Source organism: Pseudomonas grimontii, from assembly GCF_007858185.1.
Lineage (GTDB): Bacteria > Pseudomonadota > Gammaproteobacteria > Pseudomonadales > Pseudomonadaceae > Aquipseudomonas > Aquipseudomonas grimontii.
The window spans coordinates 679525-792024 of sequence record NZ_VFES01000001.1; the positions used below are offsets into that span (position 1 = coordinate 679525).

The following is a 112500-nucleotide window of genomic DNA, read 5'->3' on the forward strand; positions in this document are numbered from 1 at the left end:
AGCAGTCTTTGCTGGGCGATTCCAAAAAATGTGTAGCGATCAACGTACCGGCGTTTCATTGCTGGTCTGTCACAACGCGGCGGTTTTTTTGAAAGGTGCACTGTGATTAATGCAGGTGATCGGGGGCTTCGGCCTCTCTTCGCTTTCCCCGGCGGCTCGGACCGCTTTAACGCAGACTTCTAGGGTTTTTCATGACGCGCTACATATTCGTCACGGGCGGTGTTGTTTCTTCATTGGGGAAAGGCATTGCCTCCGCTTCATTGGCGGCCATCCTGGAGGCGCGGGGGCTTAAAGTCACCATGCTCAAGCTGGACCCGTACATCAACGTCGACCCGGGCACCATGAGCCCGTTCCAGCACGGTGAAGTGTTCGTCACACACGACGGCGCCGAGACCGACCTGGACCTGGGCCACTACGAGCGGTTCATCCGCACGACCATGACCCAGAACAACAACTTCACCACTGGCCGTGTCTACGAGCACGTGCTGCGCAAAGAGCGCCGTGGTGACTACCTGGGTGCAACCATCCAGGTGATCCCGCACATCACCGACGAAATCAAGCGCCGCATCATCAAGGGTGCAGGCGATGCCGACGTGGCGATGGTCGAGATCGGTGGCACCGTGGGTGACATCGAATCCCAACCGTTCCTCGAAGCCATCCGCCAGTTGCGTTTCGAAGTCGGCGCCAAGCGCGCGATGCTGATGCACCTCACCTTGGTGCCGTACATCGCCACCGCTGGCGAAACCAAAACCAAGCCTACCCAGCACTCGGTCAAGGAACTGCGTTCCATCGGCCTGCAGCCGGACGTGCTGGTGTGCCGCTCCGATCACCCGATCGATATTTCCTCGCGTCGCAAGATCGCGCAGTTCACCAACGTTGAAGAACGTGCGGTGATCGCCCTGGAAGACGCCGACACCATCTACAAGATCCCGGGCATCCTGCATTCGCAAGGCCTGGATGATTTTGTGGTCGAGCGTTTCGGCCTGCAATGCAACGGCGCGGACCTGTCCGAGTGGGAAGCCGTGGTTGACGCCAAGCTCAACCCTGAGCACGAAGTCACCATCGCCATGGTCGGCAAGTACATGGAACTGCTGGATGCGTACAAGTCGCTGATCGAGGCGATGAGCCACGCGGGCATCAGCAACCGTACCAAGGTCAACCTGCGCTACATCGATTCCGAAGACATCGAGAACCAGGGCACCGCGCTGCTCGAAGGTGTCGATGCGATCCTCGTTCCAGGCGGTTTCGGCCTGCGTGGCGTGGAAGGCAAGATCACTGCCGTGCAGTATGCTCGCGAGAACAAGGTGCCGTACCTGGGCATCTGCCTGGGCATGCAAGTGGCCGTTATTGAATTCGCCCGTAACGTGATGGGCTGGAAAGACGCCAACTCCACCGAGTTCGACAGCAAGAGCGGCCACCCGGTCGTGGGCTTGATCACCGAGTGGGAAGACGCCACCGGCGCCGTCGAAACCCGTACCGAAAGCTCCGACCTGGGCGGCACCATGCGCCTTGGCGCGCAAGACTGCCTGCTGGAGCCGGGTTCCCTGGTTCACGATTGCTACGGCAAGGACGTGATCGTCGAGCGTCACCGTCACCGCTACGAAGTGAACAATAACCTGCTGCCGCAAATCAAAGAGGCTGGCCTGAAGATCTCCGGTCGCTCGGGTGATGGCGCGCTGGTTGAAGTGGTCGAGGCCCCGGATCATCCGTGGTTCGTCGCTTGCCAGTTCCACCCTGAGTTCACCTCGACACCGCGCGACGGTCATCCACTGTTCAGCGGTTTCGTCAAAGCCGCACTGACGCAACATCAGAAGAAGGCGTAAACCTGATGGCCCAGAAGATCATTCGCGTAGGCGACATCGAGATTGCCAACGACAAGCCCATGGTGTTGTTCGGCGGCATGAACGTGCTCGAAAGCCGTGACATGGCGATGCAGGTCTGTGAAGAGTACGTAAAGGTTACCGAGAAACTGGGTATCCCTTACGTGTTCAAGGCCAGCTTCGACAAGGCCAACCGTTCGTCCGTGACCTCCTATCGCGGCCCGGGCCTTGAAGAAGGCATGCGGATCTTCCAGGACATCAAGCAAGCCTTCGGCGTGCCGATCATCACCGACGTCCACGAGCCTGAACAGGCTGCCGTGGTCGCCGAGGTGTGCGACATCATCCAGTTGCCGGCCTTCCTGTCGCGCCAGACCGACCTGGTCGTTGCGATGGCCAAGACCGGTGCGGTGATCAATATCAAGAAAGCCCAGTTCCTTGCACCTCAGGAAATGAAACACATCCTGAACAAGTGCGTGGAAGCGGGTAACGACCAGTTGATCCTCTGCGAGCGTGGTTCTAGCTTCGGCTACAACAACCTCGTGGTGGACATGCTCGGTTTCGGCATCATGAAACAGTTCGAATACCCGGTGTTCTTCGACGTGACCCACGCGCTGCAAATGCCTGGTGGTCGCGCCGACTCTGCCGGTGGGCGCCGTGCCCAGGTACTGGACCTGGCCAAGGCCGGCATCAGCCAGTCCCTGGCAGGCCTGTTCCTGGAAGCCCACCCGGACCCGGATAACGCCAAATGCGACGGTCCATGCGCCCTGCGCCTGGACAAGTTGGAACCATTCCTGGCCCAACTCAAGCAGTTGGACGAACTGGTCAAGAGTTTTCCGACAGTAGAGACCGCGTAACTGCCATTTCTCCGGTAAAGTATCCCACGCTAAATGCTCAGGCCCTCGGGCCTGAGCCTTGTCGCCTGCAAGCCTGCCCCGTTGTTCCACCCTTGCGGTCGGTCAAAAGATTTCCTTCAGCTGCGTCGTTTTCGTCAACTTTGGAGTGTTTACAACAATGGCAAAAATCGTCGACATCAAAGGTCGTGAAGTTCTCGACTCCCGTGGCAACCCCACCGTCGAAGCCGACGTGCTTCTCGATAACGGCATCATCGGCAGCGCCTGCGCGCCGTCCGGTGCTTCCACAGGTTCGCGCGAAGCGCTGGAACTGCGTGATGGCGACAAGAGCCGTTACCTGGGCAAGGGTGTCCTCAAGGCTGTAGCCAACATCAATGGCCCGATCCGTGACCTGCTGCTGGGCAAAGACCCGCTGGACCAGAAAGCCCTGGACCACGCGATGATCAAGCTCGACGGCACTGAAAACAAAGGCAGCCTCGGCGCCAACGCCATCCTCGCCGTGTCCCTGGCTGCTGCCAAGGCCGCCGCCCAGGACCAGGACCTGCCACTGTACGCCCACATTGCCAACCTGAACGGTACCCCGGGTGTCTACTCGATGCCGGTTCCGATGATGAACATCATCAACGGTGGCGAGCATGCCGATAACAACGTCGACATCCAGGAATTCATGGTGCAGCCGGTCGGCGCCAAGACCTTCTCCGAAGGCCTGCGCATGGGCACCGAGATTTTCCATCACCTCAAAGCCGTGCTGAAGGCCCGTGGGCTGAGTACTGCCGTGGGTGACGAAGGTGGTTTCGCGCCGAACCTGGCGTCCAACGAAGATGCACTGAAAGTGATCTCCGAAGCCGTGGCTAACGCTGGCTACACACTGGGCACCGACGTGACCCTGGCCCTGGACTGCGCCGCCAGCGAGTTCTACGAAGATGGCAAATACAACCTGTCCGGCGAAGGCCAGGTGTTCAACTCCGAAGGTTTTGCCGACTACCTCAAGGGCCTGACCCAGCGCTACCCGATCATCTCGATCGAAGACGGCCTGGACGAGTCCGACTGGGATGGCTGGAAGATCCTCACCGACAAGATCGGCGAAAAAGTCCAACTGGTAGGTGACGACTTGTTTGTGACCAACACCAAGATCCTGAAAGAAGGCATCGACAAAAAGATCGCCAACTCGATCCTGATCAAGTTCAATCAGATCGGCACCCTGACCGAAACCCTGGAAGCCATCCAGATGGCCAAGGCTGCGGGCTACACCGCAGTGATCTCCCACCGCTCCGGCGAAACCGAAGATTCGACCATCGCCGACCTGGCCGTGGGCACTTCGGCGGGCCAGATCAAGACCGGCTCCCTGTGCCGTTCTGACCGTGTGTCCAAATACAACCAATTGCTGCGTATCGAAGAGCAACTGGCCGGCAAAGCCAAGTACAACGGTCGCGGCGAGTTTCGCGGCTGATCGCTACTTGATGGTAAGGCATGGTAAAAAGTCGGCGGATTGCGTCGGAAAATTCACGATAGTGAACATTTCGACGCTAATCTGATGGCTATCAAGCACAAGCCTGGTTCTTCCAGGCTTCGTGCTATCAGTTGCTGTAAAAGTTTTGCATGGCGTCTTTTTTCACTGGATACCCGATATTCGATGCGCAGTCCCAATTGGTTGTTCCTCGTCTTGCTCTTGTTGCTGGCTGGCCTGCAGTACCGCCTATGGGTGGGTAATGGCAGCTTTGCGCAAGTAAAAGACCTGACCCAGCAAATTGCCGACCAGCACGCCGAGAACGAACGCTTGCTGGAACGCAACCGCGTCCTCGATGCCGAAGTGCTTGAGCTGAAAAAAGGTACCGAGACCGTTGAAGAGCGGGCCCGTCATGAGTTGGGCATGGTCAAGGAGGGCGAAACCCTCTACCAGTTGGCCCAATGAACCATTGTTTGCCGGCCTTCTGGGCCGTGATACCTGCCGCGGGCGTCGGTGCCCGTATGGCCGCGGACCGTCCCAAGCAATACTTGCAGTTGGGTGGGCGCACTATTCTGGAACACAGCCTTGGCTGTTTTCTCGATCATCCCAACCTCAAGGGGTTGGTGGTCAGTCTTGCTGCTGATGACCCGTATTGGCCAAGCCTGGCATGTGCCGCTGACCCGCGTATCGTGCGTGCGGACGGTGGTTCGGAGCGTTCTGGCTCGGTGCTCAATGCGTTGCTGCAACTCAATGCCCTGGGCGCCAGCGATGACGATTGGGTGCTGGTCCACGATGCGGCGCGGCCGAATCTGAGTCGCGATGATCTGGATAAGTTGCTCACCGAACTGGCGGACGACCCGGTCGGCGGTCTGCTGGCCGTGCCGGCCCGCGACACCCTCAAGCGTGTCGACAAGCATGGTCGTGTGGTCGAGACCGTCGACCGCAGTCTGATCTGGCAGGCCTATACGCCGCAGATGTTCCGCCTGGGTGCGCTGCATCGCGCCTTGGCCGACAGTCTGGTGGCCGATGCGGTGATCACCGATGAAGCCTCGGCCATGGAGTGGTCAGGACAGGCGCCGCGTTTGATCGAAGGACGGTCGGACAATATCAAGGTGACCCGGCCCGAAGATTTGGAGTGGTTGCGGTTGCGCTGGGCGAATCGCCGGTAATCAGCAAACCGCTATCGGGGGCAAGCCCCCTCCCACATTTTGATCTGTGAACACATTCAAAGGTGGGAGGGGGCTTGCCCCCGATGGCGGCCTCTGGGCCGACCTTTTTTTTGGATCAGACCGAGTACATATCCGTTGCTGCGGTAACGGCGACTTAGGGTTCCGCTCTTACAGCGGGTCACTTTTTGAAGAGCGCAAAAAGTAACCCAAAACGCTTCGCCCCACCACTCGGCACCTCGCCCAGGCTCGGTGTGCCCGTAATCCGACAGTGATTTGGGAGGCCGCCGCCACGCGCCATCCATGGCGCGGGGCGGCTAAACCGGCATCCCTGCCGGTTTGCCCCCCAAATCACTATCGAATTCCGGCCAGCGTGGTTTAACGGGGCGCCTGAGATCAAGATCTAAAGCAAGATCAAGGGCGGCTCGCTTCGCATCGTGGTTAGCGTTGGCTGCTACAACGTTGTGTAGATACCCATGCCCCGATGAGGCCCGCCTAGACACCCAATACTCAACTGCTGTACTCCGGCCGCTCGGCCAACCCCTCTTTCAAGAAATCCACCAACTTCCTGACCTTCGGCGACAAGTGCCGTTGTTGCGGATACAGCCCCCACACCGCCGTATTCGGTGGCTGATGCGCCTCCAGCAGCGACACCAGCGCGCCGCTGTGCAGATGCTCCAGTACGTAATAGTCTGGCAGTTGGCACAATCCCACCCCTTGCAACGCCGCATCCAGCACCGCTTGCCCACTGTTGCAGCGCCAGTTGCCTTGCACTCGCTGGGAAAATTCCCTCCCGTCCTGAGCCAGTTGCCAAATGTCCGAGCTGCCGATCAGGCAATTATGCCGACTCAATTCCGACAAACTATGTGGCCGACCATACCGGGCCAGGTAGGACGGCGACGCGCACAGGTACATGCGCCGAGGCGCGAGGCGGCTGGCGACCATGCGCGAATCCTGCAATCGCCCCAGGCGAATCGCCAGGTCGAGTCCTTCGTGCACCAGATCCAATTGACGGTTGCTCAGTTCGATGTCCACCCGCAATTGCGGGTACAGGCCCATGAACCGCGTCACCAGTGGCACGATAAACCGCTCGCCATAGGCCACCGCGCAGGTCATGCGCAACATGCCTTTCGGTTCGCTGGTGAGGTCACCCACGGCGCGCAGGGCTTCTTCGCGGCCGTCCTGTAGGCGCTGGCAATGTTGCAGAAAGGTCTGACCCGCTTCAGTCAGCGTCACCTTACGGGTACTGCGATACAGCAACCGCGTTTGCAGGCGCTCTTCCAGGCGCGCCACCTGGCGGCTGATGTGGGACGAAGACACACCCAGCCGCTCGGCAGCCGCGGTAAATTGGCTGCATTCGGCCACGGCAACGAATTCGTCGATACCTTCCCAGCGGTTCTCCAACATTGTGATTGTCCCTATACAGCAATAATGTTTTGCTTTTGGCCGGATTATTAATCAAAGAGGCATGTTTTACACTGTTGTTCTCAATTTTCAGCCCTGGAGAAACCCGGATGATCAAGTCACGCGCAGCTGTCGCCTTTGAAGCTAAAAAACCACTGGAGATCGTCGAAGTGGATGTGGCCATGCCCAAGGCGGGCGAAGTCCTGCTGCGCGTGGTGGCCTCCGGCGTTTGCCACACCGACGCCTACACCCTGTCCGGCGCTGACCCGGAAGGTATCTTCCCGTCCATCCTTGGCCATGAAGGCGGTGCGGTGGTCGAAGCCATCGGCGAGGGCGTGACTTCGGTGGCGGTAGGCGACCATGTGATCCCGCTGTACACCCCTGAATGCGGCAAGTGCAAATTCTGCCTGTCGGGCAAGACCAACCTGTGCCAGGCCATTCGTTCCACCCAGGGCAAAGGCCTGATGCCAGATGGCACCACGCGTTTTTCCTACAAGGGCCAGCCGATTTTCCACTACATGGGTACTTCGACCTTCTCCGAGTACACCGTGCTGCCGGAAATTTCCGTCGCCAAGATTCCAAAAGAGGCGCCGCTGGAGAAGGTCTGCCTGCTCGGCTGTGGCGTCACCACCGGCATCGGTGCGGTGATCAACACCGCCAAGGTCAAGCCGGGCGACACCGTGGCCATCTTCGGTCTCGGTGGTATCGGCCTGTCGGCCGTGATCGGTGCGGTCAAGGCCAAGGCCGGCCGTATCATTGCGATTGACATCAACCCGGCCAAGTTCGAGATCGCCAAGCAACTGGGCGCCACCGACTGCATCAACCCGAAAGACTACGACCGCCCGATCCAGGACGTAATTGTCGATTTGACCGACGGCGGCGTGGACTTTTCCTTCGAGTGCATCGGCAACGTGCAACTGATGCGTGCCGCGCTTGAGTGCTGCCACAAAGGTTGGGGCGAGTCGGTGATCATCGGCGTTGCCGGTGCCGGCCAGGAAATCTCCACGCGTCCCTTCCAACTGGTGACCGGCCGCGTCTGGCGTGGCTCGGCGTTCGGTGGCGTACGCGGCCGTACTGAGTTGCCAAGCTATGTGGAAATGGCCCAGGCCGGCGAGATCCCGCTGGACACGTTCATCACCCATACCATGGGCCTGGAGGACATCAACAAAGCGTTTGACCTGATGCATGAAGGCAAGAGCATTCGTACCGTCATTCACTTTTGAAGCAGCGGCAAGCGGCAAGCTATCAGCAGCAAGTGGGTGTACGCCTTACTTGCCGCTTGAGGCTTGCAACTTGCAGCTGGGAGCACTCCCATGACCCTGGAAAATATCTCCTGCCAGAAGAGTTTTGGCGGCTGGCACAAACGCTACAAACACAGTTCCCACGTGCTCGGCTGCGACATGACCTTTGCCGTCTACCTGCCGCCGCAAGCGGAGCAGGGCGGCAAGCTGCCGGTGCTGTACTGGCTGTCCGGCTTGACCTGCACCGATGAGAACTTCATGCAGAAAGCCGGTGCTCAGCGCATGGCCGCAGAACTGGGGCTTATCATTGTCGCGCCCGACACCAGCCCCCGTGGCCCCGGTGTGCCGGGCGACCCGGACAACGCCTGGGATTTTGGCCTGGGTGCCGGCTTCTACCTGAATGCCACCCAGGAACCTTGGGCCAAGCACTACAGGATGCATGACTACGTGGTGCAGGAATTGCCGGCGTTGGTTGAAGCGCATTTCCCGGCTTCGGACAAACGCGGCATCAGCGGCCACTCCATGGGCGGCCACGGTGCGTTGGTGTGTGCCTTGCGCAACCCCGGGCGCTACCTGTCGGTGTCGGCGTTTTCGCCGATCAATAATCCGATGGATTGCCCGTGGGGCCAGAAAGCCTTCTCCCGTTACCTGGGCGAAGAGCGTTCCAAATGGCGCGAATGGGATGCCTGCGTGCTGATCAGCGAAGCCTCGCAAAAGCTGCCGTTGCTGGTGGATCAGGGCGATCGCGACGATTTCCTCGCCGTGCAGCTCAAGCCCGAAGCCTTGCAGCAAGCGGCCAAGGCGGCGAACCATCCCCTGGAACTGCGTCTGCAGCCTGGTTACGACCACAGCTACTTCTTTATCGCCAGCTTCATCGAAGATCATTTGCGACATCATGGTCGTGCTTTGCTCGGTTAATGTGAGGCAAAAGTAGGTAGAATCACGCCCTGAATTAAATCGGGGCGTTTTTTTATGCGTATTGGCCACGGCTACGATGTGCACCGTTTCGCTGAAGGCGATTTCATCACCCTGGGCGGCGTGCGCATTGCGCACCACCATGGGTTGCTGGCTCATTCCGACGGCGACGTTGTCCTGCATGCCTTGAGCGATGCCTTGCTCGGTGCGGCGGCGCTGGGCGATATCGGCAAGCACTTTCCGGATACCGATCCCACCTTCAAGGGCGCGGACAGCCGTGTCTTGCTGCGCCATGTGGTCGGCCTGATCCACGCCAAAGGCTGGAAGGTCGGCAACGTCGATAACACCATCGTGGCCCAGGCGCCGAAAATGGCCCCGCATATCGAATCCATGCGCGCACTGATTGCCGCAGACCTGCAAATTGAATTGGATCAAGTCAACGTGAAAGCCACCACCACCGAAAAGCTCGGGTTCACCGGTCGTGAAGAGGGCATCGCGGTGCACTCCGTCGCCTTGTTGCTGCGCGCATGAACGACCTGCAACTGCTGGGCCCGCGTGCCTATGGCGAGGCCCTGGGCAGCGCGGTCCTGAAGGCCACTGCTGAAGATTTCCAGGTCGACGAAGTGCTCGATATTCCGCTCACCGGCGAAGGCGAGCACCTGTGGTTGTGGGTTGAGAAGCGCGGGCTCAATACTGAGGAAGCCGCGCGGCGTATCGCCAAGGCAGCTGGCGTGCCGTTGCGCACCGTCAGCTATGCCGGGCTCAAGGACCGCCAGGCGCTGACCCGGCAGTGGTTCAGCGTACAACTGCCGGGCAAGGCCGATCCGGACATGAGCAGTGCGGAAAACGACACCCTCAAGATCCTGAAAACCGCTCGCCACAAGCGCAAGCTGCAGCGTGGCGCGCACTCGGCCAACGGCTTTACCTTGCGCCTGACCCAATTGGCCGGTGATACCGCCGCCATCGACGCGCGGCTGCAATTGATTGCCCAGTACGGCATTCCCAACTATTTCGGCACCCAGCGTTTTGGCCACAACGGTGGCAATGTCGTCGATGCCCGTGAATGGGCTGCGCGCAAGGCCCTGCCGGAGCAGCGCAATGTGCGTTCGCGGTTGTTGTCCACCGCGCGCAGTTTCCTCTTCAACAAAGTATTGGCGGCACGCGTTGCCGACGGTTCCTGGCAGCACGCGCAAGTGGGTGATCTGCTGGCGTTTACCGACAGCCGCAGCTTTTTTCCGGCGGGAGAGGCTGAGTGCAGCGACCCGCGCCTGGCGATCCTGGACCTGCACCCCACCGGGCCGCAGTGGGGCGAGGGTGATTCTCCGGCGACGGGCGCCACGTTTGAGTTGGAGCAGGCGGTTGCCGCCGGTGAAGCCGACCTGCGTGATTGGCTGGTGAATGCCGGCATGAGCCAGGAACGTCGCATTCTGCGACTGCCCATTGGCGGGTTGACGTGGCATTATCCCGGGCCTGACATTCTGCAATTGGAATTCGTCCTGCCGGCCGGATGCTTCGCCACTGTCTTGGTGCGCGAGCTTGTTGATCTGGTGCCGGTGGGGCAGACGGACAGCCCATGCGTATTCTGATATCAAACGATGACGGTGCCACCGCACCCGGTCTTGCCGCGCTCTATGCTGCGCTGGAAGATTACGCCGAGTGCGTGGTGGTTGCCCCCGACCAGGACAAGAGCGGCGCCAGCAGTTCGCTGACGCTCGACCGTCCGCTGCACCCGCAGGTTCTGGCCAATGGCTTCATCAGTGTGAACGGCACCCCCACCGACTGCGTGCACCTGGCGATCAACAGCTTGTTGGATCAGGAGCCGGACCTGGTGGTGTCGGGCATCAACCTCGGCGCCAACCTGGGCGACGACGTGCTGTATTCCGGCACGGTGGCGGCGGCGCTTGAAGGGCGCTTCCTCGGCCGGACCTCGTTTGCGTTTTCGTTGGCATCGCGCCAACTGGACAACCTGCCCACCGCGGCCTATTTCGCGCGCAAGCTGGTGGAGGCCCATGGCTCCCTGGACCTGCCACCGCGCACGGTGCTCAACGTCAACATTCCCAATTTGCCCCTCGACCACATTCGCGGCATCCAGCTTACGCGCCTGGGCCATCGTGCCCGTGCGGCAGCACCGTTGAAGGTGGTCGACCCGCGTGGCAAGGAAGGCTATTGGATCGCGGCTGCGGGTGATGCCGAAGACGGTGGCCCAGGCACGGACTTTCACGCGGTGATGCAAGGCTATGTGTCGATTACCCCATTGCAACTTGATCGCACCTTCAGTGATGCCTTCAGTGGTCTCGATGGCTGGCTGGAGGGGCTGCGCTGATGGCTCGTGAACAAGACGACCTGCTGCGCCGGGGCATCGGGATGACCTCCCAGCGCACCCGTGAGCGTTTGATCCAGCGCCTGTACGAAGAGGGGCTTTCCAACGCCCAGGTGTTGGAAGTGATCCGGCGTACGCCTCGGCACCTCTTTGTCGACGAGGCCTTGGCCCATCGTGCCTATGAAGACACGGCATTGCCCATCGGCCATAACCAGACCATCTCCCAGCCTTATATGGTTGCGCGCATGAGTGAGCTGCTGCTGGCGGCGGGACCGTTGGACAAGGTGCTGGAGATCGGCACCGGTTCCGGCTACCAGACGGCCGTGCTGTCGCAACTGGTGGAGCGGGTGTTCTCGGTGGAGCGCATCAAGGTGCTGCAGGATCGCGCCAAGGAACGCCTGGTGGAGTTGAACCTGCGCAACGTGGTATTCCGCTGGGGCGATGGTTGGGAGGGTTGGCCGGCATTGGCACCTTACAACGGGATTATCGTCACGGCCGTGGCCACCGATGTGCCCCAAGCGCTGCTCGACCAGTTGGCCCCGGGGGGGCGCCTGGTCATTCCGGTGGGATCCGGTGAAGTGCAACAATTGATGCTTATTGTCCGTGAAGACGACGGTTTTTCCCGGCATGTACTGGGCGCCGTACGCTTTGTTCCGTTGCTCAATGGCCCGCTGGCCTGATCATTTTTCGCTGGCAGTGAATTCTGTTGGTGAGGATGTGTCTTACGGCGGGGTCTATCAAGTCAACATGATGGGCAGGGCGATTCAACGCGCTGAATGATTCGTTCCAGTCGCGTGACGGTAAAACTTCAATGCCCAGTTATACTTGCGTCATATTTCAAGCCTGATACAGGCATTCATGTTCAGCCACCACAAAGGGAGCGGCGGGTGAGTCTCACAGGTCTTGCGCAGCGTATGAGTAAAACAAGTTTTCAGCGACTGGTGCTTGGCCTTGTCTTTGGTTCCCTTCTGGTAGGGTGTTCCAGCTCGCCAAGCAGCGGTGCACGGGTCGTTGACCGCAATAACGCAGCACCGCAAAAGCCGACGGTGACCACCGGGCAATATGTAGTGCGCAAGGGCGACACGTTGTTCTCGATCGCCTTCCGTTATGGTTGGGACTACAAGGCACTCGCAGCCCGCAACAATATTCCTGTGCCCTACACGATACATCCGGGTCAGACGATTCGCTTTGACGGTCGCACCGGTTCTACCCCTACGGCAGTTGTGACAAACACCGGATCTTCGCCGTCGTCGTCGAGCAGAACCACCATCATTACCCGGCCTGCCGGTACCGCTTCGCCGAGTGTCGCGAGCAAGCCGGCACCCGCGCCGTTACCCCCGGCAGGGCCTGCGCCGACCGGTTGGGGATGGCCCTCAAATGGAGTTTTAATTGGAAAATTCTCTTCAAACGGCAGTTTGAATAAAGGCATTGATATTGCCGGGGATTTGGGACAGCCTGTTTTAGCTGCGTCTGATGGGACGGTGGTGTACGCCGGGAGTGGTTTGCGGGGCTACGGCGAGCTGGTCATCATCAAACACAGCGATACCTACGTCAGTGCTTACGGCCACAACCGTAGGCTGTTGGTTCGGGAGGGGCAGCAAGTCAAAGTCGGACAGACAATTGCCGAAATGGGGTCAACTGGTACAGACCGGGTGAAACTGCACTTTGAGATTCGCCGTCAAGGGAAGCCTGTAGATCCACTGCAATTCCTACCCCGTCGTTGATGTGTTGCACAGCCTGTTCCTCACGTAGAAGGAACAGGCTCCAGCGTTGCCAAGGATAAAGGCGTCGCTTGAGCTTGAGGTCGAACTCACCAAAGGACTATAACAATGGCTCTCAGTAAAGAAGCGCCGGAGTTTGACATCGACGATGAGGTTCTCCTTATGGAGACCGGCATCGCTACGGAATCGATGTCGAATGAGGGACCTGCTGTACCTTCAGTTCGCACCAAATCCAAGAACTCCACCGCGTTAAAGCAACATAAATACATTGATTACACGCGGGCGCTCGATGCGACCCAGCTGTACCTCAATGAAATCGGCTTTTCCCCTCTGCTTACTCCCGAAGAAGAAGTCCATTTTGCGCGTTTGTCGCAAAAGGGTGATCCGGCTGGGCGCAAGCGCATGATTGAAAGCAACCTGCGCCTGGTGGTGAAGATCGCCCGACGCTACGTCAATCGTGGGCTGTCCCTGTTGGACCTGATCGAGGAGGGCAACCTGGGCTTGATCCGGGCGGTGGAGAAGTTCGATCCTGAGCGGGGTTTCCGCTTCTCGACCTATGCTACCTGGTGGATTCGCCAGACCATCGAACGGGCGATCATGAATCAGACCCGCACGATCCGGTTGCCGATCCATGTGGTCAAGGAGCTCAACGTCTACCTGCGGGCAGCGCGCGAGCTCACTCAAAAACTCGATCATGAACCCTCGCCCGAAGAAATCGCCAACCTGCTGGAAAAACCGGTAGGGGAGGTCAAGCGCATGCTTGGTCTTAACGAGCGGGTGTCTTCGGTCGACGTCTCGCTGGGTCCGGATTCGGATAAAACCCTGCTGGACACCCTGACGGATGATCGTCCTACGGATCCCTGCGAACTGCTGCAGGACGATGATCTTTCCCAAAGCATTGACCAGTGGCTGTCGGAGCTCACGGACAAGCAGCGTGAGGTGGTGATTCGCCGCTTCGGCCTGCGTGGCCATGAGAGCAGCACGCTGGAGGACGTAGGCCTGGAGATCGGCCTGACCCGCGAGCGGGTGCGGCAGATCCAGGTGGAAGGGCTCAAGCGCTTGCGTGAGATCCTGGAGAAGAATGGCCTGTCGAGTGAGTCGTTGTTTCAATAACGGCGCAGATTGAAGGTGGGAGGGGGCTTGCCCCCGATAGTGGTGTGCCAGTCAATGCAAATATCGACTGATCCGCCGCCATCGGGAGCGAGCCCCCTCCCACTTTTTTGCGCCTGGCTTTTTATTCATGTATGCCCAAATCCCAGGCATAAAAAAACCCCGCTTTTAAGGGCGGGGTTTTTTCGACTAAGTCAGTACAAGTTAGATAACTTGAACTTCTTCAGCTTGCATGCCTTTCTGACCGCGGGTAGCGATGAAAGAAACCTGTTGGCCTTCTTTCAGGCTTTTGAAGCCGTCGGATTGGATAGCTTTGAAGTGAACGAACAGGTCGTCACCGGATTGTGGAGTGATGAAGCCGAAGCCTTTTTCATCGTTGAACCACTTAACGGTACCAGTTTGGCGATTAGACATGGTGTATCTCCTTGGACAAAGTTAACTGCGACTCAGGAAAAGCCCTGGCCGAGACTGAGTGCAAAGAGCAGGAAAAATTCTTGGAGATGGTTGGATCGAAATTCAACATATCGTGTAGAGATTCTCAGTGACACAAGCAGCACAGTGGCGCCACCTTAACCCTTTTTCCGGGACGTGCCAATGGTATTTCCGAAGGTTTCTCTATTTTCGTGACTGGCGGTGGTATTTACAGGCACCGGTTGCGGCAATACGGGTCCCGGCCCCGCTGGCTGCGCCTTATAGCAGCCGGCGCATTCATTAAGAAAAGCCCCACGCCCTTTGAACCCCAACGCCGGCCCCGGTAAGATGCCACACAGAATTTTTCCACCTCGCTATTCAGGACACCCGCCATGAGCATCAAATCGGACAAGTGGATTCGCCGCATGGCGCAAGAGCACGGCATGATCGAACCGTTCGTCGAGCGCCAGATTCGTGGCGAAGGCGATGACCGCGTGATCTCGTACGGCGTTTCCAGCTACGGGTACGATGTGCGGTGTGCCGATGAGTTCAAGGTGTTCACCAACATCAACTCGGCGATCGTCGATCCGAAGAACTTCGACGAAAAGAGCTTCGTCGACGTGAAAAGCGACGTGTGCATTATCCCGCCAAACTCCTTTGCCCTGGCACGCACCGTGGAATTCTTCCGTATTCCCCGCGACGTGCTGACCATCTGCCTGGGTAAAAGCACCTACGCGCGTTGCGGCATTATCGTTAACGTGACGCCGCTTGAGCCTGAGTGGGAAGGCCACGTGACCCTGGAGTTCTCCAACACCACCACCCTGCCTGCGAAGATCTACGCCAACGAAGGCGTGGCGCAGATGCTGTTCCTGCAGTCAGACGAGGCCTGTGAAGTGTCCTACAAAGACCGTGCCGGCAAGTACCAGGGCCAGCGCGGCGTCACCTTGCCACGCGCTTGATCGAAAGGTCCTACGCGTAAAGGGAATTAGTCCGCAGAAAGTGACTCTATTGGGTGTAATGCCTCGGTGCGTGCAAAACGCGCCGAGCCACGCTTGAGGAGTGCCTTATGAAGATCGACCCGCGAATCAGCGCAGAACTTGCCCGGCTTGAACCCAACCAGATTGGCGTTCTGGCCTGGTCCCTGATGGCCGACCCCGCGTATGCGGGCGGCATCCCCGGCCAACCCGATGAAGATTGGCCGCAGCAGCCCACCGAGCCCGGAGAGCCAACCCTTCCGGATGAGCCGCCTCCCGCGCCGGTCGCCTGATGCCCGCAGGGCCGGTCAGCGAACCTGCCACACCTGGTGATCGCCGATTACAAAGATTCGGCGGTCATTTTCCTGATCGACTGCATACCCCCCGGTAAACGCCCCAAACGCCGGCAGCAAGCTGACGCGCGTACCGATCTGAAAGCACGGCAGCCGCAGGCTTTGCCGGCCCTTGCCGCGCAAGCGATATACCGGGTGCACATGCCCCGCCAGCACATGGTGGCTGGCATGGGCATGCGGTTCGTGTTGCAGGGCGAAAGGGCCCATCAGCAGTGGCTCCGGCACCACTTCGATGCTCAAGTCAGCTGGCGGGTCGCCCGCGCGTTTATCGTGATTACCGCGAATCAAGGTCATCGACAGGTCGCAATGACGTGCTCGCCAGGCCCTCAAGGCGCTGAGGGTGCCGCTGGCGTGGGAGCCGGGCCCGTGGAGGAAGTCGCCGAGAAAGATCACCTGGGCACACGGCACGGCCGCCAACAACCGATCCAGGCGCAGAAGGTTCTCGGTGGTGGTGCCTTGCGGTACCGGCTGGCCCAGGCTGCGATAGGCCGATGCCTTGCCAAAGTGTGCATCGGCGATCAGCAGGCACTGGCGCGCGGGCCAGTAGAGTGCCTTATCCGCCAGCAGCCACAGTTCTTCGCCCTCCAGCGTGACTGGGCAAACCATCAGCGTCTCCCGTTATCAGCGACTTTTTCCAAGTCCTTGACCATCCGCGCAATGCGGTCGGAGAGTTTTTCCGAACTCATGCTTTCGCGCATTCGCTCTACCAGCAGCGGAAAGGCCAGGGGCGTAGGACGTTCGATCACATGCAGGTCCAGTGTCAGCGTCGAGAGGCGAAGCAAGGTCTCTTCCAGCCGACGAATATCCAACTCATCGCGCAGGACTTCTTCACCCGCCTGGGCCAGCAACAGGTTCTGCGGGTCATATTGCTTGAACACCTCAAAGAACAACCCGCTGGACGCCTGCACCTGGCGCGTGCTTTTCGGCGCGCCGGGGTAACCGGCAAACACCAGCCCGGCGATACGCGCAATCTCGCGAAAGCGGCGCAGGGCGAGTTCTCCGGCGTTCAGGCTGGCTGCGACGTCTGCCAGCAACTGCTTCGGGCTCAGTAATGCCTCATTCAGTAAGCGCGGCCAATCCACCTCGGTGGCGCTGAGCAACTCCAAGCCGTAATCGTTGACGGCAATCGAGAATGTCACAGGCTGCTGCTGGCTGACCCGCCACGCCAGCAGGCTCGCCAGCCCCAGGTGCACCTGGCGGCCGGCAAACGGGTAGAGGAACAGGTGCCAACCCTCCCGCGATTTCAAGGCTTCGGCCAACAAGTGCGCGCGTGTCGGCAGGCCGGACCAGCGCAACTGCGTCTGCAGCAGCGGTTGCACCGCCTGCATTTCCGGGCCCTCGTAGAGCCCGTGCGCCGCGGCATCGAAGCGCTCCACCACGGCTTGGCCCAGCTCATTGGAAAGGGGCATGCGCCCGCCATTCCAGCGCGGTACGGCGGCTTTTTTGGTGCTGCTGCGGCGCACATAGGCGGTCATGTTTTCCACCCGCACCAATTCCAACAGGCGCCCGGCAAACAAGAAACCATCCCCCGGCTTGAGCCGCGCAATAAAGCCTTCTTCAACACTGCCCAGGTTCTTGCCGCCGCCGCCCTTGCTCCAGAATTTCAGCTGGATGCTGGCGTCACTGACAATGGTACCCACGCTCATGCGATGGCGTCGCGCAAGCCGGGCATCGGGAACACGCCAGATGCCATGCTCGTCCGGCTCCACGCGGCGGTAATCCGGGTAAGCGCTCAGCGACAGGCCGCCATGCCGTACAAACCCCAGGGCCCAGGCCCAATCGGCCTCGGTGAGGTCGCGATAGGCCCAGGCGCCACGGACCTCAGCCAGCAATGCCTGCGGCGTAAAGCCACCGCCGAGGGCCATGCTCACCAAATGTTGTACGAGCACATCCAGCGGCTTGTGGGGCGATTCGCGGGCTTCGATACGCCGCTCTGCGATCGCGTCCTGGGCCGCAGCGGCTTCCACCAGTTCCAGGCTGTGGGTCGGCACCAGGGTCACACGCGACGGCCGTCCGGGTGCATGGCCGGAGCGCCCGGCGCGTTGCATCAGACGCGCCACGCCTTTGGCCGAGCCGATTTGCAGCACGCGCTCCACCGGCAAAAAATCCACCCCCAGGTCCAGGCTGGAGGTGCACACCACCGCCTTGAGTTGACCGTCTTTCAACGCCCGCTCCACCCAGTCACGGGTCTCGCGGGACAGCGAGCCATGGTGCAGGGCAATCACCCCGGCCCAATCGGGCCGTGCCTCCAGCAATGCCTGGTACCAGATTTCCGACTGCGCCCGCGTATTGGTAAACACCAGGCAACTGCTGCTGGCGTCGACCTCAGCCACCACCTGCGGCAGCATCTTCAAGCCGATATGCCCGGCCCACGGAAACCGCTCGGCGATGGGCGGCAGCAAGGTGTCGACGTGCAACTGCTTGGTCGTTTGCCCCTGTACATTAATCCCGTCCCCTTGTGGGACCAGCACTTCCAAGGCGTGGGACTGGTTACCGAGGGTGGCCGAAATGCCCCACACCATCAGTTCGGGATGCCAGCGCCGCAGCCGCGCCAACGCCAGTTGCAACTGCACGCCGCGCTTGTTGCCGATCAGCTCATGCCATTCATCTACCACCACCATGCGCAGGTGCGCCAGGCTCGTTTCGCTGTCGGCGCGGGCGAGCATCAGGGTCAGGCTTTCCGGGGTGGTGACCAGTGCGGTGGGCTGGCGCCGGGTTTGCCGGGCACGCTCGCTGCTGCTGGTATCGCCGGTGTGCAGACCGACGCTCCAGGGAATCTGCAAGGCCTCAAGCGGCGCTTCGAGGGCGCGTGTGGTGTCGGCGGCCAACGCACGCATGGGCGTGATCCACAGCACAGTCAGCGGCTCAGCCGGCGGTTTGCGTTTACCGATGGCAGGCGGGCGGGTGAATGCGAAACGATTGAGGGCGGCAAACCACAGGGCGTAGGTTTTGCCGGCGCCGGTGCTGGCGTGCAGCAAGCCCGACCGGCCGTCCTTGACCGCTGTCCATACGTCTTTCTGGAAGGCGAACGGCTTCCAGCCTTTGGCGGCAAACCACTGTTTGGCGAAGTCGAGGGGTTTTGCCATGCGGCAGCGAACGCTCTGGAGGGGTCTATCCCACAGACCCTCCAGGCGTCGCAAAGGTTTACTTCAAATTGCCGCTCAGGAACTGTTGCAGCCGCTCGCTCTTCGGATTACCCAGCACATCCTCTGGCGCGCCTTGCTCTTCCACCAGGCCCTTGTGCAGGAACAGCACCTGGCTGGACACCTTGCGCGCAAAGCTCATTTCGTGGGTCACCATGATCATGGTGCGGCCTTCCTCGGCCAGGCCCTGGATTACCTTCAACACTTCACCCACCAGTTCCGGGTCGAGGGCCGAGGTGGGTTCGTCGAACAGCATCACTTCCGGTTCCATGGCCAGGGCGCGGGCGATGGCCACCCGTTGCTGCTGGCCACCGGACAGGAACGCCGGGTATTGGTCGGCTACACGTGCGGGCAGACCTACCTTGTCCAGGTAGCGACGGGCGCGGTCTTCTGCGTCCTTTTTACTGCAACCCAGCACCCGGCGCGGGGCCATGGTGATGTTTTCCAGCACGCTCATATGGCTCCACAGGTTGAAATGCTGGAACACCATCGCCAGCCGCGTGCGCAGGCGCTGCAGTTCGGCATCGTCGGCCACGCGCATGCCGTGGCGGTCGCTGACCATGCGGATCGTTTGGCCGTCGAGGGTCATGGCGCCGTCGTTGGGGGTTTCCAGGAAGTTGATGCAGCGCAAAAAGGTGCTCTTGCCCGAGCCGCTGGCGCCGATCAGGCTGATCACATCACCGGTCTTGGCCTTGAGCGAGACACCTTTGAGCACCTCATTGTCGCCATAGCTTTTATGCAGGCCTTCAACGGTCAATTTGTACATGGGGCGTGCATCCTCAAGGCGAAAGTAGATAGCCGCTGCGGTAGGCCTCGGTGCCGGCGACATGGCCGACGACCATCCCGGCAGTGGCCATGCGGCGCAGCGAACGGGCGTAAAGCAGGCCTGCGTTTTGGCAGTGCACAGGCGTTACGCGGTCGGTAATGGGGTTGATGATTTCGGCGATCAGTTGCCCGGCTTCCAGGTATTCACCGGGCAGGGCGTTGAACACCAGCAAGCCGCCCACCGGTGTCGCCACGGGTTCGACGCCCGCCAGCGGCGTAGCGGGGTAGGGCAGTGCCGGCAGCGGCGCTACGTCACCGGCAATGGCGCCGAAGTGGATCAGATAGTCGATGATCGCCTGGCAATCGAGGCTGGCCAGGCCGTGGTTGACGTCGCCCTGGCCGCGCAGTTCGACGGTTACCGAAAAACTGCCCATGGGAATCGGGAAGCGCGCGCCGAAGCGTTGTTGCAACTGCCACCACACCAGGGTGAAGCACTCATCGAACGACTGCCCGCCGGAGTCGGTGGCGAGCAAGTTGGCCTCCGAGCCGATATAGCGCGCCAGCGGTTCCACCTGCGGCCAGGCTTCGGGCGTGGTGTAGAGGTGCGCCACGGCTTCGAAGTCGCAGTGCAGGTCCAGCACCATGTCGGCATCGCAGGCCAGGCGTTGCAGCACCAGCCGCTGGGAGTGCAATTGGGTCGTGGCGGCTTGCCCGGCGAGGGCTGTGCTCAACGCGGCACGGATCAGTTCGACATTGTGCCGGGGATCATCCCCGAGTAACGCTTCGACCTGGTCGCCCACCTCGTCGCTGAGGTCGACAAACAGGCGATTGAAGTTCTGCCCGCTTTCCAGCTCGTAGCGGCCCAGGGGGATGTCCATCAACACCTGTTCCAGGCCTGTCGGGTTGGCGATGGGCACCAGCACGATCTCGCTCAGCAACCGCCCGGCGGCCGCCAATTCGGCGAGGCGCACCTTTAAGTGCCAGGCCACCAGCATGCCCGGCAGCTCATCGGCGTGCAGCGATGACTGGATGTAAATCTTGCCCTCGGCGTGTTCGGGGCCGAAGTGGAAACTGTGAATCTGCCGCGCCGTGCCTGGCACCGGCGCGATCAGATCGTGTACCTGATGACGCATGAAGGCTCCTTAATGGCTTGGTCCGAGAAACGCCAGCCATCGACGCTCCGCCAGACGAAACAGACCGACCAGGGCAAAGGTCACGGTCAGGTAGATCAGCGCGGCGATACCGAATGATTGGAACGTCATGAACGTCGCCGAGTTGGCGTCCCGCGCCACCTTGAGGATGTCTGGAATCGTCGCGGTAAACGCTACCGTGGTCGAGTGCAGCATCAAGATCACTTCGTTGCTGTAGTAGGGCAACGAGCGGCGCAACGCCGACGGCATGATCACGTAGGCGTACAACTTCCAGCCGCTTAAGCCATAGGCCTTGGCCGCCTCGACTTCGCCGTGGGCCATGCTGCGGATGGACCCGGCGAAAATCTCCGTGGTGTAGGCGCAGGTGTTGAGGGCGAAAGCCAGGATCGTGCAGTTCATCGCATCGCGAAAGAACGCATCGAGCACCGGTTGTTCACGTACGGCGGCGATGCTGTAGATGCCGGTGTAGCAGATCAGCAACTGGATATAGAGCGGTGTGCCACGAAACAGGTAGGTGTAGAACTGCACCGGCCAGCGCACCAGCGGGTTGCGCGATACCCGGGCGATGGACAGTGGGATCGACACCACAAAGCCGATGACCAGGGCGGCGCTGAGCAGCCACATGGTCATGGCCAGGCCGGTGATGTGCTGGCCGTCGCTATAAAGGAAGGGGCGCCAGTATTCCTGCAAGAGTTCGATCATCGCACCGCCTCCCGTGAGCCTGCGGAGTAGCGACGTTCAAGACGCCGCAGGACAAAGTTTGACGCGCTGGTGATCAACAGGTAGATCAGCGCGGCGAGCACCAGGAAATAGAACAGTTGGTAGGTGCTTTTGCCGGCATCCTGGGCGGCCTTGACCAGGTCCGCCAGGCCGATGATCGACACCAGGGCCGTGGCCTTGAGCATCACCATCCAGTTGTTGCCGATACCCGGCAGGGCAAAGCGCATCATCTGCGGGAAGGTGACGTAGCGAAAGCGTTGCCCGCGTTTGAGGCCATAGGCCGTGGCGGCTTCCAGCTGGCCACGGGGGACGGCGAGGATCGCGCCGCGAAACGTCTCGGTGAAATAAGCACCGTAGATAAAGCCCAGGGTGATCACCCCGGCGCTGAATGGGTCGATCTCGATGTATTCCCATTCCATGAAGTCGGTCAGGCCGGTGAGCCAGGTTTGCAGGCTGTAGAAAATCAGCAGCATCAGCACCAGGTCGGGTACACCGCGAATCAGTGTGGTGTAGAGCTGGGCGGGGATGCGCAGGAAGGGCAGGCTGGAGAGCTTGGCGCTGGCGCCGAGCAGGCCCAGCAATACGCTGACGGCCAGGGACAGCACCGACAACTTGATGGTCATCCAGGTGCCTTGCAGCAACAACGGGCCGAAACCCTTCAAGCTGAGTGCGCTCAGCCCGAGGGTTTGCAACAGTTCTTCGAACATAAATCGGGACCTATGGCGATAAAAAAGCGCCCCTCCACAGGAGGGGCGCCCCAGGCATTATTTGCCGCTGTACAGGTTCAGATCGCCAAAGTGTTTCTTCTGGATGGTGGCGTAGGTGCCATCATCGTGTAACGCTTTGATACCTTTATCCAAAAGGGCCTTCAGTTCAGTGTTACCTTTTTTGATACCGATGGCGGTTTTCGATGGCAGCAGTGGGTCATCAATGGCGGCGCTGACTTCATAGCCGGCGCCGGCCGGGGACTTCAAAAAGCCCAGTTCGGCTTGCAGCATGTCCTGCACGGAGGCGTCGAGACGGCCGGAAGTCAGGTCGGCATAAACCTGGTCCTGGTTGGCGTAGGCCTTGGTGGTCACCCCGGCTTTATCCAGTACGGCCTTGGCGTAGGCTTCCTGGATGGTGCCTTGCTCGTAGCCCACGGATTTGCCCTTGAGGGATTCTGGCGTCGAGTAACCCGCGCCTTTCTTGAACACCAGCGAGGTCGGGCCGGAGAACAGTTCGCTGGAGAAGTCGATGGCCTTTTCACGCACCGGGGTCACGGTCATGGACGAAATCACACCGTCGAACTTGTTGGCTTTGAGGCCTGGAATCATGCCGTCAAAGTCACTTTCAACCCACTTGCACTTCACTTTCAGTTCGGCGCAGATCGCATTGCCCAGGTCGATATCGAAGCCCACCAGGCTGCCATCGGCCGCCTTGGATTCGAACGGCGCGTAGGACGGATCGACACCAAAACGCAGTTCCTTGTATTCCTTGGCCAGCGCGGTACCAGCGGCCATGCACAGAGCCAGTGCAGAAAGGGTCAGCAATGCTTTTTTCATTATGTAATCCCTGGAAACCAAGATAAGCGCTTGTGGCGCGTTTTAGGACTGTTACTGAACGGTGTCAGACGGATCACGAGTAGCAATTTCTGCACCATAGTTCCGAATGAGCGTTTTAAAAGGTGGGACAAGGGAGTCATGAGTGTAGGAGATGCCCGAAAGTGGGCGCTGAAAATTGATCGCACCATTTCGGAACATTTGGAGGTCCAATTGTGGGAGGGCGGTGTTCTGTGTCAGGTCAGTAAGTCCTGCAGGGTGGCAAGGTTGTCTGCCTCGTCCACCGTCTTATCCTGCCGCCAACGCAACATCCGCGGGAACCGCACCGCTATCCCGCTCTTATGCCGCTTGGACAGGGCAATGCCTTCGAACCCCAACTCGAACACCATGCTTGGCGTCACGCTGCTGACCGGGCCGAACTTCTCCACGGTGGTCTTGCGCACGATGGCGTCGACCTTGCGCATCTCTTCGTCGGTCAGCCCCGAATAGGCCTTGGCGAAGGGCACCAGCGTGCGTTCGCTGCCGGGCGGACCATCCCACACGGCAAAGGTGTAGTCGCTGTAGAGACTGGCACGCCGGCCATGGCCGCGTTGGGCGTAGATCAACACCGCATCGACACTGAAGGGGTCGACTTTCCACTTCCACCAAAGGCCCATGTCCTTGGTGCGGCCCACGCCGTACAGGCCGTCGCGGGCCTTGAGCATCATGCCCTCCACACCGAGGCTGCGGGAGGCTTCGCGTTGCTGTGCCAGGTCCTGCCAGGTGGCGCCTGTCAGCAGGGGCGAGGGTTGCAACACAGGTTGGTTGCACTGGGCAATCACCTGTTCCAGTTGGGCGCGGCGTTCGGCCTGGGTGTGGTTACGCCAGTCATTGCCCCGGTGTTCCAGCAGGTCATAGGCGAGGACCGCAACCGGTGCATCGTCGAGTACCTTTTTGCTCAGGGTCTTGCGGCCAATACGCTGTTGCAGCAGGGCGAAGGGCTGCACCGAGTGTTTCCAGACGACGATCTCGCCATCGATCACCGTGCCATCGGGCAAGCCACTGACGAGGCTGTGCAGTTCGGGAAAACGCTCGGTCACCAACTCTTCGCCCCGTGACCAGATCCACAGCCGGCCTTCGCGCTTGACCAGTTGCGCGCGAATGCCGTCCCACTTCCATTCCACCTGCCAGTCGGCGGGGGAACCGAGCACGGCGTCGAATTGCGCCACCGGTTGCGCCAGCCCGTGGGCGAGAAAAAACGGATAAGGTTGTCCGCCCCGTTGCGCATGTTCGTCGGATGATTCGGCGGCGATCAGCTTGAGATAGCCTTCGGCTGTCGGTCGGTTGGATAAATCGGTGTAGCCCACCAGCCGCTGTGCCACGCGTTTGCTGTCGAGGTCGGCCATGGCGGCGAGCGCGCGGGTGACCAGCAATTTAGACACGCCGACGCGAAAGCTGCCGGTGATCAACTTGATGCACACCATCAGGCTCGGCTGGTCCAGTTGCGCCCATAACGCCGGCAACCGTTCGGCCAGGTCCAGGGGCGACAGGCCACGTAGTGGCAGGAGTTTTTCTTCCAGCCATATAGCCAGGCCGTCCTCGGAGGTGTAGGTGGATTCCGGCAGGAGCAGGGAAATTGTCTCGGCCAGGTCGCCTACAGATTGGTAGCTTTCTTCGAACAGCCACGGTTCGATACCGGCCGCTTCGGTGGCCATGTCCCGCAGCAGGCGCGTCGGCACCAATTGCCGCGGGCGCCCGCCGGACAGGAAATACACGGCCCATGCGGCGTCTTGCGGGGGCGCTTGCAGGAAGTAGGTTTGCAGGGCCGCGAGCTTGGCATTGCTGGAGGTGGTGGCGTCGAGGTTGGCGTATAGCTCGGCGAAGGCTTTCATGCCGTGGCCTCTTCTTCGTCATCCCCGTATTCGGTGGTGAAGCCTTGGGCGTCCAGGCCTTTTTCCCGCAGGTGGCGTACCAATACACCGACGGAACCGTGGGTGACCATCACCCGTTCGGCGCCGGTTTGTTCGATGGCCCACAACAGTCCGGGCCAGTCGGCGTGGTCCGACAGCACGAAACCTCGGTCCACTCCACGCCGCCGCCGGGTGCCGCGCAGGCGCATCCAGCCGCTGGCGAAGGCATCGCTGTAGTCGCCGAAGCGCTTGATCCAGCTGCTGCCACCGGCGGAGGGCGGGGCGATGATCAGGGCTTGGCGCAGCTGTGGGTCGGTTTTCTTGAAGTCCCCGGCGTAGAGGGTTTCGGGGATGTAGATGCCGGCCTCGCGGTACACCCGGTTCAGCGGCTCCACCGCGCCGTGGCTGAGGATCGGGCCGATGCTGGCGTCGATGCCATGCAGGATGCGTTGGGCTTTGCCGAAGGAATAACAGAACAACACGCTGGCTTTGCCGGCGGCGATATTGACCTGCCACCAGTCGTTGATCCCGGCAAAGATTTGCGCCTGGGGCTGCCAGCGGTAGATCGGCAGGCCAAAGGTGGATTCGGTGATAAAGGTATGGCAACGCACCGGCTCGAAGGGCGCGCAAGTACCGTCGGGTTCGACCTTGTAATCGCCGGACGCCACCCAGACTTCGCCCTGGTATTCCAGGCGCACCTGGGCCGAGCCGAGTACATGCCCTGCTGGGTGAAAGCTCAGGGTCACGCCGTGGTGTAGGAGTTTTTCGCCATAGGCCAGGGTTTGCAGGTTGATGTCCTGGCCCAGGCGCGAGCGCAGGATGCCTTCGCCGGGGGCGGCGGCCAGGTAGTGCTGGTTGCCGCTGCGGGCGTGGTCGCCGTGGGCGTGGGTGATGACCGAGCGTTCCACCGGGCGCCAGGGATCGATGTAGAAATCTCCGGCGGGGCAGTAGAGGCCTTCGGGCCGGGCGATGACGAGGTCCATGGGGTGACCGGGAGATGGGCTTGTTATTTATGAGGCAGGGGCGAGCGCAGAAGTTCTATCTGAATGCATGTGGGCAAAATGTGGGAGGGGGCTTGCCCCCGATAGCAGTGGTTCAGTCAAAACATCGGTGACTGACACACCGCTATCGGGGGCAAGCCCCCTCCCACATTTGGATCCGGTTTCGTCAGGTGGAAGTCAGGTCACTTGCCGGGGGTCAGGGTCAACCTGGCCTTGCCATACACCTTCTCGAAGTTCTGCGGCTGCATCGGGAAGCTCAGGTATTGCGCCTTGAGCGACGGGTCGATGCCATTGGCATAGTTCGGGCTCGCCGGGTTGCCGGATTGGCCGATACCACCTTGGCCCATCATCGGTTCCAGCTGGCCGAAGTCGACGATCATGCGCAGCGCCGGCACCTGGGTGGTGTTGAAGTCCTGGCCCCAGCTGTACGGTGCCGGGTTCAAGGTGTTGTGGTCGCCACCGGACGCCAGTGGGCCGCGAATCACTTGGCCACTGGTGTTTTTCCAGGTGGTGCTGTGCAGCTTGCCCCACTGCCAGGCCTTGTGGTCAGCGCCCAGTTGGCTGTCGCCGGCGGTGATCGCGGCGGCCAGGCTGCGAGCGAGGATGGCAGGTTTGTCTTCTTTTTGCGCGGTGCGCACGTCGTCCCAGAACGGGCTGTCTTCGCGGCCCAGCAGGTGGTCGGCCTGGGCGGCATAGGACAGGTTGGCGTTGCTGACAAAGGCTTTCCAACTGGCGCTGTTTTCCGGCCCCAGCTCGTCGAGGAAGATCTGCCGGGTGCTTTCCTGCAGGAACAGTTCGTAGAGCGCTGCGTCGGCGGACGTCGACACCAGGCGACCATCGAACGCCATCAGACGCTTCAGTGCTTCCCGTGCCTTGGCCTGTTCGGCGGCGGGCAACGCATCAATCGCCTGCTTCAATGGCTGGGCCATGCCCGGCGCCTGGAACATGGTCTTGAGCTTGGCGGCGAAGGTGGTGGTCTGGTCGTATTGCATGGCGATCATGCTGCGGCTGTCGTGTTTGCCCGCATTGGCCAGTTGCGCCAGGCGCTCGCTACGCTCCGGCGCATCCCAGGAGTTGGACAGCTGCATGCCGTAGCCGCGCGGCGCGGTGCGTTGGTTGGCAGTGCCGATCCAGCCTTGGGCCGGGTCCTGGTCATAGGGGTGCAGCATCGCGTCGGCGTAACCGTCCCAGTCAAAGCGTGTATCCCAGCCGGGCGAGGGCAGCAGGCCTTCGCCTTCGCGGCGGTTGGGGAAGCGGCCGGTGACCTGCCAGCCAATGCTGCCGGCGTCGGCGAAGACCATGTTCAAGGCAATGGCGCGGATGTTCCGGGTTGCGTCCGAGGCCTTGCCGGCGTTTTGCGCGCGGGACAGGTCGAAGAACGCGTCGAGGCTCTTGTCATCCTTGAAGTCGGCGGTTTGCAGGGCCAGGCCAAAACCGCTGGTCAGGGCCTGGCTGCTGTTGAGCAGGGCGCCGTGGCGGGTTTCGTACACCACTTCGCGAATCGAGCGTTGGCCCTTGACGAAGAAGGTTTCGTTACGCACCGCCGCCGGCAGCCATTTTCCGTTGTTCTCGTAGTACAGCGCGCTGCCCTGGCGTTTGACCTTTTCCAGGAACAGGTCCTGGGTATCGCCCTTGACCGTGCTCATGCTCCACGCCACGTTGCCGTTGAAACCGGACAACAGGGTCGGCAGGCCGGCAATCGAGGCGCCGACGGCCTGGTATTTCGGTGCGCGAATCTGCACGTAGCTCCACGGTGACGGCGCCTGTGGCTGGGCGGCGAGGTCGCCGGCCAGCAGGCTTTTGCCGCTGCGGCTGCGTTGCGGGCCGATGGCCCAGTTACTTGAGGTGGTAACGGCCAGCGCGTTGAGGCTGCTCAATTGCTGGCTGACCGTGTCCAGCCCGGCCAGGCCGGTGATCTGGCTGAGGTTCACGCCCTTGAGTTTCTCGGCCTCGGCCAGGGGGATCGGCTCATCCGGTGCGCTCGGCGTCAGCCAGGCGAGTTTGTCCACGCCGACCTTTTGCGCCAGCAGCAGCGAAGCCAGCTCTTCCTGCAGGTTGGCCGACTCGCTGAAATTCAGCAGGCAGAACAACAGCGCCGAATCTTCCGGCTTCCAGTATTCCGGCTTGTAGCCGGTCTGGGCCAGGTCCGGCGGCAGCTTATCGCGGTAGCGGAACAGGTAGGCGTTGACGCCGCGGGCATACACTTCAAAGAAGCGCTTGAGGCGCGGCGACGAGGCGTTATACAGCTCGCCGGCGCTTTTTTTCAGGTTGACCGCACGCATGAAACGGTCCACATCCAGAACCTCTGGCCCGGACATTTCCGCCAGGCGGCCCTGGGCCAGCAGGCGCAGGGTGACCATCTGGGTGATGCGGTCACTGGCGTGTACATAACCGAGGCTGAACAGGGCGTCGTGGAAGGTGTTACTTTCGATCAGCGGCATGCCCTGGGCGTTGCGGCGTATCGAAACATTCTGTGCGAGGCCCTTGATTGGCTGCACGCCGGCCGTCGGCGGCAGGGTGTCCTGGGTGCTCTGGAGCTGGCAACCGGCCAGGCTTAACGCACTGGCCACTGCCGCGGCAACGCCGAACCGGGGAAGAAAATGTGAGAGGGCTGGCGAGGCCATGGCAAAGCTCCTGCGGGGGGTAGCGTCAGTAAAGGCGCTACGTTAGTGAGCGCGGCGAAACGACGCAAGCAGGAGTTTTGGTAAAGCATTGGATCTTGAGTGTTATGCAAATCAAATGTGGGAGGGGCGGCGCGGTTTCAGGTCAGGATTTAGGCGGATTGACCTTTTGGACTAATTCATACGCCCGAACCGTCGCCGGCCGTTCCTTGATGCTGTTGAACCAGCGATGAACATGTGGGAAGTCTTCCAGGCGCTGGTTCTGCCACTTGTGGGAAACGATCCACGGATAGATCGCCATATCGGCAATGCTGTAGTCCTCACCCGCTACGAACGCACGGTCCGCCAAACGTCGGTCCAGCACACCGTATAGACGGGCGGTTTCATCTACGTAGCGCTTGATCGCGTAGGGGATTTTCTCCGCTGCGAACTGGCTGAAATGATGGTTCTGACCCGCCATTGGCCCGAGTCCGCCCATTTGCCAGAACAACCATTGCAGCGCTTCCTGGCGGCCACGCAGGTCTTTTGCAATGAACTGGCCGGTTTTTTCCGCGAGGTACAGCAGGATTGCGCCGGATTCAAACAGCGAAATCGGCGCGCCGCCGTCGCTCGGGTTCTGATCGACGATGGCCGGGATGCGGTTGTTGGGAGCAATCTTCAGGAAGTCCGGCTTGAACTGGTCGCCCTGGCTGATGTTGATCGGGTGCACGTTGTAGGGCAGGCCGGCTTCTTCCAGGAACAGCGATATTTTGTGACCGTTGGGGGTGGTCCAGTAATACAGGTCGATCATGAAGCTCTCCAAAAGTGGTGATGCTTGAGCGAATGCCTGTAGGTATAGGTAAAGGTGGGAGGGGGGAAATTCAATCAAACATTTGCGTCTACCCTTAGACGCTTTCGATTTGGAATGCGAGGCAGCTGTGGAAGGGAGCGAACTCCCTCACACACATGGGCCTTCAGTGCGATTTACGCCCCGTGGCACTTCTTGAATTTCTTCTCGCTGCCGCACGGGCAAGGATCGTTGCGGCCAACGTCCTTCAATGCATTGCGCACCGGCTCCTGGTGAGCGTGGCCGCAGTTCGGGCCGTGGACATGGCCGTGGTCGTGATCATGGTGATCGTGATCGTGGTTGCAGTCAGGACCATGGACATGGGGTTGCTGAGTCATCGATGTCGCTCCGGAATAAAATCGCCGGGGATTATCTCGCCATTGTGATTCACCTGCACGTCATAACCGATGAATAATCCGGTTTTCAGCTCACCTTCCAGGCGATACGGCACGGGCTGGTCGGGTTTTTTCAGCAGTTGCACCACATCGCGTATCTGCGGCCAGAGGTTGGTACGCACCGATACCTTGAAAAATGCGTGGCCGCGCGGCGGGACGGTGAGCCATTCATCCGACTCGCCCTCGGTCAGCACAAAATTACTCAGGGTGACCTTGTAGATCAGGCCGCGCACGGTCAGGTCGGAGTCGTCGCGGTTATCCACGCGAAAGTACAGCTTGAATTTCTGCTCCAGCAACTTGGCCCGCACCACTTCGACTTTCACCAGGGAGACGTGGGGCGGGGGCGAATTGTCTTCGAACCAGGAAGCGCAACCGCTCAGGCCAAAGATTAACGCCAGCATCAAGCTGTAGATCCGAAGCATGGCGTTAGTCCTGTGAGAGTTAGAGGTAGCTGGAACAACACTTCTTGAATTTCTGCCCGCTGCCGCACGGGCACGCATCGTTGCGTCCGGCTTTTACTTCCACCGTGGGGTCGATGAAGTACCAGCGCCCTTCATTCTGTACGAAAGAAGACTGCTCGCGGTGGCTATGTTCGCCGGTGCTGTCATGCCAGCGTGCGGTAAAGGTCACGAAAGCATGTTCCGGCTGGCCGCCGAACACCTCGGAGCTTTCAACCTCCAGGCCGAGCCAGGTGCTCTGGGCGCTCCAGGCGCCGATGGCCTCGCGGTCCAGGCCGGCCTGTTGCGCGGGCAAGGTCGTGGCGACCAGATAGTCCACCAGGCCCAGCACATAGGCGCTGTAGCGTGAACGCATCAGGGCGCTGGCGCAGGGGGCCGGGTGCCCGGCGTGATAGTGGCCGCAGCAGGCATCCAGCAGGTTGCCACTGCCGCATGGGCAAATGGATGTACTCATCGGGTTACCACCAATACTTTCCGAAGTTTTCCGGGTTGGCCCAAAAACGGGCGTTGAGCCAGTCCGGCACCTGTTTATAGTCAAGCAGATCGTAGGTAAACAGCGTCAGGACCTGTTCATCGCGCTGGAAACGCTCGCCGGCCTGCAGGGCCAGGGAGAAGAAGTCGGTTTCTTTCCAGCCGCAGGCGCCCAGGTCCACCAGCACCGCAATGCGGCTGGCGTTGAGGTTGCGGATGCCGCCGAGCAAGGTCAGGCCTTGGGGTTTTGGCAGGTGCTCCAGGCAATCGACCACCAGCGCCAGATCAAAACGCTGGGCCGCCAGTGCTTGCGGCAATGGCCCTGGCGCGGCGCAGAACACCTGGGTGTCCGGGTGTGCGTCCTTAAAGGCGTCCAGCGCCGGGAACTGGCTGGCACCCAACAGCAGCAGGCGTTTGGGCTGGTGCAGGTCGAGCAAGGCGGCCAGCGCTTGCTGGGGGGTACGGGCAGAAATACCAGCGGTCATCAGAGATCCTCATATCAGGACCGTAGAGACTAGCGCGGCTGAGCGTGCGGGCCTAGAGCGGGCGGTTGCGAAAAGTCCTACGTGGGCGGCCATCCTCAATGAATACGGGGGTGTGGCGTAGTGGCGCAGTTGAAAAGAGCGGTCTTTACTCCACCCATCGGCCCCCGCCGATCCCCTCAGGAGAAAGTCAAATGAGCATCATGCGGACAGCTCTACCCTTGGTTCTGCTAACCGGAGTATTGACAGGTTGCGCAGGCTTGCAAAAAACCGATTGGCCTACCTGCGCCGCTGTCGGCGGTGTGACCGGTGCGGCGATCGGTGCGACTGAAAGCTCAGCCTACGCAGGCTATGGCGCGTTGCTGGTCGGCGGCATGGCCGGCGCCTATTGCTGGGTGCACGGCGATGGCGATGAAGATGGCGATGGCGTACCGGACAGCCGCGACAAGTGCCCAGGCACCCCGAAAGGCGTGCAGGTCGACGCTAATGGTTGCCCACCGGCGCCGCCAGCGGCGGTGGTCGAGGAAGTGGTCGTGGTCAAGGAAGAAACCATCGTGATCCGCGATGTGCACTTCCAGTTCGACTCGGCCAAGCTGACGGCGGCGGATAAAACCAAACTCGACACCATTGCCACGCGCCTGAAACAGGAAGCCCCAAGTGCCCAGTTGCGGGTCAGTGGCCACACCGACAGCGTCGGGAAAGATGCGTACAACCAGAAACTCTCGGAAAAACGCGCGCATTCGGTCACCGATTACCTGATCGGCGCCGGCGTGCCTCGCAGTGCCTTTGTGTCTGTCACCGGTGCGGGCGAAAGCCATCCGGTGGCCGACAACAAGACCGCTGAAGGCCGCGCCCTGAACCGCCGCACGGAAATCCAGATCAACCGCTGACAGCCCTTGCCCCTGTGGTATCCACAGGGGCATTGCCGGCGATCCTCGCTCAAATCGCGGCCCCCTCAATTTTTTTGAACCTTCACTGGCAAATCGCCTGTAGAAGTCGTTACTGTGCGTCCAAAGAAAAATTTGAAAACACTCAGGAGCCCCATGATGCGTAAGGTTTTTCTGTTGGCCCTGTTGGTCAGCCCCGTTGCCCTGGCCCAGAGCGTCAGTGTTGAAACCAACTCATTGATGCGCCTTCCCTCCAGCACCAGCGTGTTGCAACTGGAGCGCCTGGACGTGGCGGACTACGGCACTTTGCTGATTCCCGCCACCATCAGCCAGGTCACGGTGGATGAACTGCACCTGGGCCGCGACGCACGCATCGCGATTGTTCCTGGCAATACCGCGCTGCAATTGCAGGTGCGGCATGCGCAACTTGAGCATGGCAGCCAGATCACCTCGCGCGGTGCCCCCGGCACCCATGAAAAACCGGCCAAGGCTGGGCGTGACCTGAGCTTGCGCATCAACTCGCTGACGGCTGAAGAGTTGTCGGTGGATGCCCGTGGCGGCGCCGGTGCCCAAGGATATGCCGGGCTGGATGGCGCCAATGGCGTAGATCCTGGGTGTACCTGGGGGGCGGCGGGTCGCGGTTTTAATGGTGATAACGGCGGCGATGGCTTGCCGGGTGGGGCGGGTGCACAGGTCCGCGTGGAGTTGCCGAAGGACTTTCCGGCTGAACACATCAAGGTCTGGGTGGATGGCGGTGCTGGCGGTTTGGCCGGTACGGCCGGCAAGCCGGGCAAAGGCGGCGAGTCCAAAGGCTGCCTGGTGTACCGCGCCGATGGTGGCGAGAAGGGCCGGCCGGGGTTGGAAGGGCAGCCGGGGCCAGCTGGGCCTGCGGGTACCGTGACTATTCAGCGGCTCTAAGCTTTAAAGAGCTGCAAGCTTCGAGCTTGCAGCTTGCGGCTTGCGGCTGTACTCAAAACATCGGCCGAGCCGAAGCAATCGCCACCACCACCAACCCCACGATCAGGTTAATCCCCACCAGCTTGCGAATCTGCCCCAGTGCAGCCGCACCCGCCGGCCAATCCTCAGCCGCCACCGCCGCCTTCAGTTGCGGAAACTTCAACGCCTGGATACGGATAAACAACGCCGTCATCACCAGATACAAACCCATCATCACCTGCACATAGCGCGGCGCGGTTTCAAACCCGCTGAAGCGCAGTTGCAGCAGGCCGACACCGCTGATCGGCAAAACCAGCACCGCCACCCATACCCACACGAAAAAACGTTGAAACACATTTGCCCACAGCTTGAGTCGGGCCGGCCCCTCAAGGGCCGCCACAGCGGCGGGGCGCAGGATCATCCAGGCGAAAAACATACCGCCGACCCAGATCAGGGCGGCCAATACATGCAGGGTGTAAGCGAGGCTAAACGCGGTCATTGTGGTACTCCGTTCTGCGCGGGATTAATTAGCGGGGTATGATAGCGGCCGATCCGAACCACTGAAAATTTATCCAGCGTTTTTTGCGCCCGACTATCCATGATCAGCACTGAACTCAAAACCACGATCCAGGGCGCCTACACGCGTTTTCTCGAAGCCAAGAGCTTGAAACCGCGCTACGGCCAACGCCTGATGATCGCCGAAGTGGCCAAGGTCCTCGGGGATATCGACACCGACGACGAAGGCCGCCGCGAAGGTGAGCCCGCCGTCGTGGCCGTCGAAGCCGGCACCGGTACCGGCAAGACCGTGGCCTACAGCCTGGCTGCGATCCCTACCGCCAAGGCCGCCGGCAAGCGCCTGGTGATCGCCACCGCCACCGTCGCCCTGCAAGAGCAGATCGTCTACAAAGACCTGCCCGACCTGATGCGCAACAGCGGCCTGAACTTCACCTTCGCCCTGGCCAAGGGCCGTGGCCGCTACATGTGCCTGTCCAAGCTCGACGTGCTGCTGCAGGAAGGCCATGCGCAAACCGCCACGGCGTCGTTGTTCGAGGAAGAAGGCTTCAAGATCGAGGTTGATGAGGTCAGCCAGAAGCTGTTTACCAGCATGATCGAGAAACTGGCCGGGAATAAATGGGACGGCGATCGCGACAGCTGGCCCACAGCCCTCGAAGATGCCGATTGGGCGCGCCTGACCACCGACCACAGCCAATGCACCAACCGCCATTGCCCCAACTTCGGCCAGTGCGCCTTCTACAAGGCCCGCGAAGGCATGGGCAAGGTGGACGTGATCGTTACCAACCACGACATGGTCCTGGCCGACCTGGCCCTGGGCGGCGGCGCCGTGTTGCCGGACCCGCGTGACACCCTTTATGTGTTCGACGAAGGGCATCACCTGCCCGACAAGGCTATCGGCCACTTCGCCCACTACACGCGCCTGCGCTCCACCGCCGACTGGCTGGAGACCACCGCGAAGAACCTCACCAAATTGCTCGCCCAGCACCCGCTGCCCGGCGATTTGGGCAAGCTGATCGAACAGGTGCCGGAGCTGGCGCGGGAGATCAAGACCCAGCAACAGTTCATGTTCAGCGCCTGCGAGCAGGTGGCCGACTTCAAGCCCGGTGAAGATGTGGAAGGCCGTGAGCGCCCGCGTCACCGCTTTGTCGGTGGGATGATCCCCGAGCATATGCGCGAAATGGGGATCGAGCTGAAGAAAGGCTTTTCCCGCCTCACCGACCTGTTCACTCGCCTGACTGACTTGCTCAAGGAAGGCATGGACGGTGAGGTCAACATCGGCATCGCCAGCAACCAGGCCGAGGAATGGTACCCGCTGTTCGGCAGCCTGTTGTCCCGTTCCCAGGGCAACTGGGAGCTGTGGACGGCCTTTACCGTCGAAGACCCCGAAGACAACCCGCCCATGGCCCGCTGGCTGACCCTGTCGGAAAGCGGTGCGCTGTTTGATATCGAGGTCAACGCCAGCCCGATCCTCGCCGCCGAGATGCTGCGCCGCAACCTGTGGAACGTGGCGTATGGCTGCCTGGTGACCTCCGCCACGCTGACCGCCCTGGGCACTTTCGACCGCTTCCGCATGCGCGCGGGCTTGCCGAAAAAGGCCGTCACTGCGGTGGTGCCAAGCCCGTTTCATCATGCCGACGCCGGTGTGCTGCGGGTGCCCGACCTCAAGGCCGACCCACGGGATGCACCGGCGCACACCGCGGCGATCATCCGCGACCTGCCATCCCTGGTGGAAGGTTCGCGCGGCACCCTGGTGTTGTTCTCGTCGCGCAAACAGATGCAGGACGTGTTCGACGGCCTCGACCGCGACTGGCGCAAGCAGGTGTTTATCCAGGGCAACCTGTCCAAGCAGGAAACCCTGAACAAGCACAAGGCGCGGGTCGATGGCGGCGATTCCAGCGTGCTGTTCGGCTTGGCGAGTTTTGCCGAAGGCGTGGACTTGCCCGGTGCCTACTGCGAACACGTGGTGATCGCCAAGATCCCGTTCTCGGTACCGGATGATCCGGTCGAGGCCGCATTGGCCGAATGGATCGAGGCGCGGGGCGGTAACCCGTTCATGGAGATATCGGTGCCGGATGCTTCCTTGAAGCTGGTGCAGGCCTGCGGTCGCTTGCTGCGTACCGAGGAAGACCGGGGCACCATCACCTTGCTCGACCGCCGCTTGGTTACCCAGCGCTATGGCAAGGCGATCCTGAATGCGTTGCCGCCGTTCCGGCGCGAAATTTCTTAAGCCACCGTGGGCGAATTCGCCCACCTCGTGGTCTATCTCACTGCTATCGATTTTTGTCATCAGGCCATTCACCGGCCGTTTGGGAGAACCTTGTTCGTATGATTCGCACGCTGCCCGCCCTTTTTGCCCTGCTGTTCACTGCGCCCTTGATGGCCGCGCCCGCGGGGCAACAGACATTGTTCAACTTCGTCCGGCCTGCCGATGTGGTCAAGGTGGCGACCCAGGACGCCAGCCTGCCGCAATACAATGCCGAACAAACCCCTGAAGGCGAGGTGTTGCGCCGCATCACCTTCAACCCGGCCGCCGAGCCGAGCCTGGTGCTCAGCCCACAGGCCGGTACCTGGGACTGGTCGCAGTCCGGTGCCATGAGCCTACGTATCCAGAGCGCCATGGACTGGGCGCTGACCCTCTACGTCAAGGTGCAGAGCAGCGATGGCAAGACCCTGGTCAGCCGCATCGACCTGCCGGCCGGCCCGGCCCAGACCTTGCTGGTCCCGCTGCAAGCCAGCTCGCCGTTGAGCCAGGGTATGAAGGCCGGCCCGCCGATGCCGATCACCGTGGATGGCCAGCGTGTGTTGCTGGCCAGCAGCATCGGCGAAATCGACCGCAGCCAGGTGGTCTCGGTGACCCTGTCGATGATCAAGCCCAACGCCGCGCAAAGCATCCTGCTGGAACGCTTTGGCGTGCAGGACAGCGAGCCGGTGCTGAAGGCGGCCTACAGCGAACTGGTGGATGCTTATGGCCAGTCCACCCGCGCGCGCTGGCCGGAAAAGGTCAGCAGCGACGAACAACTCAAGGCGGCCGCGGCAAAGGAGCAAACCCAATTGCAGGGCTGGCTGGCCGCGCGTGATAAATCCGCATTGGATAAATTCGGTGGCTGGAACAAAGGGCCGGCGTTCAAGGCCAGTGGCTTTTTCCGCACCGAAAAGCGCGACGGTCGCTGGTATCTGGTGACCCCGGAAGGCCATCCGTTCTATTCCCTGGGCGTCAATACCGTGGCCCCGGACAACAGCCAGACCTACGTGGCAGGTCGTGAGTGGATGTTTGCGGCGCTGCCAAAGGCCGGAGAGCCCTTCGACAAGTACTACGGCAGCGGCGATAACCGCACCGGCAATGGTGCGGGTGAAGGTCGTAGCTTTGGTGCCGGACGTTGGTACGATTTTTACGGCGCCAACTTGCAGCGCACTTATGGCGGCGAAGGGTTTGACCAGAAACGCTGGGTTACCCATACCCTAGATCGCCTGCAAGCCTGGGGCTTCAATACCGTCGGCAACTGGAGCGCCGGCGCGTTGGCCACTGCCGACCGTGTACCGTACACCTTGCCGTTGTCGATCGTTGGCGACTACGCCAGCATCAGCACTGGCACCGACTGGTGGGGCGGCATGCCCGATCCGTTCGATCCGCGTTTCGCCATGGCGACCGAGCGCGCGGTGGCCATTGCCGCCCGCGACCACCGCGACGACCCCTGGCTGATCGGCTTCTTTGCCGATAACGAACTGGCCTGGGCCGGCCCCGGCGATGACCCGAAATCTCGCTACGCCCTGGCCTACGGCACCTTGCGCATGACCACCGACGTACCGGCCAAGCGCGCGTTCCTCAAGCAATTACGTGACAAATACCGCAACGAGCAAGGCCTGTCGAAAGCCTGGGGCATCGAGTTGGCGGGTTGGGAGTTGATGGAAGATCCAGGTTTCGAACCGCCTATGCCCAACCCTGAACACCCGGAAATCGAAGCTGACTTCAAGTACTTCCAGAAGACCTTTGCCGATGCCTACTTCAAGACCATCTCCGACTCGCTGAAATGGCACGCACCCAACCAACTACTGCTGGGCGGGCGCTATGCGGTGAGTACGCCGGAAGCCGTAGCGTCATGCGCGCAGTATTGCGATGTGCTGAGCTTCAACATGTACACGCTCAAACCCCAGGACGGCTATGACTTTGCCGCGCTTCACGCACTGGACAAACCGGTGTTGATCACTGAATTCAACTTCGGCTCTGCGGACCGTGGCCCGTTCTGGGGCGGCGTGACCCAGGTGGCCAGGGAAGAAGAGCGTGGCGCGGCGTATGCCAACTTCCTCAAGCAAGCCATGGCCGAGCCGTCAATTGTCGGCGTGCATTGGTTTCAGTACCTGGACCAGCCGGTGACCGGCCGTTTGCTGGACGGTGAAAACGGCCACTTCGGCCTGGTGGGCATCACCGACGTACCGTTCCAGGGGTTTGTTGACAGTGTGCGTAGAAGCAACCTGGCGGCGGTGGATCAACTGGGCAAGGAAGCAGAAAAGGCCAAGGCCGCCAGCACCGTTCGTGAAAGCGAAGGCAGCAAGCCTGGGCATGATGGCAAAGGCCCGGGGCAGGGCGCCGGACACGCCGGTGGGCACTCAGGAAATGGTCATTGATTCATCGTTGACGGGTTCACAAATCCCATAATGGCTGGAACAATGTCGGCCACTTTTTACGGTGTTTTCCGAGGGGGCTTAGGTGCAGGTTCAGGGTCATTACGAGCTCCAGTTCGAAGCGGTGCGTGAAGCGTTTGCCGCGTTGTTCGATGACCCGCAGGAGCGTGGTGCCGGGCTCTGCATCCAGATCGGCGGCGAAACCGTGGTCGACCTGTGGGCCGGTACCGCCGACAAGGATGGTACCGAGGCCTGGCACAGCGACACCATCGTCAACCTGTTTTCCTGCACCAAGACCTTCACCGCTGTCACGGCCCTGCAACTGGTGGCCGAGGGCAAGTTGCAATTGGACGCGCCAGTGGCCAGGTACTGGCCCGAGTTCGCTGCTGCCGGCAAGGAAAACATTACGCTGCGCCAGTTGCTCTGCCATCAGGCCGGGTTGCCGGCAATCCGCGAGATGCTGCCCACCGAAGCCCTGTATGACTGGCAATTGATGGTCGACACCCTGGCAGCCGAGGCCCCGTGGTGGACACCGGGCCAGGGCCATGGCTACGAGGCGATCACCTACGGCTGGCTGGTCGGCGAATTGCTGCGCCGCGCCGATGGGCGTGGGCCGGGTGAGTCCATTGTGGCGCGGGTGGCACGGCCGCTGGGGCTGGACTTCCATGTGGGCCTGGCCGATGAAGAGTTTTATCGTGTTGCACATATAGCGCGCAGCAAAGGCAATATGGGCGATGAAGCCGCGCAACGTTTACTGCAAGTAATGATGCGTGAGCCCACTGCCATGACGACGCGGGCATTTGCCAATCCGCCGTCTATTCTCACCAGTACTAATAAACCTGAATGGCGACGCATGCAGCAGCCAGCGGCAAATGGTCACGGTAATGCACGCAGCCTGGCCGGTTTTTATAGTGGTTTGTTGGACGGTAGTTTGCTGGAAGCCGACATGCTCGAAGAATTGACCCGTGAACACAGTATCGGGCCGGATAAAACATTATTGACACAAACCCGCTTCGGCCTGGGCTGCATGTTGGATCAACCGCAGTTGCCCAATGCCACGTTTGGCCTTGGCGCGCGCGCTTTCGGGCATCCCGGCGCCGGCGGCTCGGTGGGGTTTGCCGACCCTGAGCATGATGTAGCGTTTGGTTTCGTGACTAATACATTGGGGCCTTATGTACTTATGGACCCGCGTGCGCAGAAGTTGGTCGGAATGTTGGCCGGTTGTCTGTAAACCCCTTGCTGTTTCACATTTTTTTGTTACAAAGGCAACTATAAGAAGACGCTGAACGAAATGATGTAACTTTAATGTTCTGTAAGCGTCTGTTTAACGGGTCATCGAGACCCCCGTTTCTTTTCTCATTTTGTGGATATCTCATGTTATCGAACAAGTCCTTGGCTCTGGCGCTTTGCCTCACTATTACCGGTTGCGCACAAACTCCACAAAATGATGCCGAGGGTGGGCATTGGTGGTCATTTGGATCGGATAAGGCCACTACCAAGGACGCCGTGACCCAAGCCGATGCCAAGCCGGATGCCAAGCCGGATGCCAAGCCTGCTGCCGGCGCCAAGCCTGCCGCACCTGTAGCCGCTGCTGCTGCGCCTGTCGCCTCCGCGCCAGCGCCAGCGCCAGCCGCCAAGGCTGATACCGGTTCGAGCTGGTGGCCGTTCTCCTCCAAGAGCGCCGACGAGAAGGCCGCTGATGCCAAGGCTGACCTGAAAGCCGACCTCAAGGCCGCGGAGCCTGCCCCTACCGTCGCCAAGACCGACACCGAGACCCACTGGTGGTGGCCGTTCGAAAGCAAACCCAAGCCATTGGCCAAGGTCGACGTGACCAATGTGCCGATGCCTGACCCGAAAATCACCCAGGCCTGGTTGGACGACTATGAGCCGCGCCTGCGCGCCGCCATCAAGGACAGCAACCTGCAACTGGAACGTCGCGACAACGTGCTCGTCGTGATTGCTCCGGTAGACGGCTCCTACAACCCAAAACGCCCGGCGATGCTGCTGCCGGTTACTTTGGGGCCGTTCACTCGCGTTGCCAAGGCGGTTGAAGCCGATCCAAAAACCGCCGTGTTGGTGCTGGGTCATGTGGATGCCACCGGTACCGCGCCTGCCAGCCAGGCCCTGACCAAGGAGCGCGCGCAGTCCATTGCCTCGATCTTCAGCCTCAGCGGCCTGAAACAGGACCGCCTGATGCTGCGTGGCATGGGTGACCTGATGCCGCGTGCCGCCAACGACAGTACCCAGGGCCGTGCCTTGAACCGTCGTATGGAAATCATGTTCACCCAGCGCACGACCATGTTGGCACTGTTGAGCAAGTATCAATCGGGCAAGACCCCGCCTGTAGCCGAAATGGTTGCGGTGCAGGACGTTCCAGCTCCGGCCGCCAAAGCCCCGGCTAAAAAGGCACCCGCCGCCAAAAAAGCTGCTGCCAAGCCAGCGGCTAAAAAAGCCCCGGCCAAGCCAGCTGCCAAGAAACCGGCCCCAGCCAAAGCCAAGGCTGCTGCACCGGCTGCGAACGACCAGGCGAAAAACTGATCCGCTGAACCAGAAGGATAAAGCCGCATGACCCAGGCACTGGCCGATATGCGCCGTGACTACACTCGGGACGGTTTGAGCGAGGCCCAGGCCCCGAATGAGCCGTTTGCGTTGTTCCACCAGTGGTTTGCCGATGCGGTGAAAACCGAGCAGCCACCGGTGGAAGCCAATGCCATGACCCTGGCTACGGTCGACCAGGACGGTCGCCCGCACTGCCGCATCCTGCTGCTCAAGGGCTTGGATGCGCAGGGCTTTACCTTCTTTACCAACTATCAGAGCGCCAAGGGTGAACAGCTCGCGGCGCGGCCGTTTGCGGCCATGACGTTCTTCTGGCCGACCCTGGAGCGCCAGGTGCGCATTGAAGGACGGGTGGTCAAGGTTACACCTGAGGAGTCGGACGCTTATTATCAGGTCCGCCCCCTGGGTAGCCGTTTAGGCGCGTGGGCGTCCCCGCAGAGCCAGGTCATTCGTGACCGTGAGGAGCTGCAGGACCTGCTCAAGGCCACCGAACAGCGTTTCAGCGACACCCAGCCCGATTGCCCCGAGCATTGGGGTGGCTACCGTTTACTCCCCGAGCGTATCGAGTTCTGGCAAGGCCGCTCCAGCCGCCTGCATGACCGCCTGAACTACCGCCTGCAAGGGACCGAATGGGCCCGCGAGCGCCTGGCGCCCTGAGCGGCACCTTTCGTCACCTCACTGGAATGATGTCGATCACACCGAAGTCTCTGCTGAAGAGGCTTCGGCTGTGTAGTGCTGTGCGGCATTTTTCAGCCACTGCGGCAAGTCGCTTCGCTTGATCTTCGACACCCGCGCCTGCTCCAGTTGTTGCAGCATGAAGGCACGTTTGCGCAGGTCTTCGCCCGCCAGGGACAATGCCAGGTCGCGGTCTATCCAACGCCGGATACGCAGGTACAGCCAGCCGTGGAAGTACAGGCCGGCGGCGGTAATGACTACAATGATGAAATAGTCCATGAAGTTCCTGGTTACGATGAGAGAGCTACCGTTGGTCGGTATTTTTGGTACGGACAGTCTGTACTGAGGCTGAATGAAAGCAATTTCCTGCCGGGCTTGTCGTGACAGGCGTCAAGCTGCAGCGTCTAATGAGTACCTGTCCTTTGGAGTTGATGCTATGCGTAAGTCCGTTTTACTGGTTGCCTGCTTTACCACGCTTTCGTTGCTGCTGGGTGGCTGCGCCTCGAGTCTGACCGGCGACTCGTACTCCCGTGACGAAGCGCGTCGTGTACAGACCGTTCGCATGGGCACCATTGAATCCCTGCGTCCGGTAAAAATCGAAGGCACCAAGACCCCAATCGGCGGCGCTGCTGGCGCGGTCATCGGTGGTGTTGGCGGCAGCGCCATCGGCGGTGGCCGTGGCAGTATCGTGACTGCCGTGATCGGCGCCGTTGCCGGCGGCCTGCTGGGCTCGGCCACCGAAGAAGGCCTGACCCGCACCCAAGGCGTGGAAATCACCGTTCGCGAAGACGACGGCAGCATGCGTGCCTACGTACAAGCCGTGCAGGAAAATGAAATCTTCCGCATCGGTGATCGCGTACGCATCATGACCGTTGATGGCACCAGCCGCGTTACTCGCTGATCGCTAGCTGCAGGCAAATAAAAAACCCCAACCGGGTGACCGGTTGGGGTTTTTTATGGGCTGCGTTTCAGTCGGCTCAGGCTTTTTTGCGACTCGCCATCGCCGTCACCACATACCCAATACACGCTGCGAGTATCGACCCGGTCAGAATCCCCATTCGATCCTCCCCGGCAAACTCACTGGCACCCGGCACAAACGCCAGGGAGCCTACGAACAAGCTCATGGTGAAGCCGATGCCGCACAGGATTGCCACGCCGAAGACCTGGCCCCAATTGGCGCCACTGGGCAGTGCTGCGAGGCCGGTCTTGATGGCCAGCCAGGTGAGGCCGAACACGCCGATGGTCTTGCCGATCAGCAGGCCGGCGGCAATGCCCATCGGCACGTGGTGGGTGAAGCTTTCCAGGCTGACCCCGGTAAGTGACACACCTGCGTTGGCAAAGGCGAACAGCGGCAGGATGCCGTAGGCCACCCACGGATGCAGGGCGTGCTCCAGCGTGAGCAGCGGCGAGGGCTCGGCGTTCTTGGTGCGCATCGGGATGCAGAACGCCAGGGTCACGCCCGCCAGGGTGGCGTGCACGCCGCTCTTGAGTACGCACACCCACAGGATCAGGCCAATGATCAGGTAGGGCCCAAGCTTGATCACGCCCAGGCGGTTCATTGCAATCAAGGCAATCAAGCAGGCGCCCGCGCCGGCCAAGGCCGCACCGGACAGGTCGGCGGAATAGAACACGGCGATAACGATGATCGCGCCAAGGTCGTCGATGATAGCCAGGGTCATCAGGAACAGCTTCAGCGACACCGGCACCCGCTTGCCCAGCAGTGCCAGGACACCCAGTGCGAAGGCGATGTCGGTGGCCATCGGGATTGCCCAGCCGGAGAGTGCGGCGGGGTAGTCCTTGTTGATGGCCCAGTAGATCAGCGCCGGCACCACCATACCGCCGATGGCAGCTGCGCCAGGCAGGACCACTTGCGAAGGCTTGGACAGGTGGCCGTCAAGCAGCTCGCGCTTGACCTCCAGGCCGATCAACAGGAAGAACAGGGCCATCAGGCCATCGTTGATCCACAACAGCGCGGGCTTGGCGATTTGCAGCGCGCCAATCTGGGCCACCACCGGCACGTCGAGAAACGCGCCGTACAGGTGCGACAACGGTGAGTTGTTGATGATCAGTGCCAGGGCTGCCGCGGCGATCAACAACAGGCCGCTGGCGGCTTCCAGCTGGAAGAAACGGGTGAAAGTGCTACGCAGAGCCAAGGGATGCTCTCCAATCCGGATTCAATAGGTGGGTACCCTAACCCGTACCGTTAGTTGTTAAAACAAAAGTTATATTCTTATTTGTTATAAGAAGCGGGCAGGTTTAGTGTTGCGTCAGGGCGTGGAGATTGTGTGTCCAATTGAGTCGCTACTGTATCTGTGTCGAGTGTAGGAAAGATCCTAATATTGACATCGAAATTCTTAGAGAACCCCATTATGAGCGACCAACGCCCCTGGGCCCGTGAAGCCATTCGCATCATTGAAGCGGACTTCCAGCGCAGCGCCGACACGCACCTGATCCCCTTGCCGCTGCCAGGTTTGCCGGGCATCGAGTTGTACTTCAAGGACGAGTCGAGCCACCCCACCGGCAGCCTGAAACACCGGTTGGCCCGCTCGCTGTTCCTGTATGCGCTGTGCAATGGCTGGCTCAAGCCCGGCGCGCCGGTGATAGAGGCGTCCAGCGGGTCTACGGCGATCTCCGAAGCCTACTTCGCTCGCCTGCTTGGCCTGCCGTTTATCGCGGTAATGCCCGCCACCACCTCCCAGGAAAAGATCGCGCAGATTGCCTTCTACGGCGGCAAGAGTCATTTGGTACAAGATCCGACGCAGATCTACGCCGAGTCCGAACGCTTGGCGCAGGAAAGCGGTGGTCATTTCATGGATCAGTTCACCTATGCCGAGCGTGCCACCGACTGGCGGGCGAACAACAACATCGCCGAGTCGATCTTCCAGCAGATGCGTTTTGAGCGGCACCCGGAGCCGAGCTGGTTGATTTCCAGTCCCGGCACCGGTGGCACTACCGCCACGCTCGGTCGTTATGTGCGTTATCGCCAGCACTGCACTCGCGTGTTGTGTGCCGATGCCGAGCGCTCGGTATTCTTCGATTTCTACCAGAGTGGCGACGCCAGCCTGCGCCTGGACTGCGGTTCACGTATCGAAGGCATTGGCCGGCCTCGGGTCGAGGCGTCGTTTCTGCCCAAGGTGATCGATGCGATGGTCAAGGTGCCGGATGCGCTGTCGCTGGCAGCCATGCATTACCTGGCTGAGCGCTTGGGGCGGCGTGTCGGCGGTTCCAGCGGGACCAACCTGATTGGCGCATTGGTGGCGGCGCAGCAGATGAAGGCGGCGGGGGAGTCAGGTTCGATCGTGGCGATTTTGTGTGATGGGGGGGAGCGGTATGCCACCACCTATTACGATCAGGCGTGGTTGGCGGGGCAGGGTTATGCGCTGGAAGGTTCGATCTCGGCCGTTGCGGCCAGTGTGGAGCAGGGCGAGCCATTACCAGCCAACATCCTGCGCGCGAATATCTGATACAACGCAAATTAAATGTGGGAGGGGGCTTGCCCCCGATAGCCGTGTTTCAGTCAACTTATCCTGCGACTGATTCACCGCTACCGGAGCAAGCCCCCTCCCACATTTAATTTGCGCTGTTCTCAGGCTTTGATGCCGAGCATATCCCGCGCCAACGCCTCGGCAATCCGAATCCCATCAACCCCGGCCGACAGAATCCCGCCCGCATAGCCAGCGCCTTCACCGGCCGGGAACAGGCCTTTCACGTTCAAGCTCTGCATCGATTCGTCGCGGGTAATCCGCAGCGGCGACGAGGTGCGCGTCTCGATACCGGTCAACACGGCATCGTGCAGCGAGTAGCCCTTGATCTGCTTCTCGAACGCCGGCAGTGCTTCGCGGATCGCTTCGATGGCGAAGTCCGGCAAGGCCAGGGCCAGGTCACCCAGGGCCACCCCTGGCTTGTAGGACGGTTCCACACTGCCGATCGCAGTGGACGGCTTACCGGCGATAAAGTCGCCGACCAACTGTGCCGGGGCCTCATAGTTGCTGCCGCCGAGGATGTAGGCGTGGGACTCCAGGCGCTCCTGCAGCTCGATACCCGCCAGCGGGCCGCCAGGGTAATCCACTTCCGGCGTGATGCCGACCACGATGCCGGAGTTGGCATTGCGCTCGTTACGCGAGTACTGGCTCATGCCGTTGGTCACCACACGGTTCGGCTCTGAGGTCGCGGCCACCACGGTGCCGCCCGGGCACATGCAGAAGCTGTAGACCGAACGGCCGTTCTTGGCGTGGTGCACCAGCTTGTAGTCGGCGGCGCCCAGCTTTGGGTGCCCGGCATATTTGCCCAGGCGCGCGGCGTCGATCAGCGATTGCGGGTGTTCGATTCGGAAACCCACCGAGAACGGCTTGGCTTCCATGTACACGCCACGGCCGTGGAGCATGCGGAAGGTGTCGCGGGCGCTGTGGCCGAGGGCCAGGATTACGTGCTTGGAGAGGATCTGTTCTCCACCGTCGATGACGACGCCATTCAACTGGCCGTCTTCGATCAGCACGTCGGTCACCCGCTGCTCGAAACGCACTTCACCGCCCAGGGCGATGATCTGCTCGCGCATGTTTTCCACCACACCGGTCAGGCGGAAGGTGCCGATGTGCGGCTTGCTGACGTAGAGGATTTCTTCCGGCGCGCCGGCCTTGACGAACTCGTGCAGGACTTTGCGGCCGTGGAATTTCGGGTCCTTGATCTGGCTGTAGAGCTTGCCATCGGAGAAGGTCCCGGCGCCGCCCTCACCGAACTGCACGTTGGACTCGGGGTTGAGCACGCTTTTGCGCCACAGGCCCCAGGTGTCTTTGGTGCGCTGGCGCACTTCCTTGCCACGTTCGAGGATGATCGGCTTGAAGCCCATCTGTGCCAGCAGCAGTCCGGCGAAGATACCGCACGGGCCAAAACCGACGACGACAGGCCGCTCGACCAAGCCTTCCGGGGCCTGGCCGACTACCTTGTAGCTGACGTCCGGTGCCGGGTTGACGTTGCGGTCATCGGCGAACTTGAGCAGCAGGGCGGCTTCGCCCTTCACATCCAGGTCGACGGTGTAGATGAAGCACAGTTCCGACGACTTCTTGCGGGCGTCGTAGCTGCGTTTGAACAGGGTGAAATCGAGCAGGTCATCACTGGCGATGCCCAGGCGCTGCACGATGGCAGGCCGCAGGTCTTCTTCGGGATGGTCGATGGGCAGCTTGAGTTCGGTGATTCGTAACATGACGGGATCCGGTAGGCGGCGGACAAAGAGGCCGGCTGTTTTGCAAACCGGCGATTATAAGCCTCAATGGCGGTTTTCCGTCAGGTTAAAACAGCACAGCGCTGAATCAGTCGTCCCGGGAACCACCAAACGCCGCGCAACCGCGCTGTACCTGGCCGTTGACGCGCAATTCCGCGGTCATGTGTTGCAGGCTGCCGCTGACGCTGTCGATGCAGCGTTGCGGCGCTACCCACAGTTCGATGTGCTGGTTGTTGGCTTCGGTCATCAGGTTGAAGCGGCCGTCGCCGATTTGCTCTTCGACATAAGGCACCGCCAGTGGCGGCTGACCTTCACGCTCAAGCACCATGCCCTTGGCGGTGACGTTCATTGCCCAGGCCGGCTTGTGGCCGTTGGCCCGCAGGGTCATGCGCTTGAAGTCCGGGTCGGTACAGGCAGAAGTCGAGCGCTCCACACGGTAGAGCTGTTGCAGGTCGACGCTGCCCTGGGTGCCGCTGGCGACGCCCGAGAACTTGCCGCGCAAGTCGGCAAACAATGCACCTTGCTGACCGGCCAGGGAGGCCGCTTCCTGCAGGATGCTGGTGCCGCTGGTGTCGTTGACGACATAGTTGCGTTTATCGTCGCACGGCTGGAACAGCAGCTTGCCACCTACCGCCGTGAGTTCACCCTGCATGCGGGTAAGCCCGGCGGTAGACGGCTTGGTCGGCTCGTTTTCGAATACCTGGCAAGCGGCGAACAAAGGAAGCAGGGCAAACAGAGCGAGGGTACGGGCGGCACGCATAAGGGGTCTCCAGACAAGTGCCGCCACGTTACGCAGGCTGGCGACGCATCACAAGTCAGTAATACGAACCGGTGCCGTAAGAAAAAGCGCGGGCTTGTCCTACAGCCAGGTGCGAAATTATGTGCAACGCTCTTGCTTTACATCTGGAGCTTGAACCATGCCCGTTCGAACAGCCCTGTGCGCATTTTTATTGTTAGTGTTATCCACCGCTTGGGCAGAAGAACCCGTGCAGCTTTACTACAATTCGCAGACGGACTTTGTAGACATGCAGCTGTGGCTAAAAAATGAGCATAACGCCAATCCCAGTTACATCGAAATGCACGTAGTCCTCAGCCCAGAAGCCAAAGCCCGCACTGAAGCGTTGAGCGCGCGGGCTATAGACAAGTCGCTGACGCTCTATCTCAATGGACGAGCAGTAAGCACATCCAGGATCAGAAGTGTACTGGACACGGGGCAGTTTAGAATCGCTATTCCCAGGGAGATGCTCCTGGAAATGATGCCGTCGCTGATGCAGTAGCGGTTCGCGGCGCTGATTCACCCGCGCCGCAAAAAACGCTTAACCCACGATAAAGGTCTGGCCTGTCTGCAAGCCTTCGACACTTTTCGCGTAGGCCAATGCTACATCGGCACCGGCGGCCGGCTTGTAGCCACGAAAATACGGTGCGTAGCTGTCCATGGCTTCCTGCAAGACGGTAGGACTTACGGAGTTAATGCGCAAACCGCGTGGCAATTCGATCGCAGCGGCTTTTACGAACGCATCCAACGCGCCATTGACCAGGGCAGCCGACGCTCCGGTACGGATCGGGTCGCGGTTGAGGATGCCGCTGGTGAAGGTGAATGAGGCGCCATCATTGGCGTACTCACTGCCGATCAACAGCAGGTTGACCTGGCCCATCAGCTTGTCACGCAAGCCCAGCTCAAAATCGCTTTCGCTCATGTCGCCCAACGCCACGAAGTTTACGTTGCCCGCCGCGCAGACCAAAGCGTCGAACTTGCCGGTCTGTTTGAACAGCTTGCGAATCGAGGCGCTGTCGCTGATGTCCACCTGGAAGTCGCCACTGCTGCGGCCGATGCTGATCACGTCGTGACGCTGGGCCAGTTCTGCCTTCACTGCCGAGCCGATGGTACCGCTGGCGCCAATCAATAGAATTTTCATGGTGGTAGTTCTCCGAGGGGTAGTGAGAGGTCAGTCTAGAGTGGCTTTTTCAGTGGATAAACGTGCTAATAGGCAACCTTTGGTTTTCAAATGGAAACAATCCATGAGCGAAATGGATGACCTGGCAGCGTTTGCCGTTCTGATTGAAGCCGGCAGCTTTACCGTAGCGGCCGAGCAACTGGGGTGTAGCAAGGGGCAGTTGTCCAAGCGCATCAGCCTGTTGGAAGCGCAATATTCGGTGGTGCTGCTGCACCGCACCACGCGCAAGCTCAGCCTCACTGCTGCCGGCGCGGCGTTATTGCCCCAGGCTCAGGCGTTGGTGGTGCAGGTCGATCGCGCCCGCCAGGCATTGGCTCGGCTCAAGGATGATCTGGCCGGGCCGGTGCGTATGACGGTTCCGGTGTCGTTGGGAGAAACGTTCTTCGACGGCTTGTTGCTGGAGTTTTCCAAGCAATACCCGCAGGTGCAGATCGAGTTGGAGCTGAACAACAGCTACCGTGATTTGGCGCGGGATGGTTTTGACCTGGGGGTGCGCTCAGGGGCGATTGAAAATGAGCGGTTGGTGGCCAAACCGTTGCTGGCCTGGCACGAGATGACCTGTGCCAGCCCGGCCTACCTCGCGCAATACGGCGAACCCCAGACCCCGGCGGACCTGGCCGCACACCGTTGCCTGCTTAACAGCCACTACAGCGGCCGTGAAGAGTGGCTGTACCACCAGCAGCACGAATTAATGCGGGTGCGGGTCAGTGGTACGTTTGCCTCCAACCATTACAACTTGTTGAAAAAGGCCGCCTTGGTGGGGGCTGGTATCGCTCGCCTGCCGTCCTACGTACTTCCGGCAGAACTGGCTGACGGCCGATTGCGCTGGCTCCTGCGCGATTATCAGACGCGGAGCATGCCGATGTACCTGGTCCATCCCTATCACGGTGGGCTGCCGCGTCGCACCCAGGTGCTGGCCGACTATCTGGTGGATTGGTTCAAGCGCAGCGGTGAGGCGCTGGATCGGCTTTAGTGGTAGCGGCGAGCAATCAGTTGATCAACCGACAGGCAGCCCGGCCCCTTGGCAACCAACAGCAGCAGCAAGGCAATCCAGGTGCCGTGGGTAGGGTAAGCGTCCGGGTAGACAAACAGTTGAATGACCAGGGTCATGCCGATCAACGCCAGGGCCGAGAAACGCGTGGCGAGCCCTATCAGAATCAATAGCGGGAAAAAGTGTTCGGCAAACGCCGCCATGTACGCAGCCACCTCCGGCGACAGCAATGGCACGTGGTATTCGCTGCGAAACAGCGGCAATGTCGAGGCCGCAAGCTTGGGTTCGCCAAGCTGGAAAGTGCCGTTGAGCAGGTCGATGGCAAAACCTTCGACCTTGGTCTGCCCGGACTTCCAGAACACTGCGGCAATCGAGAAGCGCGCAATAAAGGCGATCAGGCTGTAGGGGATGTGCTCGAAAAGCGTGATGGCCCGTTTGATCAGGCAGGAAGGGGGCGTATTCATGACGATACCTTTTGTGCTGGGAGCAGATGAGTGATGGCGTGGTGGTTGATCAGCAACGAAAGACATTGGTGCAGGTCGAATTCGTCCGAGGCTTGCAGCGCATCTGCCACGGCCAATTCCAAAGCCTTGCCGTGGTTCAAGCTATTGATGAACGTTACCGAGCCGCTGTCGATGGCGAACACCTTGACCTCCAGGCCTCGGCGCAGCACCAGCGCGCCTTGGGCGTGCCAGGGATTCAGCGTGGCCATGCCGTCCTCTATCCGGTGCGCCGCCCAGATCGCCACCACGGCATAGGCGGAATTCAACGTGGCGAGGGATGGATGCAGTTGCAGGCGCAACTGGCCCAGGTCCGTTTGGCCGCTCAGTGTATGGATCAGGGCATGCTGCTCCAGCGGCGGCGTATCCGCAGCGTGATAGGCGCGCACTCGCAGCCGCTCAAGGCGGGCGACATCAGCAAGGTAAGGCACCCTGGCCGCCGGGTCGAAACCCTGGATGAAGCGGGCAAAGCCGCTGCCGTATTCGCTGATCATTGGGCTGGTGGGTGGACAGGCTTGTACATATAGCCGAGCCATGGCGCGAAAAAAATCATCGCCCACCAATTGCAGCGTCACCGGGTACGTCGTCGCCAACGCATTGATCAATGCGTTGTGCACATTATTGCGGTACACCGCAAAACGGCTGGCCGGGTCGGCACCGTTGCTGCTGAACAACCCGTCGGGACAGGTTTGATCGGGCGCCAGCAGGGCGCTGGCAAACGCGTCTTGAAGGCTCATGGGCGTACCTGCAACAGATGCCGTTCGGCATGCTCGGCTTCGGCCAGCAGCATGCTGAAGGCTGGCACTTGGTTGTCTCGTTCGATCAGCGTTGCCACCGCGCCGATGCGCGCGAGCACCTGTTCGTACAACTGCCACACCGCGTTATCGATGGGCGCACCGTGATCATCGATCAGCAGGCGGTCACCCAGGCTGTCTGTGTCTTCGGCGAAACCGGCCAGATGAATCTCCCCCACGGCGTGCAACGGTAGGGCGTTGATGTAGGTCTGTGGGTCGCGCTGGTGGTTGATGCATGACACGTAGACGTTGTTCACGTCCAGCAGCAGGCCGCAGCCGGTGCGGCGGATGATCTCGCTGATGAAGTCGGTCTCGTCCAAGGTGGAGCGCTGGAACTGCAGGTAGGTCGATGGGTTCTCCAGCAGCATCGGCCGCTTGAGGGTGCTCTGCACCTGATCGACGTGTTCGCATACCCGATTCAAGGTGGCGGTGTCATAAGCCAGGGGGAGCAGGTCATTGAGAAACACCGGGCCGTGGCTGGACCAGGCCAGGTGTTCGGAAAAGGCGTGGGGCTGGTAGCGTTCGATCAGGGCGGCCAAGCGCCCCAAGTGCTCACGGTTGAGCGGGCCTTCGCCACCGATGGACAGGCCCACCCCGTGCAACGACAGGGGGTACTGTTCGCGGATCAACCCCAGGTAGTGATGAAACGGTCCGCCGGCCACCATGTAGTTTTCGGCGTGTACTTCAAAAAAACCGACATCGGGGGAAGTATCGAGCACTTCATTGAAGTGCTCGTGCTTCAGCCCCAGCCCGGCCCGATAGGGAAGGCCGGGCACCTGAACCGGTGAGACTGTGGGCAGGAGTGAAAGCGTCATCATCCGTACTCAGGCTATCGAGGTTTCAGGATTTGGCGGTAAAGGCAGCTTCCTGGCCGAAACCGGTCGGCGAGGTGGAGCTTGGAGTTTGGGTGCAGGTGCCGGCCGGGACCAGTTTCCAGGCGTTGGCCTGGTCCTTGGTTTTCGAGGTGCCGGCGCAGGACGTGCCTGCACCTGCGGCGCAATCGTTCTTGCCGGCCTCCGCGACGCCGAAGCATTTCTGCATGTCGTCTGCTGCGTGGGCGGTGGTGGTCAGGGCGGACAGGCTCAAGGCCGAACCCAGGGCGAGGACGAGGGAAGCGGCGGACAGTTTGGTCGTCATGGTGGATCTCCAGCAGTGGGTTGAGGAGCGGGCTTGAATGCCTGCTTGCACCACTAGAGGCGGGAGGACGATGTTCGTTACAAGGTCAGACGAGATAATTTCAAACAATGCAAAAAAATGTGGGAGGGCGCTTGCTCCCGATGGCGGGGTGTCAGGCACAGAGCATGTGACTGATAGACCGCCATCGGGGGCAAGTCGAATCGTCGCACCGCCCCTCCCACATTAGATCCGGTTTGTTCAGCAACCGTCTCTTAGCCGCCCAGGTACGCCTCACGTACCTTCGGATCGGTCAGCAACTGCTCGCCAGTGCCTTGCATCACCACCCGGCCGTTCTCCAGCACGTAGGCACGGTCGGCGATTTTCAGCGCCTGGTTGGCGTTCTGCTCCACGAGGAACACCGTCACACCGTCCTTGCGCAGCTGTTCGATGATGTCGAAGATCTGCTGGATGATGATCGGTGCTAGGCCCAGGGAGGGTTCGTCCAACAGCAACAGCTTGGGCTTGCTCATCAGCGCCCGGCCGATGGCGAGCATTTGCTGCTCGCCGCCGGACATGGTGCCGCCGCGCTGGCTGAAGCGCTCCTTGAGACGAGGGAACAGGTGCAGCACCTTGTCCATCTGCTCCTGGTAGTCGCCCTTGTCGGTGAAGAACCCGCCCATGGCCAGGTTCTCCTCCACCGTCAGGCGCGAGAACACCCGACGGCCCTCCGGCACCACGGCAATGCTCTTGCGCATGATGTGCGAAGACTGCTGGCCCACCAACTCTTCACCCATGTAGCGGATGCTGCCGCTGTGGGCTTGCGGCGAGCCGCACAAGGTCATCAGCAAGGTCGACTTGCCGGCGCCGTTGGCGCCGATCAGCGTGACGATCTCACCCTGGCGCACTTCCACGTTGACGCTGTGCAAGGCCTGGATCTTGCCGTAGAAAGTGGAAACGTTTTCGAATTGCAGCATTTTACGCTTCCCCCAGATAGGCTTTGATCACTTCAGGATTGTCGCGGATCTGCTCCGGCGTCCCGTCCGCCAGCGGCGTGCCCTGGTTGATTACCACGATATGGTCGGAAATGCTCATGACCAGTTTCATGTCGTGTTCGATCAACAGCACCGTGGCGTTGTTTTCCTCACGCAACACGCCGATCAGCGCCTTGAGGTCTTCGGTTTCCTTGGGGTTCAGGCCGGCGGCCGGTTCGTCGAGCATCAGGATCCGCGGGCGGGTCATCATGCAGCGGGCGATTTCCAGGCGACGTTGCTGACCATAGGCCAGGGTGCCGGCGGGGCGGTTGGCGAACTCGGTGAGATTGACCTTGTCCAGCCAGTACTCCGCATATTCCATGGCCTCGCGCTCGCTCTTGCGGAACGCCGGGGTCTTGAACAGGCCTGCAAAGAAGTTGGTGTTCAGGTGACGGTGCTGGGCGATCAACAGGTTCTCGACCGCCGTCATGTCCTTGAACAGCCGCACGTTCTGGAAGGTTCGCACCACGCCCTTTCGGGCGATCTCGTGACCGGCCAGGCCCTGGATCGGTTGGCCGTCCAGCAGGATGCTGCCGCCACTCGGCTTGTAGAAACCGGTGAGGCAGTTGAACACCGTGGTCTTGCCGGCGCCGTTGGGGCCGATCAATGCCACCACCTGTTTCTCTTTCACGGTCAGGGCGACGCCGTTGACCGCCAGCAAGCCGCCGAAGCGCATGCTCAAGTTTTCGACTTTCAGGATCTCGCGGCTCATTTGCGCAGCTCCATGTGTGGACGTTGCATGGGCAGCAGGCCTTGAGGTCGCCAGATCATCATCAGCACCATCATGGCGCCGAACATCAACATGCGGTATTCGCTGAACTCACGCATCATTTCCGGCAGCAGGATCATCACGATCGCCGCCAGGATCACGCCCAGTTGCGAGCCCATGCCACCCAATACCACGATGGCGAGGATGATCGCCGACTCGATAAACGTGAACGACTCCGGAGTCACCAGGCCTTGGCGCGCGGCGAAGAAGCTGCCGGCGAAACCGGCGAATGCGGCACCCAGGGTGAAAGCGGAGAGTTTGATGATGGTCGGGTTCAGGCCGAGGGCACGGCAGGCGATTTCATCTTCGCGCAACGCTTCCCAGGCACGGCCGATCGGCATGCGCAGCAAGCGGTTGATCACGAACAGTGCCGCCAGCGCCAGCAACAGTGCCACCAGGTACAGGAACACCACTTTGCTCACCGGGTTGTAGTCGATCCCGAAGTACTCGTGGAAGGTCTGCATGCCTTCGGCAGCGGTGCGGTCGAACGACAGACCGAAGAAAGTCGGCTTGGGGATGCTGCTGATGCCGTTGGGGCCACCGGTGATGTCGGTCAGGTTACGCAGGAACAGACGGATGATTTCACCGAAGCCCAGGGTCACGATGGCCAGGTAGTCACCGCGCAGGCGCAGTACCGGGAAGCCCAGCAGGAAGCCAAACGTGGCCGCCGCCATGCCGGCCAGCGGCAGGCAGATCCAGAAGCTCCAGCCCAGGTAGTGCGACAGCAGCGCGTAGGTGTAGGCACCCACGGCGTAGAAGCCCACATAACCCAGGTCGAGCAGGCCGGCGAGGCCCACCACGATGTTCAGGCCAAGGCCCAGCAACACGTAGATCAGGATCAGGGTAGCAATGTCGACCGCACCGCGCGAGCCGAAGAACGGCCAGATCAACGCGGCCACGATCAGCCCGATGATGATGTAGCGCTGGGTGCGTGGCAGGGTCAGGAATTGGCTGACCTTGGGCGAGACCAACGGGCCACGGTTGCGCTTGAACAGATCGCCGACCTGCTGGGTGAACAACACGCGCAGGAACATCAGCACCGAACACAGGGCGATGATGGTCAGGGTCACGGGGCCGGTGCCATGCACTTCAAGGTTGATGCCGACAATGCTCAGCTTGAGGCCGAGTACCGGGAAGGCCACCGCCCACACCAGCAAGGCGCTGAAAAACGCCGATTTAAGATATCTGCTCATACTTTCTCAACCTCCGGACGGCCCAGGATGCCGGTCGGGCGGAACAACAGCACCAGAACCAACAGGCCGAACGCGACGACGTCCTTGTATTGGTCGCCGAAAATATCGGCACCAAACGCCTCGGCCACCCCCAGCACCAGGCCGCCGAGCATCGCGCCCGGAATACTGCCGATGCCGCCCAATACTGCTGCGGTAAAGGCCTTGAGGCCTACCAGGAAACCGGCGTTGGGGTTGATCACGCCGTACTGCATGCTCAGCAGTACCGCCGCGACGGCTGCCAGCGCGGCACCGATCACGAAGGTCAGGGCGATGATGTTGTTGGTGTTGATGCCCAACAGGTTGGCCATCTTGATGTCTTCGGCGCAGGCCCGGCAGGCGCGCCCCAGACGGGAACGTGAGATGAACAGGGTCAGGCCCAGCATGGCCACCAGGGTGACGATGAAGACCAGGATCTGCATGTAGGAAATCAGGACTTCTTCCGCACCACCCGGACCGAAGGAGAAGCTCCCCGGGATCAGGTTGGGGATGGATTTATCCTTGGAGTCCTGGGACAGCAATACGGTGTTCTGCAGGAAAATCGACATGCCGATGGCGGAAATCAGCGGGATCAAACGGTTGCTGCCACGCAAGGGACGGTAGGCAACGCGCTCGATACTGTAGCCATAGGCACTGGTTACGATGATCGACGCAAGGAACGCAGCGGTCATCAACAGCGGCAGGGAGTGGATACCCATCATGGCCAGCCCGGCAAGGGCGATGAAGGCCACGTAGGAACCAATCATGTACACCTCGCCATGGGCGAAGTTAATCATTCCAATGATGCCGTAAACCATTGTGTAGCCAATGGCTATCAAGGCATAGGTGCTGCCAATGGTCAGGCCATTAACCAGCTGTTGGAAAAAATGATAGATCTCAGGCATTACAGCGCTCCTAAAAACCCGATACGCATTTCACTGGTGGAGTCATGTTCCGGCCCCGTGCTGTGTTCTGTGAGCACATTTGCACAAAGCGTTTGCCAGCGAACCGCTGGTGACGGTTTTAAGATTTTCAGGTGAGCCAGCGCCCGGATCGCGGGTGACAGGCCCATAAACCTCGTAAAACAAAACCCACTGCTCTCACAGTGGGCTTGTTGGACCAGTAACGCCTGGCTTACTGAGGGGAAACTTCGGTTTTTGGTTTGCCGAAGTGCCATTCGTAGACCACGAACTTGAAGTCCTTCAGGTCGCCCTTGGCGTCGAAGCTCAGCTCGCCGGTAGGGGTCTTGAAGGTGCCCGCGTGGATGGCGGCAGCCACTTTGGCGGTGTCTTCGCTCTTGGCAGCGGTAATACCGCCGGCGATGACTTCAATGGCCGAGTAGGCCGGGAACACGAACGGACCGGTTGGGTCCTGCTTGTTCTTGGCGAACTCGTCAACGATGGCTTTGTTGGCCGGGTCGGTATCGAAGGATTTAGGCAAGGTCACCAGCAGGCCTTCGGAAGCGCCCTGGGCGATTTGCGAGATGGAATCGTTGCCGACGCCCTCTGGCCCCATGAACTTGGCGTTCAGGCCTTTTTCCTTGGACTGGCGCAGGATCAGGCCCAGCTCCGGGTGGTAGCCGCCGTAGTAGACGAAGTCGACGTTGGCTTGCTTGAGCTTCTGGATGATCGAGGAGAAGTCTTTGTCGCCGGCGTTCAGGCCTTCGAAGACGGCAACCTTCACGCCTTTCTTCTCGAGGGTCTGCTTGACGGCGGTGGCGATGCCTTCACCGTATTGCTGCTTGTCGTGCAGGACGGCAACGATTTTCGGCTTCACGTGGTCGGCGATGTAGTTGCCGGCCGCTGGGCCTTGGGCGCTGTCCAGGCCGATGGTGCGGAAGATCAGCTTGTAGCCACGGGCGGTGATTTCCGGGCTGGTGGCTGCCGGGGTAATCATGATCACGCCTTCGTCTTCATAAATGTCGGACGCTGGCTGAGTGGAGCTGGAGCAGAGGTGACCGACCACGAACTTGACGCCATCGTTGACCACTTTGTTGGCCACGGCCACGGCTTGTTTAGGATCGCAAGCGTCGTCGTATTCCTTGGCTTCGAGCATTTTGCCGTCGACGCCGCCCTTGGCGTTGATGTCGGCGATGGCCTGCTTGGCACCCATGAATTGCATGTCGCCGTATTGCGTTACTGGGCCGGTTTTCGGACCGGCGATGCCGATCTTGATGGTGTCAGCTGCGAACGAATGGCCGGCAACCCCAGCCAGGACCATAGCGGCAAACAGTTTGGAAATCTGCTTAGTAGCCTTATTCATAGTGCTCCACTCTTACTGTTGTATTTTTTATAGTTCTAGCGGCCTTGTGAGCTGCAGAACCGGATCAGATATCTCGGATATCCCCCCGGCAGTGCCCTGGCAACTGTACCGGTACAGTGTAGAGCGCCGGTTCATCGCTTGAAAAGCTGGCTACTGGGGGCAAAACCCGGGCGTGTCGCTTAAATGAAAGAAAAAGACAGAATTGCGGCGGGGTGATGCCAGAGTTCCGGGCAATCCTTGGCTTTCCTGACACTTTCAGTCGATGACTCATTTGCAACTGGGTTTTTCTACCTGGCTTTTTATACGAAAGGCACGACGCTATGATTGCGCCGATTTTTTTCTCAGGTGAATTCCCATGACGCAAGAACCTAGCACCCTCTATGCCAAGCTGCTCGGTGAAACCGCCGAAATCTCCTGGAAGGAGCTTGAACCGTTCTTTGCCAAGGGTGCCCTATTGTGGGTCGATGCGGGCCTGGATTTGATCGAGGCCGCCGAGGGAATGGCCGAAGACAACCGCGATAAAGTCGCTGCCTGGTTGGCCTCGGGTACCCTGTGCGAAGTGTCTGCGACGCGGGCATTGGACCTGGTGGAGCGTGACCCGAGCTTGTGGGCGGTGGTGGTTTCGCCGTGGATACTGATCCAGGAAAGGGCGGCGCGATAAGTCTTTGCACTTAAAAGGTGCATGATTTTCCGTTTTAAAAGTGTGTAGCTGAGTAACCGCTGGCGCCGTGATGGCATCTTGCCGTGGAGAAAGGTCACAGCGCAGGGTGACGCGCACGTCATGGGAACAGTTTTCTCGCGGGTGAATCGGCGGGAGAATTGTTTCTCGGTGTGAATAAAGGGCTGGTGGCTGTCAGATCATGGCATAGGAAACGGTGAATTCCGGTAAAGTTCGCCGCTTGTTACCCGGAGCTAGTCATGCCGTCAGCGCTGCCCCCTTTAGCGAAGCCTTCGCACCAACTGCTTTACCTTATCTACGGTCATCAGGACGTTTATCGGCGCGAAGCCAAGTTCAGCATCCTCACCGCCCTGTCCCAACTTAAAGCGGGCGAGTCGCTGTGCATCCGGGTCATGACCGATCGCCCCCAGGACTACATCGGCTGGCCGGTTGAAACCATCGCCCTGGACGAGCAGACCCTGGCCCAATGGCAGGGTGAAAACGATTACCCCCATCGCCGCAAGGCCTGCGCGATCGCCCAAGGGCTGACGCTGGCGGACAAGACCCTGTTCGTCGACACCGACACGCTGTTCCTCAAGTCCCCCCATCGTGTGTTCGAGCTGATCGCGCCGGGCCAGTATGTGATGGACGGCTTCGAATACGACTGGAGCTATGTCTGCAAGCGCCCGGACTACCTCAAGTTGGGCGAGCACCTACAGGCCCATGGCATTTCTGCGGATAACAGTTTCAAGCTCTACAACAGTGGCCTGTGCGGTGTCCGTGCCAGCGATTCGCCGCTGCTCGAAACGTCCATCCGCCTGATCGACGAGTGGACCCGGAACGCCTTCGATATCCACACCATCGAGCAAATCGCGATTTCCTTCGCGATGCGCGGCCAAAAGGTGCGCGAGGCCCACAAGTTCGTTCATCACTACTTTGCCGACAAGCGTTTCTTCCATGCCATGCAGGCGCACTTCTTCACCCTTCACGGTGAGGCGTTCGGCCCTGAGCTGGTAGCGCGTTGCCTGGATGTGCCGCGGGTCAAGCCGGTGCCCTCGCCTTGGCAGCGGCTGCGCATCAAATGGCAGCTGCGCAATCATCACAAGCACGTGAAAAAGGTCGGTCGCGATTTGCTCTACGGCAGTTCGGCGCCTGCGCATCCGTACTACGACGTGTGTCGACACGGGTGGTGGGAATCGGCTTCGCGGGAGATTCGTGGCTGGGATGAGGCGGAGCAGAAGAGGTTCTTCGGCGCGAAAAAATCCGGCTGGCCGAAGCATTTGCCCCGGCCTGTAAAGCGCGCTGACGAAAAGACCATCATCGCGTTCCTGCGCCAACGGATGACGCACTGAGGTGGCGACGGCGCCAGGTGGCGCCGTCGCACCGTGCTAGGCGGTCTTGCCGGTATGGTTATTCAACGAAATAACCTTGGTCTTGCCGATGCGGTGACGGTAGATCTCGCGCAGGTATTTGATTGCTTTCTTCACGCAATCCCGTGACAGGCGAATGTCATTGATCGACACGAACTTCTCTTTGTCGTTGATCAACTCGCGGTACTTCTTCTCATACATCGGCTTGATCGCGTACCAGTTGGTATCGAGGATCTTTGCCGGGTTTTCGAACTCGTTGAGCAGCTCGTCGATGCGGTCTTCGTCGAAGTCCTCGTGGATGATGAAATCCAGGATCGAGTTATCCAGCGTGTCGTCGAAGCGGTACGGATTGCGCGCGAAGCAGCGTTTGATAAAAGCCACGATCAGTGTCAGGAAATCATCCGACAGGCACGGGCTCTTGGCGATCAGGGTGGTCAGCGACAGGTTGGCCGACGCGCCGATCACCAGGGCATAGCGCTTTAGCGTGGTGTTGGGGAACAGGCTGTTGAGGTGGGTCTTGAGCCGGTTCAGGTCCATGTAGGACAGCTTGTAGTCCTTGGGCAGCGAGACGATCGACACCACCGACGAGCAGTTCTTGAAGAAGTGCAGGTCATGCAGCGCCGCCGCGTCGTAGCCGGAGTTCTTGTACTGCTCCAGGGACGCCTTGTAGCGCTTGGACTCGATCGGCAACAGGCTGATGCCTTCGATGGCCTGGGTGACCTTGTTGAAATGCGGCAGGTCGATGGAGCGGAAGAACAGGTCGTCGATGTTCAGGCGCTGGGGCTCTTTCTCGAAGACTTTGAACTTGTCATTCGACGGTGCCGGGGTTTCCGGTACGACGGATTCGGCGTACGCAATCGCCACCGGCCCGGCCAGGCTCATGAACAGGTCATTGGCGTCCAGGCGGATGGTTTCGCCGATGTCGATGCCGGCGCGACGGAAATAGTTCTGGTCGTAGTCGGTAGTCACGGCCTGGGCGGTGAGGATGTTGAAAATCTGCTGGGAGATGTACTGGTTGGCGTGTTTTTCCATGGCATTGACGTCAATGTTCTGGATATTGCCGTCATCGCTCTCTTCGGCGTAACGCATGATGTCGTTGGAGATCAGCATCATCGCGTTCCACGGGCGGATACGCCCCTTCACACTGGCTTCGCTGCTGTCTTCGTTGTCGAAGTTGTACGAGAAGTCCCATTCTTCCGAAAGGTATTTGCACAGCAAGCGTCCGGCGTTGATATGCAGCGCCTCGGACATTTCACTGCGGTGGTCGGAGATGTTCGGCAGCACACAAATGCCACTGGTGAAGATCGGCTCGAAGACGAAAGCGTGGCCGCTCTTGCTGTCGTGCTCGTCGGCGGGCTTGGTGTCGAACGTTTTGTTCATGTACGAATGTTGCTGCGCCAGGCCGAACTCCGAGGCCATGCCCGAACCGGTACCGCCGCCGGCACTGAAGATCGAGAAGTACAGGCGCGACTGGTTGGCCTTGATGCCGCAGGAGTCGATCAGGTACGAGTGGATCATCTTCCAGTCGGGGCTGGAAAAGCGCTGGGTGTCTTTGTTGAGGATGATCTTGGCCAGGTACTGGCCGAGGATCGGCGCATTCCCGGCGCCACCGGCATGGACTTCGGAGAGGTCCATGATTTTCATCTTGCTGTAGTCGCGCAGGAAGCCGCTTTTTTCGCCCTTGCGCGAGAAACGGATACGCCCGGCGATGTCCTTGTCCAGGTCGCCCAGCATCACCAGCGGTTCCACCAGGAACACCGGCTTGCTGGCCTTGCCGCCGCCCAGGCGCAGGTTGTTGCGAATCCACTGGGCCGGGCTGTAGCCCTTATCCAAGGATTTGTCTTCGGTGCTGAATTCGTTGAGGTAGAACTTGCGCGCGTTGTACACCAGCTCCGCCACGTCCAGCGCGATGTTCGAACCGCAGCGGCCCAGGCCGATCAGGCACACCGAGGGGAATTCCTGCTCGCTGTGCTGCTCGCTGTCGCCTTCCAGGTGAGGTGGGCGCGGGAACACCATGTCGCGCAGGCCGTCGAGGTTATCGAGGATGCGGTCGGTATTGGTTTCGGTGAAGTACAGGTATTGCTGGGTGGCCAGCGGGCGGGCGGTGCTCAATGACTTTGAACCTGAGGGCTTTTCCGCAGGAGCTGGGAGCAACACATCGGATACCACGGTGCCAGAGTTATTTTTAGAAGTCATTGTGCGCCATGTGCCTGGGCGGATGGCTAAAAAAGTATCAAAAAGCCATCACGGAATGGGAGTTCGCGACTTTACAGTGCGTCCTTGTCCGGAACGATCAGGCTTACCCAGTGTGCTCAGGAAAAACCTGGCCGGACTCTGATGAATCGGCCGTTTGTCGGCGATCTTTAGGTAAATGATGGCGAATTGCCAAAGATTCGACGTCAGCGGATTGGCCTGACTACGCAGTTGGATCCGGAGCGGCTCAAGTCATGGCAGGCATGGCGCAATACCCAGTGGCTCGATAATGGCATTTTGCTTGCTGCGATTTTGACATGGCGCCAATAGCGTTTGATGCTAAGCGCTGATGGGCAGGTTCAGTTCAAAAGGTTGCTCCAAGGGGGGCAGCCCAAATGCGGCCCGGGCAGCATCGCAATCAACGTTCTGCACACCCTGGCTCCAGGATGCATCGAACTCTCGGCAGGGGCTTGAGCGTTGCTCATAAATCGAGCAGCTCGTGCCTTTGCCGACTTCGCCTTCAAGGCTGCAGCAGCGCGCGGGCTTCTGGTCGGTACCGATCATCGCCACGCGGGTCGGATTGATCTGCACCACCAGGTCATCGGGCACCGTGCCGCCCGATGAGGCGCACTCACCCCAGAAAAAAGACACACGGAAGTAGGAACAGCAGGCACCGCAACTCAGACACGGACTGGCTTCGGACATGGGCGTCATCGATAAGAAAAGTAAGAGTGGGGTACGACGGGAAGGCTCGCCATTCTAATCGGGTCATGGCCGTTGGGAAGAGGGGCGTGCACTTATATTTTTGTCGGCAAAGTCCCCTGGCTCCGGGCGAAATCATGCCCTATCAGCTTTACGAATCATTACAGACAACCACGGCCCGCCTGACTATGTTGCACGTACCGGGCAGGATGCATCGGGCATCGCAGCTCTCATAACAATAAAAGAGACGGACCCATGCAGAACTCGACCCAAGCGGCGAATGCCTGGCGCATTCTGTTCCTGCTGTTCCTGGCCAACCTGTTCAACTTCTTCGACCGCACCATTCCGGCGATCATCATCGAGCCGATCCGCATGGAATGGCACTTGAGCGACTTCCAGCTCGGCATCATCGGCACCGCGTTCACCATCGTCTACGCGATTGCCGGCTTGCCGCTGGGGCGTCTGGCCGATACCGGCTCGCGCAGCAAGCTGATGGGCTGGGGTCTGTTCGCGTGGAGCGGGCTGACAGCGGTTAACGGTTTGGTCGGCAGTTTCTGGACGTTTTTGCTGGTGCGCATGGGCATCGGTATCGGTGAGGCCAGCTACGCGCCGGCCGCCAACTCGCTGATCGGCGACCTGTTCCCGGCGCACCGTCGTGCCCGGGCCATGGGGATCTTTATGCTGGGCCTGCCTTTGGGCCTGTTGCTGGCATTCTTCACAATCGGCTGGATGGTCAAGGCGTTCGACAGCTGGCGCGCGCCATTCTTTATCGCCGCCGTGCCGGGGCTGATCCTTGCGGTGTTCATGTTCTATATCAAGGAACCCAAGCGCGGCGCCGCCGAAGCCGTACAAGTCTCCCAGGAGCGCGTCGATCGCCCGATCCGCCGCGTGCTGGCCGTGCCGACTTTCCTGTGGCTGGTGCTGGCCGGATTGTGCTTCAACTTCGCCACCTACGCGTGCAACTCGTTCCTGGTGCCGATGCTGCAGCGCTATTTCCTCATGCCGCTGCAGGACGCGGCGGTCGCCACTGGGGTGATCGTCGGGTTGACCGGCCTGGTGGGCCTGACCCTGGGTGGCTGGATTGCCGACAAGATCCATCAACGCGTTGCCAATGGCCGACTGCTGTTTGCGGCGTGCAGCCTGATCATCTCCACCGTCACCACCGCCTGGGCCTTGCATGCCGGGCGTATCGAGATCGGCGTGTTTGTGGCGTTGTTCAGTGTGGGCTGGTTGTTTGCGTATAACTTCTACACCTGTGTGTACACGGCGATCCAGGACGTGGTCGAGCCTCGCTTGCGGGCCACGGCGATGGCGTTGTTCTTTGCCGGTTTGTATTTGCTGGGCGGGGGCATGGGGCCAATCGTGGTGGGTGGGTTGTCCGACCATTTTGCCCATTCGGCGATGTACGCGGCGGGGGCGGAGCAGATGACCGAGGCTTACAAGGCGGTGGGCTTGCATGACGCCATGTACCTGATTCCGGTGGCGCTGTTTTTGACCATGTTGTTTCTGTTCCAGGCGTCACGCAGTTTTGTGCGTGATGCCAAGCGGATGAAGGAGGGATTGGTGGCTGTTGAGGTGCCGGCTGCGGCAGCGACGGCTTGAAACCGCGGTGACTCCATCGGGGGCAAGCCCCCTCCCACAGTTGACCGAGTTGTCATGTCGACCACTGATCAATGTGGGAGGGGGCTTGCCCCCGATGAGGCCCGCAACGCCAACGGGGTTCTCAAGTGAATAAAAAAGGCCCGCATTGCGCGGGCCTCTATTCAACAGGGCAGGGCGGTAATCAACCGGCGACCAACACCCGAATCGCCTCCAGTCGCAGCGCCGCTTTATCCAGCATGGCCAAGCCTTGTTCGCGTTGGTTGCGCAGGGCAACCAACTCGCTGTCGCGTACGGTCGGGTTGACCGCTTGCAACGCGGTCAGGCGCGCCAGTTCTTCGTCGGTGTCTGCCGCCAGGCGACGCTTGGCCTCGGCCACACGTTCGGCGTGACGCGGTGTGATCTTCTCTTCACCGGCGTTGATCCGCGGGGTGAGTTGATCGCGCTGGGCCTGCACGAACTTGTTGGCGCTGGCCCGTGGCACGCTTTCCAGCTGGTCGTTCAAGGTTTCGAACGAGACGCGGCCGGACAGGTCGTTGCCATTGGCATCCAGCAGGCAACGCAGTGCCGCCGGCGGCAGGTAGCGGCCCAATTGCAGCGCGCGCGGGGCCACTACTTCGCTGACGTAAAGCAGTTCCAGCAACACGGTGCCTGGCTTGAGCGCCTTGTTCTTGATCAGCGCCACGGCGGTGTTGCCCATGGAGCCGGACAGCACCAGGTCCATGCCGCCCTGCACCATCGGGTGTTCCCAGGTGATGAACTGCATGTCTTCGCGGGACAGCGCCTGGTTACGGTCGTAGGTGATGGTCACGCCTTCGTCGTCGCCCAGGGGGAAGCTGGCGTCGAGCATCTTCTCGCTCGGCTTGAGGATCAGCGCGTTTTCCGAATGGTCCTCGCTGTCGATGCCAAAGGCGTCGAACAGGGTTTCCATGTAGATCGGCAGGGCGAACTGGTCGTCTTGCTCGAGGATGTCCTCCACCAGCGCATCGCCTTCACCGGCGCCGCCGGAGTTGAGCTCCAGCAAGCGGTCGCGACCGGTGTGCAGTTCCTGTTCCAGGCGCTCGCGCTCGGCACGGGCTTCGTCGATCAGCGCTTGCCACTCGCTGTCGTCGGCATTTTCCAGCAGTGGCAGCAGGCGCGGGCCGAACTGATGCTGCAAGGCGTTGCCGGTCGGGCAGGTATTGAGGAATGCGTTCAGCGCTTCGTGGTACCACTGGAACAGGCGCTGTTGCGGGCTGGTTTCCAGGTACGGCACGTGCAGTTCGATCACATGCTTCTGGCCGATCCGGTCCAGACGGCCGATCCGCTGTTCCAGCAGGTCGGGGTGGGACGGCAGGTCGAACAGCACCAGGTGGTGGGAGAACTGGAAGTTGCGGCCTTCACTGCCGATTTCCGAGCAAATCAGCACCTGGGCGCCGAATTCTTCATCGGCGAAGTAAGCAGCGGCGCGGTCACGCTCGAGGATGTTCATGCCCTCATGGAACACCGTGGCCGGGATGCCGGAGCGTACGCGCAGGGCGTCTTCCAGGTCCATGGCGGTTTCGGCGTGGGCGCAGATCACCAGGACCTTGGTGCGCTTGAGCATTTTCAGCTGGTCGATCAGCCACTCGACACGCGGGTCGAAGCGCCACCAGCGGTTTTCTTCGTCGACGTCCGGTTGCGACTGGAAGCTGACTTCCGGGTACAGCTCGGCGTGTTCGCCCAGAGGCAACTCGAGGTATTCGTCCGGGTTCGGCAGCGGGTAGGCGTGCAGCTTACGCTCCGGGAAGCCCTGCACGGCGGCACGGGTGTTACGGAACAGCACGCGGCCGGTGCCGTGGCGGTCGAGCAGCTCACGCACCAGGCGCGCGCTGGCTTCGGCGTCGCCATCGTTGACGGCGGTCAGCAGCGCTTCGCCTTCGTTGCCGAGAAAACCTTGGATGGTCTTGTGCGCGGCGGGGGAGAGGCGGCCCTTGTCGAGCAGTTCCTGCACGGCTTCGGCCACCGGGCGATAGTTCTCGCTCTCGGCGCGGAAGGCGTGCAGGTCGTGAAAACGGTTCGGGTCCAGCAGGCGCAGGCGCGCGAAGTGGCTGTCCTGGCCCAGCTGTTCCGGGGTGGCGGTGAGCAGCAGCACACCGGGAATCACTTCGGCAAGCTGCTCGACCAGCGCGTATTCCGGGCTGGCTTTTTCTTCATGCCAGACCAGGTGGTGAGCTTCGTCGACCACCATCAGGTCCCAGCCGGCGGCAAACAGCGCGTCCTGGGCCTTCTCATCGTCCACCAGCCATTCCAGCGCGACCAGGGCCAGTTGGGTGTCTTCGAACGGGTTGGCGGCATCGCTTTCGATAAAGCGTTCTTCATCGAACAGCGCCACTTGCAGGTTGAAGCGGCGGCGCATTTCTACCAGCCACTGGTGCTGCAGGTTTTCCGGTACCAGGATCAGTACGCGGTTGGCGCGGCCCGAGAGCAGTTGGCGATGGATTACCAGGCCGGCCTCGATGGTCTTGCCCAGGCCCACTTCGTCCGCCAGCAAGACCCGTGGTGCGATACGGTCAGCGACTTCACGGGCGATATGCAATTGGTGGGCAATAGGTTGCGCACGCACGCCGCCCAGGCCCCACAGCGAGGATTGCAATTGGCGGCTGGTGTGTTCCAGGGTGTGATAACGCAGCGAGAACCAGGCCAGCGGGTCGATCTGCCCGGCGAACAGACGGTCGCTGGCCAGGCGGAACTGGATAAAGTTGGAGAGTTGGGTTTCCGGCAGGGTGACCTGCTCGTTCTGCCCATTGAGGCCGTGGTAGACCAGCAGGCCGTCGACGTCGTCGACTTCCTGCACGGTCATTTTCCAGCCTTCGAAATGGGTGATGGAGTCACCCGGCGAGAACCTCACGCGGGTGAGGGGCGCATTCCGTAGCGCATACTGGCGGGTGTCGCCAGTGGCCGGATAGAGCACGGTCAATAAGCGGCCGTCCTGTGCCAGAACGGTGCCTAACCCCAGCTCTGCTTCGCTGTCACTAATCCAGCGTTGCCCCGGTTGATACTGCTGCGCCATGCTGCCTGACTCCCGCCGTGAAAAAGCCGACTATGTTAACGGAACAAGGCCCCACGCCCAAGGACTCTGACAAAAACTACTCTGTTTGAGTGGCTGGGTGAGTGCGGAATCGACGGGTGGCGGGCACTTGTGAGTGTCGACTGGGTCACAGGTTGGCGAACCTGCGCTCAAGTCGCCACCCGGCCCGCCGACAGCCTGCTGACAGGAGAACAACTATCATGCTTCCACCTATGCTGCCCGTCAGCGTTGTACCGGTTACGTCGCAACTCGACCCGGTCCGCCAGAAACCCGATATTCCGCCTGTGGTCCCCGTGCAAGCGGGCTCCAACGAAAGCACCATCGACCTGAAAAAGGGCGATGCCGAGCAGTCGACCTTTTTGCTGCGCGAAGAGCAACGCCGCCAGCAGGAACAACAGAAACGCCGGCGCGAAGCCGATGAAGACCCGGACCAGCACTTGGCGATCCCGGGCGACATGCTCAATGCCGACAACACCGTACCGGTCGTGCCGCTGATCGAAGACGCGCCGCGCCAGGGCTTGTGGGTGGACGTCGAGGTTTAACCACGCAGTTCCCGCAGGGCCTTCATCAGCAACGCGATGTCGTGATCGTTGTTGAGCGGGCTGACGGAGATCCGCGCAATGCTGGTCAGGCCACGGGCCTGCATATCCAACGGGGTATAGGCCATGCCGTTGGCGCCGATATTGATCCGTTTCAACCCCAATTGCCGTTTGAGTTCGAAGGCATCCCAGCCGGCGAGGTTGAAGGCGATCAAGCCTGATTGAACCGTGCCCAGGTCATGCAGGGAAATACCCGCAATCTCACGCAATGCTTCGCGGATTCGCCTGCTGGTTTGCGTGACACTTTCCCACACACGCTCGATACCCAGCCGATTCATCTCCTGCAGCGCATTGCCCAGGCCCGCCAACAGGGCAAAGGACACCTCGCTGGTTTCAAAGCGTCGGGCGTCGTTGCGCAGGTCGAAACCGTCGGCGGTCCAGGGGGCGGAAAACACGTCGCGTTGGGCAGGGTTCAGGTGCGGGAGGAAATCCGGCCGCACATACAGCAACGCTGTCCCCCGTGGCCCGCGCAGGTGCTTGCGACCGGCCGCTTTGAGCACATCGCACTGCAACGCCTGCACATCCACCGGCACCTGGCCGACGGCTTGGCCGGCGTCGATAAAGTAGGCGATAGCATGACGCCTGGCCACTTCGCCGATGGCCTGGGCGGGGTTGATCAGGCCGCCGTTGGCGGGAAGCCAGGTGAGGTCGATCAGCTTTACGCTTGAATCGATCATGGCTTCCAATGCCACGGGGCAAGCCGCGCCGGAGGCATCGCAGGGGATGACTTCCACCCGTGCGCCGGCTTGCACCGCCAACTCCATGCTCGCCAGATTGCCGCCCCATTCGTGGCGCCCTACTAGAATGCGATCACCCGGCTGCCACGGGCCGAGGGCCTGGAACGCCATGCTCCAGGCGGTCGAGCCGCTGCTGGCAAAGGCGATGGAAGTGGTGGGCGCGTTGAGCAACTGCCCGGCCGCGCGGCGGGCTTCTTCCACCCGCAACGCGCCCTGCTCGCCGGCCTCCATCGGGCCGTCGCGGGCTTCGCGTTGGAGTTGATCGATGATGGCATCGAGGGTTGCCTGGCTCGGCAAGGACGCACCGGCATGGTTGAAGTGCACGATGCCCGATTGGCAGCCAGGAGTACCCTCGCGCAGATGTTGCACTTCAAGCGGGCTCACGGCTGCAACTCGAAAATCGCGTCAACCTCCACCGCCACGCCGGCCGGCAGACTGGAAACACCCACTGCTGTGCGCACATGACGGCCCTTTTCGCCGAGGGCATTCACCAGCAGGTTGGACGCCCCATTGGCCACCGCGCCCTGGCGCTGGAACTCGCCGCTGCTGGCGATAAACACCCCCAGGCGCAGGATGCGCACCAGGCGCGACAGGTCATCACCCAGGGCATCACTCAATTGTGCGAGCAAGCCCAGTGCAGCCAGCTCTGCTGCCTGGACACCTTCTTCCTCGCTGAGGGATTCGCCCAGGCGGCCCACATAGGCGGGCTTGCCGTCTATCAGCGGGATTTGCCCGGAGATAAACAACTGGTTCTGGCTGACCACGTGGTTGATGTAGTTGGCAATCGGCTGGCTGGGAGATGGCAGCGTCAGGCCAAGGGCTTGCACGCGGTGGCGCAGGGAGTCGCTCATGGTGAATCCTCTTGGTCAGGAGGTCTCAGCATGTGGGGCAGGGGGATTGTCGACAAACGGATAGATCTCATCCGACGTATCGAAATGACTCACGTGTCGCTGCAGATGTCCTTCAACCACTCGCTGAAACACCGCGCGGCGTCACTGGCAGGGCCGTGCGGCGCAATTAACCAGTAGCCTATCTCGCTGTGATAGGGCGGCCAATCGAAGGCTTCCACCAGGCTGCCGTCCTCGAGCCTGCGTTGGATCAGGCGGTGACGGCCCATGGCAATGCCTTGGCCAGCCACAGCGGCTTCGACCACGATGTTGTAGTCGTGGAGCATGACGCGAGGGTGCTGCTTGAGGTCGATTTGATAATGACGAGACCAATCCGTCCACTCAAAAGGCCGGTGCGAAGTCGCCATCAACAGTGCGCCGTTGTGCGCTTGGCTGGCCTTGAACGCCGGGCTGCACACCGGTGAGATCACTTCCGGCATCAGTCGGGTGGCCTGCACGTCGGGCCAATCGCCTTTGCCGTAGCGAATGGCCAGGTCGACTTCAGCAGCGGCGACGTTGGCCAGTTGAATCGCCGGCAGCAACTCCACCTGAATATGCGGATAGCGGTTGAGAAAACCGGCCAGGCGCGGCGCCAACCACAGGGTGGCGAAAGACGCCAGCAGGCCGACCCGTAACACCGTGGCGCTGGGCAGCACCCGTTGGGCGCGGGTCGCGGCGGCAATGGCGTCAAGGGCTGGACGGACTTCGTCGTAGTACTGTTGGCCGTCTGCCGTCAGATCGATCGCGCGGGTGCGTCGGATAAACAGTGGTTTACCCAGATGCTGTTCGAGCTTCTGCACCTGATGGCTCAGGGCGCTCTGGGTCACGGACAATTCCTGCGCTGCCTTGATAAAGCTCAAGTGCCGGGCCACGGCTTCAAAGGCGCGCAGGGCCAGCAACGGCGGAAGATCCTTGTGCAGTGCCACCTGAATGCGCTTCCTGGAGGGGGAAATGCCGATTTTGGTCGACGGCCTGTCTTTTGTCGCGCGTTGATTTGCCGTCGGGCGCAGGAGCCCGCATTATTGAGCCTTACTCGCCACGACGTAAGCCAAGCCATGAGTGATGACGACAAGCTGATCGACCTGAACGCCGAACGCGCCAAGCGGGTGCATGACCTTAATGACAAGCGCCTGAATGAAGTGCGCCAGGCGTTTGAACAGGCGATGCCGTTAGGCAAAGCCAAGAAAAAATCAAAGAACAAACCCAAAAAGCGTTAAAACGACCTGCATCTATTGATGCAGGTCAGTTATTACCCTTCTTTACGCCCCGTTGCGGGCGACATTGATCCCCGTCAATTTTTCAATCCGCCTTCTCCATTAACTTAGCCCTATCGCAACAAGGCAAGTGCAGGAGGCCGGTCATGTTTATAGATAATGTGGTATTCGCCGGAGTGCTGACTGTAGGCCTCATGGTGCTGTTTTTTGTAGGGTTTGGATTTTTTATCTGGAAAGACGCAAACAAGCGTAAAAAACCTTAGGTCTTTCCGGGTTACATGAGCACGCAAGGCATTTTGGGCGACTTCGGTCGCCCTTTTTTTTGCCTGGTATTTAATGAAGTCGGTTAATTCTGATCCATAAAAAAAGGTGCGGTCCTCACAGAGGCCGCACCTTTTTTTCAGCGCCTTGCTATCAGTTGCCCAGTGCCTTGGAGGCCAGCCAGAACAATCCGGCCGAAAGGCCTACGGTCGCAGGCAGCGTCAACACCCAAGCCATCAGGATGGTCTTGACCGTGCCACCTTGCAGACCGCTTTTGTTGGCGACCATGGTGCCCGCTACGCCGGAAGACAGCACATGGGTAGTGGAGACCGGCAGGGCGAAGATATTGGCAAAGCCAATCATGGTGGCGGTGGTGATCTGTGCCGACATGCCCTGGGCGTAGGTCATGCCCTGCTTGCCGATCTTCTCACCGATAGTCAGTACCACACGCTTCCAACCCACCATGGTGCCCAGGCCCAGGGCCAGTGCGACCGCGAGGATCACCCAGAACGGCGCGTACTCGGTGGTGGCGGTCAGGTCTTTGCGCAGCTTGTCGAGGTCGGACTTCTCACGCGCTTCCAGGCCCGGCAACTTGCCGACTTTTTTCGCGGTGTCGTCCAGGCACAGCAAGTAGCGACGCACTTCGATGCGGTGATCGGCGCTCAGCGAATGGTAGTCGGAGACGCCTTTCAAGGTATCCAGCAAGGCATTGATGGTGGGCTCGGTCTGCTGCGGATTGCAGCGGAACTTGCCTGGCAGGTCGTCTTTCACGCTTTTACCCAGGGCCAGGAACTCTCCCAGGGTCTCGTGGTTGCGCTGGTAGAACTGGTTAAGGTGCAACGTGGCGTCGCGGGTGCGCTCGATCTGGTAGGTGGTGCTGCCCAGGTCAAGTACGAACTGCGCCGGCACGATACCGATCAGCACCAGCATGATCAGGCCGATGCCTTTCTGGCCATCGTTGGAGCCGTGCACGAAACTCACGGCCATGGCCGAAATCACCAGGACCAGGCGGTTCCAGAACGGTGGGTGCTTTTTGTCGTCGAGCTTGCGGCGCTGGTCCGGGGTCTTGTGCATCTTCGACAGCGGGCGCCACCATTTCAGGCCGATCAGCACCAGGGCTGCGACCAGGAAGCCGGCTATGGGCGAGAACACCAGGGATGCGCCGATATCGACGGCCTTCTGCCAGTTCACGCCGTCAGCCAGGGGGGATGTCGTTGATCAGGGCATTGGCCAGGCCGACACCGAGGATCGAACCGATCAGCGTGTGGGAGCTGGACGCGGGGATACCGAAGTACCAGGTGCCCAGATTCCAGGTGATCGCTGCGGCTAACAACGAGAAGACCATCGCCAAACCATGGCCGGTGTTCACATTGATCAGCAACTCCACGGGCAGCAAGTGCACGATGGCGTAGGCAACACCGACACCGCCGAGCAACACGCCGAGGAAGTTGAACACCCCGGAGAAGAACACGGCCAGATGCGGCGGCATGGCTTTGGTATAGATGACTGTGGCCACCGCGTTAGCGGTGTCATGAAAGCCATTGATGAACTCGAAGGCGAGGACAAAGGCCAGGGCGAGCAACAGGCTCACTAGAACCCAAGCATCCAGTCCGCTGAATAAATCGATCATGAAGGTTTTCTGACCCGGTCGTAAGGGGGCGCGATTATGCCAGAAAACCTCGCTAATCGATGCACTAGCTGCTCATCGGTAACAATCTTCATTGAATCGGCATGGGCGAAAGCTGGCTATCCCAGGGTTTTCGGGGCTTTGGCAAGTCTTTGATTTATAAAGTGCAGGGCTGAAAAGACACGGTTTTGTCACCCAATCGTCATACTTGAAACATTTGTATGAAATTTTACAGGTGATGGTGGGATTCAGGTCGCCTGGAAGCTGGCTAAGTGGCAGCATTCCAGACGGGACCCTGGGCTCAATCCGAAACGCTTATGGCTCTTCGGCCTTGAGCTCCTGTTCAATCTTTTGGATTTCCTGGGCAAATGCCTGGTCGAGCAGGCTGGCTCGCTTGCGCCATGGTTTGCGTTCAGGTTCAGGCTGGGCGGCGTAGGTGGTGACTTCTCCGCCGTAAACATCCTTGTAACGTTGTTCCTGGCGCTCAAGTTCCGCGCGCAGTTCATCTTTCGTCACATTGTTACCTAATTGAGTTGAGTGTAAATACGTAGCAGCGTTATGCCTGAATACTGTCCTCGGGCTGTTCCAAATTGAACCCATGAAGTGTTCAAGTTTGAAATAGAAACGAGAGGCCACTGTTGTGGCAGTCATTCCAGGCAGGTAGTTGCGACCGTCCATGCACGGCCTGTGCATGGTTTTGCGAGATCCGGCCCCGATAATGAAACCGGGTTGACCTCCGCATAGGGTGCATTATAGCGGCGCATTTGAATAACACTATCGGCATAAAGTTAAAAAGCGTCAACTTTGTGTGAGCGTTTTGTTACACGGACACGTCAGTATTTGCTGAAATTCTGGCGTCATAAACTCAACAAGGGATCAGGCCATTTAAATGACCGCCTTAACTTTGCCAGGGCACATGATCGTGAGACCGGCGGCGCAGATACGGCGCCAAATTGCGATAATCGCATGATTGTCCGATAATCGCCCGATGTTGCTGGGCCTGCCTTGTGCATCACGGCCGGCGCGGCTTGTAATTGCCGCCCAATCCCCTGCGGTTGACAATAAGAGAAAGGAACCTGGCATGAACGATCAATTGCGCAACTCTTTCGCGTCAGCGGCGCCACCGATCGTTGCCTCGCCAGCCAAGCGTATCCAGGCGTTTACCGGTGACCCGGACTTCATGACCTCCCTGGCCCGCGGCCTGGCCGTGGTGCAGGCGTTCCAGGAGCGCAAGCGCCACCTGACCATCGCCCAGATCAGCCACCGCACCGAGATCCCGCGCGCCGCCGTACGCCGCTGCCTGCATACCCTGATCAAACTCGGCTACGCCACCACCGATGGGCGCACCTATTCATTGCTGCCCAAAGTCCTGACCCTGGGCCATGCCTACCTGTCATCCACGCCATTGGCGGTGTCGGCCCAGCCTTATCTGGACCGTATGAGCGAGCAGCTTCACGAAGCCTGCAACATGGCCACCCTCGAAGGCGACGACATCCTCTACATCGCCCGTTCGGCCACCACCCAGCGCCTGATTTCCGTGGATCTATCGGTGGGTGGGCGCCTGCCAGCCTACTGCACTTCGATGGGCCGCATCCTGCTCGCCGCATTGGATGACGCCTCGCTGCAGGACTACCTCGACCACGCCGACCTGCAAACCAAGACCAGCCGTACCCTGACCACCCCCGAAGCCTTGTTCGAATGCCTGCAACAAGTGCGACAGCAGGGCTGGTGCATTGTCGACCAGGAACTGGAACAGGGCCTGCGCTCCATCGCCGTGCCGGTGTATGACGCGTCGGGCCAGGTGTTGGCGGCGCTCAATGTCAGCACCCACGCTGGGCGGGTCAGCCGCAGCGAGCTGGAGCAGCGTTTCCTGCCGAGCATGCTCAGTGCCAGCCGTGAGTTGAGTGCGCAGCTGTTTGCCTAAGGTGTTCGGTGACCGCACAGATCCCCGCTTGATGAATTGACGATGTTTCCCCCGGCTTATTACTGTGCGGCAGCGCTCTTGAGGGCGCCCCAATAATAATGACGGCCCCAGGCCGTTGGCCCGCCATCGGTGTGGAATAAGAATAATGAATCAGCCTTCTGTCGGTACCACCCTGGACGTGCAGTCCTTTATCAACACCCAGCCACTGTCCCGTTATCAATGGCGCGTGGTGATCCTGTGTTTCCTGATCGTCTTCCTCGATGGCCTCGATACCGCTGCCATGGGCTTTATCGCGCCCGCGCTGTCCCAGGACTGGGGCATCGACCGCGCCAGCCTTGGCCCGGTGATGAGTGCGGCGTTGATCGGCATGGTGTTCGGCGCGTTGGGTTCCGGGCCGCTGGCCGACCGCTTCGGCCGTAAAGTGGTGCTGGTGGGCGCAGTGCTGGTGTTTGGCGCGTTCAGCCTGGCTTCGGCCTACAGCAGTAATGTCGACCAACTGCTGGTGCTGCGCTTCCTCACCGGCCTGGGCCTGGGTGCGGGTATGCCCAATGCCACCACGCTGTTGTCTGAATACACCCCCGAACGTCACAAGTCGCTGCTGGTGACCAGCATGTTCTGTGGTTTCAACCTGGGCATGGCCGGTGGCGGGTTTATCTCGGCCAAGCTGATCCCGGCGTTCGGCTGGCATAGCCTGCTGCTGATCGGCGGAATCCTGCCCTTGATCCTCGCAGTGGTTCTGCTGGTGTGGCTGCCGGAGTCGGCGCGTTACCTGGTGGTGCGCAACCGCGGTACCGACAAGGTGCGCAAAACCCTGTTGCCCATCGAACCCTCTATCGTCGCCCAGGCCACCGCCTTCAGCGTGCCCGAACAAAAAACCGTCAAGGCGCGCAACGTGTTTGCGGTGATTTTCTCGGGCACCTACAGCGCCGGCACCTTGCTGCTGTGGCTGACGTACTTCATGGGCCTGGTGATCGTGTACCTGCTGACCAGCTGGTTGCCGACCCTGATGCGCGACAGCGGCGCCAGCATGGAGCAGGCCGCCTTCATCGGGGCGCTGTTCCAGTTTGGTGGCGTATTGAGCGCGGTCGGCGTGGGATGGGCGATGGACCGGTTCAATCCGCACAAGGTCATCGGCACCTTCTACCTGCTGGCCGGGGTGTTTGCCTACGCGGTAGGGCAGAGCCTGGGCAATATCACCCTATTGGCCACCCTGGTGCTGGTCGCCGGGATGTGCGTCAACGGTGCGCAATCGGCGATGCCGTCCCTGGCCGCACGCTTCTACCCGACCCAAGGCCGCGCCACCGGCGTGTCGTGGATGCTCGGCATCGGTCGTTTCGGCGCGATCCTTGGCGCGTGGATGGGCGCCACCTTGCTGGGCCTGGGCTGGAACTTCGAGCAGGTGCTCACCGCCCTGGTGATTCCGGCCGCATTGGCCACGGCAGCCGTTGTCATCAAAGGCATGGTCAGCCATGCGGATGCCACCTGAGCTTGGCAGGGTTTAAATGTGGGAGGGGGCCTGCCCCCGATTGCGTTGGATCAGCCGGTAAATTTGTTAACTGACACCCAGCTAGCGGGGGCAAGCCCCTTCCCACATAGAAGATTAGCTAGACAACAATCTGTTCGATAATCGAACGCTGAGTCGATTATCGGATTGTTTGGCCCATTTCCCCGGCTTAATCTTCAAGCACTTCGGCGCCACCTCTGCGCCTTTTCGATCCACACCGGGAGCCCAACCCCATGGCTGAAATTCTTGCGCTGCGTGACGCGGTGAAGCAATTCGTGAACGACGGCGACACTGTCGCACTGGAAGGCTTCACCCATCTGATCCCGACGGCAGCGGGTCATGAAATCATTCGTCAGGGCAAGAAAGACCTGACGCTGGTGCGTATGACGCCTGACCTGATCTACGACCAGTTGATTGGCGCCGGGTGTGCTCGCAAGCTGATTTTCTCCTGGGGCGGCAACCCCGGCGTAGGCTCCCTGCATCGCCTGCGTGACGCGGTCGAGAAGCAATGGCCGCAACCGTTGGAAATCGAAGAACACAGCCACGCCGACCTGGCCAATGCCTACGTCGCCGGCGCATCGGGCCTGCCATTCGCGGTGCTGCGCGCCTACGCGGGTTCCGACTTGCCCAAGGTCAACCCGCTGATCAAGACCGTGACGTGCCCGTTCACCGGTGAAGTGCTGGCAGCGGTGCCGTCGGTGCGTCCGGACGTCACCGTGATCCACGCGCAAAAGGCTGATCGCAAGGGCAACGTGCTGCTCTGGGGCATCCTTGGCGTGCAGAAGGAGGCGGCCCTGGCGGCCAAGCGCTGCATCGTCACCGTGGAAGAAATCGTCGATGACCTGAACGCGCCGATGAACAGCTGCGTGCTGCCGACCTGGGCCCTGACCGCAGTGTGCCATGTACCCGGTGGTGCACATCCGTCCTACGCTCACGGCTACAACGAGCGTGATAACCGCTTCTACCAGGCGTGGGACCCAATCGCCCGCGACCGTGGGACCTTTACCGCCTGGATTGACGAATACATCCACGGCACTGCCGATTTCAGTGAATTCCAGGCCAAGCTGACCACACAGCAGGAGGCCAAGTAATGGCTTACTCGACCAATGAAATGATGACCGTCGCCGCCGCGCGCCGCCTCAAGAACGGCTCCGTCTGCTTTGTGGGCATCGGCCTGCCGTCCAAGGCCGCCAATCTGGCACGCCTGACCTCGTCGCCGGATGTGGTGCTGATCTACGAGTCCGGCCCGATTGGCGCCAAGCCCAACGTATTGCCTCTGTCGATCGGTGATGGCGAACTGGCGGAAACCGCCGACACCGTGGTGCCGACTGGCGAGATCTTTCGCTACTGGCTGCAGGGCGGGCGTATCGACGTGGGCTTCCTCGGTGCCGCGCAAGTCGACCGCTTCGGCAACATCAACACCACCGTGGTCGGTGACTATCACCACCCCAAGGTGCGCCTGCCGGGTGCTGGTGGCGCGCCGGAAATCGCCGGCTCGGCCAAGAGCGTGCTGATTATCCTCAAGCAGTCGTCCCGTTCGTTTGTCGACAAACTGGACTTCATCACCTCGGTCGGCCACGGCGAAGGCGGCGATTCGCGCAAACGCCTGGGGCTGCCGGGTGCCGGTCCTGTCGGCATTATTACCGACCTGTGCATCATGGAGCCGGAAGAGGGCACCCATGAATTCGTGGTCACCGCCCTCCATCCGGGCGTGACCCGCGAGCAAGTCGTAGCGGCCACCGGTTGGGCGATTCGATTTGCCGAGCAGGTCAGCACCACCGCCGAGCCGAGCGAAGTCGAGTTGACTGCCCTGCGTGACCTCGAAGCACGCACAGCCGCCGCCCATGGCCAAGCACCGGGAGAAGCCTGATGCGCGAAGTATTTATCTGCGATGCCATTCGTACCCCCATCGGCCGTTTCGGCGGTGGCCTGTCCACCGTGCGCGCCGATGACCTGGCGGCCTTGCCGATCAAGGCACTGATCGAGCGCAACCCTTCGGTTGACTGGTCGGCCGTTGATGAGGTGTTCCTCGGCTGCGCCAACCAGGCCGGTGAAGACAACCGCAACGTCGCCCGCATGGCGCTGTTGCTGGCCGGCCTGCCGGAGAGCATTCCGGGGGTGACCCTCAACCGTTTGTGCGCCTCGGGCATGGATGCGATCGGCACCGCTTTTCGCGCCATCGCCAGCGGCGAAATGGAGCTGGCGATTGCTGGTGGCGTCGAGTCGATGTCCCGTGCGCCGTTCGTGATGGGCAAGGCTGATGCGGCGTTTTCGCGCAACATGAAGCTGGAAGACACCACCATCGGCTGGCGTTTTATCAACCCGTTGATGAAGGCCCAGTACGGCGTGGATGCCATGCCGCAGACCGCCGATAACGTCGCCGACGACTACCAGGTTTCACGCGCTGACCAGGACGCCTTTGCCCTGCGCAGCCAGCAACGTACCGCCGCCGCCCAGGCTGCCGGGTTCTTCGCCGAAGAAATCGTACCGGTGCGGGTCGTCCATAAAAAAGGCGAAACCGTGGTGGAGCACGATGAGCACCCCAGGGACACCCATCTGGAAGCCCTGGCCAAACTCAAACCGGTCAACGGCCCGGACAACACCGTCACCGCCGGCAATTCCTCGGGTGTGAATGACGGCGCGGCCGCGCTGATTCTGGCGTCTGCCGAAGCAGTGAAAAAACACGGCCTGACTGCCCGCGCCCGCGTATTGGGCATGGCCAGTGCCGCTGTCGCGCCACGGGTGATGGGCATGGGCCCGGTGCCGGCGGTGCGCAAGCTGGTGGAGCGCCTGGGCCTGGCCGTCACTGACTTCGATGTGATCGAACTCAACGAAGCCTTCGCCAGCCAGGGCCTGGCGGTGCTGCGTGAACTGGGCATCGCCGACGACGCACCCCAGGTCAACCCGAACGGTGGCGCCATTGCACTTGGCCACCCCTTGGGCATGAGCGGTGCACGGCTGGTACTGACGGCCCTGCATCAGTTGGAAAAAACCGGCGGCCGTAAAGGCCTGGCGACCATGTGCGTGGGCGTCGGCCAAGGCCTGGCCCTGGCGATTGAACGCATCTAATAAGAGAGGACTGCTCCATGAGTGACAAGCCCGGTTACCGGCGCCCGCAAGCGGGCACTCAGCCTGATTACCTGCACCCGGCCTACCAGTCGACGAACCTGCGTTCGCCGTCCCAGCCATTGGTGTTCCTGCCCCATTCGTTGTCGGAAATCACCGGCCCGACCATCGGCGCCGAACGCGTCAGCGAGAAGGACAACGACCTCACCGCCCAACACGACGGCGAGCCCCTGGGCGAACGCATCATCATTCACGGCCGCGTGCTGGATGAAAACGGCCTGCCGGTGCCGGGTATCCTCGTGGAGATCTGGCAGGCCAACGCCGCCGGTCGCTACAACCACAAGCGTGACCTGCACGATGCGCCGCTGGATCCGAACTTCACCGGCACCGGGCGCACCGTCACCGACGCCGATGGCTGGTACCAGTTCCAGACCATCAAGCCCGGCGCCTACCCGTGGGGCAACCACCACAACGCGTGGCGTCCGGCGCATATCCACTTTTCGCTGTTCGGCCCGAGCGTACTGACGCGCCTGGTGACGCAGATGTATTTCCCCGGCGACCCGCTGCTGGAATATGACCCGATCTACAACTGCGTACCGGATACCAGCGCCAAGGAACGCCTGATCGCCCGTTTCGATCTGGAAAAGACCATTCCTTCCTATGCCCTCGGCTACCGCTGGGACATCGTCCTGCGCGGCCGCGACGCCACGCCGATGGAGAAATGAGATGACACTCAACGCGACCACGTCCCACACCGTCGGGCCGTACTACCACATCGGCCTGACCTGGCTGAACCGCGAAGACTTGACCGTCGCCGCCACCCTCGGCGAGCGCGTGGCGATCAGCGGGCAAGTGGTGGACGGCAACGGTGATGTTGTCAACGACGCCATGCTCGAAGTCTGGCAGGCCAACGCCGCCGGCAAGTACGACCACCCTGAAGATGAGCAGGACAAGGCGCTGGACCCGAACTTCGAAGGCTTTGGCCGGGTGCCAGTGGATGCCGAAGGGCGCTTCCGCTTTACCACCATCAAGCCGGGCAGCGTGCCAGGCCTGCAAGGTACGACCCAGGCGCCGCACCTGGTGGTGCTGGTGTTTGCCCGTGGCTTGGTGAAGCACCTGCTCACGCGGATTTATTTCGATGGCGAGGCGTTGAATGGGGATGACCCGTTGCTGGCGTGTGTGCCTGCCGAGCGGCGCGGCACTTTGATTGCCAAGCCGGATGCGGCTGGGGTGCATCAGTGGAATGTGATTTTGCAGGGGACAGATAAGGAAACGGTGTTCTTCGATTATTGATCGGTAGCAGCGGCAAGTTTCAAGCTGCAAGCTGCAAGCTACAAGGAAGAGCAGTGACCGCGTCGGTTTTTCTCTTGCAGCTTATAGCTTGCTGCTTGCAACTACCTCCGGTTGTTGCAAAGTATGTCTAGGCTATAACCGTTCCCACTGAGTGAAAAAACCATGACAACAACCACCAGTCACTACACCGGAGAAGAACGCAGCAAACGGATCTTTGCGATTGTCGGTGCCTCCTCCGGCAACCTGGTCGAATGGTTCGACTTCTACGTCTATGCCTTCTGCGCCATTTACTTCGCTCCGGCGTTTTTCCCCTCGGACGACCCCACGGTCCAACTGCTCAACACTGCGGGCGTGTTCGCCGCCGGTTTCCTGATGCGCCCCATCGGTGGCTGGCTGTTCGGCCGGGTAGCCGACAAGCACGGGCGCAAGAACTCAATGATGATCTCGGTGCTGATGATGTGCGCCGGCTCCCTGGTCATCGCCTTTTTGCCCACCTACAAAGACATCGGCGCCTGGGCCCCGGCCTTGCTGCTGGTGGCGCGGCTGTTCCAGGGCCTGTCGGTGGGGGGCGAATACGGCACCACCGCGACCTACATGAGTGAAGTCGCGCTCAAGGGCCAGCGTGGGTTTTTCGCCTCGTTCCAATACGTGACCCTGATCGGCGGCCAGCTGTTGGCCGTGCTGGTGGTGGTGATCCTGCAACAGATCCTCACCGAAGAAGAATTGCGCGCCTGGGGCTGGCGGATTCCGTTCGTGATCGGTGCGATTGCAGCGGTGATTTCCCTGCTGCTGCGCCGCACCCTCAAGGAAACCACCAGCAAGGAAATACGTGAAGACAAGGACGCCGGCAGCATCGTCGCGCTGTTTCGCGACCACGGCAAAGCGTTCGTTACGGTGCTCGGCTACACCGCCGGTGGCTCGCTGATTTTCTACACCTTCACCACTTACATGCAAAAGTACCTGGTGAACACTGTGGGCATGCACGCCAAGACGTCGAGCTACATCATGACCGGCGCGCTGTTCCTCTACATGTGCATGCAGCCGCTCTTCGGTATGTTGGCGGACAAGATCGGCCGACGTAATTCGATGCTCTGGTTCGCAGGCCTCGGCACCCTGTTCACGGTACCGATCCTGTTGACCTTGAAAACCGTCACCAGCCCGTTCCTGGCGTTTGTGCTGATCACCCTGGCCCTGGCGATTGTCAGCTTCTACACCTCCATCAGCGGCCTGGTCAAAGCGGAGATGTTCCCACCCCAGGTGCGTGCTTTGGGCGTGGGGCTGGCGTATGCGGTGGCTAACGCGGTGTTTGGTGGTTCGGCGGAAGTCGTCGCGCTGAGCCTGAAATCCATCGGCATGGAAAACACCTTCTATTGGTACGTCACCGCGATGATGGCGGTGGCTTTCCTGTTCAGCTTGCGCCTGCCGAAACAGGCGGCGTACCTGCATCACGATTTGTAAGGGATGAGTTATGACACTGCGCACGAGCAATCAACTGTTCGACGCTTACTTCACCGCTGACAGCATGGCCGAGGTGTTCTGCGACCAGGGACGTTTGCAGGGCATGCTCGATTTCGAAGCTGCACTCGCTCGGGCGCAGGCCCAGGTCGGGGTGATCCCGCAGGCCGCCGTGGCGCCGATTGCCCAGGCGTGCCTGGCGTCGCTGTACGACGTGGATGCCCTCGGCGTGGCAATTGCCACAGCGGGGAATTCGGCGATTCCGCTGGTGAAAGCCCTGGGCAAGTTGATTGCCAGTGAGGATGCGGGTGCCGAGCGCTATGTGCACTTGGGCGCGACCAGCCAGGACGTGATGGACACCGGGCTGGTGCTGCAATTGCGGCGGGCGCTGGGGTTGATCGAAACAGACCTGGCGCGTCTGGGCGACGTGCTCGCCGCCCAGGCCCAGCGTTATGCGACGACACCGTTGGCCGGGCGTACCTGGTTGCAGCACGCGACGCCGGTCACCCTGGGGATGAAGATTGCCGGTTGGCTGGGCGCGGTGACGCGCAGTCGCCAGCGCCTGGAAGCACTGAAACCGCGTTTGCTGGTACTGCAATTCGGCGGCGCGTCGGGGACGTTGGCGGCACTCGGCGAACACGCCATGCCGGTGGCCGAAGCGCTGGCGGCGGAGTTGCAACTGAGCGTGCCCGAACAACCCTGGCACACCCAGCGGGATCGACTGGTGGAGTTTGCCGCCGTCCTCGGCCTGATCGCCGGCAGCCTCGGCAAGCTGGGCCGCGATATCAGCCTGCTGATGCAAACCGAAGCGGCCGAAGTCTTCGAGCCGTCGGCGCCCGGCAAAGGCGGTTCGTCGACCATGCCCCACAAACGCAACCCGGTGGGCGCCGCTGTGCTGATCAGCACCGCCACGCGCGTGCCCGGCCTGGTGGCGACGATGTTCAGCGCCATGCCCCAGGAACACGAACGCAGCCTGGGCCTGTGGCACGCCGAATGGGAAACCTTGCCGGAGATTTGCCGCCTGGTTTCCGGGGCCTTGAAACAAGCGCTGCTGGTGAGCGAAGGGTTGGAGGTCGACCCCGAGCGCATGGCGCATAACCTCGACCTGACCCAGGGCCTGGTGCTGGCCGAGGCCGTCAGCATTGTGCTGGCTCAACGCCTGGGCCGGGAAACCGCGCACCACCTGCTGGAGCAATGCTGCAAGCGCGCCGTTGCCGAGGGGCGCCACCTGCGCGCGGTGCTGGCGGACGAACCGCAGGTCACCGCCGAGCTGTCCGCCACGGAGTTGGACCGCCTGCTCGACCCGGCCCACTACCTGGGCCAGGCGACCACCTGGGTCACTCGCGCTGTCACCGAACACTTTGCATTGACCGCCTAAGGAGAACGCTGTGGCTTTCGTACAACTCGCCGAGGGCGAACTGCATTACCAACTCGATGGCCCCGTGGATGCGCCGGTGCTGGTGCTGTCCAACTCGTTGGGCACCGACCTGCACATGTGGGACATCCAGATCCCGGCATTGACCGAGCATTTCCGGGTGTTGCGTTTCGACACCCGTGGCCACGGTAAATCCCTGGTGACTGAGGGACCCTACAGCATCGAGCAACTGGGCCACGACGTGATCGCGCTGCTGGATGCGCTGGATATTCAGCGTGCGCATTTTTGCGGGCTATCCATGGGTGGCTTGATCGGCCAATGGCTGGGGATTAACGCCGGTGAGCGCCTGCACCGCCTGGTGGTGTGCAACACCGCCGCCAAAATCGGCACGCCGGAGATCTGGAACCCACGGATCGAGATGGTCCTGCGCGACGGCGTGGCAGCCATGGTGGCCTTGCGCGATGCGTCGATTGCGCGCTGGTTCACCGCTGATTTTGCCGCGACCAACCCGCACCAGGCCAAGCAGATCACTGACATGCTTGCCGCGACTTCGCCCGAGGGTTACGCAGCCAACTGTGCCGCCGTGCGTGATGCGGATTTCCGTGAGCAATTGGCAAACATCAAGGCGCCGACCCTGGTGATTGCTGGCACTGAAGATGCCGTCACCCCACCGGCCGGTGGTCACTTTATCCAGCACCATGTGCAGGGCGCCGAGTACGCCGAGTTCTATGCCGCGCACCTGTCCAACGTACAGGCCGGTGCTGCGTTCAGTGAGCGGGTTATCCAGTTTCTGCTGGCCACAGGTAATCGAGCTGAAATCTAATTGAACCGGGAGTTTTTTGTGGACGAGAAACAACGTTATGCCGACGGCCTGCAAGTGCGCCGCGAAGTGCTGGGCGATGCCCATGTCGACCGCAGCCTCAATGCCCTGACCGAGTTCAACAGCGAGTTCCAGGAAATGATCACCCGCCACGCCTGGGGTGACATCTGGACCCGCCCCGGGCTGCCTCGTCATACCCGCAGCCTGATCACCATCGCCATGCTGATCGGCATGAACCGCAGTGAAGAGTTGAAGCTGCATTTGCGTGCGGCGGCCAGTAACGGCGTGACCCGCGCCGAGATCAAGGAAGTGCTGATGCAGAGCGCGATCTATTGCGGGATTCCGGCGGCGAATGCCACGTTTCACCTGGCTGAATCGGTGTGGGATGAGTTGGGCGTCGAGTCGCGTGAGTGATCAGTGGGAGTCTGCGTCCCACACCCAATTCCACACGCCCGGCAGATGCACGGCTTCATTCACGTCTTTGACCGTACGCGCCAGCGCCGCGCGTTGCAGGGCGGCCGTATCGGTGTAGAACGGTTCGGCTGCGGTCTTCATGCCGTTGACTCGGGCGCTGTCCAACAGGATCTGCAGGTATTCCTGCATATGCCGCGCGGTGTAGCGGTTGATGTCGTGGAAGGTCACCACCACCGGTATCACGCCGTCCACCGTGGGCAACTCGCCCAGCGCGATGCGCTCGCGCACCACCGACAGTTGTCGATACAGGTTGGCGCGGCGGCGTGGGCTGCCGTTGAAGCCCCAGATCTTGCCGTCATTGGCGCTCAGGTCGGTCAGCAAGACCTGCATGCCATGGCGCTGGTAGGCCGCGAAGGTGCGCCGGTCATAGTTCCAGAACGGCGGACGGACCAGCACAGGCGGCGCGCCGGTGATCGAGGCAATATCCGCCGCGCCTTGGGTGAGGGTGCTCTCCAGTTCGGTATTGTTCAGCCAGCGATGGTTGGTATGAAACGCCGTCGCCGTGTGGAACGCCAGGATATGGCCGTCGGCGTATTCCCGTTCCATGGTCTTGCGACCTCGGGAGCTGCCGCCCGAGCGTGAGGCTTCGGTCTGTAGAAAGAACACCGCCTTGATCCCCGGCAGCACCGGGTTGTGCGCCAGGTCGGCGATCACTGAACGGCTGGGGTTGTTGTAGCCCGAGGCGCTGGGGCCGTCATCGAAGGTCAGCAAAAAACGGATCGGCGCCTGGGCTTGCAGGCGTTGCTCGGTCTGCGCTGTCAGGGCGATGGGCGCGCTGATACAGCCGCTGAGGCTCAAGGCCAGGGCAAGCACGGCGGATGCGATGGCAAAGGATTTCATGATGTGCGCAGGCTCGGATAAGAGGCCGCTGCTGGGCGAATCAGCAGCGGCAGGCGCGCACGATACAGTAAGTGCCGCGCCGGGTTACAGCAGACTTATCGGGTAACTGACGATCAACCGGTTTTCATCAAACTCGTTGTTGCTGTAGTCGCGGCGTATGCTCGAATTGCGCCAGCGCACCGTGAGGTTTTTCACCACGCCGCTTTGCACGGTATAACCCAATTCGCTTTCGCGACCCCACTCCTTGCCGTCGGCGATCGTGCCGGTGTGCACGTTGCTGCCGCTGATATAGCGGTTCATCAAGGTCAGGCCCGGCACGCCAAGGGCGGCGAAGTTGTAGTCGTGGCGCACTTGCCAGGATTTCTCCTGGGCATTGTCGTAGCTGGAGTTGTAGCTGTCGTTGGCCAGGGTGCCGCCGCTGGTGCCGTTGACGCGCATCCACGCGCTGTTGCCGGTGAGTTTTTGCAGGCCGACGTAGAAGGTGTTGCCGCCGTACTTGGCCGAGAACAGGCCGGACCAGGTCTTGTTGTCCAGGTCGCCGGCGCGGGCGCTGCCGTCGTCCTTGCCGTAGAAGAACCCGAGGTTGGCGCCCAGGGTCCAGTCGCCCAGGGGCTGGCTGTGGATCAGGTTGACGAACTGCTGGCTGTAGATGTCCTTGAGCTGGGCGTTCCACACGCCGATCTGCGTACGTTTGTCGTTGAAGGCGTATTCGCCGCCCTGGAAGTTGAAGCGGTCCGAGGTGAACGCGGTTTTGCCGACCATCGACATGTCCGACATGCTGCTGTCGTCGCGCGGGCTGTTGGCGCGGAACTGGCCGCCGTAGAGGGTCAGGCCGTCGATTTCCTTCGACGTGATCTGCCCGCCGCGCAGGGTTTGCGGCAGGGAGCGGCCATCATCGGCCCGCAGGATCGGCAACACCGGCATCCATTCGCCGACCTTCACTTCGGTCTTGGAAATACGCGCTTTGAACGCCACGCCGAGACGCCCGAATTCATCCGCAGGGCGGCCATCGTGGTCCAGCGGCAACAGTTGGGTGCCACCGGTGCCGCGCCCGCCATCGAGCTTCAATGAGTACAGCCCCAGCACGTCCACACCGAAACCTACGGTGCCCTGGGTAAAGCCGGACTTGGCATCGAGGATGAAACTCTGCGTCCACTCCTGTGCGCCACCCTGGGTTTTGGTGGGGTTGGTGAAATTGCGGTTGAAGAAGAAATTACGCAGGTTGAGGTTGGCGCTGGCGTCTTCGATAAAACCGTGTTCTTCGGCGACGACGGGCAGGGCAAGACTGGCGATAGCGGTGGCCAGCAGGAGCCGGCGCGGGTGAAAAGTGCTCATGGTGGTGGGCCTGTTGTTATTGGGGTTATGCAGGTGGCGGCCATGGTGCGGGGCGGTGCGGGGGCGGTTCAATCGGGGGTGGGCGGGTTGTGGGCGATGATCGAACGCAAGTTGCCGGGCGCTGAGGCCCGGCATTTGCGGGTTATCGTTTGGGCAGGTCGAAGTGGGTCCAGGGCACCGCTGGCAGGTAGTGTTGCGCAGCTACGATCAGCGCCACCATCACCACCAGGAACACCACTTGCAGGGGGCTCCAGAAGGCCCAGTGCAAACCGTTCAGCCACGGGTAGCCTTCGCTGAATTTCTGGCTCATCTGACCGATACGCGTCTTGTGCAACAGGTTGATCAGGACCATACCCGCGTAGGTGAACATGCCCAGCACGCCGAGCATCAAGCCGCAGGCCACCAGCATGATCGCCTGCGGTACGCCGTGGCGAATGACCAGCCAGTAGTCATTGGGGTTGATTCGCTTGGGGATCAGGTACTGGCTCAGCCACACATCCAGAACCCGATAGGTTGAACTCATCCCGGCCCACATTTGGGTGACGCGAAAGCCAACGCCCGCCGGCACGAACGCCATCAGCATGAAAATGACCAGCGACATCCCGTCCATTCTGTCTGGCTTATCGTGGGCGATGCTCAGGCCAAGCCCTAGGGCGAAGACGGCCCATAGCCGGATAAACACCTGGGTGTAGATCGGCCGAGGTACGAATTTGCGCCAAAAGAACAGGTCTGTTTGAGGCAGGCGCTCGACCAGTTGCGGATAGCGCCAGGTCAGTGTTTGCGCCAGGTGCTGGCAGGCGTTCCACTCGTTTTCGCCAAACCCATCGATCATGCGTTTGTGTTGCGTGGCGGACATCGGCGTCAGCAGCAGGCGCGCGGCCAGGGCATCGGCTGATGTGCGCCGCGTGTCCTGGGCCTTGTCTTGCAAGTTGGCGTAGAAACTTTCCTGCTCGCAACGCGACACCAATTCGCGCCATATCCACGCCGGTTCCGGGTAGACGCCTTTCTGGTCGTCCCAGCCGAATGCCTGGCACACCCGCTCGAACAGCGGCACGCTCCATTGGGTTTCATGCAGCAGGTGCAGGACGATGCGCTGCCACTGCTGTTGCAGGTCGAACACCCGCAGCCAGGGCTGATTGGTGTATTGATTGAGCTGGGTGATGAACTCGCGCTCGGCCTTTTGCTCCAGCAGTTCCTGCAAGGTGCGGCGGTAGTCTTGCAGCAGTTCGCCGGTCAGCGCTTCGTATTGCCAGGACGTCATCGCCACTTGCTGCCAGGGCGTCAGCCATTCCAGGTGTTGGGCGGCCCAACCGGCGATGGCGCTGCGTTCACCCGGTGCTTCGAAACAATGGCGCAACAGGCCGGCCTGGAACGCATCGGTGCAGCCCTGTTGCCGAGCCTGGACCCAGCGTTCATCGAGGTTACGCGCGTTGAGGTCGTCGAGCAGTGCCTGGGCCGGGTCCGGTGTGTGGGCTTCGAAGGGCGCAGGGCTGACGGGGCTGATGTTCATCAGTTCGGCCAGGTCATTCAGGTTTGCGTAGACCGCTTCGGCCACGGGCGCCTGGACGCGTTCTTCCTCTTCGTTATCAGCCCGCCAGCGTGCTTCACTCAGGGCGTGTTCATAGGCCTCGCGCAGGCGCTGGAAGCCTTGGGCGTCGTCGTCCGGGCGGCAGCTTTTCAGCAAGCGCGCATAGCTGCGCTTGATGCTGCGCTCGTCGGCGTCATCTGGCAGTTGCAGTACGGTCCAGCAATCCATCGGTGTTCCCTCAGCGCCAGAACCCGTTGTCGAGTTGCTCAAGTTGACGGGTCAGTTCGCTGCGCGCTTCGCGGATGCGGCGTTCGTCCTGGGTGTCGAGTACCTGCTGGAACTGTGCCGCCCAATGCCCTAGCTGTTCGCGCAGCTCGCCGAGGTTTTCCTGGTAGAGCCGTTCGAGGCGGGCGACGAGCACGGTGTTGACCTGCTGGTCGCGTGGGTGGACCTTCAATTGCGCCAGGGCTTGCAGGCGTTGCTGGATCTCCTGCGGGTTGAGCACGCCGGGGTTGTTCTCGATCACCAGCGAATGTTGCTCGCCGGTCAGCGGGATATTTACCTGGGCTTCCAGCAAGCCGTTGTTGTCGTAGGTGAAGCGCACGTCCAGGGAGACTTCACCGGCCTTGCGCTTGGGCACGGGAATATCCAGTTGGCCCAGCTCGATGTTGTCTTTGACCAGGCGGCTTTCACCCTGGTAAATCTTCAGCAGCACGCGGGTCTGGTCATCGTGCAGGGTGACCACGCTTTTGACCCGGCTCACCGGCACGCTGCTGTTGCGTTCGATCAACGGCAGGTAATGGCCGCTTTCGATATGGCCGCCGTACTGGTTCGAGGTTTCGATGCCCAGGGTGTAGGGGCAAACGTCAGTCAGCACCACTTCTTCGAGGGCGGCAGAGCGCGCCTTGAGTGCGGCCTGGATCGCTGCGCCGTGGGCCACCACCTGGTCGGGATCGAGGCTGATGGACGGGAAACGCCCGAACAGGCCTGCGGCAAGCTTACGTACCAGTGGCATGCGCGTGGTACCGCCCACCAGCAGGATTTCATCCAGGTCGCCAACCCGAATCCGCGCATCGCGCAGGGCGCGTTCGATCGGCGCGCGCAGGCGCTCCAGCAGCGGCGTGTAGAGCTTGGCCAGTTCCTGTTGGGTGATGGTTTTCACCCATTGCTGGCCGTCGACACGCAGGGCGAATTCAGCACTGTCATCCTGGCCCAGGGCTTTGCGCACGCGCTCGGCTTCGCGGCGCAGGGCTTGCAGCACAGTGCTGGTGGGCGGGAAACCCGTGGCGTTACGTTGGCTGTCGACAAAGTGTTCGAGCAACAGGGTGTCGAAGTCTTCGCCACCGAGGAAGTTGTCGCCGGCGCTGGCGCGGACTTCCATCACCCCGTCGAACAGCTCGATGATCGACACGTCAAAGGTGCCGCCGCCGAGGTCGAAAACCAGGAACGAGGTTTCTTTATCACGCTGATGCAGGCCGTAGGCGAGGGCCGCGGCGGTCGGTTCGTTGATCAGTTTTTCAACGGTCAGCCCCGCCAATTCACCGGCGATGCGCGTGGCCTTGCGTTGGCCGTCGCTGAAGTAGGCGGGCACGCTGATCACCGCGTCGGTGACCGTTTGGCCGTAGGTACGCTCGATGTCCTCCTTGAGGCTTTTGAGCACCAGCGCCGAGAGTTCTTCGGGGCGAAACGAGCGGTCGCCCAGGCGCACTTCGGTGGCGCTGCCCATGTAGCGCTTGAACAGCGAGGTGGTCAGGTGCGGGTGGGTATGCAGGCGCTCTTTGGCGGCCTGGCCTACCAGGACGCGGCCTTGGTCATCCAGCCCGACCACGCTTGGGGTCAGCAACTGGCCCAGGGCGTTGGGCACCATTTCGGCGGCATCGCCGCGCCAGACTGCCGCAAGACTGTTGGTGGTCCCCAGGTCGATTCCTACGATCATTACGACAAGCTCCCTCTGTGGTCTGTAAGAATCTGTTACTGATTTTACCCTGAAAGGTTGAGCGATAGGCAAGGCGGGAGAGCGTTGTGGTCATGGCAAACACCGATGACCAGGCATAAAAAAACCGCTTCCAGTGAGGGAAGCGGTTTTGTCTACAGCGGTGTGATCAGAACAACTTCAACGCCGGTGCTTCTTCTTTCAACGGCTCGTTCTTCGCCGTTTGCTCGCTCCAGCCACCGCCGAGGGCCTTGTACAGGGTGACCTCGCTGGTCAGTTGCGCCAGGCGGTCGGTGATCAGCGATTGCTGGGCACTGAACAGTTGGCGCTGGGCGTCGAGGAAGGTCAGGTTGCTGTCGACCCCGATGCGGTAGCGACGCTCGGCCAGGCGGTAGTAATCCTGGTTGGCTGCGACGAAGCCGCGCTGGGCATCCAGTTGCTGCTTGTAGGTCTCCCGTGCGGCGAGGCCGTCGGAGACTTCCTGGAAGCCGGTCTGGATGGCTTTCTCGTAGTTCGCCACGTTGATCTCTTTCTGGATCTTCGAGTAATCCAGGCTGGCGCGCAGGCTGCCGGCGTTGAAGATCGGGATGTTGATCTGCGGTGCGAACGACCAGGTACCCGAACCGCCCTTGAACAGGCCGCCCAGGGTAGGGCTGGCGGTGCCGGCGCTGGCCGTCAGGGTGATGCTCGGGAAGAACGCTGCACGAGCTGCGCCGATATTGGCATTGGCGGCCTTGAGGTTGTACTCGGCCTGCACGATGTCCGGACGACGTTGCAGCAGGTCCGACGGCAAACCGGCCGGCACTTCGCTGAGCAGGTCATCCGACAGTGGCTTGCTGGCGATATTCGCCGGCAGGCCGGTGCCCAGCAGCAGGGTCAGGTTGTTTTCGTCCTGGGCCACCTGGCGGGTGTAGCGCGCCAGTGCCACGCGGGCGTTTTCCACCGAGGTGCGCGCCTGGCTCAGGTCGAGGGCCGAGGCCACGCCGACTTCGTTACTGCGCGAGGTGAGTTTGAAGCTCTGCTCGTATGCACCCAGGGTGTCCTGGGTCAGCTTGAGCAGTTCCTTGTCGGCCTGCCAGGTCAGGTAGGCAGTCGCCACACTGGCCACCAGGCTGATCTGGGTGCTGCGCCGCGCTTCTTCGGTGGCGAAGTACTTTTGCAGCGCTTCTTCACTCAGGCTGCGTACGCGGCCGAACAGGTCCAGCTCATACGAGCTGATCCCGAGGCCGGCCGAGTATTGGCTGGTGATGGTCGATTCGCCGGTCTGCGACAGCTTGGCCGGGGTGCGCGAGCGGCTGCCGCTGCCCGTGGCCGATACGGCCGGGAACAGGTCGGCACGCTGGATCTGGTACTGCGCGGCATAGGCGTCGATGTTCAGCGCCGCAACGCGCAGGTCACGGTTGTTTTCCAGCGCGGTCTTGATCAGCTGTTGCAGGGCAGGGTCGTGGAAAAACTGCTTCCAGCCTTGCTCGGCGGCGGCCTGGTTCGGCGCCTGGGCCGGCGAATACGCCGGCCCCTGCGGGAACTGAGCTGCCACCGGCGCTTCAGGGCGCTGGTAGTCAGGGATCAGCGAGCAGCCACTGAGCACGAATGCCGTGACGGCTAAGGAAAGTAGCGACTTGCTCATTGGCCAGCCTCTTTAGGAGTGTGCGTAGGTTCAGTCTTTTTACGTTCGCCCATGGCGGACACGGTTGCGAAGAACAGCGGCACCCAGAAGATCGCCAATACCGTGGCCGTGATCATACCGCCAATGACACCGGTACCGATCGCGTGCTGGCTGCCTGAGCCGGCGCCCGAGGAGATCGCCAGCGGCAATACGCCGAGGACGAACGCCATGGAGGTCATGATGATCGGCCGCAGACGCATCCGGGACGCCTCGATCGCGGCTTCGACGATGCCTTTGCCTTGCTCGTGGAGCTCCTTGGCGAACTCGACGATCAGAATGGCGTTCTTCGCCGCCAGGCCCACCGTCACCAACAAGCCCACCTGGAAGAACACGTCGTTGGACAGGCCGCGCATGCTGGTGGCGATCAACGCACCCACCACGCCCAGCGGAACCACCAGGATCACCGCGATCGGGATCGACCAGCTTTCGTACAGTGCCGCGAGGCACAGGAACACCACCAGCAGCGACAGCGCGTACAGCGCCGGCGCCTGGGAGCCGGACAGGCGTTCTTCATACGACAGGCCCGTCCAGGCGTAGCCCACGCCCGCCGGCAGTTGCTTGGCGATACGTTCGACTTCAGCCATGGCGTCACCGGTACTGTAGCCCGGTGCCGGAGTACCGAGGATTTCCATCGCCGCTACACCGTTATAACGCGAGAGCTTCGGCGAGCCGTAGATCCACTTGCCCGAGGCGATTGCCGACAACGGCACCATCTTCCCGGAGTCGCTGCGCACGTACCATTTGTTCAGGTCTTCCGGGGACATCCGGCTGGCGGCTTCACCCTGTACGTACACTTTCTTCACCCGACCACGGTCGATGAAGTCGTTGACGTAGCTGCCACCCAAGGCAATCGCCAGGGTCTGGTTGATGTTGGACAGCGTGATGCCCTGGGCGCTGGCCTTCTCGTCGTCGACGGTGAGCTCGTACTGCGGCTCATCGTTCACGCCGTTGGGGCGCACACCGGCCAGGATCTTGCTCTGGGCAGCCATGCCCAGGAACTGGTTACGTGCAGCCATCAGCTTTTCATGGCCGACACCGCCCTGGTCTTGCAGGAACACGTCAAAACCGGTGGCGTTACCGAGTTCCAGTACAGACGGCGGTACAATGGCAAACACCATGGCGTCCTGGAAGGTCTGCATGAAGTAACCCTGGGCGCGCTTGGCAATCTCGAACACCGAGGTGGAAGCATCACGCTCGTCCCACGGCTTGAGCATCACGAAGGCCAGGCCCGAACTCTGGCCGCGACCGGCGAAGTTGAAGCCGTTCACGGTAAATACCGATTTCACGCCTTTGCCTTCGCCTGGCTCACCTTCTTTGTCATTGAGCAGGTAGGCGCGCATGTCGTCGATGACTTTTTGCGTGCGTTCAGACGAAGAACCTACCGGGGTCTGCACCTGGGCAAAGATCACGCCCTGGTCTTCATCGGGCAGGAACGCAGCCGGGATGCGCATGAACAGCCAGATCATGCCGGCGATGATCAGTGCGTACACCAGGAACGCCGGGATCTTGTGCTTGATCATGTTGCCCACGCCGCGCTCGTAGCTGAGTACGCCACGGTCGAAGGTGCGGTTGAACCAGCCGAAGAAACCACGCTTGGGTTGGCCGTGTTTTTCCGGATCGATCGGCTTGAGCATGGTGGCGCACAGGGCCGGGGTGAAGATCAGGGCAACCAGTACCGACAAGGCCATGGCCGAAACGATGGTGATGGAGAACTGTTTGTAGATCACACCGGTGGAGCCGCCGAAGAACGCCATCGGCAACAGTACCGCCGACAGCACCAGGGCAATACCTACGAGGGCGCCCTGGATCTGGCCCATGGACTTGACCGTCGCTTCTTTCGGCGACAGGTGCTCCTCGGCCATTACCCGCTCGACGTTCTCCGCCACGACGATGGCGTCGTCCACCAGCAAGCCGATGGCCAGGATCATGCCGAACATGGTCAGGGTGTTGATGGTGAAGCCGAACGCCGCGAGGATCCCGAAGGTACCCAGCAGTACCACCGGTACGGTCATGGTGGTGATGATGGTGGCGCGGAAGTTCTGCAGGAACAGGAACATCACCAGGAACACCAGCACGATCGCTTCGACCAGGGTGTCAACCACACCGGAAATCGACTCGGTCACGACCGGGGTGGTGTCATACGGCACCACCGCCTTCATGCCAGGCGGGAAGAACGGTTCCAGGGACGCCACGGTGGCACGGATGGCCTTGGCGGTGTCCAGGGCGTTGGCGCCCGATGCCAGCTTGATCGCCATGCCGGAAGCCGGGTTGCCGTTGAACTGTGCACTGATGCTGTAGTTCTGGCCGCCGAGTTCGATACGCGCAACGTCATGCAGGCGAACCTGGGAGCCGTCGGCATTGACCTTCATCAGGATGTTGCCGAACTGCTCCGCCGTTTGCAGGCGGGTCTTGCCGATGATGGTGGCGTTCAGCTGGTTACCGGGCAGGGCAGGCAGGCCGCCCAATTGACCGGTGGCCACCTGCACGTTCTGTGCGGCAATGGCGGTGCTGACATCCACAGGCGTGAGCTGGAAGTTGTTCAGCTTGGCCGGGTCCAGCCAGATACGCATGGCGTACTGCGAACCGAACACCTGGAAGTCACCGACACCCGCGGTCCGGGAAATCGGGTCCTGGATGTTGGAAACGATGTAGTTGGACAAGTCATCCTTGGTCATGCTGCCGTCTTCCGACACCAGACCGATCACCATCAGGAAGTTCTTCACCGACTTGGTCACGCGGATACCCTGCTGCTGCACTTCTTGCGGCAGCAGTGGGGTCGCCAGGTTCAGCTTGTTCTGTACCTGAACCTGGGCGATGTCCGGGTTGGTACCCTGGTTGAACGTCGCGGTGATGGTCATGCTGCCGTCGGAGTTACTGTCCGAGGCCACATAACGCAGGTTGTCGATACCGTTGAGCTGTTGCTCGATGACCTGCACCACGGTGTCCTGCACGGTTTGTGCGGACGCGCCTGGGTAGGTCACCTGGATGTCGATGGCGGTTGGCGCGATGGCCGGGTATTGGTTGATGGGCAACTTCAGGATCGACAGTGCCCCGACCAGCATGATCACCAGGGCAATTACCCAGGCGAAAATGGGACGGTCGATAAAAAATTTCGACATGGGTTACTCCCCCTGGCCAGGCGCGGCAGCAGGAGCAGCGGCGGAACCGGCGGGCTTGGCGTTGTCAGCGTCCTTGACCTTGACCTCCACGCCCGGCTTGACGTACTGCAGGCCTTCGGTGATCACGCGGTCACCAGCGTTCAGGCCTTTTTCCACCAGCCAATAGGCGCCGGAGGTGCGGTTGGCTACCAGTACACGCTGCTCGACCTTGTTGTCGGCGTTGACTACCAGCGCGGTCGGGATGCCCTTGAGGTCACGGGTCACGCCTTGCTGTGGGGCCAGGATCGCCTTGCTGTTCACGCCGGCTTGCAATTGGGCGTGTACGAACATGCCCGGCAGCAGGGTGTGGTCAGGGTTGGGGAACACGGCGCGCAGGGTCACGGAACCGGTGGTCTGGTCGACCGACACTTCGGAGAACTCCAGCTTGCCGTCCTGGCCGTAGTCGCTACCGTCTTCCAGGGTCAGCTTGACCTTGGCGGCATTGGCGCCGGCCTTTTCCAACTGGCCGCTTTCCAGGTCGCGGCGCAGTTTCAGCATTTCTGCCGAAGACTGCGTAACGTCGACGTAGATCGGGTCCAGTTGCTGGATCACGGCCATGGCATCGGCCTGGCCATTGCTGACCAGCGCGCCTTCGGTCACCGAAGAACGGCCGATACGCCCGGAGATCGGCGCGAACACTTTGGTGTAGCGCACGTTGATCTGGGCGGTTTGAACGTTTGCTTCCGCGGTCATGCGGTTGGCGACGGCGGTGTCGTATTCCTGGCGGCTGACGGCTTGCTCATCGACCAACTGCTTGTAGCGGTCGGAGATGGACTTGGTCTGGGTCAGGCTGGCTTGTGCGCTTTTCAGCGTGGCGTCATAGACCGACGGATCGATCTGATAGAGCTGCTGGCCTTCCTTCACATCCGCGCCTTCCTTGAACAGGCGCTTGAGAATGATGCCGTTGACCTGCGGCCTAACTTCCGCAATGCGGTAGGCGGTGGTACGGCCTGGCAGCTCGGACGTCAGGGTGAAGGCTTGCGGTTGAATGGTGACCACGCCGACCTGAGGGGCTTGAGCGGGCGGAGCCGCTTCTTCCTTTTTACATCCGCTGAGCAGCGATGCCAGGGCGACGGCAGTGACCAGAGCGGTAACAGCTGGCTTAAGTTGCATGAAGATCCTCGGGTCAGGCGCGCAGGTTGCGCACAAGAAGGGTGGAAGGGTAAAAAACAAGCCGTGAGTGGATAAGTAGCTTGCTACGCAATATACTTACGTTCATGGTTGTTTGTAAACTCTTGACAGGTTTCGCGCAATGCTGACAAAGCACCGCCCAAAGCCTCGATTTTAGTACGTTCGGCGCCCATGACGGTGTCGTCCCACAATTATTCAGATGATCGTCAGCGCCAGTTAACGCTGCGTTAACGTCAGTCCCAAGTGTCCTGATTGAGGTTTTACTGCCATGGTTCGTCGCACCAAAGAGGAAGCTCAGGAAACGCGCAGCCAGATTCTCGATGCCGCCGAGCAAGCCTTCTACGAGCGCGGCGTTGCGCGCACTACGCTGGCGGACATCGCCGCGTTGGCCGGTGTGACGCGGGGGGCCATCTATTGGCATTTCAGTAATAAATCCGATCTGTTGCAGGCCTTGCTCGATACGTTGCACGAGCCGTTGGACGAATTGGCCCGGGCCAGCGAAAGCGAGGACGAAATCGACCCGCTGGGCTGTATGCGCAAGCTGCTGATTCATCTGTTTCATCAAGTGGCCCTGGACCCGAAAACCCGGCGCATCAATGAGATCCTGTTCCATAAGTGCGAATTCACCGATGAAATGTGCGACATGCGCCGACAGCGCCAGACCCACAGCCTGGAATGCAACCTGCGTATCGGCCTGACACTGCGTAATGCGGTCCATCGCGGGCAACTTCCGGAAAATCTCGACACCACCCGTGGCGCGGTGTGCATCCATGCCTACATCAACGGGCTGATTGGCCAGTGGCTGTTGGTACCCGACAGCTTCCAGTTACATCAGGAAGCCGAGCGCTGGGTGGATGCAGGGCTGGACATGCTGCGCTGGAGCCCCAGCCTGCGCAATTAAGACAAAATGCGTAATTGCATCAGGGTGTGTCAACAGTAAAGCCCAAGGACAGTCAATCGTCCTTCTGCCTGATTGGTGGGGTGACTTTATATACGGGCTGGCGGGCGGTTGATAGGTAGCCGCCTAAGTATTTTGTAGGGATTTTGTTGCAAGGCTGTGAAGGAATGTTTCCCAGGGCAACATAGTGTCAAAAATGTGGGAGGGGGCTTGCCCCCGATGGCAGTGGTTCAGTCAACACATACAGTGACTGACGCACCGCCATCGGGAGCAAGCCCCCTCCCACATTTGGTTTCGCGTTTCGGGCGATTACAGCGGCAGCGTCGGGTAATCGATGTAGCCTACCGGGCCTTGGCCGTAGAAGGTTTCCGGATGCGCTTCGTTCAACGGCGCATCGGCTTTCAGGCGTGCTGGGAGGTCAGGGTTGGCAATGAACGGCACCCCCCAGGCCACGGCATCCGCTTTGCCTTCGGCCAGCCACGCATTGGCACTGTCCTTGGTGAAGCGTTCGTTGGCGATGTACACGCCGCCAAAGGCTTTTTTCAGTTGTGGACCGAGGCTGTCCGCGCCTTCCTTTTCACGGGAGCAAATGAACGCTATGCCACGTTTGCCCAGTTCGCTGGCGACGTAGGTAAAGGTTTCCGCCAGGTTGTCGTCACCCATGTCGTGGGAATCGGCGCGCGGTGCCAAATGCACACCCACACGGCCGGCGCCCCAGACTTCGATGGCCGCATCAGTCACTTCCAACAGCAGGCGCGCGCGGTTTTCCAGGGAGCCACCATAGTTGTCGGTACGCTTATTGGTGCTGCTTTGCAGGAACTGGTCGAGCAGGTAGCCGTTGGCGCCGTGGATCTCCACGCCATCAAAGCCTGCGGCCTTGGCGTTCTCGGCACCGGTGCGGTAAGCGTCGACGATGTCGGCGATTTCAGCGGTTTCCAGGGCGCGCGGCGTCGGGTAGTCGGCCAATGGGCGCACCAGGCTGACGTGGCCCTTGGGCTGGATCGCGCTGGGCGCCACCGGGGTTTCGCCGTTCAGGTAGGACTCGTGGGAAATCCGCCCTACGTGCCACAGTTGCAGGAAGATCTTGCCCCCCGCGCCGTGAATGGCCTTGGTGACGTTGGACCAGCCACGCACCTGGTCGTTGGACCAGATGCCCGGCGTGTCCGGGTAGCCTACGCCCAGCGGCGTCACCGAGGTGGCTTCGCTGAGGATCAGCCCGGCGGAAGCACGTTGCACGTAGTACTCGGCCATCAGCGCGTTGGGTACGCGGCCGGCATCGGCGCGGCAGCGGGTCAGCGGCGCCATGATGATGCGGTTGGACAATTCCAGGTCGCCCAGTTTGATCGGATCGAAAATAGTCGTCATGGGAAAACACCCTTCTCTTTGAAGTTGATCAGTTGGTCGCAGGGGCCAGGTCGGCATCGCCGCTCTGACGGAAAGTAATCAGGGTCACCAGCAGCGCGAGGATCGCCAGGGCTGCGGCCGCCAACGGCACGCTGGTCAGGCCGAAACCGTGGGCAATCACACTGCCGCCCACCCAGGCGCCGAGGGCGTTGCCGATGTTGAAGGCGCCGATATTCAGGGTGGACACCAGGTTCGGTGCGGCCTTGCCGAAGGTCACCACGTTGATCTGCAGCGCAGGTACCGCGGCAAACGAAGCGGTGGCCCACAGGAACAGGGTGATCTCGGTCGGGATCACGGCAACGCTGGTCCAGGTCAGCGCGGTGGACACCACCGCCATGCTGATAAACACGCCGATCAGGGTGGCCGCCAGGCGTTTGTCCGCCAGCTTGCCGCCGATGATGTTGCCCACGGTCAGGCCCAGGCCGATCAGCAGCAGGGTCCAGGTCACGCCTGTGGGCGACACGCCGGTGACATCGCCGAGCAGCGGCGCAACATAAGTGAAGAGGGTGAACATGGACGCGGCGAACAGCGCGGTCATGCCCAGCGACAACCAGATACCGGCACCCTTGAGGGCGGCCAGCTCGGCGCGCATGTCGAGTTTTTCTTCGTCACGCTTGGCCGGCAGGAAGCGGATCAGTCCGATCAGCGCCACTACGCCAATCACCGTCACCGCCCAGAAGGTCGAGCGCCAGCCGGCTTCCTGGCCCAACGCGGTGCCCAGTGGCACACCGAGCACGTTGGCCAGGGTCAAACCGGTGAACATCAGGGCCACGGCCGAAGCACGTTTGTTGGCCGGCACCAGGTTGGCGGCGACCACCGAACCGATCCCGAAGAACGCGCCATGGCACAGCGCAGTGACCACACGGGCAAACATCAGCACGTTGTAGTCACTGGCCAGGGCGCAGAGCAGATTGCCGATAATGAAGATGCCCATCAACGCTACCAGCGCCGCCTTGCGTGGCAACTTGGCGGTGGCCAGTGCCATGAACGGCGCACCGATGGCTACGCCCAGGGCATAGCCGGTGACCAGCCAGCCGGCGCCGGGGATCGACACGCCGAGGTCCGCTGCCACATCGGGCAACAAGCCCATGATCACGAACTCGGTGGTGCCGATGGCGAAGGCGCTCAGGGCCAGTATGAGTAGCGAGAGGGGCATTATCGTTTCCTTGTTACAACGTCGCGCTGATTTCAGCGCTGAGTTCAGTGGTAAGCGCCGCGAGGAAGGCTTGGATCACTTCCTCATTGCGCTTGAAAAAGTGCCACTGCCCGGCCTTCTGGCTGCTGATCAACCCCGCCCGTTGCAAGGTGGCCAGGTGGGCCGACACGGTCGACTGGGACAAGCCGCAGCGCTGGTCGATCTGCCCGGCACAGATGCCGTATTCGTGGTTGTGCAGTTGCTCGGGGAACTGCACTTTCGGGTCTTTCAGCCAGGTGAGGATGTCTCGTCGTACTGGGTGTGCCAGGGCTTTTATTATTTCGTCGAGGTCGATGGACATGGCAGGTGCTCGGTGTCGTAAAGCGTTATATCGCGATGAGGCGAACCTTAAATCGTTATATCCCGATATACCAATATGATTTTGCTCTGAGGTCAGGCTAAATCGGTATATCGGGTTATAACGATACGTTGGTGGCAGTGCTAAACTGCGCGGCATGAATTATCTCGCACATCTGCACCTGGGCGGCCAACTTCCTGCGCAACTGCTGGGCAGCCTGTATGGCGACTTCGTCAAAGGCCGCCTGCAGGGCCAGTTCAGCCCGCAAATCGAAGCGGCGATCCAGTTGCATCGCTCGATCGACCGCTTTACCGACAGCCACCCTTTGGTGGGCGAGGCGTTGTCGCGCTTCAGCCTGACCCGCCGGCGCTATGCCGGGATCGTCCTTGATGTGTTTTTCGACCATTGCCTGGCGCGGGACTGGGCGCTGTATGCCGAGCAGCCGCTGGAGCACTTCACTTCGCAGGTGTACCGCGTGCTGGCGGCCGAACCGCAGTTGCCGGGACGGCTGGCGCAGATTGCGCCGTATATGGCCGCGGATGATTGGTTGGGGGCGTACCGCGAGTTTGCGGTGATGGAGCAGGTGTTGCGCGGGATTTCGCGACGGCTGACGCAACCCCAGGAATTAGGGTTTGCGATGCAGGAATTGCGTGAGTTGTATGAGCCGTTGAGTGAAGACTTCCGGATCTTCTACCCCGAACTGCAAGCCTTCGCGCATAACCACCTGACAACACAAAGCTAAATGTGGGAGGGGGCTTGCTCCCGATTACGGTGTGCCAGCCACCACTGATGCTGGCTGATCCACTGCTATCGGGAGCAAGCCCCCTCCCACATTTGAACTGTGTTCACATCTCAGGCTGCAAAAGCCGGTCGAGCATGCACTTGTTCAGTCTCCGGCACCGGCCCAAACAACGCCCTCTGCACCGCCTGCTGCGCCTGGAACGCCAGCGCCGCGCGTTCCTGCCCGGCGCAGGCAATCGGCTTGAGCACGTGGATTTCCACATCGCCCTGGTCATTGCCGAACAGGCGCATCAGGTGCGAGAGCAAATCGTCATCGCCAATAAACGGTGCCAGCGGGTCGACCTGCCCATCGCGCAGATAACGGATGGCCACTGGTTGCAGCGACACATCCGCGTCAATCGCACTGGCCAGCAAGCGCCCGTGGAAGGTACGCAGGCTGCGGCCGTCGGTGGTGGTGCCTTCGGGGAACATCAGCAACGGGTGCTGTTGTTCCAGATGGCGGGTCATCTGCTTGCGGATCAATTGGCTGTCACCCGAACCGCGACGGATAAACAAGCTACCGGCCTTGGCCGCCAACCAGCCGGCCACCGGCCAGGTACGCACTTCGGCCTTGGACAAAAACGACATCGGCGCCACTGCGCCCAACAACGGAATGTCGGTCCAGGACACGTGGTTGCTCACCCACAGCATTGGCTGCGTCGGCAACTCGCCGTGCACGGTCACGCGAAAGGGCAGGGCGTTGGTCAGCCTGGCCATGAAGAACCGCGACCAGCGCTGGCGCCGTACCATCGAGTTGGCCACGCCCAGGCGTTCGAACAGGCCAAACACACTGGCCATGCTCAAGCCCAGCGCCACGACCACCAGTACGCGGGCAATGCGCCCGTACACGCGCAGGCGGCTCATCACATGGCCGCCTTGAAGTGGCGCGCATAACGCGGGCATAGCTCATCGCGCTTGAGCAGGATGAATACGTCGGCCACCTGGAAATCTTCATCCCAGCACGGCTCGCCGCAGATCTTCGCACCCAGGCGCATGTAGGCCTTGAGCAGCGGCGGCATCTCGGCGATCACGTTGGTCGGCAGGTCCAGCGCCGGCAAGGGTTTTTTCGGCTCGGCGCGCAGGTGTTCGTTGCACAGGTAGCGTTCGCGCAGGCGCTGCATGATCGCGTGGGCCTGGATACCACCGTCGTGCATCGGGATGCTCGCGCAGCCCATCAGGTAGCTGTAGCCGCCCTGGTTGAGCACTTCGGCCAACTCGCCCCACAATACGGCGATGGTGCCGCCGTTGCGGTAGGCCGGGTCGACGCAGGTGCGGCCGATTTCCAGGATCGGGCCCTGCAAATGCAGCAGGCCATGCAGGCTGAATTCTTCTTCGCTGTAGAACCGGCCCAAGGTGCTGGCGGCCTGGTGGTCGAGCAAACGGGTGGTGGCGACGAGTCGACCGCTGTTCAAATCCCGCACGCCAATGTGGCTGCAGTGAACATCATAGTCATCCATGTCCAGGCCGTGTTCCGCGCCTTTCAGCTTGGCGTTGAACTCGCCGCTGAAGACGTTGAAACGCAAGGCCTGGGCTTCCTGCAAAGCGTTGGCGCCAACCAGGCGTTCGGCTTGCAGACGGCGTTCATTGCCGGTGTCGCTGATGCGGGCGATCTGAGTCATGGCGAATCTCCGAGTGCCAGCCACGTTCCGGCCGGTCGACTTGTTTGTCCAAACTCAGGCTATGTAGGCTCGGTGTCATCTCCATGAAGTTATGGTGACGCTTGGATGACAGCCCCCCTGTAGCAAATCTGTCATCGCCCTCGGCTAGGCTCGCGGGCTTGAATGCTCCCTTGAGTTTGCGTCCATGGTCAGAGGCCTGCTGTGCGTTGCCCTGTTGTTCGTCACCGTTATCGCCCGCGCCGAAACCTGGCCTGACAAGGAGTGGGCCAAGGGCACGCCGCTCGCAGGACCCGCTGTCGAAGCCCTTGACGCCTATGCGTTCCCAACCCGTGACGACACTGCCCGCCAAGGCATTCGCACCGATGCGCTGCTGGTGATCCGCGACGGCGTGGTTGTCTATGAGCGCTACGCCGCGCCGACCACGGCCAGCACGCCACACCTGACCTGGTCCATCAGCAAAAGCCTGATGGCTACCGTGCTGGGCGTGGCTTACGGTGAAAATCGCTTCAAGTTGACCGACCCCGCAGCACGCTTTTACCCGCCGATGAAACAACACGCCAAGGTGACCATGGCCGACCTGCTGCACTGGGCTTCGGGCCTGGACTGGCAGGAAGACTATGAATACGCGCCGCTGAAATCCTCGGTGGTGGCGATGCTCTATACCAGGGGGCGCGCGGACATGGCCGAGTTCGCCGCCAACACCGAATCCTTCAGTGCACCGGGCCAGGTCTTTCGTTATTCCAGCGGCGACAGCAATATCCTGTCCGCCGCGCTCAAGGGCATGCTCGGCCACAAGGCGTACATGAGTTACCCCTGGGATGCGCTGTTCAAGCCGCTGGGCATTCACAACGCCACCTGGGAAACCGATGCCGACGAAACCTTTGTCGCCTCGTCTTACGCTTACCTCACCGCGCGTGACTTGGCGCGTGTCGGCCTGCTGATGGCGCGCGACGGGCGCTGGGGTGACGAGCAATTGCTGCCCAAAGATTGGGTCGCTTTCAACCGCCAACCCTTCGACAAATACACCGCCGGCCAGGACGAAGCCGTCCCCGGCGGCCAATGGTGGCTCAACCAAGGCGCCCCAAGACCCTGGCCCGACGCCCCCGCCGACACCTTCGCCGCCCTCGGTCATTGGGGCCAGGCGCTGTACGTGATGCCCGACGAACACCTGGTCATCGTGCGCTATGGCGATGATCGCGACGGCAGCTACCGCCACAACGAACTGCTCAAGCGCGTGCTTGCGGCGGTGCAACCATGATTCGTCGTCGGCCGTTTACCAGCCTTTTTCTGGTGCTGTTGCTCGCCCTGTCGGGCTGGGTTTGGCACGAGCGCGTCAACCTGCAGGCCTTTCCCGACATCATTGCGGCGTACACGGCCAAGGAGTACTGCTCGTGCCGGTATGTGGCGAATAATCCCGCCGACTATTGCCGGGGTTATGTGAAGCAGTACGTGCCGACCAGTGCGTTCAGGGATAACCCGGAGCGCAGTGAAGTAACGGCCAGTGGGTTGGGGCGTACGCACAGCGCGCGGTGGTTGGGGGATCGGCAGGGCTGTCGTCTGAATCCCTGAAGTGCCACAACGCCCATGTTGGCGCGGTGGCAGGTGCATTGCGCCTGGCTGGCGGCACGGTTAAGGTTCGTTCAGGTTTTTCCTCCCTACGAGTCTTTATGTTCAACGCTCCCCTGATCAAATCCCTGGCCTTCGCCCTGCTGGTCGCTGCCGCCGTACCTGCCCACGCCGACTGGTATCTGGACAACGAGTCCTCGCGCCTGTCGTTCGTCACCACCAAAAACACCGAGATCGCCGAGGTCCATCGCTTCCTGGTGCTGCATGGCAAGGTCGACAGCAAGGGCGCGGCGCAATTGGAGGTGGAGCTGGAGTCGGTCAACAGCGGCATCCCGCTGCGTGACGAGCGCATGCGCAATCAGCTGTTCGAGATCAAGACCTTCCCCGACGCGCTGATCAGTGCCCAGATCAACCTGCAACCCATCAACGACCTGGCCCCCGGCGCGCAACTGGAGCTGCGTCTGCCGATGAGCGTCACGTTGCATGGCAAGACCCAGACCTACAGCGCCGAGTTGTTGGCCACGCGCCTGGATGATCGGCGTTTCCAGGTGGTGACCCTGGAACCGGTGGTGTTGCATGCCGAGGACTTCGAGCTGGCGCCGGGGGTGGCGGCGTTGCGCAAGGCGGCGGGGCTGGCGTCGATCAGTTTGTCGGTGCCGGTGGGTGCGGTGCTGATTTTTACGGCGCGCTGACGTGAGCGGCGCAGTGTTCCCGTGGCGCAGCGCCAACCGTTTCGAGTTGTTGATCGACGGCCCGCAATTTTTTCCGCAGATGCTGGTGGGCATTGCCCGGGCCGAGCGGCAAGTGGAGTTGGAGTTGTATCTGGTGGAAGCCGGCGCCTGCGCAGAGGCGATGGTGCAGGCGTTGGTGCTCGCGGCCGAGCGGGGCGTGCGGGTGCGGTGTTTGTTTGATGATTACGGCAGCCTGGCCTTTACCCTCGGGCTGCGTAAACGCCTGACCGACGTGGGTGTGGAGCTGCGTTTCTACAATCGCCTGAGCTGGCGCCGCTGGATGCGCAACCTGTACCGCGACCATCGCAAGCTGTTGCTGATCGACCAGGAAATCGCCGTGGTCGGCGGGACGGGCGTCACCGACGAGTTCTGGACACCGGGGCAAGACAGCGCCGACTGGCATGAAGTGATGGTGCAGATCAGCGGCCCGCTGGTGCTGGACTGGCAGGCGCTGTTCGAGCGGCAATGGCACGCTAATGTCGCACGCCGTGCGTGGAAGCCCGCCACCCATTTCGGTTTGCCGCGCTTGCCCAAGGTGCCGGCGACGGGGCCAGGCCTTGGCCGAGTGGCCTACGCAGACGCCCGACAGCACCGCGACATCTTGCAATCGCTGATTCGCGCGCTGAACAACAGCCAACAGCGTATCTGGTTCGCCACGCCGTATTTTCTGCCCACCTGGGGTGTGCGCCGCGCATTGCGTCGGGCAGCAGGGCGAGGGGTGGATGTACGTTTGCTCCTCACCGGCCCACGCACCGACCACCCCTCCGTGCGCTACGCCGGGCACCGTTATTACCCGCGGTTGCTGCGCGGTGGCGTGCAGATCTTTGAATACCAGCCGTGCTTTTTGCACTTGAAGATGGTGCTGGTGGACGATTGGGTGAGCATTGGTTCGTGCAATTTCGACCACTGGAATCTGCGCTTCAACCTGGAAGCCAACCTCGAAGCGTTGGACCCCGAATTGACGGCGGCGGTGGCGGGCAGTTTCGAACGGGATTTTGCCCAGAGCCAGGCGGTGAGCCTGGAGGCGTGGAAGGCGCGGCCGTTATGGCGGCGGGTGAAGCAGCGGGTGTGGGGGTGGATTGATCGGTTGGTGGTGAACCTTCTTGACAGAAGGAGCTAGGAACAGCGGCAAGCTGCAAGCTGCAAGTTAAAAGCAGAACTGCTCTTCCTTGCCGCTTGTAGCTTGCAACTTGAAGCTGCCTCCTATAGCAATTCGAACGTCTGCTGCTGTACGTCCTGGGAGTCCAGCCCGATCTGCACATTGAACTCACCCGGTTCCGCCGCAAACTTGAGCTGGGTGTTGTAGAACTTCAAGTCTTCCTCGGTAATGGTGAAGTGCAAGGTGCGCTCTTCGCCCGCCTTGAGCATGACCTTCTGGAAGTTCTTCAGTTCTTTGATCGGACGGATCATCGAGCCCGCCACGTCCTGGATATACAACTGCACCACGGTTTCGCCATCGACCTTGCCGGTGTTCTGCACCGTGACGCTGGCGTCGAGTTTGCCGGTCTTGTTCAGGGTGGTCGACGACAGCGCCATGTCCGACAGGCTGAACGTGGTGTAGCTCAGGCCATAGCCAAACGGGAACAGCGGCCCGGTGGTGTCATCGAAGTACTGCGAGGTGTAGTTGCCCGGCTTGCCTGGGGTGAATGGCCGGCCGATGGTCAGGTGGTTGTAGTAGGTCGGAATCTGCCCAACGGAACGTGGGAAGGTGATCGGCAGCTTGCCCGACGGGTTGTAGTCACCGAACAGCACGTCGGCGATGGCGTTGCCGCCTTCGGTACCGGCGAACCAGGTTTCCAGGATGGCGTCGGCCTGTTGGGTCTCGTCCAGGATCGACAGCGGACGGCCGTTCATCAGCACCAATACCAGCGGCTTGCCGGTGGCCTTAAGGGCCTTGATCAGGTCGCGCTGGCTTTGCGGGATGTTCAGGTCGGTGCGGCTGGAGGATTCGTGGGACATGCCACGGGACTCACCCACGGCGGCCACGATGACGTCGGCATCCTTGGCCGCCTTGACGGCCTCATCGATCAACACCTGCGGTGCGCGTTTGTCATCCACGACTTCCGGGGCGTCGAAGTTGAGGAAGTTGAGGTAGTCGACCACGGCCTTGTCGTTGGTGATGTTGGCGCCACGGGCGTAGATGATTTTGCCCTTCTCGCCGATCACCGCATTCAAACCATCGAGCAGGGTCACCGATTGCGCAGGCTTACCGGCAGCGGCCCAGCTGCCCATCATGTCGATCGGCGCCTTGGCCAGTGGGCCCACGAGCGCAATGGTCGCGGACTTTTTCAGCGGCAGGGTGTCGTTCTGGTTCTTCAGCAGTACCAGGCTGCGGCGCGCCACATCACGGGCCTCGGCACGGTGCAGGCGGCTGTCGGCGTAGGTGTCGGCCGGGTCATCCACGGCCTTGCCGATGCGCAGGTACGGGTCTTTGAACAGGCCCATGTCGTACTTGGCGCCGAGCACTTCACGCACGGCGTTGTCGATGTCGCTCTGTTCGATCTCGCCGGACTTGAGCAGCCCAGGCAGTTCCTTGCCGTACAGCGAGTCGTTCATGCTCATGTCGATGCCGGCCTTGATCGCCAGCTTGGCGGCTTCGCGCCCGTCCTTGGCCACGCCGTGCTTGATCAGCTCGAAGATCGCACCGTGGTCGCTGACGGCCAGGCCCTTGAAGCCCCAGTCCTTGCGCAACAGGTCGTTCATCAGCCAGGTGTTGGCGGTGGCGGGCACGCCGTTGATCGAGTTGAGCGCCACCATCACGCCGCCGGAGCCGGCCTTGATCGCCGCGTGGTACGGCGGCAGGTAGTCCTGGTACATCTTGACCGGGCTCATGTCGACCACGTTGTAGTCGCGCCCGCCTTCCACTGCGCCGTAGAGGGCGAAGTGCTTGACGCTGGCCATGATGCTGTCGGCATTCGCCGGGCTGGTGCCCTGGAAGGCCTTGACCATCACCTCGGCAATCCGCGAGACCAGATAGGTGTCTTCACCGAAGCCTTCGGACGTGCGGCCCCAGCGCGGGTCGCGGGAGATGTCGACCATCGGCGCAAAGGTGATGTCGAGGCTGTCGGCGGCGGCTTCCTGGGCGGCAATGCGCCCGGAACGGCCGATGGCGTCCATGTCCCAGCTCGAGGCCAGGGCCAGGCTGATCGGGAAGATCGTGCGGTGGCCGTGGATCACGTCATAGGCGAAGAACATCGGGATCTTCAACCGGCTGCGCATGGCCGCGTCCTGCATCGGACGGTTTTCCGGGCGGGTGATGGAGTTGAACGTGCCACCGATACGGCCGGCGGCGATTTCCTTGCGGATCAGCTCGCGGGGCATTTCAGGGCCGATGCTGATCAGGCGCAATTGGCCGATCTTTTCATCGAGGGTCATCTGCTTGAGCAGGTCGCTGACGAAGGCGTCCTTGTCCTTGAGCGCAGCAGGCTTTGTTTCTGCCCAGACGGGGTGGGTGGCCAGAGTGGCAACAAGGCCGAGCAAACACAGCTTCTTCATGAATATCCTTTTTCGGCTCACTGCACAGCGATTAGGCTGATCGGCCAAAATGTGGGGAGCGTCTATTGTTGTTCGGGTGTTGTTCAGATAAATGCAGCACACTCTGAACTCTTTATCGCGCTGGGCATCTTTGTAGCTGATTGGCTCGATGCATTCCAGTGGTGGCGGATTATGCCCCAAGCGTGTGGTTTTTAGGGTTAGTCGTCACATTCCATCCAGTTTGGGCAGGAGAAACACCATGCAAGCAGCACACTATTCCCGCTGGGGCTTCAAGGCCGCGGCTTTGCTATTGGTCAGCACAGTACTGAGCGGCTGCGGTATCAATACCATTCCGACCCTGGACGAACAGGCCAAGGCCGCCTGGGGCCAGGTGCAGAACCAGTACCAACGTCGCGCCGACCTGATCCCCAACCTGGTGGAAGTGGTCAAGGGTTACGCCGCCCATGAGCAAGACACCCTGACCGCCGTGATCGAGGCGCGGGCCAAGGCTACCTCGATCCAGGTGGATGCCAGCACCCTGGATAACCCGGAAAAACTCAAGCAGTTCCAACAGGCCCAGGACGGTTTGAGCGGTGCCCTCAGCCGCTTGATGGTGGTGTCCGAGCGCTACCCGGACCTGAAGGCCAACCAGAATTTCCTGGCCCTGCAATCCCAGCTTGAAGGCACCGAAAACCGCATCGCCGTGGCCCGTCGCGATTTCATCCAGGCCGTGCAGGCGTACAACACCGAGATCCGCACTTTCCCTGGCCGCCTGTGGCACAGCGTGATGTACAGCGACTTGCCGATCCGCGCCACCTTTGAAGCCACCAGTGCCGATGCCGATAAAGCGCCGCAAGTGAAGTTCAAATAAGGCTGCACTGAGGTGTCGATGCGTTTATTACGGATAGGCCTGGCGCTGTGGTTGCTGACCTGCGTGGGTGTGGCCCAGGCGGCGCTGACGTTCCCGGCGTTGAGCGGACGGGTGGTGGACACGGCCCAGATGATCGACCCGGCCACGCGCGAGCACCTCACCCAGCAGTTGCAGGCGCTGGAACAGACCCGTGGCGACCAGATCGTGGTGGTCACGGTGCCAGACCTGCAGGGCGTGCCCATCGAGGACTACGGTTACCAGCTGGGCCGCCAGTGGGGTATCGGCCAGAAGGGCAAGGACAACGGCGCGTTGCTGCTCGTCGCCCGTGATGAGCGCACGTTGCGCATCGAAGTCGGCTATGGCCTCGAGGGCGTGCTCACCGATGCGCAGTCCTGGGTGATCATCAACCAGGTGATTGCCCCCAAGTTCAAGGCCGGCCATTTCAGCCAGGGCATCAGCGACGGCGTGGCGGCGATGGTGCAAGTGGTCGGCGGTGAACCGCTGGCGGTGCCGGCGCATGTGGCGGATGCCAACTTTGCCAAGGATAATCCCGGGTTTTCCATCGGCCTGTTCATCCTGCTGATCGGCGTGTTGTGGCTGTGCAATCGCATGGGCCTGCCGGTGGGCGCGATCCTGCTGGCGATCCTCAGCAGCAGTGGACGCGGCGGCGGCGGAGGTGGAGGTGGCGGTTTCCGAGGCGGCGGTGGTGGCTTCGGCGGCGGCGGCGCGTCGGGCGGCTGGTAATGACAATAACTAGAAAAGAGCATCTACAACCATGGCATTACTGACTGAACACGAGCAGCGCCAAGTCGCCGAAGCGATCGCCCGGGTCGAAAAAACCACCGACGCCGAACTGGTCACCGTGCTGGCGGCCCGCGCCGACGATTACGCCTACATCCCCCTGCTGTGGGCCAGCCTGATCGCCTTGGTGGTGCCGGGCGTGGTGCATTACCTGTCGGGCTACCTGACCATGTACACCTTGCTGTTGGCGCAGTGGGCGACGTTCATCGTGTTGTGCCTGCTGTTTCGCCTGCCCAAGGTGACCACCCGCCTGATCCCACGCTCGGTGCGCCATTGGCGCGCCTCCAACCTTGCGCGTCGGCAGTTTCTGGAGCAGAACCTGCACCACACGCTGGGCAGCACCGGGGTGCTGATTTTTGTCTGCGAGGCCGAGCGTTATGTGGAGATCCTGGTGGATGACGGCATTTCCAGCCGCCTGGATGACAGTCATTGGGATGGGATCGTCAAGGCGTTTACCCAGCAGGTGAAACAGGGGCAGACGCTGGCGGGATTTATCGCGTGCATTGAAGCGTGTGGAGAGTTGTTGAAGGTGCATGTACCGGTGACACAAACCCGCAATGAGTTGCCAAATCGCCTGGTCGTACTCGAATAGAACATCCAACACTGGAGATCAAATGTGGGAGGGGACTTGCCCCCGATAGCGGAGTATCAGTCACTAATGAGCTGGCTGACACACCGCCATCGGGGGCAAGCCCCCTCCCACATTGGCTCCCAAGTAGTCAGGCGCAGTACCGTTGATCAAATAACCCCGTGCCCTGAACCCCCATCCCCCCTAAAATGCCCGGCATTCCCTGCCCGAGGCGTTTTTGTTCATGTCCGTTACCGCTCAACCTGGCCGCCCTGCGCCGGATCATCACGCCCAGTTCATCGAACTGCTGAGCACAAGCCTTGCGCAGAACGCCTTTATCAAGCTGGTGCTGGCCAAGTACGTCGGTGACGAAGCCGAGTTGCAGCGGCTGATCATCAAGGCGGTGACGGTCAAGGAGCAGCCGTGCCTGTCCTTCGTCTACCGCTACAAGACCCGCGACATCACCAAGAACTTGGCGTTGGCCGATGGCGTGGCGGCGATTGCCGAGTTGCTGCCGGCGTCGTTCAAGAATGCGCACCTGCTGTCGCTGACCGACGAAGCTCAGTTGGAATACAGCAAGAAGAACAAAAGCTCGCTGTTCAGGAGCAAGCCGCAACAACTGCGCGAGGCACCATCGGCCGAGCATAACCGTGAGAAGAATCGCTTCCTCGACCTGAGCCGGCCGTTCCTCGCCGACCTGGGCGTGACCGACGCCAGGCAGGCGCTGATCCCGTCGATGTCGCGCAAGTGGAAGCAGATCAACAAGTTCATCGAAGTGTTCAGCCATGCGCTGACGTCGTCACCGCTGAAGCTGGACCAACCGGTGCGCGTTGCCGATTTCGGCTCGGGCAAGGGCTACCTCACGTTTGCGATCCACGACTACTTGCGCAACACCCTCAAGGCCGAGGGCGAAGTGACTGGCGTTGAACTGCGCGAAGACATGGTGACCCTGTGCAACACCGCCGCCGCGCGCCTGGAGCATCCGGGGCTGGTGTTCAAGTGCGGCGACGTACGCAGCGTGGCGCCCAGCGAACTCGACGTGATGATCGCCCTGCATGCCTGCGACATCGCCACCGATTACGCAATCCACACCGGCATCCGCTCGGGCGCGTCGATCATCATGTGCTCGCCGTGCTGCCATAAGCAGATTCGCCTGCAGATCCAGAGCCCGGCGCTGCTCAAGCCGATGCTGCAATACGGCCTGCACCTGGGCCAGCAGGCGGAAATGGTCACCGACAGCTTGCGGGCATTGTTCCTCGAAGCCTGTGGTTATGAGACCAAAGTGTTCGAGTTCATCTCCCTGGAGCACACCAACAAGAACAAGATGATCCTCGCGGTCAAGCGTGCGGAGCCGGTGGACAACGCGCAGTTGCTGGAGAAAATCCAGGCGCTCAAGGCGTTCTATCACATCTCCGAACACTGCCTGGAAACCCTGCTGCGCGCGGATGGTTACCTGGCCTGAACTCTGGACCAATATGGGAGGGGCTTCTACTCGATTCCGGGGTTGCTCTCCCCAAAGATAGATGAAGGCTCGGGATCGAGAACAATGAGGCGTGAGCGGGTCCAGTCCCAACCATTTCCCCGGCTGTCCACGTACCGGTCGTTTTCCAGCAGCCAGCGTAAATTGCCCGCACAGATCCGACCCAAGCCATCCAGGTACATGCCGATACGATCGGCATCCGGGCGATTGGCGTAGCGGTGACGCAGCACTTCGCAGAGTTCCATGCGGGTGCGATCAGCCTCGCGGATACGCTGGCACAGGATATCAGCAGCTTCCTGCGGGCTATGACCATGCGCCATGCGCAGGCTTTCCATTGCATTGAGGGTCACGCCGATGGCGTGTTCCTTGCGGTGCGACAGGAGGTCGTTGACCAGGCCGACGTGTTCATTGGTAACCCGGATGGCCAACTGCAGTTCGCGGTCTTGCGCCAGTAGCTCGGTCAGATCGAGGCCATACAGAAACTCGGCGACAGGGAAATAGGGCAGGAGGCCTGTGTTCGGGTGGCGCAGCTCGAGGAATTCGTCGAATGGCAGCACCTTGCCGGCCGCGACTAGCCTGGCTTCTTCCTCCACGCTTTCGAACCAGGCCTGCCACTCTCGGCAATAGCGGCGATACACCGGTGCGGGCATGTGCTGCCGCAGTTTGCCAAAGATGTCTTGTGCGGCATGGGCGAAAGGATGCCCGTCCAGCAACGCGATTTCGCCGTCATGGAATATCGCATGCCGGCCCAGGGGCATATCGTCGATGGCCAGGACAAGGCTTGTCACGCATGAGGTAAGGACGATGCGATCTGCTGGTCCAATAGGGAATATCAGGCTGTCCCACATGGGAAGACGAAGCCGCAGAAAGCGCAGCCGTGCGGCCTCATCGGTGAACGGAAGGAACTCGCGGACCCAGGCGGCATTGAGTTCGTCGATGGTGGGATAGTCCGGGTGAATCCTCGGGAGCACGCTGCAGTACATCTCCGGGATGTAGAAGCTCACCTCGGGCGCGAAGTCTTGTGCAGAATGGTTCATGGTTCGCTCCTCACACTAGCGTTTGCACGCGATGAAACTGAATGAAGACGCCTTGTTTTTTCGCAAAGCGTCCGAAAAGTTAATTGCGATATCCCGCAACTCGGAGAAATTGGGATTGCGGCTGTCGGGGTAGTGCGCGTCAAGGTTGTC

Annotated in this window: 107 protein-coding genes and 1 pseudogene (1 of these 108 only partly in view); 53 read left to right on the plus strand and 55 right to left on the minus strand. The window is 61.0% G+C overall.

Translation table 11 applies throughout. The annotated features are described in order from the left end of the window. Positions 1 to 191 precede the first annotated feature (191 nt). The 5 genes from FIV39_RS03240 (at position 192) to ispD (ending at position 5287) form a co-directional block, all read left to right on the plus strand. Positions 192 to 1823 carry a CTP synthase gene (locus FIV39_RS03240; RefSeq protein ID WP_053137224.1) on the plus strand — a complete coding sequence of 544 codons (1632 nt, stop codon included), beginning with the start codon at positions 192 to 194 and terminating at the stop codon, positions 1821 to 1823. A gap of 5 nt (positions 1824 to 1828) precedes the next feature. Continuing rightward, complete coding sequence (gene kdsA, locus FIV39_RS03245) at positions 1829 to 2674, plus strand: 3-deoxy-8-phosphooctulonate synthase (protein ID WP_010212442.1); 846 nt, start codon at positions 1829 to 1831, stop codon at positions 2672 to 2674. Between the two features lie 157 nt (positions 2675 to 2831). Beyond that, complete coding sequence (gene eno, locus FIV39_RS03250; protein WP_027604464.1) at positions 2832 to 4121, plus strand: phosphopyruvate hydratase; 1290 nt, start codon at positions 2832 to 2834, stop codon at positions 4119 to 4121. Between the two features lie 183 nt (positions 4122 to 4304). After that, positions 4305 to 4583 carry a cell division protein FtsB gene (gene ftsB, locus FIV39_RS03255; protein WP_003172294.1) on the plus strand — a complete coding sequence of 93 codons (279 nt, stop codon included), beginning with the start codon at positions 4305 to 4307 and terminating at the stop codon, positions 4581 to 4583. After that, a complete protein-coding gene (gene ispD / locus FIV39_RS03260; protein ID WP_090408481.1) occupies positions 4580 to 5287 on the plus strand; it encodes a 2-C-methyl-D-erythritol 4-phosphate cytidylyltransferase in 708 nt (235 codons plus the stop codon). The genes ftsB and ispD overlap by 4 nt, the downstream gene beginning before the upstream one ends. A gap of 507 nt (positions 5288 to 5794) precedes the next feature. On the opposite strand, the gene FIV39_RS03270 is transcribed toward ispD, so the two are convergent. Continuing rightward, positions 5795 to 6691, minus strand: a complete 897-nt coding sequence (locus FIV39_RS03270; protein ID WP_090408478.1) for a LysR substrate-binding domain-containing protein — start codon at positions 6689 to 6691, stop codon at positions 5795 to 5797. 107 nt (positions 6692 to 6798) lie between these two features. Here FIV39_RS03270 and FIV39_RS03275 point away from each other — a divergent pair, with 107 nt between their 5' ends. The 8 genes from FIV39_RS03275 (at position 6799) to rpoS (ending at position 13998) form a co-directional block, all read left to right on the plus strand. Then, positions 6799 to 7911, plus strand: a complete 1113-nt coding sequence (locus FIV39_RS03275) for an S-(hydroxymethyl)glutathione dehydrogenase/class III alcohol dehydrogenase (RefSeq protein ID WP_090408476.1) — start codon at positions 6799 to 6801, stop codon at positions 7909 to 7911. A 90-nt stretch (positions 7912 to 8001) separates the two neighbouring features. Next, positions 8002 to 8847 carry an S-formylglutathione hydrolase gene (gene fghA / locus FIV39_RS03280; protein WP_074844255.1) on the plus strand — a complete coding sequence of 282 codons (846 nt, stop codon included), beginning with the start codon at positions 8002 to 8004 and terminating at the stop codon, positions 8845 to 8847. A gap of 54 nt (positions 8848 to 8901) precedes the next feature. Further along, a complete protein-coding gene (ispF, locus tag FIV39_RS03285) occupies positions 8902 to 9375 on the plus strand; it encodes a 2-C-methyl-D-erythritol 2,4-cyclodiphosphate synthase (RefSeq protein WP_012722614.1) in 474 nt (157 codons plus the stop codon). Then, complete coding sequence (gene truD / locus FIV39_RS03290; RefSeq protein ID WP_090408474.1) at positions 9372 to 10430, plus strand: tRNA pseudouridine(13) synthase TruD; 1059 nt, start codon at positions 9372 to 9374, stop codon at positions 10428 to 10430. The genes ispF and truD overlap by 4 nt, the downstream gene beginning before the upstream one ends. Continuing rightward, positions 10418 to 11167: a 5'/3'-nucleotidase SurE gene (surE, locus tag FIV39_RS03295; protein ID WP_090408471.1), complete on the plus strand. Its 750-nt coding sequence runs from the start codon at positions 10418 to 10420 to the stop codon at positions 11165 to 11167. The genes truD and surE overlap by 13 nt, the downstream gene beginning before the upstream one ends. A 41-nt stretch (positions 11168 to 11208) precedes the next feature. After that, complete coding sequence (locus FIV39_RS03300; protein WP_169899534.1) at positions 11209 to 11844, plus strand: protein-L-isoaspartate(D-aspartate) O-methyltransferase; 636 nt, start codon at positions 11209 to 11211, stop codon at positions 11842 to 11844. A 207-nt stretch (positions 11845 to 12051) separates the two neighbouring features. Further along, positions 12052 to 12888: a peptidoglycan DD-metalloendopeptidase family protein gene (locus tag FIV39_RS03305; protein WP_090408468.1), complete on the plus strand. Its 837-nt coding sequence runs from the start codon at positions 12052 to 12054 to the stop codon at positions 12886 to 12888. Positions 12889 to 12993: 105 nt separating this feature from the next. Then, positions 12994 to 13998: an RNA polymerase sigma factor RpoS gene (gene rpoS, locus FIV39_RS03310; RefSeq protein WP_025855149.1), complete on the plus strand. Its 1005-nt coding sequence runs from the start codon at positions 12994 to 12996 to the stop codon at positions 13996 to 13998. A gap of 201 nt (positions 13999 to 14199) precedes the next feature. Here rpoS and FIV39_RS03315 read toward each other — a convergent pair whose 3' ends face one another. Next, on the minus strand, positions 14200 to 14409 hold the full coding sequence (locus tag FIV39_RS03315) for a cold-shock protein (RefSeq protein WP_002554837.1): 210 nt from the start codon (positions 14407 to 14409) through the stop codon (positions 14200 to 14202). A 389-nt stretch (positions 14410 to 14798) separates the two neighbouring features. Here FIV39_RS03315 and dcd point away from each other — a divergent pair, with 389 nt between their 5' ends. Next, positions 14799 to 15365 carry a dCTP deaminase gene (dcd, locus tag FIV39_RS03320; RefSeq protein WP_003172320.1) on the plus strand — a complete coding sequence of 189 codons (567 nt, stop codon included), beginning with the start codon at positions 14799 to 14801 and terminating at the stop codon, positions 15363 to 15365. A gap of 107 nt (positions 15366 to 15472) precedes the next feature. After that, a complete protein-coding gene (locus FIV39_RS03325) occupies positions 15473 to 15673 on the plus strand; it encodes a hypothetical protein (protein ID WP_027604457.1) in 201 nt (66 codons plus the stop codon). A gap of 15 nt (positions 15674 to 15688) precedes the next feature. On the opposite strand, the gene pdeM is transcribed toward FIV39_RS03325, so the two are convergent. The 15 genes from pdeM to FIV39_RS03400 all read right to left on the minus strand — a co-directional run bounded on the left by pdeM (position 15689) and on the right by FIV39_RS03400 (position 31199). Continuing rightward, the gene (gene pdeM / locus FIV39_RS03330; RefSeq protein ID WP_090408465.1) at positions 15689 to 16339 is read right to left on the minus strand and encodes a ligase-associated DNA damage response endonuclease PdeM; all 651 of its coding nucleotides are present in this window, start codon (positions 16337 to 16339) and stop codon (positions 15689 to 15691) included. Beyond that, positions 16339 to 18819 carry a ligase-associated DNA damage response DEXH box helicase gene (locus tag FIV39_RS03335; protein WP_090408462.1) on the minus strand — a complete coding sequence of 827 codons (2481 nt, stop codon included), beginning with the start codon at positions 18817 to 18819 and terminating at the stop codon, positions 16339 to 16341. The genes pdeM and FIV39_RS03335 overlap by 1 nt, the downstream gene beginning before the upstream one ends. A gap of 58 nt (positions 18820 to 18877) precedes the next feature. Beyond that, on the minus strand, positions 18878 to 19642 hold the full coding sequence (locus FIV39_RS03340) for an ABC transporter ATP-binding protein (RefSeq protein WP_090408459.1): 765 nt from the start codon (positions 19640 to 19642) through the stop codon (positions 18878 to 18880). Between the two features lie 13 nt (positions 19643 to 19655). Next, positions 19656 to 20774: a succinylglutamate desuccinylase/aspartoacylase family protein gene (locus tag FIV39_RS03345; protein ID WP_090408456.1), complete on the minus strand. Its 1119-nt coding sequence runs from the start codon at positions 20772 to 20774 to the stop codon at positions 19656 to 19658. Between the two features lie 9 nt (positions 20775 to 20783). After that, positions 20784 to 21494, minus strand: a complete 711-nt coding sequence (locus FIV39_RS03350; RefSeq protein WP_090408453.1) for an ABC transporter permease — start codon at positions 21492 to 21494, stop codon at positions 20784 to 20786. Beyond that, entirely contained in the window at positions 21491 to 22219 is a 729-nt protein-coding gene (locus FIV39_RS03355; protein ID WP_053137181.1) for an ABC transporter permease, read from the minus strand. The genes FIV39_RS03350 and FIV39_RS03355 overlap by 4 nt, the downstream gene beginning before the upstream one ends. 57 nt (positions 22220 to 22276) lie before the next feature. Then, the gene (locus tag FIV39_RS03360; RefSeq protein WP_027604451.1) at positions 22277 to 23056 is read right to left on the minus strand and encodes a transporter substrate-binding domain-containing protein; all 780 of its coding nucleotides are present in this window, start codon (positions 23054 to 23056) and stop codon (positions 22277 to 22279) included. A 233-nt stretch (positions 23057 to 23289) separates the two neighbouring features. Next, positions 23290 to 24924 (minus strand): ATP-dependent DNA ligase, encoded by a 1635-nt coding sequence (locus FIV39_RS03365; protein ID WP_090408449.1) that lies wholly within the window; start codon positions 24922 to 24924, stop codon positions 23290 to 23292. After that, on the minus strand, positions 24921 to 25925 hold the full coding sequence (locus tag FIV39_RS03370) for a ligase-associated DNA damage response exonuclease (protein ID WP_090408446.1): 1005 nt from the start codon (positions 25923 to 25925) through the stop codon (positions 24921 to 24923). Before FIV39_RS03370 ends, FIV39_RS03365 begins: the two co-directional genes overlap by 4 nt. A 200-nt stretch (positions 25926 to 26125) precedes the next feature. Continuing rightward, positions 26126 to 28567, minus strand: coding sequence for a penicillin acylase family protein (locus FIV39_RS03375; protein WP_090408443.1), 2442 nt, complete (start codon positions 28565 to 28567; stop codon positions 26126 to 26128). 142 nt (positions 28568 to 28709) lie between these two features. Continuing rightward, positions 28710 to 29354 (minus strand): glutathione binding-like protein, encoded by a 645-nt coding sequence (locus FIV39_RS03380; protein ID WP_090408440.1) that lies wholly within the window; start codon positions 29352 to 29354, stop codon positions 28710 to 28712. A 173-nt stretch (positions 29355 to 29527) separates the two neighbouring features. Further along, positions 29528 to 29728: an SEC-C metal-binding domain-containing protein gene (locus tag FIV39_RS03385; protein WP_003189235.1), complete on the minus strand. Its 201-nt coding sequence runs from the start codon at positions 29726 to 29728 to the stop codon at positions 29528 to 29530. Further along, the gene (locus tag FIV39_RS03390; RefSeq protein ID WP_090408437.1) at positions 29725 to 30207 is read right to left on the minus strand and encodes an LEA type 2 family protein; all 483 of its coding nucleotides are present in this window, start codon (positions 30205 to 30207) and stop codon (positions 29725 to 29727) included. Before FIV39_RS03390 ends, FIV39_RS03385 begins: the two co-directional genes overlap by 4 nt. Before the next feature lie 19 nt (positions 30208 to 30226). Then, positions 30227 to 30697, minus strand: a complete 471-nt coding sequence (locus FIV39_RS03395) for a YchJ family protein (RefSeq protein ID WP_090408434.1) — start codon at positions 30695 to 30697, stop codon at positions 30227 to 30229. Positions 30698 to 30701: 4 nt separating this feature from the next. Further along, positions 30702 to 31199 (minus strand): DUF6231 family protein, encoded by a 498-nt coding sequence (locus FIV39_RS03400; protein WP_027604444.1) that lies wholly within the window; start codon positions 31197 to 31199, stop codon positions 30702 to 30704. A 191-nt stretch (positions 31200 to 31390) separates the two neighbouring features. Between FIV39_RS03400 and FIV39_RS03405 the strand changes: the two genes are divergently transcribed. After that, positions 31391 to 32086 carry an OmpA family protein gene (locus FIV39_RS03405; protein ID WP_027604443.1) on the plus strand — a complete coding sequence of 232 codons (696 nt, stop codon included), beginning with the start codon at positions 31391 to 31393 and terminating at the stop codon, positions 32084 to 32086. A 156-nt stretch (positions 32087 to 32242) separates the two neighbouring features. Next, positions 32243 to 33001, plus strand: coding sequence for a hypothetical protein (locus FIV39_RS03410; protein ID WP_090408432.1), 759 nt, complete (start codon positions 32243 to 32245; stop codon positions 32999 to 33001). Positions 33002 to 33053: 52 nt separating this feature from the next. Here the strand turns inward: FIV39_RS03410 and FIV39_RS03415 are convergent, their stop codons facing one another. Beyond that, the gene (locus FIV39_RS03415) at positions 33054 to 33518 is read right to left on the minus strand and encodes a CopD family protein (protein WP_090408429.1); all 465 of its coding nucleotides are present in this window, start codon (positions 33516 to 33518) and stop codon (positions 33054 to 33056) included. Positions 33519 to 33617: 99 nt separating this feature from the next. Here FIV39_RS03415 and dinG point away from each other — a divergent pair, with 99 nt between their 5' ends. The 5 genes from dinG to pdxH all read left to right on the plus strand — a co-directional run bounded on the left by dinG (position 33618) and on the right by pdxH (position 41368). Beyond that, positions 33618 to 35762 (plus strand): ATP-dependent DNA helicase DinG, encoded by a 2145-nt coding sequence (dinG, locus tag FIV39_RS03420; RefSeq protein ID WP_027604440.1) that lies wholly within the window; start codon positions 33618 to 33620, stop codon positions 35760 to 35762. Between the two features lie 98 nt (positions 35763 to 35860). Continuing rightward, positions 35861 to 38158, plus strand: a complete 2298-nt coding sequence (locus FIV39_RS03425) for a beta-galactosidase (protein ID WP_090408426.1) — start codon at positions 35861 to 35863, stop codon at positions 38156 to 38158. A gap of 82 nt (positions 38159 to 38240) precedes the next feature. Continuing rightward, entirely contained in the window at positions 38241 to 39386 is a 1146-nt protein-coding gene (locus FIV39_RS03430; protein ID WP_090408423.1) for a serine hydrolase domain-containing protein, read from the plus strand. 143 nt (positions 39387 to 39529) lie between these two features. Beyond that, complete coding sequence (locus FIV39_RS03435) at positions 39530 to 40693, plus strand: OmpA family protein (RefSeq protein ID WP_090408419.1); 1164 nt, start codon at positions 39530 to 39532, stop codon at positions 40691 to 40693. Positions 40694 to 40720: 27 nt separating this feature from the next. Continuing rightward, positions 40721 to 41368, plus strand: coding sequence for a pyridoxamine 5'-phosphate oxidase (gene pdxH / locus FIV39_RS03440; protein WP_090408416.1), 648 nt, complete (start codon positions 40721 to 40723; stop codon positions 41366 to 41368). A 36-nt stretch (positions 41369 to 41404) separates the two neighbouring features. Here the strand turns inward: pdxH and FIV39_RS03445 are convergent, their stop codons facing one another. Continuing rightward, complete coding sequence (locus FIV39_RS03445; RefSeq protein WP_090408413.1) at positions 41405 to 41665, minus strand: hypothetical protein; 261 nt, start codon at positions 41663 to 41665, stop codon at positions 41405 to 41407. Positions 41666 to 41822: 157 nt separating this feature from the next. Here FIV39_RS03445 and FIV39_RS03450 point away from each other — a divergent pair, with 157 nt between their 5' ends. Then, complete coding sequence (locus tag FIV39_RS03450; protein WP_003189251.1) at positions 41823 to 42287, plus strand: outer membrane lipoprotein; 465 nt, start codon at positions 41823 to 41825, stop codon at positions 42285 to 42287. 76 nt (positions 42288 to 42363) lie between these two features. Here the strand turns inward: FIV39_RS03450 and nhaA are convergent, their stop codons facing one another. Further along, positions 42364 to 43539, minus strand: coding sequence for a Na+/H+ antiporter NhaA (gene nhaA / locus FIV39_RS03455; protein ID WP_090408411.1), 1176 nt, complete (start codon positions 43537 to 43539; stop codon positions 42364 to 42366). 216 nt (positions 43540 to 43755) lie between these two features. Between nhaA and FIV39_RS03460 the strand changes: the two genes are divergently transcribed. Further along, positions 43756 to 44850, plus strand: a complete 1095-nt coding sequence (locus FIV39_RS03460) for a PLP-dependent cysteine synthase family protein (protein ID WP_090408406.1) — start codon at positions 43756 to 43758, stop codon at positions 44848 to 44850. Positions 44851 to 44972: 122 nt separating this feature from the next. On the opposite strand, the gene FIV39_RS03465 is transcribed toward FIV39_RS03460, so the two are convergent. Both FIV39_RS03465 and FIV39_RS03470 read right to left on the minus strand, forming a co-directional pair. Then, positions 44973 to 46586 carry an NAD(P)/FAD-dependent oxidoreductase gene (locus FIV39_RS03465; RefSeq protein ID WP_090408403.1) on the minus strand — a complete coding sequence of 538 codons (1614 nt, stop codon included), beginning with the start codon at positions 46584 to 46586 and terminating at the stop codon, positions 44973 to 44975. A 106-nt stretch (positions 46587 to 46692) separates the two neighbouring features. Beyond that, positions 46693 to 47364 carry a COG3650 family protein gene (locus tag FIV39_RS03470; protein ID WP_090408400.1) on the minus strand — a complete coding sequence of 224 codons (672 nt, stop codon included), beginning with the start codon at positions 47362 to 47364 and terminating at the stop codon, positions 46693 to 46695. A 157-nt stretch (positions 47365 to 47521) separates the two neighbouring features. Here FIV39_RS03470 and FIV39_RS03475 point away from each other — a divergent pair, with 157 nt between their 5' ends. Continuing rightward, positions 47522 to 47881 (plus strand): hypothetical protein, encoded by a 360-nt coding sequence (locus tag FIV39_RS03475; RefSeq protein ID WP_090408397.1) that lies wholly within the window; start codon positions 47522 to 47524, stop codon positions 47879 to 47881. Positions 47882 to 47920: 39 nt separating this feature from the next. On the opposite strand, the gene FIV39_RS03480 is transcribed toward FIV39_RS03475, so the two are convergent. Beyond that, positions 47921 to 48520: a short chain dehydrogenase gene (locus FIV39_RS03480; protein ID WP_090408395.1), complete on the minus strand. Its 600-nt coding sequence runs from the start codon at positions 48518 to 48520 to the stop codon at positions 47921 to 47923. Positions 48521 to 48623: 103 nt separating this feature from the next. On the opposite strand from FIV39_RS03480, the gene FIV39_RS03485 reads away from it, so the two are divergent. Next, entirely contained in the window at positions 48624 to 49532 is a 909-nt protein-coding gene (locus tag FIV39_RS03485; RefSeq protein WP_090408392.1) for a LysR family transcriptional regulator, read from the plus strand. On the opposite strand, the gene FIV39_RS03490 is transcribed toward FIV39_RS03485, so the two are convergent. The 9 genes from FIV39_RS03490 to FIV39_RS03530 form a co-directional block, all read right to left on the minus strand. Further along, positions 49529 to 50014 carry a DoxX family protein gene (locus tag FIV39_RS03490; RefSeq protein ID WP_090408389.1) on the minus strand — a complete coding sequence of 162 codons (486 nt, stop codon included), beginning with the start codon at positions 50012 to 50014 and terminating at the stop codon, positions 49529 to 49531. The two genes, FIV39_RS03485 and FIV39_RS03490, sit on opposite strands and share 4 nt — an antisense overlap. Next, positions 50011 to 50787 carry an HvfC/BufC N-terminal domain-containing protein gene (locus FIV39_RS03495; RefSeq protein WP_090408386.1) on the minus strand — a complete coding sequence of 259 codons (777 nt, stop codon included), beginning with the start codon at positions 50785 to 50787 and terminating at the stop codon, positions 50011 to 50013. The genes FIV39_RS03490 and FIV39_RS03495 overlap by 4 nt, the downstream gene beginning before the upstream one ends. After that, positions 50784 to 51662: an MNIO family bufferin maturase gene (gene bufB / locus FIV39_RS03500; RefSeq protein ID WP_090408383.1), complete on the minus strand. Its 879-nt coding sequence runs from the start codon at positions 51660 to 51662 to the stop codon at positions 50784 to 50786. Before bufB ends, FIV39_RS03495 begins: the two co-directional genes overlap by 4 nt. A 22-nt stretch (positions 51663 to 51684) precedes the next feature. Next, positions 51685 to 51981, minus strand: a complete 297-nt coding sequence (locus tag FIV39_RS03505; protein ID WP_090408380.1) for a BufA1 family periplasmic bufferin-type metallophore — start codon at positions 51979 to 51981, stop codon at positions 51685 to 51687. A 251-nt stretch (positions 51982 to 52232) separates the two neighbouring features. Beyond that, entirely contained in the window at positions 52233 to 52934 is a 702-nt protein-coding gene (locus tag FIV39_RS03510) for an ABC transporter ATP-binding protein (protein ID WP_017844798.1), read from the minus strand. A gap of 1 nt (position 52935) precedes the next feature. Next, a complete protein-coding gene (livG, locus tag FIV39_RS03515; RefSeq protein ID WP_012722652.1) occupies positions 52936 to 53703 on the minus strand; it encodes a high-affinity branched-chain amino acid ABC transporter ATP-binding protein LivG in 768 nt (255 codons plus the stop codon). Then, positions 53700 to 54953: a high-affinity branched-chain amino acid ABC transporter permease LivM gene (locus FIV39_RS03520; protein WP_090408377.1), complete on the minus strand. Its 1254-nt coding sequence runs from the start codon at positions 54951 to 54953 to the stop codon at positions 53700 to 53702. Before FIV39_RS03520 ends, livG begins: the two co-directional genes overlap by 4 nt. Further along, positions 54950 to 55873: a high-affinity branched-chain amino acid ABC transporter permease LivH gene (gene livH / locus FIV39_RS03525; RefSeq protein ID WP_090408374.1), complete on the minus strand. Its 924-nt coding sequence runs from the start codon at positions 55871 to 55873 to the stop codon at positions 54950 to 54952. Before livH ends, FIV39_RS03520 begins: the two co-directional genes overlap by 4 nt. 229 nt (positions 55874 to 56102) lie before the next feature. Continuing rightward, on the minus strand, positions 56103 to 57230 hold the full coding sequence (locus FIV39_RS03530; protein ID WP_090408372.1) for a branched-chain amino acid ABC transporter substrate-binding protein: 1128 nt from the start codon (positions 57228 to 57230) through the stop codon (positions 56103 to 56105). 355 nt (positions 57231 to 57585) lie between these two features. Here FIV39_RS03530 and FIV39_RS03535 point away from each other — a divergent pair, with 355 nt between their 5' ends. Both FIV39_RS03535 and FIV39_RS03540 read left to right on the plus strand, forming a co-directional pair. Continuing rightward, positions 57586 to 57891, plus strand: coding sequence for a DUF2288 domain-containing protein (locus FIV39_RS03535; RefSeq protein ID WP_090408369.1), 306 nt, complete (start codon positions 57586 to 57588; stop codon positions 57889 to 57891). A gap of 257 nt (positions 57892 to 58148) precedes the next feature. After that, complete coding sequence (locus FIV39_RS03540) at positions 58149 to 59240, plus strand: hypothetical protein (protein ID WP_090408363.1); 1092 nt, start codon at positions 58149 to 58151, stop codon at positions 59238 to 59240. 36 nt (positions 59241 to 59276) lie between these two features. Here the strand turns inward: FIV39_RS03540 and FIV39_RS03545 are convergent, their stop codons facing one another. Both FIV39_RS03545 and FIV39_RS03550 read right to left on the minus strand, forming a co-directional pair. Beyond that, positions 59277 to 61454 carry a hypothetical protein gene (locus FIV39_RS03545; RefSeq protein ID WP_090408360.1) on the minus strand — a complete coding sequence of 726 codons (2178 nt, stop codon included), beginning with the start codon at positions 61452 to 61454 and terminating at the stop codon, positions 59277 to 59279. A 336-nt stretch (positions 61455 to 61790) separates the two neighbouring features. Further along, complete coding sequence (locus tag FIV39_RS03550) at positions 61791 to 62156, minus strand: YkgJ family cysteine cluster protein (RefSeq protein ID WP_090408358.1); 366 nt, start codon at positions 62154 to 62156, stop codon at positions 61791 to 61793. 252 nt (positions 62157 to 62408) lie between these two features. Between FIV39_RS03550 and FIV39_RS03560 the strand changes: the two genes are divergently transcribed. Then, positions 62409 to 63755, plus strand: a complete 1347-nt coding sequence (locus tag FIV39_RS03560; RefSeq protein WP_090408353.1) for a spinster family MFS transporter — start codon at positions 62409 to 62411, stop codon at positions 63753 to 63755. A gap of 181 nt (positions 63756 to 63936) precedes the next feature. Here the strand turns inward: FIV39_RS03560 and rapA are convergent, their stop codons facing one another. Next, entirely contained in the window at positions 63937 to 66783 is a 2847-nt protein-coding gene (rapA, locus tag FIV39_RS03565; protein ID WP_090408349.1) for an RNA polymerase-associated protein RapA, read from the minus strand. A gap of 218 nt (positions 66784 to 67001) precedes the next feature. On the opposite strand from rapA, the gene FIV39_RS03570 reads away from it, so the two are divergent. Then, complete coding sequence (locus tag FIV39_RS03570; protein ID WP_090408346.1) at positions 67002 to 67343, plus strand: aspartate-semialdehyde dehydrogenase; 342 nt, start codon at positions 67002 to 67004, stop codon at positions 67341 to 67343. Here the strand turns inward: FIV39_RS03570 and FIV39_RS03575 are convergent. The 3 genes from FIV39_RS03575 to FIV39_RS03585 all read right to left on the minus strand — a co-directional run bounded on the left by FIV39_RS03575 (position 67340) and on the right by FIV39_RS03585 (position 69950). Continuing rightward, positions 67340 to 68521: an aminotransferase class V-fold PLP-dependent enzyme gene (locus FIV39_RS03575; protein ID WP_090408343.1), complete on the minus strand. Its 1182-nt coding sequence runs from the start codon at positions 68519 to 68521 to the stop codon at positions 67340 to 67342. The two genes, FIV39_RS03570 and FIV39_RS03575, sit on opposite strands and share 4 nt — an antisense overlap. Continuing rightward, on the minus strand, positions 68518 to 68988 hold the full coding sequence (locus FIV39_RS03580; protein WP_090408339.1) for a RidA family protein: 471 nt from the start codon (positions 68986 to 68988) through the stop codon (positions 68518 to 68520). The genes FIV39_RS03575 and FIV39_RS03580 overlap by 4 nt, the downstream gene beginning before the upstream one ends. An 89-nt stretch (positions 68989 to 69077) precedes the next feature. Continuing rightward, positions 69078 to 69950 carry a LysR substrate-binding domain-containing protein gene (locus FIV39_RS03585; protein WP_090408336.1) on the minus strand — a complete coding sequence of 291 codons (873 nt, stop codon included), beginning with the start codon at positions 69948 to 69950 and terminating at the stop codon, positions 69078 to 69080. Positions 69951 to 70046: 96 nt separating this feature from the next. On the opposite strand from FIV39_RS03585, the gene FIV39_RS03590 reads away from it, so the two are divergent. Further along, complete coding sequence (locus FIV39_RS03590) at positions 70047 to 70241, plus strand: hypothetical protein (protein ID WP_131697188.1); 195 nt, start codon at positions 70047 to 70049, stop codon at positions 70239 to 70241. A gap of 143 nt (positions 70242 to 70384) precedes the next feature. Beyond that, complete coding sequence (ccoM, locus tag FIV39_RS33695) at positions 70385 to 70501, plus strand: cytochrome c oxidase subunit CcoM (protein WP_010563588.1); 117 nt, start codon at positions 70385 to 70387, stop codon at positions 70499 to 70501. Positions 70502 to 70652: 151 nt separating this feature from the next. On the opposite strand, the pseudogene FIV39_RS03595 reads toward ccoM, so the two are convergent. Then, positions 70653 to 72129: pseudogene (locus tag FIV39_RS03595) on the minus strand (inorganic phosphate transporter). A 312-nt stretch (positions 72130 to 72441) separates the two neighbouring features. Further along, a complete protein-coding gene (locus FIV39_RS03600) occupies positions 72442 to 72642 on the minus strand; it encodes a hypothetical protein (RefSeq protein WP_003172389.1) in 201 nt (66 codons plus the stop codon). Between the two features lie 565 nt (positions 72643 to 73207). On the opposite strand from FIV39_RS03600, the gene pcaR reads away from it, so the two are divergent. From pcaR to pcaC, 11 genes are all read left to right on the plus strand, one after another. Further along, positions 73208 to 74050, plus strand: coding sequence for a pca regulon transcriptional regulator PcaR (gene pcaR / locus FIV39_RS03605; protein ID WP_012722667.1), 843 nt, complete (start codon positions 73208 to 73210; stop codon positions 74048 to 74050). Positions 74051 to 74195: 145 nt separating this feature from the next. Then, a complete protein-coding gene (locus tag FIV39_RS03610) occupies positions 74196 to 75536 on the plus strand; it encodes an MFS transporter (RefSeq protein WP_090408325.1) in 1341 nt (446 codons plus the stop codon). Positions 75537 to 75787: 251 nt separating this feature from the next. After that, positions 75788 to 76645 carry a CoA transferase subunit A gene (locus FIV39_RS03615; protein WP_090408323.1) on the plus strand — a complete coding sequence of 286 codons (858 nt, stop codon included), beginning with the start codon at positions 75788 to 75790 and terminating at the stop codon, positions 76643 to 76645. Next, a complete protein-coding gene (locus FIV39_RS03620; RefSeq protein WP_090408319.1) occupies positions 76645 to 77424 on the plus strand; it encodes a CoA-transferase subunit beta in 780 nt (259 codons plus the stop codon). Before FIV39_RS03615 ends, FIV39_RS03620 begins: the two co-directional genes overlap by 1 nt. After that, a complete protein-coding gene (gene pcaF, locus FIV39_RS03625; RefSeq protein WP_186731502.1) occupies positions 77421 to 78623 on the plus strand; it encodes a 3-oxoadipyl-CoA thiolase in 1203 nt (400 codons plus the stop codon). The genes FIV39_RS03620 and pcaF overlap by 4 nt, the downstream gene beginning before the upstream one ends. 17 nt (positions 78624 to 78640) lie before the next feature. Next, a complete protein-coding gene (pcaH, locus tag FIV39_RS03630; protein WP_027604405.1) occupies positions 78641 to 79345 on the plus strand; it encodes a protocatechuate 3,4-dioxygenase subunit beta in 705 nt (234 codons plus the stop codon). A gap of 1 nt (position 79346) precedes the next feature. Then, complete coding sequence (gene pcaG, locus FIV39_RS03635; protein WP_090408314.1) at positions 79347 to 79913, plus strand: protocatechuate 3,4-dioxygenase subunit alpha; 567 nt, start codon at positions 79347 to 79349, stop codon at positions 79911 to 79913. Positions 79914 to 80075: 162 nt separating this feature from the next. Then, positions 80076 to 81371 (plus strand): MFS family transporter, encoded by a 1296-nt coding sequence (locus FIV39_RS03640; protein WP_065928279.1) that lies wholly within the window; start codon positions 80076 to 80078, stop codon positions 81369 to 81371. A gap of 10 nt (positions 81372 to 81381) precedes the next feature. Then, complete coding sequence (locus FIV39_RS03645) at positions 81382 to 82746, plus strand: 3-carboxy-cis,cis-muconate cycloisomerase (RefSeq protein WP_090408311.1); 1365 nt, start codon at positions 81382 to 81384, stop codon at positions 82744 to 82746. A gap of 10 nt (positions 82747 to 82756) precedes the next feature. Then, complete coding sequence (gene pcaD, locus FIV39_RS03650) at positions 82757 to 83566, plus strand: 3-oxoadipate enol-lactonase (protein ID WP_090408308.1); 810 nt, start codon at positions 82757 to 82759, stop codon at positions 83564 to 83566. Positions 83567 to 83584: 18 nt separating this feature from the next. Further along, positions 83585 to 83977 (plus strand): 4-carboxymuconolactone decarboxylase, encoded by a 393-nt coding sequence (pcaC, locus tag FIV39_RS03655; protein ID WP_024073913.1) that lies wholly within the window; start codon positions 83585 to 83587, stop codon positions 83975 to 83977. Here the strand turns inward: pcaC and FIV39_RS03660 are convergent, their stop codons facing one another. The 7 genes from FIV39_RS03660 to FIV39_RS03690 form a co-directional block, all read right to left on the minus strand. Continuing rightward, a complete protein-coding gene (locus FIV39_RS03660; RefSeq protein WP_090408305.1) occupies positions 83978 to 84877 on the minus strand; it encodes a polysaccharide deacetylase family protein in 900 nt (299 codons plus the stop codon). It lies immediately after the preceding gene. Positions 84878 to 84961: 84 nt separating this feature from the next. Beyond that, on the minus strand, positions 84962 to 86212 hold the full coding sequence (locus FIV39_RS03665; RefSeq protein ID WP_090408303.1) for an OprD family porin: 1251 nt from the start codon (positions 86210 to 86212) through the stop codon (positions 84962 to 84964). Between the two features lie 142 nt (positions 86213 to 86354). Then, a complete protein-coding gene (locus FIV39_RS03670) occupies positions 86355 to 87968 on the minus strand; it encodes a J domain-containing protein (protein ID WP_090408300.1) in 1614 nt (537 codons plus the stop codon). Positions 87969 to 87978: 10 nt separating this feature from the next. Next, complete coding sequence (locus FIV39_RS03675; protein WP_046384419.1) at positions 87979 to 89676, minus strand: molecular chaperone HscC; 1698 nt, start codon at positions 89674 to 89676, stop codon at positions 87979 to 87981. Between the two features lie 166 nt (positions 89677 to 89842). After that, on the minus strand, positions 89843 to 91300 hold the full coding sequence (gene adeC / locus FIV39_RS03680) for an AdeC/AdeK/OprM family multidrug efflux complex outer membrane factor (RefSeq protein ID WP_090408295.1): 1458 nt from the start codon (positions 91298 to 91300) through the stop codon (positions 89843 to 89845). Then, on the minus strand, positions 91297 to 94458 hold the full coding sequence (locus tag FIV39_RS03685; RefSeq protein WP_146371474.1) for an efflux RND transporter permease subunit: 3162 nt from the start codon (positions 94456 to 94458) through the stop codon (positions 91297 to 91299). The genes adeC and FIV39_RS03685 overlap by 4 nt, the downstream gene beginning before the upstream one ends. 3 nt (positions 94459 to 94461) lie before the next feature. Further along, positions 94462 to 95610, minus strand: coding sequence for an efflux RND transporter periplasmic adaptor subunit (locus tag FIV39_RS03690; protein ID WP_090408290.1), 1149 nt, complete (start codon positions 95608 to 95610; stop codon positions 94462 to 94464). A 286-nt stretch (positions 95611 to 95896) separates the two neighbouring features. Here FIV39_RS03690 and FIV39_RS03695 point away from each other — a divergent pair, with 286 nt between their 5' ends. After that, positions 95897 to 96529 (plus strand): TetR family transcriptional regulator, encoded by a 633-nt coding sequence (locus FIV39_RS03695; RefSeq protein ID WP_090408288.1) that lies wholly within the window; start codon positions 95897 to 95899, stop codon positions 96527 to 96529. 306 nt (positions 96530 to 96835) lie between these two features. Here FIV39_RS03695 and FIV39_RS03700 read toward each other — a convergent pair whose 3' ends face one another. Genes FIV39_RS03700 through FIV39_RS03710 form a run of 3 tightly spaced genes read right to left on the minus strand, consistent with a single transcriptional unit; the run spans position 96836 to position 99426 of the window. Next, positions 96836 to 97891 carry an alkene reductase gene (locus FIV39_RS03700; RefSeq protein ID WP_090408285.1) on the minus strand — a complete coding sequence of 352 codons (1056 nt, stop codon included), beginning with the start codon at positions 97889 to 97891 and terminating at the stop codon, positions 96836 to 96838. Positions 97892 to 97919: 28 nt separating this feature from the next. Further along, a complete protein-coding gene (locus tag FIV39_RS03705) occupies positions 97920 to 99086 on the minus strand; it encodes an MFS transporter (protein WP_090408282.1) in 1167 nt (388 codons plus the stop codon). Between the two features lie 13 nt (positions 99087 to 99099). Then, a complete protein-coding gene (locus FIV39_RS03710) occupies positions 99100 to 99426 on the minus strand; it encodes an ArsR/SmtB family transcription factor (RefSeq protein WP_065938836.1) in 327 nt (108 codons plus the stop codon). Positions 99427 to 99580: 154 nt separating this feature from the next. On the opposite strand from FIV39_RS03710, the gene FIV39_RS03715 reads away from it, so the two are divergent. Beyond that, entirely contained in the window at positions 99581 to 100165 is a 585-nt protein-coding gene (locus FIV39_RS03715; protein WP_090408279.1) for an acyl carrier protein phosphodiesterase, read from the plus strand. Positions 100166 to 100275: 110 nt separating this feature from the next. On the opposite strand, the gene FIV39_RS03720 is transcribed toward FIV39_RS03715, so the two are convergent. After that, entirely contained in the window at positions 100276 to 101067 is a 792-nt protein-coding gene (locus tag FIV39_RS03720; protein ID WP_090408276.1) for a lysophospholipid acyltransferase family protein, read from the minus strand. Beyond that, positions 101067 to 101822, minus strand: coding sequence for an L-ornithine N(alpha)-acyltransferase (gene olsB, locus FIV39_RS03725; protein ID WP_090408273.1), 756 nt, complete (start codon positions 101820 to 101822; stop codon positions 101067 to 101069). The genes FIV39_RS03720 and olsB overlap by 1 nt, the downstream gene beginning before the upstream one ends. A gap of 184 nt (positions 101823 to 102006) precedes the next feature. Here olsB and FIV39_RS03730 point away from each other — a divergent pair, with 184 nt between their 5' ends. The 4 genes from FIV39_RS03730 (at position 102007) to FIV39_RS03745 (ending at position 105239) form a co-directional block, all read left to right on the plus strand. Continuing rightward, the gene (locus FIV39_RS03730) at positions 102007 to 103080 is read left to right on the plus strand and encodes a serine hydrolase domain-containing protein (RefSeq protein ID WP_090408270.1); all 1074 of its coding nucleotides are present in this window, start codon (positions 102007 to 102009) and stop codon (positions 103078 to 103080) included. Next, a complete protein-coding gene (locus FIV39_RS03735) occupies positions 103077 to 103391 on the plus strand; it encodes an amidase (protein WP_090408267.1) in 315 nt (104 codons plus the stop codon). Before FIV39_RS03730 ends, FIV39_RS03735 begins: the two co-directional genes overlap by 4 nt. 98 nt (positions 103392 to 103489) lie before the next feature. Further along, positions 103490 to 104080 carry a YceI family protein gene (locus tag FIV39_RS03740; protein WP_090408264.1) on the plus strand — a complete coding sequence of 197 codons (591 nt, stop codon included), beginning with the start codon at positions 103490 to 103492 and terminating at the stop codon, positions 104078 to 104080. Between the two features lies 1 nt (position 104081). After that, positions 104082 to 105239 carry a phospholipase D-like domain-containing protein gene (locus FIV39_RS03745; protein ID WP_090408260.1) on the plus strand — a complete coding sequence of 386 codons (1158 nt, stop codon included), beginning with the start codon at positions 104082 to 104084 and terminating at the stop codon, positions 105237 to 105239. 83 nt (positions 105240 to 105322) lie between these two features. Here FIV39_RS03745 and bglX read toward each other — a convergent pair whose 3' ends face one another. Further along, a complete protein-coding gene (bglX, locus tag FIV39_RS03750) occupies positions 105323 to 107614 on the minus strand; it encodes a beta-glucosidase BglX (protein WP_090408257.1) in 2292 nt (763 codons plus the stop codon). Between the two features lie 238 nt (positions 107615 to 107852). Between bglX and FIV39_RS03755 the strand changes: the two genes are divergently transcribed. The 4 genes from FIV39_RS03755 (at position 107853) to FIV39_RS03770 (ending at position 111295) form a co-directional block, all read left to right on the plus strand. Beyond that, the gene (locus FIV39_RS03755; RefSeq protein ID WP_090408253.1) at positions 107853 to 108464 is read left to right on the plus strand and encodes a LemA family protein; all 612 of its coding nucleotides are present in this window, start codon (positions 107853 to 107855) and stop codon (positions 108462 to 108464) included. Positions 108465 to 108482: 18 nt separating this feature from the next. Next, positions 108483 to 109208, plus strand: a complete 726-nt coding sequence (locus FIV39_RS03760; RefSeq protein WP_090408249.1) for a TPM domain-containing protein — start codon at positions 108483 to 108485, stop codon at positions 109206 to 109208. Positions 109209 to 109239: 31 nt separating this feature from the next. Beyond that, on the plus strand, positions 109240 to 109857 hold the full coding sequence (locus FIV39_RS03765) for a TPM domain-containing protein (RefSeq protein ID WP_090408247.1): 618 nt from the start codon (positions 109240 to 109242) through the stop codon (positions 109855 to 109857). 220 nt (positions 109858 to 110077) lie between these two features. Then, the gene (locus FIV39_RS03770) at positions 110078 to 111295 is read left to right on the plus strand and encodes a class I SAM-dependent methyltransferase (RefSeq protein WP_090408245.1); all 1218 of its coding nucleotides are present in this window, start codon (positions 110078 to 110080) and stop codon (positions 111293 to 111295) included. 26 nt (positions 111296 to 111321) lie between these two features. Here the strand turns inward: FIV39_RS03770 and FIV39_RS03775 are convergent, their stop codons facing one another. Together FIV39_RS03775 and FIV39_RS03780 are read right to left on the minus strand one after the other, a co-directional pair. Then, the gene (locus FIV39_RS03775) at positions 111322 to 112350 is read right to left on the minus strand and encodes a terpene synthase family protein (RefSeq protein ID WP_090408242.1); all 1029 of its coding nucleotides are present in this window, start codon (positions 112348 to 112350) and stop codon (positions 111322 to 111324) included. 15 nt (positions 112351 to 112365) lie between these two features. Further along, on the minus strand, positions 112366 to 112500 hold the 3' end of the coding sequence (locus tag FIV39_RS03780; protein WP_090408240.1) for an SAM-dependent methyltransferase. Its footprint extends 786 nt past the window's final position; 135 of the gene's 921 nt are visible here — the last part of the coding sequence; its start codon lies off the right edge, out of view; the stop codon is at positions 112366 to 112368.

Excerpts from the sequence above, each read along its gene's own strand:
- ispD (WP_090408481.1), top strand. The coding sequence starts at position 4,580 with ATGAACCATTGTTTGCCGGCCTTCTGGGCCGTGATACCTGCCGCGGGC.
- FIV39_RS03645 (WP_090408311.1), top strand. The coding sequence starts at position 81,382 with ATGACACTGCGCACGAGCAATCAACTGTTCGACGCTTACTTCACCGCT.
- FIV39_RS03405 (WP_027604443.1), top strand. The coding sequence starts at position 31,391 with ATGAGCATCATGCGGACAGCTCTACCCTTGGTTCTGCTAACCGGAGTA.
- bufB (WP_090408383.1), bottom strand. The coding sequence starts at position 51,662 with ATGATGACGCTTTCACTCCTGCCCACAGTCTCACCGGTTCAGGTGCCC.
- FIV39_RS03485 (WP_090408392.1), top strand. The coding sequence starts at position 48,624 with ATGAGCGAAATGGATGACCTGGCAGCGTTTGCCGTTCTGATTGAAGCC.
- FIV39_RS03640 (WP_065928279.1), top strand. The coding sequence starts at position 80,076 with ATGACAACAACCACCAGTCACTACACCGGAGAAGAACGCAGCAAACGG.
- FIV39_RS03670 (WP_090408300.1), bottom strand. The coding sequence starts at position 87,968 with ATGGATTGCTGGACCGTACTGCAACTGCCAGATGACGCCGACGAGCGC.
- FIV39_RS03460 (WP_090408406.1), top strand. The coding sequence starts at position 43,756 with ATGAGCGACCAACGCCCCTGGGCCCGTGAAGCCATTCGCATCATTGAA.
- FIV39_RS03570 (WP_090408346.1), top strand. The coding sequence starts at position 67,002 with ATGCTTCCACCTATGCTGCCCGTCAGCGTTGTACCGGTTACGTCGCAA.
- olsB (WP_090408273.1), bottom strand. The coding sequence starts at position 101,822 with ATGACTCAGATCGCCCGCATCAGCGACACCGGCAATGAACGCCGTCTG.
- ccoM (WP_010563588.1), top strand. The coding sequence starts at position 70,385 with ATGTTTATAGATAATGTGGTATTCGCCGGAGTGCTGACTGTAGGCCTC.
- FIV39_RS03720 (WP_090408276.1), bottom strand. The coding sequence starts at position 101,067 with ATGAGCCGCCTGCGCGTGTACGGGCGCATTGCCCGCGTACTGGTGGTC.
- FIV39_RS03490 (WP_090408389.1), bottom strand. The coding sequence starts at position 50,014 with ATGAATACGCCCCCTTCCTGCCTGATCAAACGGGCCATCACGCTTTTC.
- FIV39_RS03505 (WP_090408380.1), bottom strand. The coding sequence starts at position 51,981 with ATGACGACCAAACTGTCCGCCGCTTCCCTCGTCCTCGCCCTGGGTTCG.
- FIV39_RS03740 (WP_090408264.1), top strand. The coding sequence starts at position 103,490 with ATGTTCAACGCTCCCCTGATCAAATCCCTGGCCTTCGCCCTGCTGGTC.
- FIV39_RS03315 (WP_002554837.1), bottom strand. The coding sequence starts at position 14,409 with ATGTCTAATCGCCAAACTGGTACCGTTAAGTGGTTCAACGATGAAAAA.
- pcaG (WP_090408314.1), top strand. The coding sequence starts at position 79,347 with ATGACACTCAACGCGACCACGTCCCACACCGTCGGGCCGTACTACCAC.
- FIV39_RS03755 (WP_090408253.1), top strand. The coding sequence starts at position 107,853 with ATGCAAGCAGCACACTATTCCCGCTGGGGCTTCAAGGCCGCGGCTTTG.
- FIV39_RS03345 (WP_090408456.1), bottom strand. The coding sequence starts at position 20,774 with ATGCGTCATCAGGTACACGATCTGATCGCGCCGGTGCCAGGCACGGCG.
- FIV39_RS03275 (WP_090408476.1), top strand. The coding sequence starts at position 6,799 with ATGATCAAGTCACGCGCAGCTGTCGCCTTTGAAGCTAAAAAACCACTG.
- FIV39_RS03475 (WP_090408397.1), top strand. The coding sequence starts at position 47,522 with ATGCCCGTTCGAACAGCCCTGTGCGCATTTTTATTGTTAGTGTTATCC.
- livH (WP_090408374.1), bottom strand. The coding sequence starts at position 55,873 with ATGCCTGAGATCTATCATTTTTTCCAACAGCTGGTTAATGGCCTGACC.
- pdeM (WP_090408465.1), bottom strand. The coding sequence starts at position 16,339 with ATGGTTTGCCCAGTCACGCTGGAGGGCGAAGAACTGTGGCTGCTGGCG.
- adeC (WP_090408295.1), bottom strand. The coding sequence starts at position 91,300 with ATGAGCAAGTCGCTACTTTCCTTAGCCGTCACGGCATTCGTGCTCAGT.
- FIV39_RS03550 (WP_090408358.1), bottom strand. The coding sequence starts at position 62,156 with ATGTCCGAAGCCAGTCCGTGTCTGAGTTGCGGTGCCTGCTGTTCCTAC.
- eno (WP_027604464.1), top strand. The coding sequence starts at position 2,832 with ATGGCAAAAATCGTCGACATCAAAGGTCGTGAAGTTCTCGACTCCCGT.
- FIV39_RS03685 (WP_146371474.1), bottom strand. The coding sequence starts at position 94,458 with ATGTCGAAATTTTTTATCGACCGTCCCATTTTCGCCTGGGTAATTGCC.
- FIV39_RS03710 (WP_065938836.1), bottom strand. The coding sequence starts at position 99,426 with ATGTCCATCGACCTCGACGAAATAATAAAAGCCCTGGCACACCCAGTA.
- FIV39_RS03620 (WP_090408319.1), top strand. The coding sequence starts at position 76,645 with ATGGCTTACTCGACCAATGAAATGATGACCGTCGCCGCCGCGCGCCGC.
- FIV39_RS03385 (WP_003189235.1), bottom strand. The coding sequence starts at position 29,728 with ATGACTCAGCAACCCCATGTCCATGGTCCTGACTGCAACCACGATCAC.
- dinG (WP_027604440.1), top strand. The coding sequence starts at position 33,618 with ATGATCAGCACTGAACTCAAAACCACGATCCAGGGCGCCTACACGCGT.
- FIV39_RS03690 (WP_090408290.1), bottom strand. The coding sequence starts at position 95,610 with ATGCAACTTAAGCCAGCTGTTACCGCTCTGGTCACTGCCGTCGCCCTG.
- FIV39_RS03365 (WP_090408449.1), bottom strand. The coding sequence starts at position 24,924 with ATGAAAGCCTTCGCCGAGCTATACGCCAACCTCGACGCCACCACCTCC.
- FIV39_RS03540 (WP_090408363.1), top strand. The coding sequence starts at position 58,149 with ATGCCGTCAGCGCTGCCCCCTTTAGCGAAGCCTTCGCACCAACTGCTT.
- FIV39_RS03375 (WP_090408443.1), bottom strand. The coding sequence starts at position 28,567 with ATGGCCTCGCCAGCCCTCTCACATTTTCTTCCCCGGTTCGGCGTTGCC.
- ispF (WP_012722614.1), top strand. The coding sequence starts at position 8,902 with ATGCGTATTGGCCACGGCTACGATGTGCACCGTTTCGCTGAAGGCGAT.
- FIV39_RS03480 (WP_090408395.1), bottom strand. The coding sequence starts at position 48,520 with ATGAAAATTCTATTGATTGGCGCCAGCGGTACCATCGGCTCGGCAGTG.
- FIV39_RS03545 (WP_090408360.1), bottom strand. The coding sequence starts at position 61,454 with ATGACTTCTAAAAATAACTCTGGCACCGTGGTATCCGATGTGTTGCTC.
- FIV39_RS03470 (WP_090408400.1), bottom strand. The coding sequence starts at position 47,364 with ATGCGTGCCGCCCGTACCCTCGCTCTGTTTGCCCTGCTTCCTTTGTTC.
- FIV39_RS03760 (WP_090408249.1), top strand. The coding sequence starts at position 108,483 with ATGCGTTTATTACGGATAGGCCTGGCGCTGTGGTTGCTGACCTGCGTG.
- FIV39_RS03410 (WP_090408432.1), top strand. The coding sequence starts at position 32,243 with ATGCGTAAGGTTTTTCTGTTGGCCCTGTTGGTCAGCCCCGTTGCCCTG.
- FIV39_RS03450 (WP_003189251.1), top strand. The coding sequence starts at position 41,823 with ATGCGTAAGTCCGTTTTACTGGTTGCCTGCTTTACCACGCTTTCGTTG.
- kdsA (WP_010212442.1), top strand. The coding sequence starts at position 1,829 with ATGGCCCAGAAGATCATTCGCGTAGGCGACATCGAGATTGCCAACGAC.
- FIV39_RS03580 (WP_090408339.1), bottom strand. The coding sequence starts at position 68,988 with ATGAGCGACTCCCTGCGCCACCGCGTGCAAGCCCTTGGCCTGACGCTG.
- FIV39_RS03300 (WP_169899534.1), top strand. The coding sequence starts at position 11,209 with ATGACCTCCCAGCGCACCCGTGAGCGTTTGATCCAGCGCCTGTACGAA.
- FIV39_RS03335 (WP_090408462.1), bottom strand. The coding sequence starts at position 18,819 with ATGGCAAAACCCCTCGACTTCGCCAAACAGTGGTTTGCCGCCAAAGGC.
- FIV39_RS03660 (WP_090408305.1), bottom strand. The coding sequence starts at position 84,877 with ATGAAATCCTTTGCCATCGCATCCGCCGTGCTTGCCCTGGCCTTGAGC.
- FIV39_RS03715 (WP_090408279.1), top strand. The coding sequence starts at position 99,581 with ATGAATTATCTCGCACATCTGCACCTGGGCGGCCAACTTCCTGCGCAA.
- livG (WP_012722652.1), bottom strand. The coding sequence starts at position 53,703 with ATGAGCCGCGAGATCCTGAAAGTCGAAAACTTGAGCATGCGCTTCGGC.
- FIV39_RS03355 (WP_053137181.1), bottom strand. The coding sequence starts at position 22,219 with ATGTTCGAAGAACTGTTGCAAACCCTCGGGCTGAGCGCACTCAGCTTG.
- fghA (WP_074844255.1), top strand. The coding sequence starts at position 8,002 with ATGACCCTGGAAAATATCTCCTGCCAGAAGAGTTTTGGCGGCTGGCAC.
- FIV39_RS03610 (WP_090408325.1), top strand. The coding sequence starts at position 74,196 with ATGAATCAGCCTTCTGTCGGTACCACCCTGGACGTGCAGTCCTTTATC.
- FIV39_RS03705 (WP_090408282.1), bottom strand. The coding sequence starts at position 99,086 with ATGCCCCTCTCGCTACTCATACTGGCCCTGAGCGCCTTCGCCATCGGC.
- FIV39_RS03700 (WP_090408285.1), bottom strand. The coding sequence starts at position 97,891 with ATGACGACTATTTTCGATCCGATCAAACTGGGCGACCTGGAATTGTCC.
- FIV39_RS03360 (WP_027604451.1), bottom strand. The coding sequence starts at position 23,056 with ATGAAAAAAGCATTGCTGACCCTTTCTGCACTGGCTCTGTGCATGGCC.
- FIV39_RS03520 (WP_090408377.1), bottom strand. The coding sequence starts at position 54,953 with ATGAGCAGATATCTTAAATCGGCGTTTTTCAGCGCCTTGCTGGTGTGG.
- FIV39_RS03380 (WP_090408440.1), bottom strand. The coding sequence starts at position 29,354 with ATGATCGACCTGTATTACTGGACCACCCCCAACGGTCACAAAATATCG.
- FIV39_RS03240 (WP_053137224.1), top strand. The coding sequence starts at position 192 with ATGACGCGCTACATATTCGTCACGGGCGGTGTTGTTTCTTCATTGGGG.
- FIV39_RS03535 (WP_090408369.1), top strand. The coding sequence starts at position 57,586 with ATGACGCAAGAACCTAGCACCCTCTATGCCAAGCTGCTCGGTGAAACC.
- FIV39_RS03775 (WP_090408242.1), bottom strand. The coding sequence starts at position 112,350 with ATGAACCATTCTGCACAAGACTTCGCGCCCGAGGTGAGCTTCTACATC.
- FIV39_RS03435 (WP_090408419.1), top strand. The coding sequence starts at position 39,530 with ATGTTATCGAACAAGTCCTTGGCTCTGGCGCTTTGCCTCACTATTACC.
- FIV39_RS03695 (WP_090408288.1), top strand. The coding sequence starts at position 95,897 with ATGGTTCGTCGCACCAAAGAGGAAGCTCAGGAAACGCGCAGCCAGATT.
- FIV39_RS03270 (WP_090408478.1), bottom strand. The coding sequence starts at position 6,691 with ATGTTGGAGAACCGCTGGGAAGGTATCGACGAATTCGTTGCCGTGGCC.
- ftsB (WP_003172294.1), top strand. The coding sequence starts at position 4,305 with ATGCGCAGTCCCAATTGGTTGTTCCTCGTCTTGCTCTTGTTGCTGGCT.
- FIV39_RS03730 (WP_090408270.1), top strand. The coding sequence starts at position 102,007 with ATGGTCAGAGGCCTGCTGTGCGTTGCCCTGTTGTTCGTCACCGTTATC.
- rapA (WP_090408349.1), bottom strand. The coding sequence starts at position 66,783 with ATGGCGCAGCAGTATCAACCGGGGCAACGCTGGATTAGTGACAGCGAA.
- FIV39_RS03400 (WP_027604444.1), bottom strand. The coding sequence starts at position 31,199 with ATGACCGCTGGTATTTCTGCCCGTACCCCCCAGCAAGCGCTGGCCGCC.
- pcaR (WP_012722667.1), top strand. The coding sequence starts at position 73,208 with ATGAACGATCAATTGCGCAACTCTTTCGCGTCAGCGGCGCCACCGATC.
- FIV39_RS03615 (WP_090408323.1), top strand. The coding sequence starts at position 75,788 with ATGGCTGAAATTCTTGCGCTGCGTGACGCGGTGAAGCAATTCGTGAAC.
- FIV39_RS03495 (WP_090408386.1), bottom strand. The coding sequence starts at position 50,787 with ATGAGCCTTCAAGACGCGTTTGCCAGCGCCCTGCTGGCGCCCGATCAA.
- pdxH (WP_090408416.1), top strand. The coding sequence starts at position 40,721 with ATGACCCAGGCACTGGCCGATATGCGCCGTGACTACACTCGGGACGGT.
- FIV39_RS03665 (WP_090408303.1), bottom strand. The coding sequence starts at position 86,212 with ATGAGCACTTTTCACCCGCGCCGGCTCCTGCTGGCCACCGCTATCGCC.
- truD (WP_090408474.1), top strand. The coding sequence starts at position 9,372 with ATGAACGACCTGCAACTGCTGGGCCCGCGTGCCTATGGCGAGGCCCTG.
- FIV39_RS03350 (WP_090408453.1), bottom strand. The coding sequence starts at position 21,494 with ATGATCGAACTCTTGCAGGAATACTGGCGCCCCTTCCTTTATAGCGAC.
- FIV39_RS03445 (WP_090408413.1), bottom strand. The coding sequence starts at position 41,665 with ATGGACTATTTCATCATTGTAGTCATTACCGCCGCCGGCCTGTACTTC.
- rpoS (WP_025855149.1), top strand. The coding sequence starts at position 12,994 with ATGGCTCTCAGTAAAGAAGCGCCGGAGTTTGACATCGACGATGAGGTT.
- surE (WP_090408471.1), top strand. The coding sequence starts at position 10,418 with ATGCGTATTCTGATATCAAACGATGACGGTGCCACCGCACCCGGTCTT.
- FIV39_RS03530 (WP_090408372.1), bottom strand. The coding sequence starts at position 57,230 with ATGAATAAGGCTACTAAGCAGATTTCCAAACTGTTTGCCGCTATGGTC.
- FIV39_RS03560 (WP_090408353.1), top strand. The coding sequence starts at position 62,409 with ATGCAGAACTCGACCCAAGCGGCGAATGCCTGGCGCATTCTGTTCCTG.
- bglX (WP_090408257.1), bottom strand. The coding sequence starts at position 107,614 with ATGAAGAAGCTGTGTTTGCTCGGCCTTGTTGCCACTCTGGCCACCCAC.
- FIV39_RS03510 (WP_017844798.1), bottom strand. The coding sequence starts at position 52,934 with ATGCTGCAATTCGAAAACGTTTCCACTTTCTACGGCAAGATCCAGGCC.
- FIV39_RS03415 (WP_090408429.1), bottom strand. The coding sequence starts at position 33,518 with ATGACCGCGTTTAGCCTCGCTTACACCCTGCATGTATTGGCCGCCCTG.
- pcaH (WP_027604405.1), top strand. The coding sequence starts at position 78,641 with ATGAGTGACAAGCCCGGTTACCGGCGCCCGCAAGCGGGCACTCAGCCT.
- FIV39_RS03770 (WP_090408245.1), top strand. The coding sequence starts at position 110,078 with ATGTCCGTTACCGCTCAACCTGGCCGCCCTGCGCCGGATCATCACGCC.
- dcd (WP_003172320.1), top strand. The coding sequence starts at position 14,799 with ATGAGCATCAAATCGGACAAGTGGATTCGCCGCATGGCGCAAGAGCAC.
- FIV39_RS03425 (WP_090408426.1), top strand. The coding sequence starts at position 35,861 with ATGATTCGCACGCTGCCCGCCCTTTTTGCCCTGCTGTTCACTGCGCCC.
- FIV39_RS03465 (WP_090408403.1), bottom strand. The coding sequence starts at position 46,586 with ATGTTACGAATCACCGAACTCAAGCTGCCCATCGACCATCCCGAAGAA.
- FIV39_RS03735 (WP_090408267.1), top strand. The coding sequence starts at position 103,077 with ATGATTCGTCGTCGGCCGTTTACCAGCCTTTTTCTGGTGCTGTTGCTC.
- FIV39_RS03765 (WP_090408247.1), top strand. The coding sequence starts at position 109,240 with ATGGCATTACTGACTGAACACGAGCAGCGCCAAGTCGCCGAAGCGATC.
- FIV39_RS03390 (WP_090408437.1), bottom strand. The coding sequence starts at position 30,207 with ATGCTTCGGATCTACAGCTTGATGCTGGCGTTAATCTTTGGCCTGAGC.
- FIV39_RS03370 (WP_090408446.1), bottom strand. The coding sequence starts at position 25,925 with ATGGACCTCGTCATCGCCCGGCCCGAAGGCCTCTACTGCCCCGCCGGA.
- FIV39_RS03340 (WP_090408459.1), bottom strand. The coding sequence starts at position 19,642 with ATGTACAAATTGACCGTTGAAGGCCTGCATAAAAGCTATGGCGACAAT.
- FIV39_RS03395 (WP_090408434.1), bottom strand. The coding sequence starts at position 30,697 with ATGAGTACATCCATTTGCCCATGCGGCAGTGGCAACCTGCTGGATGCC.
- FIV39_RS03325 (WP_027604457.1), top strand. The coding sequence starts at position 15,473 with ATGAAGATCGACCCGCGAATCAGCGCAGAACTTGCCCGGCTTGAACCC.
- FIV39_RS03675 (WP_046384419.1), bottom strand. The coding sequence starts at position 89,676 with ATGATCGTAGGAATCGACCTGGGGACCACCAACAGTCTTGCGGCAGTC.